At 61.1% G+C, this 114,596-nt stretch carries 105 protein-coding genes, 2 tRNA genes, 7 rRNA genes and 1 pseudogene (2 of these 115 cut by a window edge); 56 read left to right on the top strand and 59 right to left on the bottom strand.

Translation table 11 applies throughout. The features are described 5' to 3' along the window. On the bottom strand, positions 1-139 hold the start of the coding sequence (lapG, locus tag Q9451_RS00825) for a cysteine protease LapG (RefSeq protein ID WP_171577298.1). 623 nt of this gene lie to the left of the window's left edge; only the first 139 of its 762 coding nucleotides appear in the window; its start codon is at positions 137-139; the stop codon falls past the left edge of the window. A gap of 204 nt (positions 140-343) precedes the next feature. Between lapG and Q9451_RS00820 the strand changes: the two genes are divergently transcribed. The 4 genes from Q9451_RS00820 to Q9451_RS00805 all read left to right on the top strand — a co-directional run bounded on the left by Q9451_RS00820 (position 344) and on the right by Q9451_RS00805 (position 5,190). Next, positions 344-1,033, top strand: a complete 690-nt coding sequence (locus tag Q9451_RS00820) for a GntR family transcriptional regulator (RefSeq protein WP_012269967.1) — start codon at positions 344-346, stop codon at positions 1,031-1,033. A 111-nt stretch (positions 1,034-1,144) separates the two neighbouring features. Further along, complete coding sequence (locus Q9451_RS00815) at positions 1,145-1,648, top strand: sigma-70 family RNA polymerase sigma factor (RefSeq protein ID WP_012269966.1); 504 nt, start codon at positions 1,145-1,147, stop codon at positions 1,646-1,648. Between the two features lie 4 nt (positions 1,649-1,652). After that, on the top strand, positions 1,653-2,609 hold the full coding sequence (locus Q9451_RS00810) for a FecR family protein (RefSeq protein ID WP_012269965.1): 957 nt from the start codon (positions 1,653-1,655) through the stop codon (positions 2,607-2,609). Positions 2,610-2,814: 205 nt separating this feature from the next. After that, positions 2,815-5,190, top strand: a complete 2,376-nt coding sequence (locus Q9451_RS00805; RefSeq protein ID WP_049773283.1) for a TonB-dependent siderophore receptor — start codon at positions 2,815-2,817, stop codon at positions 5,188-5,190. A 66-nt stretch (positions 5,191-5,256) separates the two neighbouring features. Here Q9451_RS00805 and rrf (Q9451_RS00800) read toward each other — a convergent pair. From rrf (Q9451_RS00800) to Q9451_RS00750, 11 genes are all read right to left on the bottom strand, one after another. Then, a 5S ribosomal RNA gene (gene rrf / locus Q9451_RS00800) occupies positions 5,257-5,372 on the bottom strand. A 109-nt stretch (positions 5,373-5,481) separates the two neighbouring features. Further along, positions 5,482-5,597 (bottom strand): 5S ribosomal RNA (rrf, locus tag Q9451_RS00795). Between the two features lie 136 nt (positions 5,598-5,733). Next, a 23S ribosomal RNA gene (locus tag Q9451_RS00790) occupies positions 5,734-8,626 on the bottom strand. Positions 8,627-8,870: 244 nt separating this feature from the next. After that, a tRNA-Ala gene (locus Q9451_RS00785) sits at positions 8,871-8,946 on the bottom strand. Between the two features lie 24 nt (positions 8,947-8,970). Continuing rightward, positions 8,971-9,047: transfer RNA gene (locus tag Q9451_RS00780), tRNA-Ile, on the bottom strand. Positions 9,048-9,134: 87 nt separating this feature from the next. After that, positions 9,135-10,671: ribosomal RNA gene (locus tag Q9451_RS00775) — 16S ribosomal RNA — on the bottom strand. A 447-nt stretch (positions 10,672-11,118) separates the two neighbouring features. Next, positions 11,119-11,234, bottom strand: a 5S ribosomal RNA gene (rrf, locus tag Q9451_RS00770). A gap of 136 nt (positions 11,235-11,370) precedes the next feature. Next, positions 11,371-14,263, bottom strand: a 23S ribosomal RNA gene (locus tag Q9451_RS00765). Positions 14,264-14,541: 278 nt separating this feature from the next. After that, positions 14,542-16,078 (bottom strand): 16S ribosomal RNA (locus Q9451_RS00760). The 16S, 23S and 5S rRNA genes sit together here with 2 tRNA genes alongside, the layout of an rRNA operon. 568 nt (positions 16,079-16,646) lie before the next feature. Continuing rightward, on the bottom strand, positions 16,647-17,867 hold the full coding sequence (locus Q9451_RS00755) for a CaiB/BaiF CoA-transferase family protein (protein WP_012269963.1): 1,221 nt from the start codon (positions 17,865-17,867) through the stop codon (positions 16,647-16,649). Positions 17,868-17,880: 13 nt separating this feature from the next. Further along, positions 17,881-19,062 (bottom strand): acyl-CoA dehydrogenase, encoded by a 1,182-nt coding sequence (locus Q9451_RS00750; protein ID WP_012269962.1) that lies wholly within the window; start codon positions 19,060-19,062, stop codon positions 17,881-17,883. Between the two features lie 161 nt (positions 19,063-19,223). Between Q9451_RS00750 and Q9451_RS00745 the strand changes: the two genes are divergently transcribed. Continuing rightward, positions 19,224-20,141, top strand: coding sequence for a LysR family transcriptional regulator (locus Q9451_RS00745; RefSeq protein WP_012269961.1), 918 nt, complete (start codon positions 19,224-19,226; stop codon positions 20,139-20,141). Positions 20,142-20,153: 12 nt separating this feature from the next. Here Q9451_RS00745 and Q9451_RS00740 read toward each other — a convergent pair whose 3' ends face one another. After that, entirely contained in the window at positions 20,154-20,567 is a 414-nt protein-coding gene (locus Q9451_RS00740) for a hypothetical protein (protein ID WP_141729060.1), read from the bottom strand. Here Q9451_RS00740 and Q9451_RS00735 point away from each other — a divergent pair. The 9 genes from Q9451_RS00735 (at position 20,560) to Q9451_RS00695 (ending at position 29,060) form a co-directional block, all read left to right on the top strand. Beyond that, complete coding sequence (locus tag Q9451_RS00735; protein WP_012269960.1) at positions 20,560-21,681, top strand: Re/Si-specific NAD(P)(+) transhydrogenase subunit alpha; 1,122 nt, start codon at positions 20,560-20,562, stop codon at positions 21,679-21,681. The genes Q9451_RS00740 and Q9451_RS00735 overlap by 8 nt on opposite strands. A gap of 11 nt (positions 21,682-21,692) precedes the next feature. Next, positions 21,693-22,007 (top strand): NAD(P) transhydrogenase subunit alpha, encoded by a 315-nt coding sequence (locus tag Q9451_RS00730; protein WP_003256966.1) that lies wholly within the window; start codon positions 21,693-21,695, stop codon positions 22,005-22,007. Positions 22,008-22,009: 2 nt separating this feature from the next. After that, positions 22,010-23,446, top strand: a complete 1,437-nt coding sequence (locus Q9451_RS00725; RefSeq protein ID WP_003252919.1) for an NAD(P)(+) transhydrogenase (Re/Si-specific) subunit beta — start codon at positions 22,010-22,012, stop codon at positions 23,444-23,446. A gap of 186 nt (positions 23,447-23,632) precedes the next feature. Further along, positions 23,633-25,126, top strand: coding sequence for an acetyl-CoA hydrolase/transferase family protein (locus Q9451_RS00720; RefSeq protein ID WP_012269958.1), 1,494 nt, complete (start codon positions 23,633-23,635; stop codon positions 25,124-25,126). Between the two features lie 401 nt (positions 25,127-25,527). Beyond that, positions 25,528-25,743, top strand: coding sequence for a DUF1127 domain-containing protein (locus Q9451_RS00715; RefSeq protein ID WP_012269957.1), 216 nt, complete (start codon positions 25,528-25,530; stop codon positions 25,741-25,743). Positions 25,744-26,051: 308 nt separating this feature from the next. Further along, positions 26,052-26,369 (top strand): DUF2388 domain-containing protein, encoded by a 318-nt coding sequence (locus Q9451_RS00710; protein ID WP_012269956.1) that lies wholly within the window; start codon positions 26,052-26,054, stop codon positions 26,367-26,369. Positions 26,370-26,458: 89 nt separating this feature from the next. After that, entirely contained in the window at positions 26,459-26,752 is a 294-nt protein-coding gene (locus Q9451_RS00705) for a DUF2388 domain-containing protein (RefSeq protein ID WP_012269955.1), read from the top strand. Between the two features lie 35 nt (positions 26,753-26,787). Then, complete coding sequence (locus tag Q9451_RS00700) at positions 26,788-27,108, top strand: DUF2388 domain-containing protein (protein ID WP_012269954.1); 321 nt, start codon at positions 26,788-26,790, stop codon at positions 27,106-27,108. After that, entirely contained in the window at positions 27,105-29,060 is a 1,956-nt protein-coding gene (locus Q9451_RS00695; protein WP_041166347.1) for a DUF4105 domain-containing protein, read from the top strand. The genes Q9451_RS00700 and Q9451_RS00695 overlap by 4 nt, the downstream gene beginning before the upstream one ends. Before the next feature lie 124 nt (positions 29,061-29,184). On the opposite strand, the gene Q9451_RS00690 is transcribed toward Q9451_RS00695, so the two are convergent. After that, positions 29,185-29,586: a GFA family protein gene (locus Q9451_RS00690; RefSeq protein ID WP_012269952.1), complete on the bottom strand. Its 402-nt coding sequence runs from the start codon at positions 29,584-29,586 to the stop codon at positions 29,185-29,187. A gap of 266 nt (positions 29,587-29,852) precedes the next feature. Here Q9451_RS00690 and Q9451_RS00685 point away from each other — a divergent pair, with 266 nt between their 5' ends. The 9 genes from Q9451_RS00685 (at position 29,853) to Q9451_RS00645 (ending at position 40,020) form a co-directional block, all read left to right on the top strand. Further along, positions 29,853-31,160, top strand: a complete 1,308-nt coding sequence (locus Q9451_RS00685) for a CitMHS family transporter (protein ID WP_012269951.1) — start codon at positions 29,853-29,855, stop codon at positions 31,158-31,160. Positions 31,161-31,229: 69 nt separating this feature from the next. Beyond that, complete coding sequence (locus Q9451_RS00680; protein ID WP_012269950.1) at positions 31,230-32,000, top strand: TerC family protein; 771 nt, start codon at positions 31,230-31,232, stop codon at positions 31,998-32,000. Positions 32,001-32,197: 197 nt separating this feature from the next. Then, positions 32,198-33,856 (top strand): Na/Pi cotransporter family protein, encoded by a 1,659-nt coding sequence (locus Q9451_RS00675; RefSeq protein ID WP_012269949.1) that lies wholly within the window; start codon positions 32,198-32,200, stop codon positions 33,854-33,856. A gap of 30 nt (positions 33,857-33,886) precedes the next feature. Beyond that, complete coding sequence (locus Q9451_RS00670; RefSeq protein WP_012269948.1) at positions 33,887-35,293, top strand: pitrilysin family protein; 1,407 nt, start codon at positions 33,887-33,889, stop codon at positions 35,291-35,293. Between the two features lie 94 nt (positions 35,294-35,387). Further along, the gene (locus tag Q9451_RS00665; RefSeq protein WP_012269947.1) at positions 35,388-36,410 is read left to right on the top strand and encodes a DUF5924 family protein; all 1,023 of its coding nucleotides are present in this window, start codon (positions 35,388-35,390) and stop codon (positions 36,408-36,410) included. Positions 36,411-36,524: 114 nt separating this feature from the next. Next, positions 36,525-37,658 carry an MlaE family lipid ABC transporter permease subunit gene (locus Q9451_RS00660; RefSeq protein ID WP_012269946.1) on the top strand — a complete coding sequence of 378 codons (1,134 nt, stop codon included), beginning with the start codon at positions 36,525-36,527 and terminating at the stop codon, positions 37,656-37,658. Continuing rightward, entirely contained in the window at positions 37,655-38,446 is a 792-nt protein-coding gene (locus tag Q9451_RS00655) for an ABC transporter ATP-binding protein (protein ID WP_012269945.1), read from the top strand. Before Q9451_RS00660 ends, Q9451_RS00655 begins: the two co-directional genes overlap by 4 nt. Positions 38,447-38,449: 3 nt before the next feature. Continuing rightward, positions 38,450-39,388 (top strand): MlaD family protein, encoded by a 939-nt coding sequence (locus tag Q9451_RS00650; protein ID WP_012269944.1) that lies wholly within the window; start codon positions 38,450-38,452, stop codon positions 39,386-39,388. Then, on the top strand, positions 39,385-40,020 hold the full coding sequence (locus tag Q9451_RS00645; RefSeq protein WP_012269943.1) for an ABC-type transport auxiliary lipoprotein family protein: 636 nt from the start codon (positions 39,385-39,387) through the stop codon (positions 40,018-40,020). Before Q9451_RS00650 ends, Q9451_RS00645 begins: the two co-directional genes overlap by 4 nt. On the opposite strand, the gene Q9451_RS00640 is transcribed toward Q9451_RS00645, so the two are convergent. From Q9451_RS00640 to Q9451_RS00615, 6 genes are all read right to left on the bottom strand, one after another. Then, positions 40,002-41,231 carry a spore maturation protein gene (locus Q9451_RS00640; protein WP_012269942.1) on the bottom strand — a complete coding sequence of 410 codons (1,230 nt, stop codon included), beginning with the start codon at positions 41,229-41,231 and terminating at the stop codon, positions 40,002-40,004. The genes Q9451_RS00645 and Q9451_RS00640 overlap by 19 nt on opposite strands. Before the next feature lie 143 nt (positions 41,232-41,374). Then, positions 41,375-42,703, bottom strand: coding sequence for a glutamate/aspartate:proton symporter GltP (gene gltP, locus Q9451_RS00635; RefSeq protein WP_012269941.1), 1,329 nt, complete (start codon positions 42,701-42,703; stop codon positions 41,375-41,377). A 744-nt stretch (positions 42,704-43,447) separates the two neighbouring features. Continuing rightward, positions 43,448-43,918 (bottom strand): inhibitor of vertebrate lysozyme family protein, encoded by a 471-nt coding sequence (locus tag Q9451_RS00630; protein WP_012269940.1) that lies wholly within the window; start codon positions 43,916-43,918, stop codon positions 43,448-43,450. 2 nt (positions 43,919-43,920) lie between these two features. Further along, the gene (locus tag Q9451_RS00625; protein ID WP_003252966.1) at positions 43,921-44,082 is read right to left on the bottom strand and encodes a DUF1328 domain-containing protein; all 162 of its coding nucleotides are present in this window, start codon (positions 44,080-44,082) and stop codon (positions 43,921-43,923) included. Positions 44,083-44,125: 43 nt separating this feature from the next. Continuing rightward, the gene (locus Q9451_RS00620; protein WP_012269939.1) at positions 44,126-44,416 is read right to left on the bottom strand and encodes a hypothetical protein; all 291 of its coding nucleotides are present in this window, start codon (positions 44,414-44,416) and stop codon (positions 44,126-44,128) included. 174 nt (positions 44,417-44,590) lie between these two features. Beyond that, on the bottom strand, positions 44,591-45,412 hold the full coding sequence (locus tag Q9451_RS00615) for a BON domain-containing protein (RefSeq protein ID WP_012269938.1): 822 nt from the start codon (positions 45,410-45,412) through the stop codon (positions 44,591-44,593). A 209-nt stretch (positions 45,413-45,621) separates the two neighbouring features. Between Q9451_RS00615 and algB the strand changes: the two genes are divergently transcribed. Further along, positions 45,622-46,968, top strand: a complete 1,347-nt coding sequence (algB, locus tag Q9451_RS00610) for a sigma-54-dependent response regulator transcription factor AlgB (RefSeq protein ID WP_012269937.1) — start codon at positions 45,622-45,624, stop codon at positions 46,966-46,968. Positions 46,969-46,979: 11 nt separating this feature from the next. Then, the gene (locus Q9451_RS00605; RefSeq protein ID WP_012269936.1) at positions 46,980-48,746 is read left to right on the top strand and encodes a KinB sensor domain-containing domain; all 1,767 of its coding nucleotides are present in this window, start codon (positions 46,980-46,982) and stop codon (positions 48,744-48,746) included. A gap of 14 nt (positions 48,747-48,760) precedes the next feature. On the opposite strand, the gene Q9451_RS00600 is transcribed toward Q9451_RS00605, so the two are convergent. From Q9451_RS00600 to Q9451_RS00570, 7 genes are all read right to left on the bottom strand, one after another. Further along, positions 48,761-50,359, bottom strand: a complete 1,599-nt coding sequence (locus tag Q9451_RS00600) for an EAL domain-containing protein (RefSeq protein WP_012269935.1) — start codon at positions 50,357-50,359, stop codon at positions 48,761-48,763. Between the two features lie 87 nt (positions 50,360-50,446). Further along, on the bottom strand, positions 50,447-51,235 hold the full coding sequence (locus Q9451_RS00595) for an N-acetylmuramoyl-L-alanine amidase (protein ID WP_012269934.1): 789 nt from the start codon (positions 51,233-51,235) through the stop codon (positions 50,447-50,449). Positions 51,236-51,313: 78 nt separating this feature from the next. After that, entirely contained in the window at positions 51,314-53,242 is a 1,929-nt protein-coding gene (locus Q9451_RS00590; RefSeq protein ID WP_012269933.1) for a GGDEF domain-containing protein, read from the bottom strand. 27 nt (positions 53,243-53,269) lie between these two features. Then, on the bottom strand, positions 53,270-54,124 hold the full coding sequence (locus tag Q9451_RS00585; RefSeq protein ID WP_012269932.1) for an endonuclease/exonuclease/phosphatase family protein: 855 nt from the start codon (positions 54,122-54,124) through the stop codon (positions 53,270-53,272). A 12-nt stretch (positions 54,125-54,136) separates the two neighbouring features. Next, the gene (dsbA, locus tag Q9451_RS00580; RefSeq protein ID WP_012269931.1) at positions 54,137-54,769 is read right to left on the bottom strand and encodes a thiol:disulfide interchange protein DsbA; all 633 of its coding nucleotides are present in this window, start codon (positions 54,767-54,769) and stop codon (positions 54,137-54,139) included. A 150-nt stretch (positions 54,770-54,919) separates the two neighbouring features. Beyond that, on the bottom strand, positions 54,920-55,537 hold the full coding sequence (locus Q9451_RS00575) for a c-type cytochrome (protein WP_012269930.1): 618 nt from the start codon (positions 55,535-55,537) through the stop codon (positions 54,920-54,922). 31 nt (positions 55,538-55,568) lie between these two features. Continuing rightward, entirely contained in the window at positions 55,569-55,871 is a 303-nt protein-coding gene (locus Q9451_RS00570) for a c-type cytochrome (RefSeq protein WP_012269929.1), read from the bottom strand. 201 nt (positions 55,872-56,072) lie between these two features. On the opposite strand from Q9451_RS00570, the gene yihA reads away from it, so the two are divergent. Next, positions 56,073-56,705, top strand: a complete 633-nt coding sequence (yihA, locus tag Q9451_RS00565; RefSeq protein ID WP_012269928.1) for a ribosome biogenesis GTP-binding protein YihA/YsxC — start codon at positions 56,073-56,075, stop codon at positions 56,703-56,705. A 334-nt stretch (positions 56,706-57,039) separates the two neighbouring features. On the opposite strand, the gene polA is transcribed toward yihA, so the two are convergent. Further along, positions 57,040-59,787, bottom strand: coding sequence for a DNA polymerase I (gene polA / locus Q9451_RS00560; protein ID WP_345960879.1), 2,748 nt, complete (start codon positions 59,785-59,787; stop codon positions 57,040-57,042). A gap of 75 nt (positions 59,788-59,862) precedes the next feature. On the opposite strand from polA, the gene Q9451_RS00555 reads away from it, so the two are divergent. Further along, positions 59,863-60,150 carry a DUF2782 domain-containing protein gene (locus Q9451_RS00555; RefSeq protein ID WP_010951520.1) on the top strand — a complete coding sequence of 96 codons (288 nt, stop codon included), beginning with the start codon at positions 59,863-59,865 and terminating at the stop codon, positions 60,148-60,150. A 69-nt stretch (positions 60,151-60,219) separates the two neighbouring features. Then, positions 60,220-61,170 (top strand): homoserine kinase, encoded by a 951-nt coding sequence (locus Q9451_RS00550; RefSeq protein ID WP_012269926.1) that lies wholly within the window; start codon positions 60,220-60,222, stop codon positions 61,168-61,170. A 50-nt stretch (positions 61,171-61,220) separates the two neighbouring features. On the opposite strand, the gene Q9451_RS00545 is transcribed toward Q9451_RS00550, so the two are convergent. Then, complete coding sequence (locus Q9451_RS00545; RefSeq protein ID WP_012269925.1) at positions 61,221-62,177, bottom strand: zinc ABC transporter substrate-binding protein; 957 nt, start codon at positions 62,175-62,177, stop codon at positions 61,221-61,223. An 18-nt stretch (positions 62,178-62,195) separates the two neighbouring features. Between Q9451_RS00545 and zur the strand changes: the two genes are divergently transcribed. From zur to Q9451_RS00525, 4 genes are all read left to right on the top strand, one after another. Beyond that, complete coding sequence (gene zur / locus Q9451_RS00540) at positions 62,196-62,681, top strand: zinc uptake transcriptional repressor Zur (protein ID WP_012269924.1); 486 nt, start codon at positions 62,196-62,198, stop codon at positions 62,679-62,681. Continuing rightward, positions 62,678-63,451, top strand: a complete 774-nt coding sequence (znuC, locus tag Q9451_RS00535) for a zinc ABC transporter ATP-binding protein ZnuC (protein ID WP_012269923.1) — start codon at positions 62,678-62,680, stop codon at positions 63,449-63,451. The genes zur and znuC overlap by 4 nt, the downstream gene beginning before the upstream one ends. Further along, the gene (znuB, locus tag Q9451_RS00530; protein WP_012269922.1) at positions 63,444-64,226 is read left to right on the top strand and encodes a zinc ABC transporter permease subunit ZnuB; all 783 of its coding nucleotides are present in this window, start codon (positions 63,444-63,446) and stop codon (positions 64,224-64,226) included. The genes znuC and znuB overlap by 8 nt, the downstream gene beginning before the upstream one ends. 127 nt (positions 64,227-64,353) lie before the next feature. Beyond that, entirely contained in the window at positions 64,354-65,061 is a 708-nt protein-coding gene (locus tag Q9451_RS00525) for a PA5502 family lipoprotein (protein ID WP_012269921.1), read from the top strand. Positions 65,062-65,157: 96 nt separating this feature from the next. On the opposite strand, the gene katE is transcribed toward Q9451_RS00525, so the two are convergent. After that, positions 65,158-67,293 carry a catalase HPII gene (katE, locus tag Q9451_RS00520; protein WP_012269920.1) on the bottom strand — a complete coding sequence of 712 codons (2,136 nt, stop codon included), beginning with the start codon at positions 67,291-67,293 and terminating at the stop codon, positions 65,158-65,160. 227 nt (positions 67,294-67,520) lie between these two features. Between katE and Q9451_RS00515 the strand changes: the two genes are divergently transcribed. The 3 genes from Q9451_RS00515 to Q9451_RS00505 all read left to right on the top strand — a co-directional run bounded on the left by Q9451_RS00515 (position 67,521) and on the right by Q9451_RS00505 (position 70,034). Then, entirely contained in the window at positions 67,521-68,528 is a 1,008-nt protein-coding gene (locus Q9451_RS00515) for a methionine ABC transporter ATP-binding protein (RefSeq protein ID WP_012269919.1), read from the top strand. Beyond that, a complete protein-coding gene (locus Q9451_RS00510; RefSeq protein ID WP_012269918.1) occupies positions 68,528-69,199 on the top strand; it encodes a methionine ABC transporter permease in 672 nt (223 codons plus the stop codon). The genes Q9451_RS00515 and Q9451_RS00510 overlap by 1 nt, the downstream gene beginning before the upstream one ends. A 64-nt stretch (positions 69,200-69,263) precedes the next feature. Then, entirely contained in the window at positions 69,264-70,034 is a 771-nt protein-coding gene (locus tag Q9451_RS00505) for a MetQ/NlpA family ABC transporter substrate-binding protein (protein WP_012269917.1), read from the top strand. Positions 70,035-70,157: 123 nt separating this feature from the next. Here the strand turns inward: Q9451_RS00505 and Q9451_RS00500 are convergent, their stop codons facing one another. From Q9451_RS00500 to Q9451_RS00480, 5 genes are read right to left on the bottom strand one after another with little or no spacing between them, the layout of a single operon-like run. After that, positions 70,158-70,790, bottom strand: a complete 633-nt coding sequence (locus tag Q9451_RS00500; protein ID WP_012269916.1) for an SCO family protein — start codon at positions 70,788-70,790, stop codon at positions 70,158-70,160. Next, on the bottom strand, positions 70,787-71,680 hold the full coding sequence (gene cyoE / locus Q9451_RS00495) for a heme o synthase (RefSeq protein ID WP_012269915.1): 894 nt from the start codon (positions 71,678-71,680) through the stop codon (positions 70,787-70,789). The genes Q9451_RS00500 and cyoE overlap by 4 nt, the downstream gene beginning before the upstream one ends. Continuing rightward, the gene (locus tag Q9451_RS00490) at positions 71,665-72,744 is read right to left on the bottom strand and encodes a COX15/CtaA family protein (protein WP_012269914.1); all 1,080 of its coding nucleotides are present in this window, start codon (positions 72,742-72,744) and stop codon (positions 71,665-71,667) included. Before Q9451_RS00490 ends, cyoE begins: the two co-directional genes overlap by 16 nt. A 9-nt stretch (positions 72,745-72,753) precedes the next feature. Next, positions 72,754-73,335, bottom strand: coding sequence for a hypothetical protein (locus tag Q9451_RS00485; protein ID WP_012269913.1), 582 nt, complete (start codon positions 73,333-73,335; stop codon positions 72,754-72,756). Further along, positions 73,304-74,041, bottom strand: a complete 738-nt coding sequence (locus Q9451_RS00480; protein ID WP_012269912.1) for an SURF1 family protein — start codon at positions 74,039-74,041, stop codon at positions 73,304-73,306. The genes Q9451_RS00485 and Q9451_RS00480 overlap by 32 nt, the downstream gene beginning before the upstream one ends. 51 nt (positions 74,042-74,092) lie before the next feature. Here Q9451_RS00480 and Q9451_RS00475 point away from each other — a divergent pair, with 51 nt between their 5' ends. Further along, the gene (locus tag Q9451_RS00475; protein ID WP_003258925.1) at positions 74,093-74,296 is read left to right on the top strand and encodes a twin transmembrane helix small protein; all 204 of its coding nucleotides are present in this window, start codon (positions 74,093-74,095) and stop codon (positions 74,294-74,296) included. 61 nt (positions 74,297-74,357) lie between these two features. Here Q9451_RS00475 and Q9451_RS00470 read toward each other — a convergent pair whose 3' ends face one another. The 4 genes from Q9451_RS00470 to coxB are packed head-to-tail and all read right to left on the bottom strand — an operon-like array spanning position 74,358 to position 78,599. After that, a complete protein-coding gene (locus Q9451_RS00470) occupies positions 74,358-75,245 on the bottom strand; it encodes a cytochrome c oxidase subunit 3 (protein WP_012269911.1) in 888 nt (295 codons plus the stop codon). Positions 75,246-75,261: 16 nt separating this feature from the next. After that, on the bottom strand, positions 75,262-75,828 hold the full coding sequence (locus Q9451_RS00465; RefSeq protein WP_012269910.1) for a cytochrome c oxidase assembly protein: 567 nt from the start codon (positions 75,826-75,828) through the stop codon (positions 75,262-75,264). A 10-nt stretch (positions 75,829-75,838) separates the two neighbouring features. Beyond that, positions 75,839-77,428: a cytochrome c oxidase subunit I gene (ctaD, locus tag Q9451_RS00460; RefSeq protein WP_012269909.1), complete on the bottom strand. Its 1,590-nt coding sequence runs from the start codon at positions 77,426-77,428 to the stop codon at positions 75,839-75,841. Positions 77,429-77,471: 43 nt separating this feature from the next. Next, a complete protein-coding gene (gene coxB / locus Q9451_RS00455) occupies positions 77,472-78,599 on the bottom strand; it encodes a cytochrome c oxidase subunit II (RefSeq protein WP_012269908.1) in 1,128 nt (375 codons plus the stop codon). A 369-nt stretch (positions 78,600-78,968) separates the two neighbouring features. Here coxB and Q9451_RS00450 point away from each other — a divergent pair, with 369 nt between their 5' ends. Further along, positions 78,969-79,610: a hypothetical protein gene (locus tag Q9451_RS00450; protein WP_012269907.1), complete on the top strand. Its 642-nt coding sequence runs from the start codon at positions 78,969-78,971 to the stop codon at positions 79,608-79,610. A gap of 132 nt (positions 79,611-79,742) precedes the next feature. Here Q9451_RS00450 and Q9451_RS00445 read toward each other — a convergent pair whose 3' ends face one another. From Q9451_RS00445 to prlC, 5 genes are all read right to left on the bottom strand, one after another. Continuing rightward, positions 79,743-81,275, bottom strand: a complete 1,533-nt coding sequence (locus Q9451_RS00445; RefSeq protein WP_012269906.1) for a SulP family inorganic anion transporter — start codon at positions 81,273-81,275, stop codon at positions 79,743-79,745. A 192-nt stretch (positions 81,276-81,467) separates the two neighbouring features. Beyond that, a complete protein-coding gene (locus tag Q9451_RS00440) occupies positions 81,468-82,187 on the bottom strand; it encodes a carbonic anhydrase (RefSeq protein ID WP_012269905.1) in 720 nt (239 codons plus the stop codon). A 292-nt stretch (positions 82,188-82,479) separates the two neighbouring features. Next, positions 82,480-83,538, bottom strand: a complete 1,059-nt coding sequence (locus Q9451_RS00435; protein WP_012269904.1) for a PA0069 family radical SAM protein — start codon at positions 83,536-83,538, stop codon at positions 82,480-82,482. An 80-nt stretch (positions 83,539-83,618) separates the two neighbouring features. Next, positions 83,619-83,900 carry a YheV family putative zinc ribbon protein gene (locus Q9451_RS00430; RefSeq protein WP_012269903.1) on the bottom strand — a complete coding sequence of 94 codons (282 nt, stop codon included), beginning with the start codon at positions 83,898-83,900 and terminating at the stop codon, positions 83,619-83,621. Next, positions 83,897-85,984 (bottom strand): oligopeptidase A, encoded by a 2,088-nt coding sequence (gene prlC, locus Q9451_RS00425; protein ID WP_012269902.1) that lies wholly within the window; start codon positions 85,982-85,984, stop codon positions 83,897-83,899. The genes Q9451_RS00430 and prlC overlap by 4 nt, the downstream gene beginning before the upstream one ends. Before the next feature lie 66 nt (positions 85,985-86,050). Here prlC and Q9451_RS00420 point away from each other — a divergent pair, with 66 nt between their 5' ends. After that, positions 86,051-86,599, top strand: coding sequence for a gamma carbonic anhydrase family protein (locus Q9451_RS00420; RefSeq protein ID WP_012269901.1), 549 nt, complete (start codon positions 86,051-86,053; stop codon positions 86,597-86,599). A 20-nt stretch (positions 86,600-86,619) separates the two neighbouring features. Then, positions 86,620-87,270, top strand: a complete 651-nt coding sequence (locus tag Q9451_RS00415) for an HAD family hydrolase (RefSeq protein ID WP_041166626.1) — start codon at positions 86,620-86,622, stop codon at positions 87,268-87,270. 33 nt (positions 87,271-87,303) lie between these two features. Here the strand turns inward: Q9451_RS00415 and Q9451_RS00410 are convergent, their stop codons facing one another. Beyond that, the gene (locus Q9451_RS00410; protein WP_071890595.1) at positions 87,304-88,377 is read right to left on the bottom strand and encodes an aminopeptidase; all 1,074 of its coding nucleotides are present in this window, start codon (positions 88,375-88,377) and stop codon (positions 87,304-87,306) included. 85 nt (positions 88,378-88,462) lie between these two features. Between Q9451_RS00410 and Q9451_RS00405 the strand changes: the two genes are divergently transcribed. Together Q9451_RS00405 and Q9451_RS00400 are read left to right on the top strand one after the other, a co-directional pair. Beyond that, positions 88,463-88,876 carry a hypothetical protein gene (locus Q9451_RS00405; protein ID WP_012269898.1) on the top strand — a complete coding sequence of 138 codons (414 nt, stop codon included), beginning with the start codon at positions 88,463-88,465 and terminating at the stop codon, positions 88,874-88,876. Positions 88,877-88,931: 55 nt separating this feature from the next. Next, complete coding sequence (locus Q9451_RS00400) at positions 88,932-89,345, top strand: hypothetical protein (protein ID WP_012269897.1); 414 nt, start codon at positions 88,932-88,934, stop codon at positions 89,343-89,345. 35 nt (positions 89,346-89,380) lie between these two features. Here Q9451_RS00400 and Q9451_RS00395 read toward each other — a convergent pair whose 3' ends face one another. Together Q9451_RS00395 and Q9451_RS00390 are read right to left on the bottom strand one after the other, a co-directional pair. After that, positions 89,381-89,614, bottom strand: a complete 234-nt coding sequence (locus Q9451_RS00395; RefSeq protein ID WP_012269896.1) for a DUF1161 domain-containing protein — start codon at positions 89,612-89,614, stop codon at positions 89,381-89,383. A gap of 74 nt (positions 89,615-89,688) precedes the next feature. After that, entirely contained in the window at positions 89,689-90,114 is a 426-nt protein-coding gene (locus Q9451_RS00390; protein ID WP_012269895.1) for an OsmC family protein, read from the bottom strand. A gap of 152 nt (positions 90,115-90,266) precedes the next feature. Between Q9451_RS00390 and Q9451_RS00385 the strand changes: the two genes are divergently transcribed. After that, positions 90,267-91,271: an LLM class flavin-dependent oxidoreductase gene (locus Q9451_RS00385; protein ID WP_060494173.1), complete on the top strand. Its 1,005-nt coding sequence runs from the start codon at positions 90,267-90,269 to the stop codon at positions 91,269-91,271. 37 nt (positions 91,272-91,308) lie between these two features. Here Q9451_RS00385 and Q9451_RS00380 read toward each other — a convergent pair whose 3' ends face one another. Both Q9451_RS00380 and Q9451_RS00375 read right to left on the bottom strand, forming a co-directional pair. Further along, positions 91,309-91,530, bottom strand: a complete 222-nt coding sequence (locus tag Q9451_RS00380; protein ID WP_003253075.1) for a DUF1161 domain-containing protein — start codon at positions 91,528-91,530, stop codon at positions 91,309-91,311. Positions 91,531-91,631: 101 nt separating this feature from the next. Next, complete coding sequence (locus tag Q9451_RS00375; protein ID WP_012269893.1) at positions 91,632-91,847, bottom strand: dodecin; 216 nt, start codon at positions 91,845-91,847, stop codon at positions 91,632-91,634. A gap of 150 nt (positions 91,848-91,997) precedes the next feature. On the opposite strand from Q9451_RS00375, the gene Q9451_RS00370 reads away from it, so the two are divergent. Then, complete coding sequence (locus Q9451_RS00370) at positions 91,998-92,321, top strand: DUF883 family protein (RefSeq protein WP_012269892.1); 324 nt, start codon at positions 91,998-92,000, stop codon at positions 92,319-92,321. Here Q9451_RS00370 and Q9451_RS00365 read toward each other — a convergent pair. Further along, complete coding sequence (locus tag Q9451_RS00365) at positions 92,318-93,214, bottom strand: LysR family transcriptional regulator (RefSeq protein WP_012269891.1); 897 nt, start codon at positions 93,212-93,214, stop codon at positions 92,318-92,320. The two genes, Q9451_RS00370 and Q9451_RS00365, sit on opposite strands and share 4 nt — an antisense overlap. A gap of 110 nt (positions 93,215-93,324) precedes the next feature. Between Q9451_RS00365 and trpB the strand changes: the two genes are divergently transcribed. Beyond that, positions 93,325-94,542 (top strand): tryptophan synthase subunit beta, encoded by a 1,218-nt coding sequence (trpB, locus tag Q9451_RS00360; protein WP_012269890.1) that lies wholly within the window; start codon positions 93,325-93,327, stop codon positions 94,540-94,542. Then, on the top strand, positions 94,539-95,348 hold the full coding sequence (gene trpA, locus Q9451_RS00355; RefSeq protein WP_012269889.1) for a tryptophan synthase subunit alpha: 810 nt from the start codon (positions 94,539-94,541) through the stop codon (positions 95,346-95,348). The genes trpB and trpA overlap by 4 nt, the downstream gene beginning before the upstream one ends. A 119-nt stretch (positions 95,349-95,467) precedes the next feature. On the opposite strand, the gene Q9451_RS00350 is transcribed toward trpA, so the two are convergent. Further along, entirely contained in the window at positions 95,468-95,800 is a 333-nt protein-coding gene (locus tag Q9451_RS00350; protein ID WP_012269888.1) for a DOPA 4,5-dioxygenase family protein, read from the bottom strand. Positions 95,801-95,852: 52 nt separating this feature from the next. Here Q9451_RS00350 and Q9451_RS00345 point away from each other — a divergent pair, with 52 nt between their 5' ends. Beyond that, on the top strand, positions 95,853-96,407 hold the full coding sequence (locus tag Q9451_RS00345; RefSeq protein ID WP_012269887.1) for an NAD(P)H-binding protein: 555 nt from the start codon (positions 95,853-95,855) through the stop codon (positions 96,405-96,407). A gap of 115 nt (positions 96,408-96,522) precedes the next feature. On the opposite strand, the gene Q9451_RS00340 is transcribed toward Q9451_RS00345, so the two are convergent. Then, the gene (locus Q9451_RS00340) at positions 96,523-97,422 is read right to left on the bottom strand and encodes a LysR family transcriptional regulator (RefSeq protein WP_012269886.1); all 900 of its coding nucleotides are present in this window, start codon (positions 97,420-97,422) and stop codon (positions 96,523-96,525) included. Between the two features lie 108 nt (positions 97,423-97,530). Between Q9451_RS00340 and betC the strand changes: the two genes are divergently transcribed. The 3 genes from betC to Q9451_RS00325 all read left to right on the top strand — a co-directional run bounded on the left by betC (position 97,531) and on the right by Q9451_RS00325 (position 101,679). Further along, positions 97,531-99,048 carry a choline-sulfatase gene (betC, locus tag Q9451_RS00335; protein WP_012269885.1) on the top strand — a complete coding sequence of 506 codons (1,518 nt, stop codon included), beginning with the start codon at positions 97,531-97,533 and terminating at the stop codon, positions 99,046-99,048. A 14-nt stretch (positions 99,049-99,062) separates the two neighbouring features. Continuing rightward, complete coding sequence (gene choX / locus Q9451_RS00330) at positions 99,063-99,986, top strand: choline ABC transporter substrate-binding protein (protein WP_012269884.1); 924 nt, start codon at positions 99,063-99,065, stop codon at positions 99,984-99,986. Between the two features lie 127 nt (positions 99,987-100,113). Further along, positions 100,114-101,679, top strand: a complete 1,566-nt coding sequence (locus Q9451_RS00325) for a SulP family inorganic anion transporter (RefSeq protein WP_012269883.1) — start codon at positions 100,114-100,116, stop codon at positions 101,677-101,679. 143 nt (positions 101,680-101,822) lie between these two features. On the opposite strand, the gene aroE is transcribed toward Q9451_RS00325, so the two are convergent. Continuing rightward, the gene (gene aroE / locus Q9451_RS00320) at positions 101,823-102,647 is read right to left on the bottom strand and encodes a shikimate dehydrogenase (RefSeq protein WP_071890592.1); all 825 of its coding nucleotides are present in this window, start codon (positions 102,645-102,647) and stop codon (positions 101,823-101,825) included. Positions 102,648-102,672: 25 nt separating this feature from the next. Continuing rightward, a complete protein-coding gene (gene hemF / locus Q9451_RS00315) occupies positions 102,673-103,584 on the bottom strand; it encodes an oxygen-dependent coproporphyrinogen oxidase (protein ID WP_012269881.1) in 912 nt (303 codons plus the stop codon). 134 nt (positions 103,585-103,718) lie between these two features. Between hemF and Q9451_RS00310 the strand changes: the two genes are divergently transcribed. Next, complete coding sequence (locus Q9451_RS00310; protein WP_012269880.1) at positions 103,719-104,696, top strand: NADPH:quinone reductase; 978 nt, start codon at positions 103,719-103,721, stop codon at positions 104,694-104,696. 127 nt (positions 104,697-104,823) lie between these two features. On the opposite strand, the pseudogene Q9451_RS00305 reads toward Q9451_RS00310, so the two are convergent. The 3 genes and pseudogenes from Q9451_RS00305 to dprA form a co-directional block, all read right to left on the bottom strand. After that, positions 104,824-105,142: pseudogene (locus Q9451_RS00305) on the bottom strand (hypothetical protein). Between the two features lie 895 nt (positions 105,143-106,037). Beyond that, positions 106,038-106,595, bottom strand: a complete 558-nt coding sequence (locus tag Q9451_RS00300) for a Sua5/YciO/YrdC/YwlC family protein (protein ID WP_012269878.1) — start codon at positions 106,593-106,595, stop codon at positions 106,038-106,040. Between the two features lie 42 nt (positions 106,596-106,637). Then, positions 106,638-107,735, bottom strand: coding sequence for a DNA-processing protein DprA (gene dprA / locus Q9451_RS00295; RefSeq protein WP_012269877.1), 1,098 nt, complete (start codon positions 107,733-107,735; stop codon positions 106,638-106,640). 206 nt (positions 107,736-107,941) lie between these two features. Here dprA and def point away from each other — a divergent pair, with 206 nt between their 5' ends. From def to Q9451_RS00270, 5 genes are read left to right on the top strand one after another with little or no spacing between them, the layout of a single operon-like run. Then, positions 107,942-108,448 (top strand): peptide deformylase, encoded by a 507-nt coding sequence (gene def, locus Q9451_RS00290; protein WP_012269876.1) that lies wholly within the window; start codon positions 107,942-107,944, stop codon positions 108,446-108,448. 60 nt (positions 108,449-108,508) lie between these two features. Next, positions 108,509-109,441, top strand: coding sequence for a methionyl-tRNA formyltransferase (gene fmt, locus Q9451_RS00285; RefSeq protein ID WP_012269875.1), 933 nt, complete (start codon positions 108,509-108,511; stop codon positions 109,439-109,441). Beyond that, positions 109,438-110,748 (top strand): 16S rRNA (cytosine(967)-C(5))-methyltransferase RsmB, encoded by a 1,311-nt coding sequence (rsmB, locus tag Q9451_RS00280; protein WP_012269874.1) that lies wholly within the window; start codon positions 109,438-109,440, stop codon positions 110,746-110,748. The genes fmt and rsmB overlap by 4 nt, the downstream gene beginning before the upstream one ends. A 23-nt stretch (positions 110,749-110,771) precedes the next feature. Then, entirely contained in the window at positions 110,772-112,145 is a 1,374-nt protein-coding gene (trkA, locus tag Q9451_RS00275; protein WP_012269873.1) for a Trk system potassium transporter TrkA, read from the top strand. A gap of 11 nt (positions 112,146-112,156) precedes the next feature. Further along, positions 112,157-112,465, top strand: coding sequence for a tetratricopeptide repeat protein (locus tag Q9451_RS00270; protein WP_012269872.1), 309 nt, complete (start codon positions 112,157-112,159; stop codon positions 112,463-112,465). 117 nt (positions 112,466-112,582) lie between these two features. On the opposite strand, the gene Q9451_RS00265 is transcribed toward Q9451_RS00270, so the two are convergent. Both Q9451_RS00265 and Q9451_RS00260 read right to left on the bottom strand, forming a co-directional pair. Then, entirely contained in the window at positions 112,583-113,470 is an 888-nt protein-coding gene (locus tag Q9451_RS00265) for a lysophospholipid acyltransferase (RefSeq protein ID WP_012269871.1), read from the bottom strand. A gap of 41 nt (positions 113,471-113,511) precedes the next feature. Continuing rightward, a complete protein-coding gene (locus Q9451_RS00260) occupies positions 113,512-114,063 on the bottom strand; it encodes a DNA-3-methyladenine glycosylase I (RefSeq protein WP_012269870.1) in 552 nt (183 codons plus the stop codon). A gap of 83 nt (positions 114,064-114,146) precedes the next feature. Between Q9451_RS00260 and glyQ the strand changes: the two genes are divergently transcribed. Next, positions 114,147-114,596 carry the start of a glycine--tRNA ligase subunit alpha gene (gene glyQ / locus Q9451_RS00255; RefSeq protein ID WP_012269869.1) on the top strand. It continues 498 nt past the right edge of the window, so 450 of the gene's 948 nt are visible here — the first part of the coding sequence; the start codon lies at positions 114,147-114,149; its stop codon lies beyond the right edge, outside the window.

The following is a 114,596-nucleotide window of genomic DNA, read 5'->3' as shown; positions in this document are numbered from 1 at the left end:
GCAGACTGCCCAGCAGCGCGGCAAAGCCGACACGTCGCACAACGGTTTTCAGCAACCAGGATATCGCCACTGCGAAGCCCTGTTCAGACCAGTCGAAAGCAGCGATGGTGGGGCTTGCCACAACAAAAGACAATGGCACCCTGCAATCATGCACCCGCCTGTCAGGCCGCCTACACTTTCTAGTTATATCCTTCTGAAGGGCGCTTCCTTTGGCAGACGACTTCATCCACCATAGCCGCGCTTTTGAGGCGCCCGTACCCGTGCGGGTGCAGGTTTGACACCCTTACAAGCTGTTACTACTGTCATTGGATCCAACTTTAGTCATTGTTAAGGCAGACGTCGCGTGGCCGAGAAAATCAAACTGAGCAATGTGCTGGCAAGCGAACAGCTGCTGCCGCATCAGGCCCGTGGCGTGATCGAAGAGCGCCTGCGCAGTGCCATTCTCGATGGGCGCTTACCCCCAGGTACTGCCGTGCGCCAACAAGAACTCGCCACCTTGTTCGGTGTCAGCCGCATGCCCGTGCGCGAAGCCCTGCGCCAGCTCGAAGCGCAATCCCTGTTGAAAGTAGAGATGCACAAGGGCGCTGTGGTTGCGCCGCTGATCGGCGAGGATGCAGTGGACACCTATGCCCTGCGCGTATTGCTCGAGAGTGAGGCGCTGCGCCAGTCGATCCCGCTGCTCGATGCCAGCGACATCGCCAGCGCCCGCGGGTATATCCAGCAACTGGAGAATGAAACCCGTCACGCCGAAATCGGCCGCCTCAACCGCCTGTTCCACATGGCGCTATACAGCAGGGCACCAAACAAGAAGCTACTGCGCCTGATCGAGAACGAACTGAACGAGGAAGAGCGCTTCCTGCGCTTCCATCTTTCGTCCATGGGCTTGGGCAAGCTCACTCAGGACGATCACAACGCACTGGCGGATGCGGCCAGCGACAAACTGGTGGATGAGGCGGTAGCGGTGCTGGAACGGCATCTCAACAGCGGGGCGCGGGTAATTCGCAAGTACCTGGATACACAACTGGGGCACTAACCCACTGCCGCCTAGCGCAGCGTGCGACCAGATGGGTTGCAAATTGATGCGGCGCCACCAACAATGAGACTAATTATCATTCATGTCCATTGATGCCGGCGCCCCTCCCCCATGCCCAGCAACGACTGCGTGCAAACGCTCTACAGTGACCACCACGGCTGGCTGCATGCCTGGCTGCGCAGCAAGCTAGGCAATGCGGCCGATGCCGCCGACCTGGCCCAGGACACCTTCGTACGCTTGCTACAGCGCCGTGAACAATTGCAACTGAATGCACCCAGGGCCTTCCTGCGCACGGTAGCGCGCGGGTTGGTGATCGATCACTGGCGGCGCGAGGAACTGCACAGGGCTTACCTGGAGGCTTTGGCGCATGTGCCGGAAGCATTGGCCCCCTCTGCCGAAACCCGCGAGCTGCTACTGGAGTTGCTTGAGCGCATTGCACGCATGCTCGACGGCCTCAAACCCAAGGTACGTCGCGCATTCCTCCTGGCTCAATGCGAGGGGCTGAAGCACCAGGCCATCGCCGAACAGCTGGGGATCTCGGTGCGCACCGTAGAACGCTACATTGCCGATGCGCTCTATCACTGCTACGTGCTGCACTACCAGGACGAGTGCTGAGTCGATGACCGCCGCACGCCCCGATACGAAAGCGGTCAAGCAGGCCATCCAGTGGATGCTGCGGTTGCGCGAGAGTGGGCACGACCTGGCGTTTCAACAACAGTGTGCGCAATGGCGCAGTGCCCACCACGAACACGAACACGCCTGGCAGCGGGTGACGCACTTGCATCAAAACCTCGACCTACGCGCCATCCCCGGTGCCGGGCTGGCTTTGCAGACCCTGGAAACCAGCCAGCAGCGCCTGCGTCGAAGGCAGGCGTTGAAGCTGCTTGGGGGCGTTGTCATGGCGGGATCGGCGAGCTGGCTGGCTAAAGACCTCGATGCTGTCAGTGCCTGGGCATCGGACTATGCCACCGGCACGGGCGAACGGCGCGTCTTCACCCTGCCCGATGGCTCACTGATGCAACTCAACACCCGCAGTGCCGTGGACCTGGCCTTCATTGATCGGCAGCGTCTGGTCCGCCTGAAGCATGGCGAACTGATGATCACGTGTAATCCCCGGCATCCCGTGTTTGTACAAACCCGCGACGTGCTGCTGGAAGGCTTTGAAGGACGCTTTGTAGCCTATCAGGATAGCGACTGCACACGTGTCAGCGTCAGCCGCGGAAAAGTGGCGATACACCGGCCTGGCATTGCCCAACTGCAGTGGATCGAGAGTGGACAGAACTGGCGCCTGGATGCTCATGGCGCACAACGGATCGCACAGATGGACATGGACGCGATGGCATGGACCGAAGGGCTGATCGTCACTCAGAACATGCGCCTCGCGGATTTTCTCGCGCAGGTCAGCCGTTATCGCCATGGTTACCTGGGCTGCAGCAACGAGATTGCCGACCTGCGCCTGTCGGGCGTATTCCGCCTCGAAGACCCGGAACAATTGCTTCGGCTGCTACCGCAGACGCTGCCCGTACGGGTTCATCAACGTACACGCTGGTGGGTGCGTGTCGAAAGCACGACCTGATGAGGCCTTAACGTTTTTTTGTCGGGTTTTGAACCCCGGTCCGGCTAGGACAGTAAGCGACATCTTCTGCCCTCATCACTTCAACGGACCCTTCATGTTCATCAAGCCGGTGTTAAACCACACTTTCAGCCCGAATGATTTTCGACCAGTCCTGCAGTCCGCTTACTTACGCCATGCCATACGGGCTGCTCTGTTTGGTACCGCCATGGGCCTGGCAGCTGTTGCGCAACTGTCCGTTGCGGCTGAAACAGCCCAAGTGAGTCATCACTATGCAATACCGGCCGGCCAACTGGCCGATGTATTGAACCAGTTCGCTCGCCAGGCCGGCATCACCCTGTCCAGTACGCCTCAGTTGACCGATCGCCTGCAATCCAACGGCCTGCAGGGGCAATACGCCATTGATCACGCGCTGCGCCAGTTGCTTAATGGCAGCGGGCTGGAAGCTGTCAGCCAGGACGGACGCAACTATGTGCTGCAGGCACAGCATCAGGACGCAGCCCTGGCATTGCCAGACACCGATGTCCGTAGTTTCTCTCTGGGCAACGCCTTGGGCAGCATGGAGGGTTACAACGCCACGCATAGCCAAGTGGCGACCAAGACCAGCATGCCACTGGTGGAGACCTCCCAATCGGTCTCGGTAGTAACTCGCCAGCAGATGGACGATCAGGGCTCTCAGACCGTTGCCCAGGCCATGCGCTACACGCCTGGGGTACTGACCAACCCCTACGGTGCCACCCATCGCTACGACTATGTGGCCATGCGCGGCTTCAACGACGGCTCGGTGGATAACATCTACGTCGATGGGCTCAAGTCCATGGGCGACAATGGCACTTACAGCACCATGCAGGTGGACCCGTACTTCCTTGAGCGCATCGACATTCTCAAGGGGCCGTCTTCAGTACTCTATGGGCGAAGCTCGCCGGGCGGCCTGGTAGCCCTTACCACCAAGAAGCCACTGTTCACCCCTTACCACCAGGTTCAAGCCACGGTCGGCACCCAGGGCCAGCGGGGCATGGGCTTCGACTTCAGTGGCCCTGTAGATGATGACAAGCGTATTGCGTATCGCCTGACAGGTTTGGCGGATGCTTCGGACACACAGTTCGACCACAACAAGGAAGAACGCTATACCATCGCCCCGGCCATCAGCGTCGACTTCACCGAGGACACCTCGCTCACACTGCAGGCTTACCTGCAGCACGACCCTAACGGCGGGTACCACGGCGGCAACCCTGCTGACGGTATGCTGCATAAGCGCAACGGCTTGCGCTTGTCGGACCACTTTTTCGAGGGTGAGCCGGGTATCGATAATTACGAGCGCACCCAGCAGTCCTTCAGCTACCAGTTCGAGCATCGCTTCAACGATGTGTTCACCGCGCGGCAGAACTTCCGCTACCAGGATTCCGACGTGTCCATGGACCAGGTGTACTCGGCCGGCTGGGCGGATGCCGACAGCAACATTCTCAACCGCGCCTATACCGGCGGCGACGAGCGCCTGCATTCGTACATCATCGACAATATGCTGCAGGCGGAATTCTTCACCGGCGCGGCCAAACACACCCTGCTGCTGGGCGCCGACTACCAGCGACGCAAAGCCGATGTCGCATGGCGCTATGGCACGGTCGACCCGCTGGACGCCGGCAACCCGCAATACGGTAATGGCAACCTTCAGGTACTGGGCGAAAACCGCTACCAGCGGCGCTTGCAGCAAACAGGTGTGTATCTGCAGGACCTGGTGGAGGTCGACCAGTGGCGATTGTCCCTTGGGCTTCGCCAGGACTGGGTGAAGGTGTCCGAGGAGAATCGCGACAGCGACACCAAGGTCAGCGATCAGCGCTCCAGGTTTACTACCCGGGCCGGGGTGCTCTACCTGTTCGAGAATGGCATTGCGCCTTATGTCAGCTACTCGGAGTCGTTCAATCCCAATACCGTGTCCGACCAGCAAGGCCGCCCGCTGGCACCGACCGAGGGCACTCAGTGGGAAGCCGGCATCAAGTATCAGCCTCCGGGCAGCGACAACCTGTTTACCGCATCGGTGTTCCGTATCGAGCAGGAAAACCTGGCTTCGAAGCAGCCTGACGAAAACTTTTATCGCCCGGTAGGTGAAGTACGCTCGCAAGGGCTGGAGCTAGAGGCTCATGTGCAGCTGAGCGACAGCCTGAAACTGCTGGGTGGCTATACCTTCACCGATATCGAGTACGCCAAGTCGATGCCGAGCCTGGTGTCGGCCAGCCTGGACAATGAAGGCAACGCGCCAACCCAGGCACCGAAACAGATGTTCTCGCTGTGGGCTGACTATAACTTCCACCAAGGGGCTCTGGATGGACTGCGGCTGGGCGGTGGGGTGCGATATGTGGGCTATAGCTGGGTGGATGCGGAAAACAGCATGAAGGTGCCTTCCTACACCCTGTTCGACGCTTCGATCGGCTATGACCTGGGGAAGGTGGGTCTGACGGGTGTGGATGTGCGGCTGAACGCAAACAACCTTACCAATGAAAGCTACATTACCTCATGTGCCAGCCTGAACTACTGCTACATGGGTGAAGAGCGCAATGTGAGCGCTACGGTCAGCTATCAGTTTTGAGCGTTATTGAAACCCGGAAAAGACAAAGCCCCTGTCTGCATCGCAGACAGGGGCTTTGGGTTTGAATCTTGACGATGACCTACTCTCACATGGGGAAACCCCACACTACCATCGGCGATGCATCGTTTCACTGCTGAGTTCGGGATGGGATCAGGTGGTTCCAATGCTCTATGGTCGTCAAGAAATTCTGTGTGCTGGCCCGTCCTTCGGACGTGCCTGCGAATCTCTGTAGTTCCTACTTAAAGACAAAACCCCTACCTGCATGTGCAGATAGGGGTTTTGCGAAATGAATCTTGACGATGACCTACTCTCACATGGGGAAACCCCACACTACCATCGGCGATGCATCGTTTCACTGCTGAGTTCGGGATGGGATCAGGTGGTTCCAATGCTCTATGGTCGTCAAGAAATTCTGTAGCCAGAATGTCCAGATGGACAGCCCAGCGAATTCGGATATGTGATTGTGTGGTTCGTTGCGAACTTTCGGTTCGTATCATCTTCACCACCGCAATTTGGCTGACGCACAAATTGCTTGGGTGTTATATGGTCAAGCCTCACGGGCAATTAGTATTGGTTAGCTCAACGCCTCACAGCGCTTACACACCCAACCTATCAACGTCGTAGTCTTCGACGGCCCTTTAGGGGATTCAAGATCCCAGTGAGATCTCATCTTGAGGCAAGTTTCCCGCTTAGATGCTTTCAGCGGTTATCTCTTCCGAACATAGCTACCCGGCAATGCCACTGGCGTGACAACCGGAACACCAGAGGTTCGTCCACTCCGGTCCTCTCGTACTAGGAGCAGCCCCTCTCAAATCTCAAACGTCCACGGCAGATAGGGACCGAACTGTCTCACGACGTTCTAAACCCAGCTCGCGTACCACTTTAAATGGCGAACAGCCATACCCTTGGGACCGGCTTCAGCCCCAGGATGTGATGAGCCGACATCGAGGTGCCAAACACCGCCGTCGATATGAACTCTTGGGCGGTATCAGCCTGTTATCCCCGGAGTACCTTTTATCCGTTGAGCGATGGCCCTTCCATACAGAACCACCGGATCACTAAGACCTACTTTCGTACCTGCTCGACGTGTGTGTCTCGCAGTCAAGCGCGCTTTTGCCTTTATACTCTACGACCGATTTCCGACCGGTCTGAGCGCACCTTCGTACTCCTCCGTTACTCTTTGGGAGGAGACCGCCCCAGTCAAACTACCCACCATACACTGTCCTCGATCCGGATAACGGACCTGAGTTAGAACCTCAAAGTTGCCAGGGTGGTATTTCAAGGATGGCTCCATGAGAACTGGCGTCCCCACTTCAAAGCCTCCCACCTATCCTACACAAGCAAATTCAAAGTCCAGTGCAAAGCTATAGTAAAGGTTCACGGGGTCTTTCCGTCTAGCCGCGGATACACTGCATCTTCACAGCGATTTCAATTTCACTGAGTCTCGGGTGGAGACAGCGCCGCCATCGTTACGCCATTCGTGCAGGTCGGAACTTACCCGACAAGGAATTTCGCTACCTTAGGACCGTTATAGTTACGGCCGCCGTTTACCGGGGCTTCGATCAAGAGCTTCGCTTGCGCTAACCCCATCAATTAACCTTCCGGCACCGGGCAGGCGTCACACCCTATACGTCCACTTTCGTGTTTGCAGAGTGCTGTGTTTTTAATAAACAGTCGCAGCGGCCTGGTATCTTCGACCGGCATGGGCTTACGGAGCAAGTCCTTGACCCTCGCCGGCGCACCTTCTCCCGAAGTTACGGTGCCATTTTGCCTAGTTCCTTCACCCGAGTTCTCTCAAGCGCCTTGGTATTCTCTACCTAACCACCTGTGTCGGTTTGGGGTACGGTTCCCAGTTATCTGAAGCTTAGGAGCTTTTCTTGGAAGCATGGTATCAACCACTTCGTCGCCTAAAGGCAACTCGTCATCAGCTCTCGGCCTTAGAATCCCGGATTTGCCTAAGATTCCAGCCTACCACCTTAAACCTGGACAACCAACGCCAGGCTGGCCTAACCTTCTCCGTCCCTCCATCGCAATAACTGGAAGTACAGGAATATTAACCTGTTTTCCATCGACTACGCTTTTCAGCCTCGCCTTAGGGACCGACTAACCCTGCGTCGATTAACGTTGCGCAGGAAACCTTGGTCTTTCGGCGTGCGAGTTTTTCACTCGCATTGTCGTTACTCATGTCAGCATTCGCACTTCTGATACCTCCAGCAAGCTTCTCAACTCACCTTCACAGGCTTACAGAACGCTCCTCTACCGCATCACCAAAAGGTGATACCCGTAGCTTCGGTGCATGGTTTGAGCCCCGTTACATCTTCCGCGCAGGCCGACTCGACTAGTGAGCTATTACGCTTTCTTTAAAGGGTGGCTGCTTCTAAGCCAACCTCCTAGCTGTCTAAGCCTTCCCACATCGTTTCCCACTTAACCATGACTTTGGGACCTTAGCTGACGGTCTGGGTTGTTTCCCTTTTCACGACGGACGTTAGCACCCGCCGTGTGTCTCCCATGCTCGGCACTTGTAGGTATTCGGAGTTTGCATCGGTTTGGTAAGTCGGGATGACCCCCTAGCCGAAACAGTGCTCTACCCCCTACAGTGATACATGAGGCGCTACCTAAATAGCTTTCGAGGAGAACCAGCTATCTCCGAGCTTGATTAGCCTTTCACTCCGATCCACAGGTCATCCGCTAACTTTTCAACGGTAGTCGGTTCGGTCCTCCAGTCAGTGTTACCTAACCTTCAACCTGCCCATGGATAGATCGCCCGGTTTCGGGTCTATACCCAGCGACTAAACGCCCTATTAAGACTCGCTTTCGCTACGCCTCCCCTATTCGGTTAAGCTCGCCACTGAATATAAGTCGCTGACCCATTATACAAAAGGTACGCAGTCACCTAACAAAGTAGGCTCCCACTGCTTGTACGCATACGGTTTCAGGTTCTATTTCACTCCCCTCTCCGGGGTTCTTTTCGCCTTTCCCTCACGGTACTGGTTCACTATCGGTCAGTCAGTAGTATTTAGCCTTGGAGGATGGTCCCCCCATATTCAGACAAAGTTTCTCGTGCTCCGTCCTACTCGATTTCATTGATAAGAGATTTTCGTGTACGGGGCTATCACCCACTATGGCCGCACTTTCCAGAGCGTTCCACTAATCTCAAACCAACTTAAGGGCTGGTCCCCGTTCGCTCGCCACTACTAAGGGAATCTCGGTTGATTTCTTTTCCTCAGGGTACTTAGATGTTTCAGTTCCCCTGGTTCGCCTCTTGCACCTATGTATTCAGTACAAGATAACCAGCTTATGCTGGCTGGGTTCCCCCATTCAGAGATCTCTGGATCACAGTCTGTTTGCCGACTCCCCAAAGCTTATCGCAGGCTACCACGTCTTTCATCGCCTCTGACTGCCAAGGCATCCACCGTATGCGCTTCTTCACTTGACCATATAACCCCAAGCAATCTGGTTATACTGTGAAGACGACATTCGCCGAAAATTCGCACGTCGCTCTTTCGAGCAGAACTCACAAATTTTACCTTAGCCTGATTAACCAGCAGTGAAACTGGCCATCAGTCTATTTCTATCACATATCCGAATTTTTAAAGAACGATCTGACAAAAGTCAGAAATCAACATTCATCAACGAATGTTCATTTCTAAGTTCTGACAAGTGACTGCGTACTGCGAAAGTGGTGGAGCCAAGCGGGATCGAACCGCTGACCTCCTGCGTGCAAGGCAGGCGCTCTCCCAGCTGAGCTATGGCCCCGTATTTTACGCCTGAACCATGTGATGGTAGGTCTGGGCAGATTTGAACTGCCGACCTCACCCTTATCAGGGGTGCGCTCTAACCAACTGAGCTACAGACCTATAACAGGGTCGCGTTACAGCATCGTCTTTATACAAGTGAATCAAGCAATTCGTGTGGGAGCTCATCAGTAGGCTGATGTCGTCGATTAAGGAGGTGATCCAGCCGCAGGTTCCCCTACGGCTACCTTGTTACGACTTCACCCCAGTCATGAATCACACCGTGGTAACCGTCCTCCCGAAGGTTAGACTAGCTACTTCTGGTGCAACCCACTCCCATGGTGTGACGGGCGGTGTGTACAAGGCCCGGGAACGTATTCACCGCGACATTCTGATTCGCGATTACTAGCGATTCCGACTTCACGCAGTCGAGTTGCAGACTGCGATCCGGACTACGATCGGTTTTGTGAGATTAGCTCCACCTCGCGGCTTGGCAACCCTCTGTACCGACCATTGTAGCACGTGTGTAGCCCAGGCCGTAAGGGCCATGATGACTTGACGTCATCCCCACCTTCCTCCGGTTTGTCACCGGCAGTCTCCTTAGAGTGCCCACCATAACGTGCTGGTAACTAAGGACAAGGGTTGCGCTCGTTACGGGACTTAACCCAACATCTCACGACACGAGCTGACGACAGCCATGCAGCACCTGTGTCAGAGTTCCCGAAGGCACCAATCCATCTCTGGAAAGTTCTCTGCATGTCAAGGCCTGGTAAGGTTCTTCGCGTTGCTTCGAATTAAACCACATGCTCCACCGCTTGTGCGGGCCCCCGTCAATTCATTTGAGTTTTAACCTTGCGGCCGTACTCCCCAGGCGGTCAACTTAATGCGTTAGCTGCGCCACTAAAATCTCAAGGATTCCAACGGCTAGTTGACATCGTTTACGGCGTGGACTACCAGGGTATCTAATCCTGTTTGCTCCCCACGCTTTCGCACCTCAGTGTCAGTATCAGTCCAGGTGGTCGCCTTCGCCACTGGTGTTCCTTCCTATATCTACGCATTTCACCGCTACACAGGAAATTCCACCACCCTCTACCGTACTCTAGCTTGCCAGTTTTGGATGCAGTTCCCAGGTTGAGCCCGGGGCTTTCACATCCAACTTAACAAACCACCTACGCGCGCTTTACGCCCAGTAATTCCGATTAACGCTTGCACCCTCTGTATTACCGCGGCTGCTGGCACAGAGTTAGCCGGTGCTTATTCTGTCGGTAACGTCAAAACAGCAAGGTATTAGCTTACTGCCCTTCCTCCCAACTTAAAGTGCTTTACAATCCGAAGACCTTCTTCACACACGCGGCATGGCTGGATCAGGCTTTCGCCCATTGTCCAATATTCCCCACTGCTGCCTCCCGTAGGAGTCTGGACCGTGTCTCAGTTCCAGTGTGACTGATCATCCTCTCAGACCAGTTACGGATCGTCGCCTTGGTGAGCCATTACCCCACCAACTAGCTAATCCGACCTAGGCTCATCTGATAGCGCAAGGCCCGAAGGTCCCCTGCTTTCTCCCGTAGGACGTATGCGGTATTAGCGTTCCTTTCGAAACGTTGTCCCCCACTACCAGGCAGATTCCTAGGCATTACTCACCCGTCCGCCGCTGAATCAAGGAGCAAGCTCCCGTCATCCGCTCGACTTGCATGTGTTAGGCCTGCCGCCAGCGTTCAATCTGAGCCATGATCAAACTCTTCAGTTCAATACTGCTTGGGTTTTTAAGAAACCCTAAACTTGGCTCAGCAATCTCAAATGACTATGTGATTTCTCGCATGGCCACTTGTGATGCTGATAATCTTTTTGACTATCAGTCCGTACTCACAAGCACCCACACGAATTGCTTGATTCAATTTGTTAAAGAGCGTTTGGTTAAGAGCTTTTCGTCTCAACCGAGGCGCGCATTCTACGCCTTCCTCAGAGCCTGTCAAGCGTTTATTTTGAAGTTTTTTGCGAGAAACTCGTTTAACTTCAAACACTTAACTCGCTTCGATCTCTCGTCGCGGGAGGTGAATAATACAGCATTCAGAAACGCTGTCAACCACCTTTTTACCACCACTGGCTGGCTTTCAGCCTACCAGGAGAAGCGATAGCTTCTACTTAAAGACAAAACCCCTACCTGCATGCGCAGATAGGGGTTTTGCGAAATGAATCTTGACGATGACCTACTCTCACATGGGGAAACCCCACACTACCATCGGCGATGCATCGTTTCACTGCTGAGTTCGGGATGGGATCAGGTGGTTCCAATGCTCTATGGTCGTCAAGAAATTCTGTAGCCAGAATGTCCAGATGGACAGCCCAGCGAATTCGGATATGTGATTGTGTGGTTCGTTGCGAACTTTCGGTTCGTATCATCTTCACCACCGCAATTTGGCTGACGCGCAAATTGCTTGGGTGTTATATGGTCAAGCCTCACGGGCAATTAGTATTGGTTAGCTCAACGCCTCACAGCGCTTACACACCCAACCTATCAACGTCGTAGTCTTCGACGGCCCTTTAGGGGATTCAAGATCCCAGTGAGATCTCATCTTGAGGCAAGTTTCCCGCTTAGATGCTTTCAGCGGTTATCTCTTCCGAACATAGCTACCCGGCAATGCCACTGGCGTGACAACCGGAACACCAGAGGTTCGTCCACTCCGGTCCTCTCGTACTAGGAGCAGCCCCTCTCAAATCTCAAACGTCCACGGCAGATAGGGACCGAACTGTCTCACGACGTTCTAAACCCAGCTCGCGTACCACTTTAAATGGCGAACAGCCATACCCTTGGGACCGGCTTCAGCCCCAGGATGTGATGAGCCGACATCGAGGTGCCAAACACCGCCGTCGATATGAACTCTTGGGCGGTATCAGCCTGTTATCCCCGGAGTACCTTTTATCCGTTGAGCGATGGCCCTTCCATACAGAACCACCGGATCACTAAGACCTACTTTCGTACCTGCTCGACGTGTGTGTCTCGCAGTCAAGCGCGCTTTTGCCTTTATACTCTACGACCGATTTCCGACCGGTCTGAGCGCACCTTCGTACTCCTCCGTTACTCTTTGGGAGGAGACCGCCCCAGTCAAACTACCCACCATACACTGTCATCGATCCGGATAACGGACCTGAGTTAGAACCTCAAAGTTGCCAGGGTGGTATTTCAAGGATGGCTCCATGAGAACTGGCGTCCCCACTTCAAAGCCTCCCACCTATCCTACACAAGCAAATTCAAAGTCCAGTGCAAAGCTATAGTAAAGGTTCACGGGGTCTTTCCGTCTAGCCGCGGATACACTGCATCTTCACAGCGATTTCAATTTCACTGAGTCTCGGGTGGAGACAGCGCCGCCATCGTTACGCCATTCGTGCAGGTCGGAACTTACCCGACAAGGAATTTCGCTACCTTAGGACCGTTATAGTTACGGCCGCCGTTTACCGGGGCTTCGATCAAGAGCTTCGCTTGCGCTAACCCCATCAATTAACCTTCCGGCACCGGGCAGGCGTCACACCCTATACGTCCACTTTCGTGTTTGCAGAGTGCTGTGTTTTTAATAAACAGTCGCAGCGGCCTGGTATCTTCGACCGGCATGGGCTTACGGAGCAAGTCCTTCACCCTCGCCGGCGCACCTTCTCCCGAAGTTACGGTGCCATTTTGCCTAGTTCCTTCACCCGAGTTCTCTCAAGCGCCTTGGTATTCTCTACCTAACCACCTGTGTCGGTTTGGGGTACGGTTCCCAGTTATCTGAAGCTTAGGAGCTTTTCTTGGAAGCATGGTATCAACCACTTCGTCGCCTAAAGGCAACTCGTCATCAGCTCTCGGCCTTAGAATCCCGGATTTGCCTAAGATTCCAGCCTACCACCTTAAACCTGGACAACCAACGCCAGGCTGGCCTAACCTTCTCCGTCCCTCCATCGCAATAACTGGAAGTACAGGAATATTAACCTGTTTTCCATCGACTACGCTTTTCAGCCTCGCCTTAGGGACCGACTAACCCTGCGTCGATTAACGTTGCGCAGGAAACCTTGGTCTTTCGGCGTGCGAGTTTTTCACTCGCATTGTCGTTACTCATGTCAGCATTCGCACTTCTGATACCTCCAGCAAGCTTCTCAACTCACCTTCACAGGCTTACAGAACGCTCCTCTACCGCATCACCAAAAGGTGATACCCGTAGCTTCGGTGCATGGTTTGAGCCCCGTTACATCTTCCGCGCAGGCCGACTCGACTAGTGAGCTATTACGCTTTCTTTAAAGGGTGGCTGCTTCTAAGCCAACCTCCTAGCTGTCTAAGCCTTCCCACATCGTTTCCCACTTAACCATGACTTTGGGACCTTAGCTGACGGTCTGGGTTGTTTCCCTTTTCACGACGGACGTTAGCACCCGCCGTGTGTCTCCCATGCTCGGCACTTGTAGGTATTCGGAGTTTGCATCGGTTTGGTAAGTCGGGATGACCCCCTAGCCGAAACAGTGCTCTACCCCCTACAGTGATACATGAGGCGCTACCTAAATAGCTTTCGAGGAGAACCAGCTATCTCCGAGCTTGATTAGCCTTTCACTCCGATCCACAGGTCATCCGCTAACTTTTCAACGGTAGTCGGTTCGGTCCTCCAGTCAGTGTTACCTAACCTTCAACCTGCCCATGGATAGATCGCCCGGTTTCGGGTCTATACCCAGCGACTAAACGCCCTATTAAGACTCGCTTTCGCTACGCCTCCCCTATTCGGTTAAGCTCGCCACTGAATATAAGTCGCTGACCCATTATACAAAAGGTACGCAGTCACCTAACAAAGTAGGCTCCCACTGCTTGTACGCATACGGTTTCAGGTTCTATTTCACTCCCCTCTCCGGGGTTCTTTTCGCCTTTCCCTCACGGTACTGGTTCACTATCGGTCAGTCAGTAGTATTTAGCCTTGGAGGATGGTCCCCCCATATTCAGACAAAGTTTCTCGTGCTCCGTCCTACTCGATTTCATTGATAAGAGATTTTCGTGTACGGGGCTATCACCCACTATGGCCGCACTTTCCAGAGCGTTCCACTAATCTCAAACCAACTTAAGGGCTGGTCCCCGTTCGCTCGCCACTACTAAGGGAATCTCGGTTGATTTCTTTTCCTCAGGGTACTTAGATGTTTCAGTTCCCCTGGTTCGCCTCTTGCACCTATGTATTCAGTACAAGATAACCAGCTTATGCTGGCTGGGTTCCCCCATTCAGAGATCTCTGGATCACAGTCTGCTTGCCGACTCCCCAAAGCTTATCGCAGGCTACCACGTCTTTCATCGCCTCTGACTGCCAAGGCATCCACCGTATGCGCTTCTTCACTTGACCATATAACCCCAAGCAATCTGGTTATACTGTGAAGACGACATTCGCCGAAAATTCGCACGTCGCTCTTTCGAGCAGAACTCACAAATTTTACCTTAGCCTGATTAACCAGCAGTGAAACTGGCCATCAGTCTATTTCTATCACATATCCGAATTTTTAAAGAACGATTTGACAAAAGTCAGAAGTCAACATTCGCAGGGAATGCTCATTTCTGAGTTCTGATCAGCAAATGAATCAAGCAATTCGTGTGGGAGCTCATCAGCAGGCTGATGTCGTCGATTAAGGAGGTGATCCAGCCGCAGGTTCCCCTACGGCTACCTTGTTACGACTTCACCCCAGTCATGAATCACACCGTGGTAACCGTCCTCCCGAAGGTTAGACTAGCTACTTCTGGTGCAACCCACTCCCATGGTGTGACGGGCGGTGTGTACAAGGCCCGGGAACGTATTCACCGCGACATTCTGATTCGCGATTACTAGCGATTCCGACTTCACGCAGTCGAGTTGCAGACTGCGATCCGGACTACGATCGGTTTTGTGAGATTAGCTCCACCTCGCGGCTTGGCAACCCTCTGTACCGACCATTGTAGCACGTGTGTAGCCCAGGCCGTAAGGGCCATGATGACTTGACGTCATCCCCACCTTCCTCCGGTTTGTCACCGGCAGTCTCCTTAGAGTGCCCACCATAACGTGCTGGTAACTAAGGACAAGGGTTGCGCTCGTTACGGGACTTAACCCAACATCTCACGACACGAGCTGACGACAGCCATGCAGCACCTGTGTCAGAGTTCCCGAAGGCACCAATCCATCTCTGGAAAGTTCTCTGCATGTCAAGGCCTGGTAAGGTTCTTCGCGTTGCTTCGAATTAAACCACATGCTCCACCGCTTGTGCGGGCCCCCGTCAATTCATTTGAGTTTTAACCTTGCGGCCGTACTCCCCAGGCGGTCAACTTAATGCGTTAGCTGCGCCACTAAAATCTCAAGGATTCCAACGGCTAGTTGACATCGTTTACGGCGTGGACTACCAGGGTATCTAATCCTGTTTGCTCCCCACGCTTTCGCACCTCAGTGTCAGTATCAGTCCAGGTGGTCGCCTTCGCCACTGGTGTTCCTTCCTATATCTACGCATTTCACCGCTACACAGGAAATTCCACCACCCTCTACCGTACTCTAGCTTGCCAGTTTTGGATGCAGTTCCCAGGTTGAGCCCGGGGCTTTCACATCCAACTTAACAAACCACCTACGCGCGCTTTACGCCCAGTAATTCCGATTAACGCTTGCACCCTCTGTATTACCGCGGCTGCTGGCACAGAGTTAGCCGGTGCTTATTCTGTCGGTAACGTCAAAACAGCAAGGTATTAACTTACTGCCCTTCCTCCCAACTTAAAGTGCTTTACAATCCGAAGACCTTCTTCACACACGCGGCATGGCTGGATCAGGCTTTCGCCCATTGTCCAATATTCCCCACTGCTGCCTCCCGTAGGAGTCTGGACCGTGTCTCAGTTCCAGTGTGACTGATCATCCTCTCAGACCAGTTACGGATCGTCGCCTTGGTGAGCCATTACCCCACCAACTAGCTAATCCGACCTAGGCTCATCTGATAGCGCAAGGCCCGAAGGTCCCCTGCTTTCTCCCGTAGGACGTATGCGGTATTAGCGTTCCTTTCGAAACGTTGTCCCCCACTACCAGGCAGATTCCTAGGCATTACTCACCCGTCCGCCGCTGAATCAAGGAGCAAGCTCCCGTCATCCGCTCGACTTGCATGTGTTAGGCCTGCCGCCAGCGTTCAATCTGAGCCATGATCAAACTCTTCAGTTCAATACTGCTTGGGTTTTTAAGAAACCCTAAACTTGGCTCAGCAATCTCAAATGACTATGTGATTTCTCGCATGGCCACTTGTGATGCTGATAATCTTTTTGACTATCAGTCCGTACTCACAAGCACCCACACGAATTGCTTGATTCAATTTGTTAAAGAGCGTTTGGTTAAGAGCTTTTCGTCTCAACCGAGGCGCGCATTCTACGCTTTCCTCAGAGCCTGTCAAGCGTTTATTTTGAAGTTTTTTGCGAGAAACTCGTTTAGCTTCAAACACTTGGCTCGCTGCGATCTCTCGTAGCGGGAGGCGAATCATACAGCACCAAGAAGCGCTGTCAACCACCATTTCAACCGCTTGCGATCATTCGATCGTAGCCCTTCCAACACCACCTTAACTACTTAACTCATTGAATTTCAAGGAGTTTGTCGTTCCGATGTCGCTGGAAGTGGGGCGCATTATAAGGGGATTCGAAACCCCGTCAACCTTTAATTTTAAGAAACCTTCATATCGCTGAAAAGCAAAGCGGGGAGGCCTGACGGCCTCCCCGCTTTTCAGTGCAACCCGCGGTTTCTAAAGTACACCAGCGCCGCGTAGTCGCTGCAGCTCGCCGGCACCCAACCCCAACACTTCCCCCAGCACCACGTCGGTATGCTCGCCCAACAGTGGCGGCGCCCGGCGATACTCCACCGGCGTCTCCGACAAGCGTATCGGGCTCGCGACCTGCGGTACGCTACCCGCCAACGGATGCGCCATACTTACCGCCAGCCCTCGCGCCAGCACCTGGGGGTCCTGGAACATCTGCGCCAGGTCATTGATTGGCCCACACGGCACCCCTGCAGCTTCCAGCTGGCGCACCCATTCAGCCGTGGTCTTGAACACCGTGGCTTGGCGTATCAGTGGAATCAGCTCGGCCCTGTTCGCCACCCGCAGTTTATTGGTCACAAAGCGCGGGTCATCCGCCCATTGCGGCTGCCCGGCCACTTCGGCGAACTTGCGGAACTGGCTGTCATTACCCACGGTAAGAATGAAGTCGCCATCCGCCGTCGGGAAATCCTGATAAGGCACTATGTTGGGATGCGCATTACCCAGCCGGCGAGGCGAGGTGCCTGTGGTCAGATAGTTCATTGCCTGATTCGCCAGGCAGGCCACCTGCACATCGAGCAATGCCATATCGACATGCTGGCCGACCCCGGTCTGATCCCGGTGGGCGAGGGCAGCAAGCATGGCAACCGTGGAATACAGCCCGGTCAGAATGTCGGTAAGCGCTACACCCACCTTCACCGGCCCTGCACCTGCCTCACCTTCCGGGCGACCGGTCAGGCTCATCAGCCCACCCAGCCCCTGGATCATGAAGTCATAGCCAGCGCGCTTGGCATATGGGCCGGTCTGGCCGAAGCCCGTAATGGAGCAATAGATAAGCTGTGGGTTGACTGCCTTCAGGCTCTGGTAGTCCAGGCCATAGGCAGCCAGCCCACCCACCTTGAAGTTCTCGATGACGATATCGCACTTAGCCGCCAACTCACGCACCAGGCGCTGCCCCTCGGGCTGGGTAAAGTCGATGGTCACCGAACGCTTGTTGCGATTGGCCGACAGGTAGTAGGCCGCCTCGCCGGTGTTCTCACCCTCGACATCCTTGAGGAAGGGTGGCCCCCATGAGCGGGTATCGTCGCCACTGCCAGGGCGCTCGACCTTGATCACGTCAGCGCCAAGGTCAGCGAGAATCTGGCCAGACCACGGGCCGGCCAACACGCGCGAAAGGTCCAGCACCCGCAGATGTGATAGCGCGCCCATGGACTGCTCCTTATTAATAGAAGGCCTGGATACCGGTTTGCGCACGCCCCAGAATCAGCGCATGCACGTCATGAGTACCTTCGTAGGTGTTGACCACCTCCAGGTTGACCAGGTGGCGGGCCACACCAAACTCGTCGGAGATGCCGTTGCCACCGAGCATGTCGCGCGCCATACGGGCGATATCCAGCGCCTTGCCGCAGGAGTTGCGCTTCATGATCGAGGTAATCTCCACTGCAGCCGTTCCTTCGTCCTTCATGCGCCCCAGGCGCAGGCAGCCTTGCAGCGCCAGCGTGATTTCCGTCTGCATGTCGGCCAGCTTTTTCTGGATCAATTGGTTGGCGGCCAACGGGCGTCCGAACTGCTGGCGGTCCAGGGTGTATTGGCGGGCGGTGTGCCAGCAAGCTTCAGCGGCACCCAGCGCCCCCCAGGAAATACCGTAGCGAGCCGAGTTCAGGCAGGTGAACGGGCCTTTGAGGCCACGTACATCCGGGAAAATGTTCTCGTCCGGCACAAACACATTGTCCATGACGATTTCGCCAGTGATCGAGGCGCGCAGGCCGACCTTGCCATGGATCGCCGGAGCACTGAGGCCCTGCCAGCCTTTCTCCAGTACGAAGCCACGGATATCGCCCTCATCGTCCTTGGCCCAGACCACGAACACGTCGGCGATGGGGCTGTTGGTGATCCACATCTTGCTGCCGGTAAGACGGTAGCCACCGTCCACCTTCCTGGCCCGGGTAATCATCGAGCCCGGGTCGGAGCCATGGTTAGGTTCGGTCAGGCCGAAGCAACCGATCCACTCGCCACTCGCCAACTTGGGCAGGTACTTCTGTTTTTGTGCCTCGGTGCCAAATTCGTTGATCGGCACCATCACCAGCGACGACTGCACACTCATCATCGAGCGGTAACCTGAGTCGATGCGTTCCACTTCGCGGGCAATCAGGCCATAGCACACGTAATTCAAACCGCTGCCACCGTACTGCTCGGGAATGGTTGCACCCAGCAGGCCGATTTCACCCATCTCGCGGAAGATCGCCGGGTCGGTCTGCTCATGACGGAAAGCCTCGAGCACACGTGGGGCCAGCTTGTCCTGGGCGAACTGATAAGCGCTGTCACGCACCATGCGCTCTTCTTCAGTGAGCTGCTGATCCAGCAGCAGCGGGTCGATCCAGTTGAAGCTTGCTTTACCGGCCATGAGCGAAATCCTCGTAATAGGGGGCAGTTTCTTGTGCCTTTGAGCCTAGGCTTGATCAGCCGCCGGGACAAACGAGGATTGCGCACCAATTAGTGATAATTTGTCACTTCGTAAATCGGCAAAACGCCATATTGACAGCCTTACAAGTGAGGTTGACGTACATGCGCCGCAAGATCCCCAGTACCGCCGCTCTGGTTTGCTTCGAAGCGGCGGCACGTAACGAAAGCTTTACCAAGGCTGCCCAGGAACTCGCCCTGACCCAAAGCGCCGTCTGTCGGCAGATCGGTGGGCTAGAAGCCTTCCTTAATGTGGAACTGTTCCGCCGCTCGCGCAGGGGCGTGAAGCTTACCGAAGCCGGCCTGTCCTACAGTCGCCAGGTGGCCACCCAGCTGGACGCCGTGGAACGCGATACCTTGTCGGTGATGCGCCTGCAGGGCGCCAATGTGATCGAGCTGGCGGTGGTGCCGACGTTTGGCACTCAATGGCTGCTACCACGGCTCAAGGACTTCCAGCAGCGCCACCCAGAGGTCACGGTCAATCTCACCAACCGCACCCGGCCATTCCTGTTTGCGGACACAACCTTCGATGCCGCCATCTATTTTGGTGATGCCGATTGGTCTGGCACCCAGTCGCACAGGCTGATGGGGGAAAACCCAGTACCGGTGTGCAGCCCGGTACTGCTGGATGGGCAGGGCAAGCTCGAGGCACGCCACATCGCGCAGCTTCCCCTGCTGCAGCAAAGCACGCGCCCCTATGCCTGGCGGCAATGGTTCGGCAGCGTAGGTATGAATGTTGAACGCGACATGACAGGCCCGCGCTATGAACTATTCTCGATGCTCGCCCAGGCGGCCATGCACGAAATGGGCATTGCCCTGATACCGCCGTTCCTGATCCAGCGAGAGCTGGAGGAGGGTAGGCTGGTGGTCGCTAACAGGCATGCCCTGAGTAGCGACAAGGCTTACTATCTGATGATTCCCGAACGCAAGGTAGAGTCAGCATCGCTACGTGCGTTTCGCGACTGGCTGGTGAGCCAGGCCCAGGCATACACAGGCAAAACAAGAACAAGTGCGACAAATTGACTCTGTAGTCAATTATTTTAAACACCTACAGATATATGTATTTGTCGCTTTTTCGAAAACTGTAATGCAGGCATAAAAATACCCTTTAACCCTGCTTAACACGCGGCTTTGCGGGTTATTTTGCGACATCCACCAATCCGTAAGCGAATTCTTCGCATTTTTTTTGTTTTTTTCTCCTAATCTGCCAATAGCCCATGCTTGACGGGCTGCAGCCTTATCGCTGCGACAAGCGGTCACAGGGTGACTTGTAGTTTTAACTTCGTTTCGCTCCAGAACCGGTTGAAGGCCTCTGGGTTCGTCTGCAAAATGCTTCGCCCGCCCGGTATCCGGCGGGCCGGCGCTCCACAGCCGCCCCAGCTCACCATCCGAAGTGTGCTGGCTTTTACAAAGACAAAAGGTCACCGCAGGAGAAATAGTCGTGCACATTGGTGTTCCTCTCGAGACGCAGACCGGTGAGACAAGGGTCGCTGCGACCCCCGAAACCATCAAGAAACTGATTGGCCAGGGCCATCAGGTCACCGTCCAACGGGGTGCAGGGCTCAACGCCGCCATTCCGGACAGTGCCTATGAGGCCGTGGGTGCTTCCCTGGGGAGCGCAGCCGACGCCTACGGCGCCCAATTGGTACTCAAAGTGGTCGCCCCCAACGACCAGGAATTGGCCCTGATCAACAGTGGCAGCCTGCTGGTGGGCATGCTCAACCCGTTCAACAGCGAACTGATCGGCAAGATGGCCGAACGCGGCATCACCGCTTTCGCCCTGGAGGCCGCGCCGCGTACCTCTCGGGCGCAAAGCCTGGATGTGCTGTCGTCGCAAGCCAACATCGCCGGTTACAAGGCCGTGTTGCTGGCAGCCCATCACTACCCACGCTTCATGCCCATGCTGATGACCGCTGCCGGTACCGTTAAGGCCGCACGCGTGCTGATCCTCGGCGCGGGCGTTGCCGGCCTGCAGGCCATTGCCACGGCCAAGCGCCTGGGTGCGGTGATCGAAGCATCCGATGTACGCCCAGCCGTGAAGGAGCAGATCGAGTCGCTGGGCGCCAAATTCATCGACGTGCCCTATGAGACCGACGAAGAGCGCGAGTGCGCCGAAGGCGTCGGCGGCTACGCCCGACCCATGCCGGCCAGCTGGATGCAACGCCAGGCCCAGGCCGTGCACGAACGCGCCAAGCAGGCCGATATCGTCATTACCACCGCGCTGATCCCCGGGCGCAAGGCACCGACCTTGCTCAGTGCCGAAACCGTGGCGCAGATGAAGCCCGGCTCGGTGGTCATCGACCTGGCTGCGGCCCAGGGCGGCAACTGCCCACTGACCGTTGCCGACCAGGTGGTGCAGGAAAACGGCGTGACCATCGTCGGCCCGACCAACCTGCCGGCGCAGGTGGGTGCCGATGCCTCGGCGCTGTACGCGCGCAACCTGCTGGACTTCATGAAGCTGCTGTTCGACAAGGACGGCGCGCTGGTCATCAACCTCGAAGACGACATCGTCGCGGCCTGCCTGATGTGCCGTGATGGTCAGGTCGTCCGCAAGAACGGCTAAGGAGCACGACAATGGAAGACATGCTGATTTCCCACGGCATCTACAACCTGATCATCTTCGTGCTGGCCATCTATGTGGGCTACCACGTGGTGTGGAACGTCACCCCGGCGCTGCACACCCCACTGATGGCGGTTACCAACGCCATTTCGGCGATCGTCATCGTCGGTGCCATGCTGGCTGCCGCGCTGACCGTGACCCCGGCTGGCAAGCTGATGGGCACGCTTGCCGTGGCCCTGGCTGCAGTCAATGTGTTCGGTGGCTTCCTGGTCACCCGCCGCATGCTTGAAATGTTCAAGAAGAAAACCAAGAACGAGGCGCAGAAGTAAGCATGAGCATGAATCTGGTAACGCTCCTCTACCTCGTCGCCTCGGTGTGCTTCATCCAGGCGCTCAAGGGCCTGTCGCACCCGACTACCTCGCGGCGCGGCAACCTGTTTGGCATGATTGGCATGGGGCTCGCCATCCTTACCACGGTTGGCCTCATTTATAAGCTAGGTGCAGAACTGGCCACCGCCGGCATCGGCTATGTCATCGTCGGCCTGCTGGTCGGTGGCACCGCCGGCTCGATCATGGCCAAGCGCGTCGAGATGACCAAGATGCCGGAGCTGGTCGCTTTCATGCACAGCATGATCGGCCTGGCGGCGGTGTTCATCGCCATCGCCGCCGTACTCGAGCCGCAGTCGATGGGCATCGTTGCCGCCATCAGTGACCCGATCCCTACCGGCAACCGCCTGGAGCTGTTCCTCGGTGCTGCCATCGGTGCCATTACCTTCTCCGGTTCGGTGATCGCCTTCGGCAAGCTGTCGGGCAAGTACAAGTTCCGCCTGTTCCAAGGCGCTCCTGTACAGTTCGCGGGCCAGCACAAGCTGAACCTGATCCTCGGCCTGACCACCATCGCCCTGGGCCTGCTGTTCACTTTCACCGGTCATTACAGTGCCTTCACCCTGATGCTGGTCCTGGCCTTCATCATGGGCGTGCTGATCATTATTCCGATCGGCGGCGCCGACATGCCGGTGGTGGTGTCGATGCTTAACAGCTATTCGGGCTGGGCAGCGGCCGGTATCGGCTTCTCCCTGAACAACTCGATGCTGATCATCGCAGGCTCCTTGGTGGGCTCGTCCGGTGCCATCCTCTCGTACATCATGTGCAAGGCGATGAACCGTTCGTTCTTCAACGTCATCCTCGGCGGCTTCGGTGGCGATACCGACACTGGCGCGGCGCAAGGTTCGCAAGAACAGCGCCCGGTGAAATCTGGTTCGGCTGACGATGCCACCTTCCTGCTCAGCAATGCCGACAGCGTAATCATCGTCCCAGGCTACGGCCTGGCGGTGGCCCGTGCCCAGCACGCATTGAAGGAGCTTACCGAGAAGCTGACCCACAACGGCGTAACCGTGAAGTATGCGATTCACCCAGTGGCGGGCCGCATGCCCGGGCATATGAACGTCCTGCTGGCCGAAGCCGAAGTGCCATACGACCAGGTGTTCGAGATGGAGGACATCAACGCCGAGTTCGGACAGGCCGACGTGGTGCTGGTGCTGGGCGCCAACGATGTGGTCAACCCGGCGGCGAAGAACGACCCCAAATCGCCAATCGCCGGCATGCCGATCCTCGAAGCGTTCAAGGCCAAGACCATCATCGTCAACAAGCGCTCCATGGCCAGCGGCTATGCTGGCCTGGACAACGAACTGTTCTACTTGGACAAGACCATGATGGTGTTCGGTGACGCCAAGAAGGTCATCGAGGACATGGTCAAAGCAGTGGAGTGACAACGGCCGCTGCAAACCAGCTGATATAAAGGAAGCCCCGGTCAGAATCTGTCGGGGCTTTCCTTTTATTGATCCGGATCAACGGCTCTACTTCAAGGCTTCTCATACGACCATGGTCGTGGGACGGCAATGGGCGAAATCTCTAGACTGCGCTGCAGTAGTTTCAGTAGCCCGAGATAACAATCCATGTACCGTGATCGTATCCGCTTGTCCTCCCTGCACAGCAAGGTAATGAGTGCGGCTGATGCCGCTGGTCTGATCGAGGACGGCATGACCGTCGGCATGAGCGGTTTCACCCGCGCCGGCGAAGCCAAGGCCGTACCGCATGCACTGGCCGAACGTGCCAAGCAGTCGCCACTGAAAATCAGCCTGATGACCGGCGCCAGCCTGGGCAACGACCTGGACAAGCAACTGACCGAGGCCGGCGTGCTGGCTCGCCGCATGCCGTTCCAGGTCGACAGCACCCTGCGCAAGGCCATTAACGATGGCCAGGTGATGTTCATCGACCAGCACCTGTCGGAAACCGTCGAGCAATTGCGCAACCAGCAGCTGAAGCTGCCGGACATCGCAGTCATCGAAGCCGTGGCCATCACCGAGCAAGGCCACATCGTGCCGACCACCTCGGTGGGCAACTCGGCCAGCTTCGCGATCTTCGCCAAGCAGGTGATTGTCGAGATCAACCTCTCGCACAACACCAACCTCGAAGGCCTGCATGACATCTACATCCCGACCTACCGCCCGACCCGCACCCCCATCCCGCTGGTCAAGGTAGACGACCGTATCGGCAGCACCGCCATCCCGATCGACCCGGCCAAGATCGTCGGTATCGTCATCAGCGACCAGCCAGACTCGCCGTCCACTGTGCTGCCGCCAGATGATGAAACCCAAGGCATCGCCGACCACCTGATCAACTTCCTCAAAAAGGAAGTGGACGCTGGCCGCATGACCAACAAGCTCGGCCCGCTGCAAGCCGGTATCGGCAGCATCGCCAACGCGGTGATGTGCGGCCTGATCGAATCGCCGTTCGAAGACCTGACCATGTACTCCGAAGTACTGCAGGACTCCACCTTCGACCTGATCGACGCCGGCAAGCTGAGCTTCGCCTCGGGCAGCTCGATCACCTTGTCCAGCCGCCGCAACGCCGACGTGTTCGGCAACCTGGAGCGCTACAAGGACAAGCTGGTGCTGCGCCCGCAGGAAATCTCCAACCACCCGGAAGTGGTACGTCGCCTGGGCATTATTGGTATCAACACCGCACTGGAGTTCGATATCTACGGCAACGTCAACTCCACCCACGTCTGCGGTACCCGGATGATGAACGGCATTGGCGGTTCGGGCGATTTCGCTCGTAACGCCCACCTGGCCGTATTCGTCACCAAGTCGATTGCCAAAGGTGGCGCGATTTCCAGCGTGGTGCCAATGGTCAGCCATGTCGATCACACCGAGCACGACGTGGACATCCTGGTCACCGAGCAGGGCCTGGCCGACCTGCGTGGTCTGGCGCCGCGCGAACGGGCACGGGCGATCATCGACAACTGTGTGCACCCAGACTACCGCGCTGCGCTGAACGATTACTTCGATCGCGCCTGCCAGCGTGGCGGCCATACCCCGCACATCCTGCGTGAAGCGTTGAGCTGGCACGAGAACCTGGAAGAAACCGGGCGCATGCTGGCTAGCTGATGGAGAAGCGGCCTTGTGTCGCGATGGGGCTGCACAGCAGCCCCTTCTTTTTCAGCTGTAACGCCGCAATCCTGGGCCGGTCTGCGGCCTTGTCGCGACACAAGGCCGCACCATTACGACTGTGCTGCACAGTCCGGCCTTCCTTCTTTATAAAACTGTTCTACTGTACCGGTTTTCAACCAATCCTCGCCGCTTAAAACCATCTCCATCTCTTAAATCGCACCATATTCGTGCAGACCAGTACAGTTGCGCCATTTTCGAGTGCAACAGTAGGGTTACACAGTTAACTGAGCCATCGTCTTTCAACTGAACTGTATCTACTGTTATGGACAGCAGAGGAGGATCATTGGCATCAGTTAAATCACTACCTAATCCCGCCATAAGCGGAAGGATGAAGCATCATGGAACGTACCCTCAGTTCCGGTCTGGTTTTTGAAAGCAACGCCCAGCAATCCAACGCATCGATGCCGCTGCGCGCACTGTCCACCCTGCTGCTGTGGCAGCGCCGTATGGCCAGCCGCCGTCAACTGGCTCGCCTGGACAGCCGCCTGCTGGCCGACGCCGGTATCAGCGAGTCGCAGCGTTACGAAGAGCTGAGCAAGCCTTTCTGGCGCTAAGCACCGGCTTGCCGGCTGCGGCCGGCACCGCGAATTCCCAAACCCGTTGCAGGTCACTGCAACGGGTTTTTTATTGCCCGAAAGGCGCGTTGCAGAGCGCTCAAGGTCATTACCAGTACAGTTTTGTAAAAACCAATAATCACCATTACAGTTATCACGCACAACACGCGTTGACCTCCCAACGCAGCACCGCGTGATACGCTTGGCTTAACCGTCTGCTAGAACCAGTTGTTGAAACGTACCGTGACGAGCCCTGCAAACGTCCGATAGAGCAGAACCAACCTGACCCTACCCAGGAGTCCACGATCATGTCCCGTAAACACCTGCTTGGCGCCGCCCTGTTACTCGGCCTGGCTGGCACTGCCCACGCCACCAGCTTCGTTGTCACCACCGACACGGTAGTACGCGCCGTTGCCGCTTCCACTGACGCCACATCCGACCTTTCCTCGTCGTTCCGCGACGACAAGATCGTGCAGGCGGCCCGGGATGACGCCGCCACGTTCGTCGGCACTCAAGGCGATATCCGCGGTGCCCGCCTGGAAAGCGCCTTCGTGCACATCCGTTCGAACATGCCGGCCCTGCAAGCCAGCGATGCACAGCTGGCCCAGGCCATCCTGGCGCTCTGATACACCCTAGGCAAAACAGGTGCGTTGGCTAGAGCCCTCGCACCTGGGGTAGCCTTCGTCGTCCATTTTTCCAGCCTTCAAGAAAGCCCATGCGTTATCTGTTGCCGCTGCTGTTCTCCGTTGTCGGCATGGCCAGCGCCCATGCCATGGATACCACCACGCAAGGCCTGGTCATCTCGGGCTATGCCACCAGCCAGGTCACTACCGCGCCCTTCGATCGCAAACTGATCAGGCAGGCCCGTGATGATGCCGCCGCATTCGTTGCCAGCGATGGCGTGATCCGTGGTGCACGCCTGGAAGCCGCGCTGGAATCATTACGCCACAATTGTGCACGGCACACTGTCGGCGATCTGGAACTGGCGCAGGCAATTCTCGTCCAATAACTCACCTGACTCCCTGTATTTTTCGGAGATGCTCCATGCGTAAACCGCTGATTGCCGCTTCCCTCGGCATGCTGCTGCTGGCCGACCTGGCCCAGGCACAGACCCTGGTGGCTACCAGCAACATCATCGTGCGTGCCTTCGGCCGTTCGATCGACTTCACCTCGGATACCACCACGTCTATCCGTGACTCCAAAGTGGTGCGCGAAGCCCACGACGACGCTGCCAGCTTCGTCGCCAGCAACGGTGACATCCGCGGCGTCCAACTCGAGGCAGCCTTCAACACCCTGCGCGAGCGCGTACCGGAAGCGCGCGCCGCCAGCGACCAGGTACTGGCCGAAGCCATCCTCGCACTGTGATTCGCGTGCGCGCCTGGCTGCTCGGCTGCGCCCTGACGCTGCTCGGCACGCCCGCCTTGGCCGACCTGCAGCTAGAGCTGCAGGCGTCCGGCCTGGACCCGCAGCAAACCCAAGCCTCACAGGCCCTGCTTGACGAGGCCATGGGCAGGCTGCCGCCGCGCTTCAAGCAACAGTTGGACCGCCGCGTGCGGGTCAGCTGGAGCGACAACATGCCTGCCGACGCCTATGGGCAGGCATCACTGGTATCCACCCTCGAGCTCAACCGCCGCTTGCTGCCCAGCCTCACCGACGGCAGCGCCGCCACCGAGCGCACCAACCGCCCCCATGGCACGGTGCGTGAAGAGCTGCTGGCCACCGTGTTGCACGAGCTCACCCATATCTACGACCGTGCCCGCCTGTGGCCCGGTGCCGAGCGTTCGCTGATCGCCCGCTGCAAGCGCCAGCAGGGCACGCTGGGCAAGATCGGCCTGCCTGAAGAATGTCGAGGCCAGGCTGAACGTCGATTCACCCTCAGCGACGACCCGCGCCTGCTCGACCTGGCCGGCTGGCCGCAATACGTGGGCCGACGCGGCGAGCGCGAGCAACACAATGGCCAGTTCGTGCGTAGCCCCGACAGCTATGAACTAAGCAGCCCCAAGGAATACATCGCGGTCAACATGGAGTACTTCCTCCTCGACCCAAGCTACGGCTGCCGCCGTCCGGCGCTGAACCAGTACTTGCGCCAGCATTTCGGCTGGGCACCGCAACAGGACACCTGCGCCAAGGGCCTGCCGTTCATCAACGCTGGCAGTGACTTCGCTCGCCAGCCACTGGGTGAGATCGACCCCGAGCGGGTCTATGAAGTGGACTACCTGCTGGCCGAAGCCAACCAGAACCTGGTCAGCCGCTGGGGTCACAGCATGCTGCGCCTGGTGATCTGCAAACCGGGCCGCCCACGCGGTCCAGACTGCCGCCTGGACCTAGACCAAAGCCTGGTGCTGTCGTACCGCGCCTTCGTCAACGACGTGCAGCTGTCCAGCTGGGACGGCCTGGTCGGTAACTACCCGTCACGACTATTCGTATTGCCACTGGGCCAAGTGATCGACGAATACACCAAGACCGAACTGCGCAGCCTGGCCTCGGTGCCCTTGAAGCTCAACCGCGAAGAAATCGAGAACCTGGTGCGCCAGGCCGCCGAGATGCACTGGAGCTATGACGGCAACTACTGGTTCCTGTCCAACAACTGTGCAGTGGAGTCGTTGAAACTGCTGCGCAGCGGCACAGCCAACCCGCGCATAAATGACCTGGACAGCATCATGCCCAACGGTTTGCTGGCCGTGCTAAAGGGCAGGGGGCTGGCCGACACCAGCGTGCTTGATGACCCGCGCGAGGCGTTGCGCCTGGGCTACCGCTTCGATTCTTACCGCGACCGCTACCAGGCCATGTTCGAAGTGCTCAGGAAACAGCTGCCGATCAAGCAAGCCCTGGTTGAAGACTGGTTGGCCCTGGAGGCCGATCAACGTCGCAGCTGGTTCGCCAAGGCGGACCTGCGCACCAGCGCCGCGTTGCTGCTGCTCGAACAGGCCAGCCTTCGCCGGCAGCTTCTGCTGGCTCAAGACGAGGTCAAGCAGCGCTACCTGAATGCTGCGGCGCTGAAAGATGGCAGCGTCAACAAAGCTGACGCAACCCTCAAGCAGATGCTCGCCAACAGCGGTTTCCTCAGCCGTCCGGCAGAGTTGCTGGATGCCAAGGGCTACGGGCTGCCGCAACCCGAAGAGCGCAAGCACCTTGAGCAGGTGAGCAGCGAACGCCAGGCACAGCTGTTGCGCTTGAGCACCAGCCTGGACAAAGAGGTGAGGGCGCTGCTGGAGCCATCACGGGCCAAGGAAATTGCCGCGATCGAAGCCAATGTGAAGCAGATCGGCGAGCACTTGCGGGCGCTGCACAAGGCTGCGGGTGGCCTGCAATTGTGATGTTGCCTGTGCCGGCCTCTTCGCGGGTAAACCCGCTCCCACAGGGACTGCACAGGCCTTGAGGCTGCGGTGATCCTGTGGGAGCGGGTTTACCCGCGAAGAGGCCGGTACAGACAACACAGGCCTAAAGCTTCTCCTCAGCCTCGGAAGGCAACTGTTCATCCAGATGCAGCCAAGGCAGCCGGCTGCCCACCCAGATATGCCGGTTGGCCCTGACCAGTTCCGGGTGATCCAGCGTCGCCACCGTCACATCCACCGTTTCCGGGCTGTGCGTGGTCACCAATGCCACATGCGCCCCGCAATGCCCACAGAAGTACCGGCTGCAACTGGCCGGTGCCACATAGCAGTTGGGTTCGCCCGCCAGCCACTGAAACCCCGAACGAGGCAGGGTGAGCCAGGTCACCACCAGCCCGCCGCTTACCCGGCGGCATATCGAACAATGGCAATGGGCGATGTCCGTCAGGTCGCCCTCCAACCGGTAACGCAAGGCGCCGCAATGGCAGCCCCCTTCGGTCACATTCTGCATCACCTACCTCTCGTCGCCTTTGCTTCGGCGAAAGCTGGCTGAAAGCTTGCCCTCATAGGATAGCGCCCACTACCGGCACGAGACCGGTCAGCCAGGGCACCCGGTAAAACCGCGCCCGGCCCAATCAACAACAACAATGGTGATTCTGATGTATTCCTGTGCCCGCCTTTCCGCAGTCCCCCTCCGCATGCTCCCCGCGCAGCGCCCAACGCGCTGATCCGCCCGAATCGACGTTCCTTTCGTAGCGCCACGCCTGGAGTATTGCCATGCTGACCTTCCTCGGCTTTGCCATGGTCATCACCTTCATGTACCTGATCATGACCAAGCGCCTGTCGGCCTTGATCGCGCTGATCCTGGTACCGATCCTGTTCGCCCTGTTCGGTGGTTTTTCCGCCAAAATCGGCCCCATGATGCTCGAAGGCATCAGCAAGCTCGCGCCAACCGGCGTGATGCTGATGTTCGCCATTCTCTACTTCGCCCTGATGATCGACTCCGGCCTGTTCGACCCGGCCGTGCGCAAGATCCTCAAACTGGTCAAGGGCGACCCGCTGAAAGTCTCGGTCGGCACCGCTGTACTGGCCCTGGTGGTCTCGCTCGACGGTGACGGCGCCACCACCTACATGATCTGCTGTGCCGCTATGCTGCCGATGTACAGCCGTCTGGGCATGAGCCCGCGGATCATGGCCGGCCTGATCATCCTCGCCGGCGGGGTGATGAACATGACCCCGTGGGGTGGCCCGACCGCCCGCGCTGCCAGCGCCCTGCACGTAGACCCATCGGACATCTTCGTGCCGATGATCCCGGCCATGCTGTTCGGTGTGCTGGCGATCCTGGCCATCGCCTACATGTACGGCAAGCGTGAACGTGCTCGCCTAGGCGAACTGCACCTGCCGACCGACGACATCGACCACAGTGAAATCACTGTCTCGCAATACCCTGACGCACGCCGGCCCAAGCTGCTGTACTTCAACGGTGCACTGACCGCTGCCCTGATGGTCGCACTGATCGCCGGTGTACTGCCGCTGCCGGTGCTGTTCATGATCGCCTTCAGCATCGCGATGATCGTCAACTACCCATGCCTGCAGCAGCAGAAGGACCGCATCGCCGCCCACGCAGGCAGCGTACTGGCCGTGACCGGGCTGATCTTCGCCGCAGGCATCTTTACCGGCATCCTGTCCGGTACCGGCATGGTCGACGCCATGTCCAAGAGCCTGCTGGCGGTCATCCCCGAAGCGCTGGGCCCTTACCTGGCGGTGATCACCGCGATCGTGAGCATGCCGTTCACCTTCTTCATGTCCAACGACGCGTTCTACTACGGCGTGCTGCCAGTGCTGGCCGAAGCCGCCAGCCATTACGGCATCACCCCGGTAGAGATGGCCCGTGCGTCGATCGTCGGGCAGCCAGTACACCTGCTCAGCCCGCTGGTACCCTCCACCTACCTGCTGGTGGCCCTGGCCGGTATCGAATTTGGCGACCATCAGCGCTTTACACTCAAGTGGGCAGTGTTGGTGTGCCTGTGCATAATGCTCGCCGCACTGCTGATGGGCATTTTCCCGCTGTTCAGTAGTCTTTAATACACACGTATCACCTACGCGACGCGCCCTGACCGGGGCGCGTCGCCATTACCGCTCGAAGGAAAATACATGGAATGGCTGACCAGCCCGGAAATCTGGGTTGCCTTTTTCACCCTTACCGCGCTTGAGATCGTCCTCGGTATCGACAACATCATCATGATCTCGATCCTGGTCAGCCGCATGCCCAAGCACATGCAGCCGCGCACCCGGATCTTCGGCCTGGCCCTGGCCATGGTCACCCGCATCATGCTGTTGCTGTCGATCACTTGGGTCATGCGCCTTACCGCCGACCTGTTCGTGGTGTTCGGCCAAGGCATCTCCGGGCGCGACCTGATTCTGTTCTTCGGTGGTCTGTTCCTGTTGTGGAAAAGCTCGCAAGAGATCTACCACGGCCTGGAAGGCGAAGACGAAAACCCGGACGAGCCAAAAGGCGCGGGTGGCAAGTTCTTCTACACCATCATCCAGATCGCCATCATCGACATCGTGTTCTCGCTGGACTCGGTGATCACCGCAGTGGGTATGGTTTCCCACGTTCCGGTCATGATCGCGGCCATCGTGGTTGCCGTGCTGGTGATGATGCTGTGCGCCGGCGCCATCAGCGACTTCATCGACAAGCACCCGTCGCTGAAGATGCTCGCGCTGTCGTTCCTGATCGTGGTCGGTACGGTGCTGATCGCCGAAGCGTTCGACGTGCATGTGCCCAAAGGCTACGTCTACTTTGCCATGGCGTTCTCGCTGGCAGTGGAAGCGATCAACATTCGCATGCGCACCGCCGCCGCCCGCAAGGCAGGCAAAGAGCATGACCCGGTGAAACTGCGCAAGGACATTCCGGGTCAATAAGATCAGGAAGTGCAGCACAGAAAGGGCCCTTCGTGGCCCTTTTTTCATTTCTGGTCGGTTTCAAACCCGTGCCAGCCATGCGAAGCTGGCGACAGTTGCGCAAAACAACTAAAGCTTTGAGTGAGCACCGAAAATTATTCCAATGCTCATGTTTCTTTTCTTGGCCCACTAGGCCATCGCAACAGGGGGCCTTCGCCATGCTGACCCTGCTCAACCTGCTCTCGGCCGTGACGCTTCTGGTCTGGGGCACCCACATCGTGCGTACCGGCATCCTCCGGGTATTCGGCTCGAACCTGCGGCGCATCATCAGCCAGAACATGGACAAGCGGCCGCTGGCCTTCATCGCCGGCATTCTGGTCACCGCCATGGTGCAAAGTAGCAACGCCACGGCCATGCTGGTCACCTCCTTCGTCGGCCAAGGCCTGATGGCCATGACCCCGGCCTTGGCGATCATGCTCGGTGCCGACGTGGGTACCGCACTGATGGCCCGGGTACTGACCTTCGACCTGTCATGGCTGTCGCCACTGCTGATCTTCCTCGGGGTGATCTTCTTCCTTTCGCGCAAGCAGACGCGGGCCGGCCAATTGGGCCGTGTAGGCATCGGCCTTGGGCTGATCATCCTGGCACTTGAGCTTATCGTGCAGGCAGCTGCGCCGATCACTCATGCCCAGGGCGTGAAAGTGCTGTTTGCCTCGCTGACCGGCGACATCATGCTCGACGCCCTGGTCGGGGCGATGTTCGCCATGATTTCCTATTCAAGCCTGGCCGCCGTGCTGCTCACCGCCACACTGGCCGGCGCCGAAGTGATCAGCCTGCCGGTCGCCATCGGCCTGGTAGTTGGCGCCAACATCGGCAGTGGGCTGCTGGCGTTCATCGGCACCAGCATGCAGAACGCCGCCGGGCGCCGGGTGGCCCTGGGCAGCCTGCTGTACAAGTTGATCGGCCTGGTGCTGATCATTCCGGTGCTGCACCCGCTGGTGGAATGGATGGACTCGTTGAGCTTCAGCCCGCAAGAGCTGGTCATCGGCTTCCACCTGCTCTACAACACGCTGCGCTGCCTGCTCATGCTACCCACGGTCAAACCCATGGGCCGGCTGTGCAACGCCCTGTTGCCCGAACGGGAAACAGGCAACGGGCAAGTGCGCCCACGCCACCTCGACGCCTCGGCACTCGAAACGCCCAGCCTGGCCCTGGCCAACGCATGCCGAGAAACCCTGCGCCTGGGCGATATCGTCGACAGCCTGCTCGAAGCCATGCTCGGCGCGTTGCGCGGTACCCAGGCGGCCTTGCCACAGCAGGTCCGCGCCTTGGGCGAAGATGCCGAAGCCCTGTACAGCGCGATCAAGCTGTACCTGGCGCAGATGTCGCGCGAGGACCTCAGCGAACAGGACAATCGCCGTTGGGCCGAAATCATCGAGCTGGCCATCAACCTCAAGCTCGCCTGCGACCTGATCGAACGCATGCTGCGCAAGGTCCAACAGCAGAAAACCAGCCAGCGCCGGGAGTTTTCCCAGGTCGGCCTGGAGGAACTGACCGGCCTGCAGGAACAATTGCTGGCCAACCTGCGCCTGGGCCTGTCGGTGTTCCTCAGTGCCGACCCGGAAAGCGCCCGCTTGCTGCTGCGGGAGAAACGCAGGTTCCGTGCCCAGGAACGGCGCCTCGCCCACGCCCATGTCAGCCGCCTGCAGCGCAAGGTCGTGCAAAGCATCGAGACCAGTTCGCTACACTTGGAGCTGATCGCCGACATGAAGCGGTTGAACTCTTTGTTCTGTAGCAGTGCCTATGTGGTACTGGGCGGCTCGGACACCGGTGGGCTGATGCTCGACAGTGTGCCGGACGAAGCCCGCCAGCCGTGATTTCCTATAGCTAAGGACCCTCGCTCGCCCATGCGTTGCCTGATGTTCGTTTGCCTGCTGATCTGCAGCCTGCCCTCGATCGCCCTCGACCGCTCGCGGGTCGAAGGCTACCTGTTGCCCAATGGCCTGCAGGTCATCCTGAAAAACGGCTACGAACGTGATCATGTGGCAATTCGCCTGGTGGTCGGGGTGGGCCTGGATGACTTCGATTGCGAGCAGAAAGAACTGCCGCACCTGCTTGAGCACCTGTTGTTCAGCGGCATCGACGAAATGGGCGAGGGCGGCCTGGAAGAGCGCCTGCAGGCGCTTGGCGGCGAGTGGAACGCCTACACCAGCAGCGCCGACACGACTTTTGTCATCGAAGCCCCTGCGCGCAATCAGCGCAAGGTCCTCGACCTGCTGCTGGCGGTGATCCGCGATACCCGCATCGACGCCAAGGCCCTGGCCACCGCCAAGCGCATCATCGAACGCGAAGATGGCGGCCACTACGGCCACTTGCAGCGCTGGCTCGACCGCCAGGATATCGGCCACCCGGCCAGCGACCAGTTGGCCACCGAGCTGGGGCTGAAATGCCCGGAGCGCTCCAACCTCGACGACATGACCCTGGAGCAAGTACAGGCCTTGCGTGACCGCTGGTACGCGGCCAACAACATGACCCTGATCGTGGTCGGCGGCCTCGACCGTCTGCTGCCGGCGTATCTGGAGCGCACCTTTGGCGAACTGCCAGCAACTGAACCAGAAGAACGCCGCAACCTGGAAAGCATTACCCAGCAGGCCGAGCAGCGCCGCGACCTGACCCGTGGCTGGCTGGGCGACAGCGTCAAACTGCACTGGCTGTTCATCGAGCCCGTGCTGGACAACGACCACCAGGCCACCCTCGACCTGCTGTCGCGTTACCTGGACTGGGCGCTGTACGACCAGCTGCGCCTGCGCAATGGGCTGTCCTATGGCCCTTCGGTGCAACGAGAAAGCTTCGGCGACACCGGCCTGCTCAGCCTCAATGCCGACCTTGAGCGCGATGACATCGACAAGGCGGTGAAGGTGATGCAGGCGCTGTTCGACCACCTGCGCAAGGAAGGCCTCGACCCAGACACCTTTGCCCGCATCAAGGACGCCAGCGTCGCCAAGGAAAGCTGGAGTACCCAGGGTAACAGTGCCTTGGCCGACTACTACTGGGGTGCGCTGAACGACTATACCGACGGGCGCTTCGCCAACCCGGTGCGCAAGCTGCGCCAGGTCAGCCTGGCCCAGGCCAACGAGGCGCTGAAGGCACTGCTCAAGGAGGACGGCTACCTGCGCATCGAAAAGCCGTTGCTTGGCTATGACGAACTATACGGGCTGGTCGCGCTGATAGTGGGCCTGATACTGGCGGCCGGGCTGCTGCGCTGGCGGCGGCAAGGCCCGCAACGGCCGAGTGGTGCTACACGGCAGCGGTGAATCGGCGGTATCCTTTTGCCAGTACCGGCCCCTTCGCGGGCGTGCCCGCGAAGGGGCCGGTACCGCCAACTCATCCTTTCTGTCGTAGCCCCCAATGCCCCAAATCCCCCATATCGTCCAGCGCATCATCGAACTGCTCAAACGCTACCCCGGCATCATCGCGCTCGGCGGTTTCCTCTCCGGTATCGGCAGCTTCATCCTGGTCGATCGCCAAGCCGGCCTGGCCAGCTGGGTCGCCATACTCATGCTGGTCAGCTGGGTCTGGCTGATGCTGGAAAACACCCTCACCGGCTTGTTCGCACGCACCTTCAACCGCGAGATCCCGCAGCCGCTATTGCGCTACGCGACGCAGATGATCCACCAGGAAACACTGTTCTTCGTGCTGCCGTTCTTCTTCATCACCACCACCTGGAACAGCGGCCAACTGGTCTTCACTGGCTTGCTTGGCGCCGCCGGCCTGATTTCGATCACCGACCCCCTGTACTACAAGTGGCTGGCACCCCGGCGCTGGCTGTTCCTGGCACTGCACACCCTGACGCTGTTCGCCGCCCTGTTGACTGCGTTGCCGATCATCCTGCACCTGACCACCGCGCAAAGCTTCAAGCTGGCCCTGATCGCAGCCATGGCCCTGTCGTTCCCCAGCCTGGCCAGTAGCTTCCCGATCAACAACTGGCGCCGCGCCGTGGCGCTGGTGGTGGTTACCCTGTCGGTCGGTGCCGGCGGCTGGCTGTTGCGCTCCTGGGTGCCGCCAGCAACCCTGTGGATGACCGAGGTGGCGGTGAGCACCGAAGTACTCAACCGCCAGCCAGGCGAATCGCTGGACGAGATTGCCGCCAGTCGCATACGCAGCAGCGGCCTGTACGCCTATACCGCCATCAACGCGCCACGCGGCCTGAATGAGCGGATCTACCATGTGTGGCAAAAGGACGGCCAGGAGGTCGACCGCATAGCCCTGGACATCCACGGCGGGCGCAAGGAAGGCTACCGGGCCTGGACCCACAAGCAGAACTTCCCGCCCAACCCGGTAGGCAAGTGGCAGGTAAGGGTGCTGACCGAAGATGGGCAGGTGATCGGCGTGCTGCGCTTCAAGGTGGTCGACGACGCACCGGCGCAGTAAGTAAAAAGGGGCTGCGTTGCAGCCTCGTAGCCCCTAACACAGCACATAATCAACAAACAGCCCATGCCCGCTGCGCTATGATCAGCCCCTAAGCCTTAGCGCCGAGTCAATTGCATGGAGCCTATGACCACCCCCAGCGCCATTCTGGACACCAGCAGCCAGCCGCCCTGCCTGCGCATTACCGGTGATTGGACCCTGGCGCATTACGCCAACCTCAAGCGCGAAAGCGAGCAACTGCGCACGCAATACGCTGCCGACACCGTCGCCGACCTCAGCCAGCTAGGCCGCCTGGACACCGCCGGCGCGTCGCTGCTGGCCGAGCTGCTAGGTTCCGAGCGCCTGTCGCGTTGTACCCAAGACCTGCCCGAAGCCAGCCGCGCACTGCTCAAGAACGTCTACTGCTCGGTCCAGGACTACTGCATCCCGGTCAAGGAGCCCGAGCGGAACGTACTGCTGATGCTGCTGGAACGCATCGGCCGCGCCGTCGGCACACTGTGGCAAGACTCCATGCAGTTGCTCGGTTTCGTCGGCGTCATCCTCGAAACCTTGCTGCGTCGCGCCCTGCAACCGCATCGCTGGCGCTTCACACCGGTCGTGGCACATATCGAACAGACCGGGCTGGATGCCGCGCCCATCGTCGCCTTGCTGACCTTCCTGGTGGGTGCGGTAGTGGCCTTCCTCGGTGCCACGGTGCTGGCCGACTTCGGCGCGACCATTTTCACCGTCGACCTGGTGGCGTTCTCGTTCCTGCGCGAATTCGCCGTGCTGCTGACCGCCATCCTCATGGCCGGGCGCACGGCCAGCGCGTTCACCGCACAAATAGGCTCGATGAAGGCCAATGAAGAAATCGACGCCATCCGCACCCTGGGCCTGAACCCCATGGAGCTACTGGTGGTGCCACGGGTGCTGGCCTTGCTGATTTCGCTGCCGTTGCTCACCTTTGTCGCGATGATCTGCGGCATGATTGGTGGCGCGGTGGTCTGCGCCCTGACGCTGGATATCTCGCCGGCCATGTTCCTGTCGCTGCTGCAAAGCGACATCGGCGTGCAGCACTTTCTGGTAGGCCTGGCCAAGGCACCCTTCTTCGCCTTCCTGATCGCCGCCATCGGCTGCCTGGAAGGCTTCAAGGTCAGCGGCAGCGCCGAATCGGTAGGGGCACACACCACCTCGGCGGTGGTGCAGTCGATTTTCGTGGTCATCGTGCTGGATGCGGTAGCCGCGCTGTTCTTCATGGAGATGGGCTGGTGAGTGATCAGGATCGCGTCATCGAAGCCCGTGGCATCTGCAACCGCTTCGGCCGCCAGGTGGTGCATGAAAACCTCGACCTTGACCTGTACCGTGGCGAAATCCTCGCCGTGGTCGGTGGCTCAGGTAGCGGCAAATCGGTGCTGCTACGCAGCATCATCGGCTTGCGCCGGCCCAATGAAGGGCAGATCAAGGTGTTCGGCCAGGACTTGGCCGGCCTGCATGAAGAACAGCGCTCGCTGGTCGAGCGGCGCTTTGGCGTGTTGTTTCAGAAGGGCGCGCTGTTCTCTTCGCTGACGGTGACCGAGAACGTGGCCTTGCCCCTGATCGAGCACGCCGGGCTGTCCCGGGCCGATGCCGAGCACCTGGCCGGCGTGAAGCTGGCCCTGGCCGGGTTGCCGATCTCGGCCGCCGACAAGTACCCGGCCTCGTTGTCGGGGGGCATGATCAAGCGTGCGGCGCTGGCCCGCGCACTGGCCCTGGACCCGGACATCCTGTTCCTCGACGAACCCACCGCCGGCCTGGACCCGATCGGTGCCGCCGCGTTCGACCAGTTGATCCTCACCCTGCGCGATGCCCTGGGCCTGTCGGTGTTCCTCATCACCCACGACCTCGACACCCTGTACACCATCACCGACCGCATTGCGGTGCTGTCGCAGAAAAAAGTCCTGGTGGCCGGCCCGCTGGCCGAGGTCGAGCAGACCAACGACGCCTGGATCCAAGAATACTTTCACGGCCCACGCGGGCGCGCAGCCGAACAGGCTGCCACCCGTGCCGGGCAGGAGCGCTGAGCAATGGAAACCCGAGCCCATCACGTTCTTATCGGCCTGGTCACCGTCCTGGTGGTGGCCGGCGCCATGCTGTTCGGCCTGTGGCTGGCCAAGTCCAGTGTCGACGACGCCTTCAAGGATTACGAAGTGGTGTTCAACGAAGCCGTCTCGGGCCTGTCCCGTGGCAGCCCGGTGCAGTACAACGGCATCAAGGTGGGCGATGTGTCCACCCTGCGCCTGGACCCCAAAGACCCACGCCGGGTACTGGCACGGGTACGTCTGAGCGGTGACACACCGGTAAAGGAAGACACCCAGGCAAAGCTGACCCTGGCCGGGGTCACAGGCAACTCGTTCATCCAGCTCAGCGGCGGCACCCCGCAAAGCCCCGAACTGAAGGGCAAAGATGGCAAGCTACCGGTGATCATCGCCTCGCCATCGCCCATCTCGCGCCTGCTCAATGACAGCAGCGACCTGGTGACCAACATCAACCTGCTGCTGCACAACGCCAACCAGATGTTCTCCGAGGACAACATCGGCCACCTCAGCAACACCCTGGCCAACCTCGACAAGACCACCGGCGCCTTTGCCGGCCAGCATGGCAGCATCGCCGAGGCCATCGAACAGCTGGTGCAGGTGGGCAAGCAGGCCAGCGCCACCCTGGCCGAAACACAGACGCTGATGCGCAATGCCAACGGCCTGCTGGGCAGCGAAGGCAAACAGGCGATCGGCAGCGCCGAGCGGGCCATGCAGTCACTGGCTGAAAGCACGGCAACCATCAACAACCTGCTGAAGAACAACAGCGAGGCCATCGGCGACGGCGCCCAGGGCCTGAACCAGCTCACCCCGGCCATTCGTGAACTGCGCGAAACCCTTAACGCACTCAAAGGCATTTCCCGGCAACTGGAGGCCGACCCGAGCGGCTACCTGCTTGGCCGCGACAACAACAAGGAGTTCCAGCCATGAAACCGTCGCTGCGCCTGCTGGCCCTGGCGGCCGCGCTGAGCCTGGCCAGTGCCTGCTCGATCCTGCCCAAAAGCGAACCCGTGGACCTTTACCGCCTGCCAGTGAATCAACCCAGCCGCACGGCACCGGCACTGGACTGGTCATTGCGCCTGAACAAGCCACTGGCCAGCGAAGTGCTGGCCGGGCCACGGATTGCCGTGATTCCCCAAGGCGATATGGTCAGCAGCTACAAGGGCGCACGTTGGAGCGATGCGGCCCCGGTGCTGCTGCGCAACCGCTTGCTCGATGGCTTCCAGCGTGACGGCCAGGTGCAGCGCCTGAGCGCCGACGACAGCAACCTGCAGGCTGACTACGAGCTGGCTGGCGAGCTGCAGGCGTTTCAGAGTGAATACCGCCCAGGCGGGGCGGTAGAGGTGGTGATCCGCTACGACGCACGCCTGGTCCAGGGGCGCAACCAGCGCATCCTGGCCAGCAAGCGCTTTGAGATCCGCCAACCACTGACCGACAAACAGGTGTCAGCCGTGGTTATCGGCTTTGGCCAAGCCAGCGACCAACTGGTGGGGCAGGTGGTGAGCTGGACCATTGCCCAGGCAAACCAGGCTCAACCGAGGGTTCAGGCGAAGAACCAGTAGCAGATGAAGATCGCCGCGATCACCCCGGACAACTCGGCCAGCAGTGCGCAACCGACTGCATGGCGCACACGTTGGATGCCGACGGCGCCAAAGTACACGGCCAGTACGTAGAAGGTGGTTTCGGTACTGCCTTGAATCGTCGCCGCGACCAAGGCCGGGAAACTGTCCACGCCTTGGGTCTGCATGGTTTCGATCAGCATGGCCCGTGCTGCGCTACCGGAAAACGGCTTGACCAGCGCCGTCGGCAAACCCTCGACGAAGCGTGTGTCCAGGCCCATCCAGTTCACCGCATGGCGAATGCCGTCCAAGGCCAGCTCCAAGGCACCTGATGCGCGCAGCACACCCACCGCCACCAGCATCGCCACCAGGTAGGGCAGCAGGTTCTTGGCCACATCGAAACCTTCCTTGGCACCTTCGACGAAGGCTTCATACACCTTCACCCGCTTCAAGGCACCGATCACCAGGAACAGCATGATCACGCCAAACAACGTGAGGTTGCCCAAGATGGACGACAGGCTTGCCAGTGCAGCGGCCGACAGGGTGCCGAGGAACGCCATGAAACCTCCCAGCAGCAAAGCGCCGGGGATGAAGTAGGCAAGCACCACCGGGTCCCACAGTCGCAAGCGCTGCATCACTGCCACCGACAGCAGGCCGACCAAGGTCGAGACGCTGGTCGCCAGCAGGATCGGCAGGAACACCATGGTTGGGTCCGGCGCGCCCTGCTGGGCCCGGTACATGAAGATGGTGACCGGCAGCAGCGTCAGCGAAGAGGCGTTGAGTACCAGGAACAGGATTTGCGCGTTGCTCGCCGTGGTGCTGCTGGGGTTCAGCTCCTGCAGCGCGCGCATGGCCTTCAGGCCAATCGGCGTCGCGGCGTTGTCCAGGCCCAGGCCGTTGGCGGCAAAATTCATGGTGATAAGGCCCAGGGCCGGGTGACCAGGCGGCACTTCCGGCATCAGGCGGGCGAACAGCGGGCCCAGCACCTTGGCCAGCCATTCGACGATACCGGCCTTTTCGGCGATCTTGAGAAAGCCCAGCCACAGGGTCAGCGTGCCGAACAGCAGCACCATCACCTCCACCGACAGCTTGGCCATGGCGAAGATGCTTTCGACCATTGCGGCGAAGATGCCCGCGTTGCCGGCCACCAGCCATTGGGCCAGGGCGGACACCGCCGCCACCAGGAAAAAGCCGAGCCAAAGGCCGTTGAGCATCCGTGTGTACCCCCTGAAAAATGCCCGAATGATAGCGTATCGAAGCCTGGGGCTGGCGATCGCGCGCCTACAATGGTCCGCGAATGACCCGGAAAACAAAAAGCCCCGACAAGTCGGGGCTTTGGGTCAAACAGCCATCAGGCTCAGCGCTTGGCGGTTTCGCCAACCACCGCAGCTTCCTGCTTGTCGGCCATCAGCGAAGCGTAGTACTTCTCGCCCTTGGCGGCGTCGTACATGCCTTCCCAACGAGCGATGACCAGTGCAGCCAGGGCGTTGCCGACAACGTTCAGCGCGGTGCGGGCCATGTCCATGATGCGGTCGACACCGGCGATGAAGGCCAGGCCTTCCAGCGGGATGCCCACGCTGCCCAGGGTGGCCAGCAGCACGACGAACGACACACCCGGCACACCAGCGATACCTTTGGAGGTGACCATCAGTGTCAGCACCAGCAGCAGCTGCTGGCTCCACGACAGGTCGATGCCGTACAGCTGGGCAATGAAGATGGCCGCGATGCTCTGGTACAGGGTCGAACCGTCAAGGTTGAAGGAGTAGCCGGTCGGCACCACGAACGAGCAGATCGACTTCGGCGCGCCGTACTTCTCCATTTTCTCGATCACGCGCGGCAGCACGGTTTCCGAGCTGGAAGTGGAGTAAGCCAGAATCAGCTCATCTTTCATGATGCGCATGATCTTGATTACCGAGAAGCCGAACACGCGGGCAACCAGGCCCAGCACCATGAAGGCGAAGAAGGCGATGGCGAAGTACACCAGCAGCACCAGCTTGGCCAGCGGCAGCAACGAACTGAAGCCGAAGTTGGCCACGGTCACGGCGATCAGGGCGAACACGCCGATAGGGGCGTAGTTCATGATCATGTGGGTGACCTTGAACATGGTTTCCGAAACAGCCTGGAAGGTACGCACCAGTGGGTCGCGCAGTTCTGCCTGGAGGCTCGACAGGCCCAGGCCGAACATGACCGAGAAGAAGATGATCGGCAGCATTTCGCCACGCATCAGCGCTGCGAAGATGTTCGACGGGATCAGGTTCAGCAGGGTTTCGATGAACGCGTGCTCATGCTGCACCTCGGCCGCAGTGGCCTGGTACTTGGAGATGTCCACGGTACCCAGGGTGCTCATGTCGATGCCGGCGCCCGGGTGGAACAGGTTGGCCAGCACCAGGCCCACGACGATGGCAATGGTGGTCACTACTTCGAAGTAGATGATGGTCTTCAGGCCAATGCTGCCCAGTTTCTTCGCGTCGCCAACCCCGGCGATGCCCACGATCAGCGACGAGATCACGATCGGGACGACGATCATCTTGATCAGGCGAATGAAGATGTCACCAGCGGGCTGGAGGACGTTGCTGATCCACCAGGCCTTTTCTGCACTGAAGTGGTTCAGTAGCGCGCCGATTGCAACACCCAGGACCAGACCGATGACGATCTGCCAGGCGAGGCTCAGTTTTGCCTTCTTCATGTCTTTACCCTTTGTTCTAGTGGTCATGGCACCTGGCGGAAACACGTGTAACAGAGCCATTGGCAAAGTCACGAGCCGTGCAAGCTTCCGTCCGGCGACGTCATGTAAGGACACCGCAGGCGAGCGACAGGGCGCTCTGGCCAGCGAAAAAGGCGGCAACTATTGCGACGGGAAGGGGCGAAAGCTAATGCCGGAAACGCATACCCCATGCCGTTTTGGCATACGGTTTTCGACCCATTCGGCAGCTTCGCAAGTGATTGATTTATAACGTTCGGAATCCCGAACAAGACCAAACCGCCATATTTCGGCAGATTTGACGGTACACAAAGGGCAAGGAAGATGGCTTGTTCGACAATCCGAATGGCGGAAATGCCGCTTGTACCAGCAACAAGAAGGTCGAAAAAAATTTGATGTACGGTCGAGACAAAATGTGTCTCGGGAGAAAAAACGCGCAAGAGAAGCGACGCTTCATACAGGGCTCCTCGGAAGTCAGGCCTGACAAGGTATCCCTGTGATACCGCCGGCCTGATACTTCCGATTCCGCCTTTCCTGACCCGGCCCATTACTGGAGGCACTCCCTGTACCCCTAGGCCACTCCGATCCTGCAACAATCAGAACAGCCCGGCCCCTTGGTCATGTGCTGCCCCTCCTCGGGGCGGCGCATCATAGAAGGCTGAACTATAGAAAGGTTCAGCTTCTATTACGTGACAGTGGTGACCGTTCATCCGTACCGGCAATAAATGCTCAGTACCAGTTCGGGTCACGCTTGAGCTGCTCCTGCAGCATCGCCTTCATGCCATCGTCCGGTTCGCCTAACCAACGATACTGCGCATGACGGGTGGGCGACTTGTCGCTCGGCAAGCCTTCGGGCACCTCCACGAGCATCCCGTAGGCGTCATCCTTGTCCCAGCTGAACGCCACGATCAGGCGTTTGTAAGTGCAATTATCCTTGGCCTCGCACAGCGGCCCGACCAAGTACTTGTCGCCGTCTTCGGTAACGGCAGACATCTGCTGCTGAGCACTGCCGGTCAGATTGACCACCCAATCGGGCAGGCGTTCCTCGCCTTTGAGAGTGTCCTGCCAGGTTTCCCGGTACTCCGGGTCCGAGCCGAGCAACTGATCGACCCGGACCTGGCCGTCATTGGCCGCCATCGCCGCCGTACTGCCACCCAGCAACAGGGCGGCAGCCAGGGCTGAACAAAGCTTCCTGCTCATCTTCAACCTCGTCCACGTCCAAAGAAGAAGGAGGCTACGAACAACACCAGGAAGACGATGAACAGGATCTTGGCGATACCCGTCGCAGCGCCCGCGATACCACCGAAGCCCAGTACAGCGGCGACAATGGCAATGATGAGGAAAGTGATAGCCCAGCTCAGCATGGTGGTTCTCCTTTCTTTTTGCGGAATAGATCCGGCCGGCAGGTCAGAAGACCCAGCGGTCCTGAGGCACGACAGTTTCCAGGGTGGCCGGTGAGGCAGTGGCCTGGCCGGTAGGCAGCGGCTCAGCCGCCTTGACCAAGGTGTTGGCACGGGTTGCCTGGATCTGCGTCAACAGGGCAGTCTGCGCCGCCACTTGCTCGGCCAGACGCGCCGTTTGCCAGCTGTAATAGAAGAGGCCGGCGGCCAAGGTCAGCAGCAACGCCATGCCGAGTGTCAGCATCTGGCGCAAGGGCAGTGCGGCGATCTGCGAGCGGTTGACGGATTGGCGGTTCATGCCGGCTCCTCCTGCTGTAATTTTTGTTCAAACCTGAACAGGTAATTGCAGCCTGCATGCCAGCCTTCGAAATTAAATTAAATCCTTTTAAATCAACTTGTTAGATAACAACAAGGCAAGCAGTAAGGACGTATCCTGCACGATGCCGCCCGTGCAGTCGTGCGAATTGCACGATCAGCCTTCGACCTTGATCGCCACCTTGAGCAGGTCAGCATCCACCCCACGCACACCGATGATCTGCCGGGCGATCTCCACAGCGATGGTTTTTTGCTCGGCGCTGACCACCTCGCCCGACAGCCTTACCATGCCTGCCTCGCTAGCCACTTTCAGGTTCAGGCCGTCGAGGTTGCGACTGAAGCGATAGCTGTTCTGGATCTTGTCGATGATCCAGCTGTCACTCGGCTGCGGCCCAGTTGGCGCCCCCACCGGTGTTTCCCGGGCCTTGGCCATGGCGGTGGTATCCAGGCTGACCAGGTTGTTGACCAGGTGCACGCCGTCGGTGGTACGCGCCACCACGCCCGCCAACTCCTTGGCTTCGGCACTGTCGACCTTGCCGCGCAAGGTCACCACGCCTTCACTGCTTTGTACTTCTATAGGCGCCTTCTCAGTGGTGCGGCTCCACAGCAGACGGGCACGTATCACCGCAGCCAGGGTGGCGTCCTCCAGGCGCTGGGCGTAGGCACGCAATTCAAGCGGGCGCTCCACCAGTTGGGGATTGACTCGCAGCTGGTTCTCCACCTGTTCAATACCCCGAGTGGCCCGTGCCACATCCTCGGCCAGCTGCCGCTCGACCTCGTTCTCCACTTCACCGGAAAGACGCGCCTGCTTGCCGTCCACTTCAACCGTGATACGGAACGGGTCGAGCATGCGATTGAGTGACAGGGCGGTTTGCAGGGCGCCTTCCAGGCGCGCGTCCTGCACAGGGTCGGCGAATGCAGGGGTAAAGGCTGGCAGCAGGGTGGCTGCCAACACGGCTGTACGCAGGGAAAAGGGCATGGCAGTGCCTCCTTCTTGGCAAAAACTAAAAAACTTCGCAACCAATGTGCCAGCGCGTGCCTCTAAGCAAAGCATTGGAAAATCACGGGTTGCAGGCATCCTTTGGCCATTGGCTAGCATGCAAAGGACAGAATCCTTCAGAATTGACCATGCAACTTGCCCGATTTTTCCCACACTAAATAACGATCTATCCCAAAGGAGCGCAGGAAATGGAATCAGCCCAGGACAACCAAGGCCGCATTCTGCTGGTGGATGACGAGTCCGCGATCCTGCGCACCTTCCGCTACTGCCTGGAGGACGAGGGCTACAGCGTGGCCACGGCCAACAGCGCGGCCCAGGCCGAAAGCCTGCTGCAGCGCCAGGTGTTCGACCTGTGCTTCCTCGATTTGCGCCTGGGTGAAGACAATGGCCTGGACGTGCTGGCGCAGATGCGTATCCAGGCCCCGTGGATGCGAGTGGTGATCGTTACCGCACACTCGGCGATCGATACAGCGGTAGACGCCATCCAGGCCGGCGCGGCCGACTACCTGGTCAAGCCGTGCAGCCCCGACCAGTTGCGCCTGGCCACCGCCAAGCAACTGGAAGTGCGCCAGCTTTCTGCCCGCCTGGAGGCGTTGGAAGGTGAAATTCGCAAACCCAAGGACGGCCTCGACTCTCACAGCCCGGCCATGATGGCGGTGCTGGAAACCGCCCGCCAGGTCGCCACCACCGACGCCAACATCCTCATCCTTGGCGAGTCCGGTACCGGCAAGGGCGAGCTGGCACGGGCCATCCATGGCTGGAGCAAGCGCGCGCGCAAAGCCTGCGTGACCATCAACTGCCCGTCGCTCAACGCCGAGCTGATGGAAAGCGAGCTGTTCGGCCATACCCGTGGCGCCTTCACCGGAGCCAGCGAAAGCACCCTTGGGCGGGTCAGCCAAGCGGACGGCGGCACGCTGTTCCTCGACGAAATCGGCGATTTCCCGTTGACCTTGCAGCCCAAACTGCTGCGCTTCATCCAGGACAAGGAATACGAACGCGTCGGCGACCCGGTTACCCGACGTGCCGATGTGCGCATTCTGGCCGCCACCAACCTCAACCTCGAAGAGATGGTGCGCGAAAGCCGCTTCCGCGAAGACCTGCTGTATCGCCTGAACGTCATCACCCTGCACCTGCCGCCGCTGCGCGAACGCAGTGAAGACATCCTCACCCTGGCCGACCGCTTTCTCGCCCGCTTCGTCAAGGAATACTCTCGCCCCGCCCGCGGTTTCAGTGACGAGGCGCGCGCTGCGCTGCTCAACTATCGCTGGCCCGGCAACATTCGCGAACTGCGCAACGTCGTGGAACGGGCCAGCATCATCTGCCCACAGGAGCGTGTGGAAATCAGCCACCTGGGCATGGGTGAGCAACCCACCGGCAATGCGCCACGCGTGGGTGCCGCGCTTAGCCTGGATGAGCTGGAGCGCGCGCATATCGGTGCCGTGCTGGCCGCCAGCGATACCCTCGACCAAGCGGCCAAGACCTTGGGCATCGATGCCTCCACCCTGTACCGCAAGCGCAAGCAGTACAACCTGTGAAGTGGCCGCCCATGAAGCTGCGCACGCGGCTTTTCCTCAGCATCTCGGCGCTGGTGACCGTGGCGTTGCTGGGCCTGCTGCTGGGCCTGGTCAGCGTGCTGCAGATGGCCGCCGTGCAACAGCAGTTGGTGCGCGAAACCACCCATGCCCTGGAAGTGGGGCTGAAATTGCGCCAGAACCTGGGCGAACAGCTGACCCTCATTCTTGATGAAGAAACCGCCCCGGATAACCTGCGGCTGCTGCAGGACAACTTCCAAGCCCTGCTCAACCAAGGGCTGGAACAAGGCGGTGAGCGCACCGGTTTCAGCAAGGCCAGCAGCAATTACCAAGCTTTTCTCCAGGCCTATCGCGATAGCGCCGCACCCGCCCGCAGCATGGGAGTCGATCAACCGCTGGGCGCTGCGTTCAACCAGGTGCGAACCGACCTGATCGATGCCCACAAGCAGGCCTTGGACCTGATCACCCGCAGCGAGGAGCACACCCGTGACCGCGCCCTGCTGGTCAGTGGTGTACTCGGCCTGATGGGCCTGGTGGTACTGGTGCTCGGCTTCATCACCGCACACAACATCGCCCGGCGTTTTGGCCAGCCTATCGAAGCCTTGGCCAAAGCGGCCGACCAACTGGGCAAAGGCAATTTCGACGTCACCTTGCCGGTCACCCAGGCGACCGAGCTGAACCAGCTGACTCGCCGCTTTGGCCTGATGGCCGATGCCTTGCGCAAACACCAGGCCACCAACGTTGACGAGCTGCTGGCCGGTCAGCAGCGCTTGCAGGCTGTGCTCGACAGCATCGACGATGGCCTGCTGATCATCGACCGCCAGGGTCGCCTTGAGCACCTCAACCCCGTGGCGCAACGCCAGCTCGGCTGGAGCGACAGCCGCGTGGGCAGCGGCCTGGCCAACGCCCTGCAGCGACCAGAGCTTGAGCAACAGCTGCGCCAGGTACTGCGCGGAGGTAGCCTAGACCGCCAACCGGACGACCTGAACATCGAAGTCGATGAAGAAACACGCCTGCTCACCTACAGCTTGACCCCCGTCAGTCACCCGCAGGGGCCCATCCTCGGCGCGGTGATGGTGCTGCACGATGTGACCGAGCAACGAGCCTTCGAGCGCGTGCGCAGCGAGTTCGTGCTGCGCGCCTCCCACGAACTGCGTACCCCAGTGACCGGCATGCACATGGCCTTCGGCCTGCTGCGCGAGCGGGTCAAGTTCCCGCCCGATGCACGCGAGAACGACCTGCTGGAAACCATCGGCGAAGAAATGCAGCGCCTGACCCAGTTGATCAACGACCTGCTCAACTTCTCCCGATACCAGAGCGGGCTGCAAAAGCTCGAGCTGGCCCCCTGCGCCCTCGACGAACTGCTGGAGCGTGCGCAGCTGCGCTTTGCCGAGCAGGCGCAGCAAAAGCAGATCGAGTTGCTCAAGGAGCTGGAAGCGCCACTACCGCGCATTCAGGCCGACGTCGCCCAGCTGGACCGGGTGCTGGACAACCTGCTGCACAATGCCATCCGCCATACCGCCAACGGCGGGCGCATCCGCCTGCATGCCAGGCGACATGCGGAGCGGGTGATCATCAGCATCGAGGACAACGGTGAGGGCATTGCCTATGGGCAGCAAGGGCGCATCTTCGAGCCTTTCGTGCAGGTAGGCCGCAAGAAAGGTGGCGCAGGGCTGGGGCTGGCGTTGTGCAAAGAGATCGTGCAACTGCACGGCGGGCGCATGGGCGTATTTTCACGGCCAGGGCAAGGGACCCAGTTCTACATGGCATTGCCGGTATGAATGCTGTAATGCGCCTACACCCGACGTGGCAGGTGCCCGCGGGTCACCAGCTCGGCAAATTGACGGGCGTTCAGTGGCCGGGCAAACAGCCAGCCTTGGCCGTAATTGACTCCCTCACTGTTCAGTAGCACCGCCTGGTCCTCGAACTCGATACCTTCGGCAATCACCCGTAGGTGCAGGTCATGGGCCATGCGGATGATATGCGGAGCCACGCCGCTACTGGCGGCATCATGGCCCAGGGCATCAATAAACGCCTTGTCGATTTTCAGGCAGTCCACTGGCAGGGTCTGCAAGTAGGCAAGGCTGCAATAGCCGGTACCAAAATCGTCGATCAGCACTTGATGCCCCACGGCGCGCAGCGCCTGCAGGTTGTCGCGGGCCACCACCACGTCGATCAGGCCGCGCTCGGTTACCTCGAAGGCGATCTGGCTGGGTGCCACGCGATGCAACGCCAGCAAGCGCGCCGCCACCCGGCCGATACGAGGCACCATCACATCGCAGGCCGCCAGGTTTACCGATATGTACAGCTTGGGGTGCGAGCGCAGCAACTGCCCTAATTGTTCAAGTACACGTTGCAGGACAAAGTCTGTGATCTGGCGAATCTGCCCGGTATTCTCCGCCAACGGAATGAATAGGTCCGGGCTGGTCAGCGTGCCGTCCGGACGGCGCCAGCGCACCAAGGCTTCGGCCCCAACGCAACGCCGGCTGTCGAGCTCGATGATTGGCTGGTACAGCACCTGCAACTCTCCACGGCGCAAGGCATTCTGCAACTCCGAACTCATCGACCGCCGTTGCAGGATCAACTGCAATACCAGCCAACCGATGCAGCAGGCCGCCAGCACGCTACCGGGGAACAGCAACCAGAGCATGCCGTTCATCCTCAGCGGCAGGCTGGCCCGCGGCGCGATCAGTACAAGCTGGTAATCCGGTGACTTGGTTGGCATTCGGTAGATCAGCCGATCACTGAGTTCCAGCAGCGACTTGTGGCTGGTTGACCAGGCCGAGGGTGGTGGCCATACCTGTGGCGGGCCGAGCACGGGGATGGCCCGCGCGCCATTGTCCAGCACCACCACCAGGCTGCCGCCTGGGGGCAGGTCGACTACATCGGTCAAGTGACCACGCGAGGTGGAAACCAGAAACTTGCCACGGCCCAGCATCAGTGCTGCCAGGTTCTCGTTCGGCTCGGTGGTGGTGTTAAGCCAGTAGCTGTACGTCGGGCCTTGGATATCCGGCGCTCGCAAGGGAACGAACGCGCGCTCGTCACCGCGGTTGGAGCAGGCAACGTCGCCATCCACATAGGCCGCTTCATAGATGAACCGCGAGCTCAGGCCAACCTGCTGCAAGGCTGCCAGCATCGCCGGGCTGCAGCCGCGCAATGGCTGGGCCTGCAGCAGGTCGACCCCTTCGCGCAACTGGCCGAACACCTGTTCGAGGCGATCCAGAAAACGCTCGCCCTGGGCGTTCATCTGTTCGCTTTCGCTTTGCTTCATTTGTTGCAGGGCAATGCCGATGCTGGCAGAGAGCAATAACGCAGCGCTGGCCAACGCTGCCAAGGTGGCCAGCATCCAGGGGCGGTAAAAAATTTGGCGCAGCAAGGCGATGAGTGCTGACATCAAAGGCATCCAGTTGATAACTAAGGTATAGCAACTGAATCGAGAATCACCCGCACCGTTTGGCGCTTCGCTGCGGGCTACACAGGCTTAGCGCATCCGGTTGAGCACCTGCAGCATCGCGGCTGTCTGCGCATCCGGCATGCCGTCGAAGCGCTGCGGGCGGAAGCGCATCTGGAAGGCAGCGATCACATGGCGTGTAGCGACATCCAGCACGCCGGTCTGTTCGACTTGATAGCCAAAACGTGCCAGTTCCTGCTGGTACCAGCCAACGCTTGGCGGGTTGACACTGAAGTACGCCTGCTGCCGTGCAACCGCGTTGGCATCCGGCCAGATACCCAGCCCGGCGTCGGCCAGGCGCTTCCACGGGAACAATGGCCCTGGGTCCAGCTTGCGCAGCGGGGCGATGTCGCTGTGGCCGATGATATGGCGGGGTTCGATGTTATTGCGTTTGACGATGTCCTTGAGCAGCGCGATCAACGACTGGACCTGCGCCTCGCTGTAAGGGTGCCAGACACGGCCGTTCGGGGTGTCGGTGAAGCCCGGGTTGACGATCTCGATACCGATGGACGAGGAATTCAGCCAGGTGCGCCCCTGCCACTGGCTATCACCGGCATGCCAGGCACGACGGTTTTCATCCACCAGTTGATACACCGTCGCCGGGCCATCGCCGATCAAGTAATGGCTGCTGACCTCACCGTGGGTAAGCAACGCCAGAGAACGCTCCAGCGAAGCATTGGTGTAGTGCAGGACAACGAACTGGATGCGGTTGTCCTGATTGGCTGAAGGGTGGCTGCGGTCGATGCGCAGGCCCGTCGAGCAACCGGCGACAGACAACAACAAAAAGGAAATCAGGGTTTTTTTAAGCGTGGAAAGCACGTCAGTGGCCTCAGCGTATGAGCGCTACAGTATAACGTGCTCCCCACAGCTGCGCCTGCCGTGGATCGACGTGACTGGCTAACCTTGTTCGACGCGATTGCGCCCATGCTCCTTGGCCCGGTACAACGCGGCATCGGCGCGCTTGAGCACTTGGTCGCTGCGCTCGCCAGGACGGAATGCGCCCAGACCGATGGAGGTAGTGATCACCACCCGTTCACCCTTGAAGTGAAATGGGCAGGCCTCGACGGTGGCACGCAGCAGCTCGGCCACCTGTGCGGCGGCCGCCGGCGGGGTCTGCGGTAGCAGCAAGACGAACTCTTCGCCGCCAAAACGGGCGATGAAATCACGACCACGCAGGCGCTTGCGCAACTGGTCGGCAACGATCTTGAGGACCTTGTCTCCAGCCAGGTGCCCATAGCTGTCATTGATGCGTTTGAAATGGTCAAGGTCGAGAATTGCCATCGCCAGATGGCCACCGTTTTCTTGCCAGTCGAGCATTTCGCGTTCGACTCGCTCGCTCCAGGCGGCACGGTTGGGCAGGCCAGTGAGCGGGTCGAGCAGGGCTTTCTGGCGCTGCTCCTCCAGATGCTCGCGATAGCCAAGCGCCTCGTGCTCCATGTTCGCCACCCGCTCCGACAGGCCTTGCAGACGGCCAGCCAGCTCTTGCTCACGGCGATCACGCTCATGCTTGTGCTCGTCCATGGTCACCAGCAAGCCTTCCAGGCGGTTTTCCAGGATGTGCTTGAGGCTGTCTACGTCGGCGGCGCCTTGCACGCTGCTCTGCAGGCCATCGACGTGCTCGCGCAGTTGGCTATCCAGCTCGCGGGCCGCACTGCTGTTGTCTGCATGGCCGGCGCTGGCTTCATGCAAGTGGCTCTGGAAACCTTCCAGGCGTTCGTTGAGCTGCTGCAGGTAGGTTTCAAATTCGTGCTGGCCGCTGTCGGTAATCGCCAGCATGAGTACCGCCAGATCATCCAGCACCGGGATCAGCTCATACCAGTTCAAGCCGCGGGCAACCCGCTCGCGCATTTCCAACGCCTGGGCCTTGTGCCGCTCGGGCAGGCTGAGGTCATCGAGCAGGCCGATCAAGGTTTGCTCGATGTGCGCGGCAACCTGGCTGTAAGGCGGCTCCACCGCGTAGGGCAGGGCATAGGGGCCGTCTTCGCCGAAGGTTTCTTCCAGTGTCGGTAGCGGCTCTGCCTCAGCCAACGGCTCGCTGGCGGCAGCTTCTGCCACTGGTGCTTCATCCTGTGGCATCTGTGGCAACGAGGCGGGCTGCGTTTCGACCGACTCGATCAGCGCCGGGCCAGAAACTTCCAGCTCAGCCTCGGGTGCGTCAGTCACTTCGGCGCAGGAGGCAGCAGGGCCCGGCAACGGTTGTAGCGCATCGACGTCATCGGGCGGCAAGAGTGCGATGCTGCCCGCTGCCTGGGGCTGGGCTTCGGCCACCGGCGCATGCTCTGCCTCCGCCAGTGTTTCTTCTTCGCGGCTGCCGAACAAACGCTGCAGAAAACCTGGCCGGGCGTCTTCGCCGGGTTTGCCCAAGGCCGACAGCGCGCGCCCCTGCAGGCCGCTCAACTCGCCCAGCAGCGGCGGCAGCTCGCGTGACTGGGCAACCCCGCCGTCGAGCTTCTTCGCCAGTTTTTTCAATGGCCGCGAGATATCGCTGGGCAGCGGTAAGCCTTGCAGTTGGCCAACCAGTGCGGTCAGCGCATCGCTGACTTGGTTCATGCGGGTTTCGCGACGCTGTTCGGAGTCCAACACCGCTTTTTCAAGGCGCGGAATCAACCCGGCAAGGCCGGCGTCCATATTGTCGCTGCGGATGACATCGCGCATTTCCTTCATGCACTCATCGACGATCTTGTCACTGCCTTCGGCAGCCAGGGTGCTACGCACCAGGCCGCGACGCAGCAAGTCAAGACGGGCATCCCAACGGCGTTCGAGCCTTTCTTGCTGCTCGATGCTTTTCAGGTATTTTTCTTTCCAGCGCTCTGCGTCTTCAGTCATGCCCAGGTCCGCAAACGGTGATGGCAATTAGCTCAAAACCGGCAGCGTATCCACAGTCAATGCATCAGGCAATCGAATCTCGACAGCAACGGGAAGGTGGTCGGAAATTGGCTGCGCCAGCACCTCGACCCGCTCCAAAGTGAGGCTTGGGCTGAGCAGGATATGGTCCAGGCAACGTTGCGGTCGCCAGCTGGGGAAAGTGGCTTCGACTTGCGGGGCAACCAGGCCAAGGTCGCGCAACGGCGAATGCTCCAGCAGGTCGGTGGCATGGGTGTTCATGTCGCCCATCAGTACCTGGTGACGGTAACCGCCAATCAGCTCGCGAATGTAGCCCAGCTGCAGGGCGCGGGTCTTGGCCCCCAATGCCAGGTGCATCATCACCACGATCAGCGCATCTTTGCCCTCGCCAAAACGCACCAGGATCGCACCACGCCCGGCCGGCCCTGGCAACGGGTGGTCTTCGAGCAGTTGCGGTTTCAGGCGGCTGAGCACGCCGTTGCTGTGCTGGGCAAAACGCCCGAGGTTACGGTTGAGCTGCTGGTACCAATAGGGGAAGGCACCCAGATGGGCCAAGTGTTCCACCTGGTTGACGTAGCCCGAGCGCAGGCTACCGCCATCGGCTTCCTGCAGGGCCACCAGGTCGAAGTCACCCAGCAGCTTGCCGATCTTCTGCAGGTTGCCGGCCCGCCCGTTGTGCGGCAGCAAGTGCTGCCAGCTACGGGTCAGGTAATGCCGGTAGCGCTCGGTGCTGATGCCCACCTGGATGTTGAAACTGAGCAGCCGCAGCCGACCATCCTCGGGCAGGCCTGGGGCCTGCAGGTGGTGCTCGTTGACCTGCGGCTGGTGCAGGCCAATGCCACGCGTAGCTCTGAGGCGGGGCATGGGTTACGCCGCTTACTTAGCGGCGCGCTCCTTCTCGATCAGCTGGTCGGCGACGTTCAGTACACCTTCCGGCCCGCCAGCGGTACCCAGGTCGAAGCGATACTTGCCGTTGACCACCATGCTCGGTACGCCGGTAATTTCATACTTCTTCGCCAGTTCCTTGGCCTGGTTGACCTGGCCCTTGATGGCGAACGAATTGAAGGTGGCGAGGAACTTGTCCTTGTCCACGCCCTGAGTGGCGAGGAAGTCGGCCATCTCTTCTGGTTTGGTCAAATGCTTGCGCTGGTTCTGGATGGCATCGAACACCGCCGCGTGCACCTTGTGCTCGACGCCCATGGCTTCGAGGGTGAGGAACATCTGGCCGTGTGCATCCCACGGGCCACCGAACATGGCCGGTACGCGTTTGAAGTTGACGTCCTTGGGCAGCTTGTCGACCCACGGGTTGATGACCGGCTCGAAGTGGTAGCAGTGAGGGCAGCCGTACCAGAACAGCTCGACCACTTCGATCTTGCCAGGCACGGAAACCTGAACAGGGTTGCTCAGCTCGATGTATTCCTTGCCGGCAACAGGCTCCGCGGCCTGGACGGCAGTCATACCGAATACGCTGGCGGCGACCAGCGCAGCGCTGAGAATCAGTTTACGCATGCTTTACTCCTGAGCAGTCATGGGTCGCCACGACGCGACCTGCACTGAGACAGGCCGGGAAGGGCCGAGTTCTGTAGTGTAACGGCTGCGGACTGAAAAAAGGGCGGCCCGGCCGCCCTTTCATCATTGGCCTACAACATTAACTGAAAGTTAATGCAGGCCCTGGATATAGCTGGCCAACGCCTCGATGTCGTGGTTGCTCAGCTTGCCGGCAATGGTGCGCATGGTCATGGCATCGCCATCGTTGGTGCGGTTGCCTTCGCGGAAGTCCGTGAGCTGCTTGGTCACGTACTGAGAGTGCTGGCCACCCAGGTGCGGGAAGCCGGCCAAAGCGATGCCTGCGCCGTTGGGCGAGTGGCAGCCGGTGCAGGCAGGCATGCCTTTCTCCAGGTCGCCGCCATTGAACAGCGAACGGCCGCGCTCGACCAGCTTGGGATCGGCAGCGCCCACGCTACCTTTCTGGCTGGAGAAGTAGGCGGCGATGTCGGCCAGGTCCTGGTCGCTGAAGGCGGTCAGCATGCCGGTCATCTCCAACACGGTACGCTTGCCCGACTTGATATCGTGCAGTTGTTTTTCGAGGTAGCGCTGGCCTTGGCCGGCCAGTTTCGGGAAGTTCGGTGCCAGGCTGTTGCCGTCGGGGTTGTGGCAGGCGCCACAGACGGCAGTCTTGGCCTGGCCAGCGGCGGCATCGCCTTTGATAGGTTGCGCAGCAGTGGCCGCACCTGCGACACCCAGGGTCAACAGCAGACTCACGACTAGTTTGTTCATCAGCTAATCCAACACGGCTAAGGGTGAAATGTTATGTATCGGGACTGCCGCTCATCCAAAGGATGACCAAACGGTAGTCCTCGGCACTGCAGTCCATGCACAATCCACGCGGCGGCATAGCCTTGAAACCCTGGGTCACGTGCTTCACCAGTACCTCCATGCCTTGCGCCAGCCTTGGCTCCCAAGCCGCCCGGTCACCCTGTCTGGGTGCCTGTGGCAACTGCCCGGTGTGACAGGCCGCACACGTGCGGTTGTACAACACCTCGGGATCCTGTGTAGCCTGTGCGCTGAAAACCGGCAGGAACATACCGACAGCAAGCAGCCATTTCGCCATGCGGAACGACCTTCAGGGTTGGGGGCCGCGCTGCGTTCTGTTGCGCGAGCTATTGTTCGACACCCCATGCCCGTTCTCCTTCGCTGGGAGAATGAGCACACAAAAACTGGGGCATTATATACTTCCGCCATCCAAACGGAAACGACACCGCTTGCCAGGCTCGGGCCTACAGAGTCAGGCAACACCCACATCGGATATCCCATGCAAGTCAAGAACCCCATCCTCGGCCTCTGCCAGAAAGCCACATTCGCCCTTAGCGCAGCCAAGGTCGAACAATGCCCGGACGACCAGGGTTACGAGGTGGCTTTTGCCGGCCGTTCAAACGCCGGCAAATCCAGCGCCCTCAACACCCTGACTCATGCCAGCCTGGCGCGTACCTCGAAAACTCCAGGGCGCACCCAGCTGTTGAATTTCTTCAGTCTGGACGATGAACGGCGTTTGGTCGACCTGCCGGGCTACGGTTATGCAAAAGTCCCGATTCCGCTCAAGCAGCACTGGCAGAAACACCTGGAAGCCTACCTGGGCAGCCGGGAGTGCCTGCGTGGCGTGATCCTGATGATGGACGTGCGCCACCCGATGACCGACTTCGACAAGATGATGCTCGACTGGGCCAAGGCCAGCGGCATGCCGATGCACATCCTGCTGACCAAGGCCGACAAGCTGACCCACGGCGCGGGCAAGAACACCTTGCTCAAGGTGCAGTCGGAAATCCGCAAGGGCTGGGGCGATGGCGTGACCATCCAGCTGTTCTCGGCACCCAAGCGCCTGGGCGTGGAAGACGCCTACCGGGTGCTGGCGGGCTGGATGGAGCTGGAAGACAAGCCAGTCGCCTGAAGCTGCACTGCCCCGCTCTTGTGGGAGCGGGGCACCTTGGTGGCAAATTCCGGGCAAAAAAAACCCCGGACTTCGTATGGGGAGGGGGAAGTTCGGGGTCCAAGTCCGGACCGCTAGGGCGGGGTCCAGATATCTGCCAACACTTAACACAACATAGGAGCATCGAAGGGCTTCACCAGCCATTCAGTTACTCTGAGTTCCGCTTCACCGGTTTAGTTCCGAAGCCCTGAAAACTATTTGCGATAGTTTCATGAAACTTCAGCACCAATGGCACTGAGCGGTGCCAGGATCCGCGTCGCTACGTCGCAGATCCTACACAGCTTTCCCTGCTCAATCAGTGAGCTTCGTCCCAATTCGCACCAATTCCTGCCTCCACCAGCAGCGGTACATCCAGCTGCGCTGCCTGGCTCATGTGCTGGCGAATTTCATCTTTCACCTGCTGAACCAGGTCCTCGCGTACCTCGAGTACCAGTTCGTCGTGTACCTGCAGGATCACTCGGGCATCCAGCCCGCTCTCGCTCAGCCAGTTATCCACATTGACCATGGCCCGCTTGATGATGTCGGCCGCGGTGCCCTGCATCGGCGCGTTGATCGCCGTACGCTCGGCGCCTTTGCGCAGGGCGGGGTTCTTGGCGTTGATGTCCGGCAGGTACAGACGACGGCCGAACAGGGTTTCGACAAAACCTTGCTCGGCCGCCTGAGCGCGGGTGCGTTCCATGTAGGCCAGCACGCCTGGGTAGCGGGCGAAGTAGCGGTCGATGTAATCCTGCGACTGCTTGCGGTCGACGCCGATCTGCTTGGCCAAACCAAAGGCGCTCATGCCGTAGATCAGGCCGAAGTTGATGGCCTTGGCCTTGCGACGTTGGTCGGTGGTGACGTCTTGCAAGGCCACACCGAACACTTCCGCCGCCGTGGCGCGGTGCACGTCGAGGTCGTTGCGGAAAGCGTGCAGCAAGCCTTCGTCCTTGGCCAGGTGGGCCATGATGCGCAACTCGATCTGCGAGTAGTCCGCCGCCAGCAGTTTGTATCCTGGGCTGGCGATGAACGCCTGGCGGATGCGCCGGCCTTCGGCGGTACGGATCGGGATGTTCTGCAGGTTAGGGTCGCTCGACGACAGCCGGCCAGTGGCCGCCACAGCCTGCTGGTAGGAGGTGTGGATACGCCCGGTGCGGGGGTTGATCTGGCCCGGCAGCTTGTCTGTGTAGGTGCTTTTGAGCTTGCTCAGGCTGCGGTACTGCATCAGTACCTCAGGCAGTGGGTAACCGAGCAAGGCCAGCTCATCGAGCACCGCTTCGGCGGTGGAGGGCTGGCCCTTGGCGGTCTTGCTCAGCACCGGCATGCCAAGCTTGTCGTAAAGGATCGCGCCCAACTGCTTGGGCGAGCCGAGGTTGAATTCCTCGCCGGCCAGCTCGTAGGCACGTTGCTCCAGTTCGCCCATCTTCACGCCCAGTTCGCCGCTTTGGACGTGCAACAGCGCGGCATCGACCAGCGCGCCCTGGCGCTCGATCTTGGCCAGCACTGGCACCAGCGGCATCTCGATGTCCATCAGCACCGGCTGCACGCTTGGCGTCTGTGCCAGGCGTGCCTGCAGCGCCTGGTGCAGGCGCAGGGTGATGTCGGCGTCTTCGGCCGCGTAGGGGCCGGCCTTGTCCAGGTTGATCTGGTTGAAAGTGAGCTGCTTGGCGCCCTTGCCGGCGATATCCTCGAAGGCGATGGTGGTGTGGTCGAGGTACTTCTGCGCCAGGCTGTCCATGTCATGACGGGTGGCGGTGGAGTTCAGCACATACGACTCGAGCATGGTGTCGTAGGCCACGCCACGCATCTCGATGGCGGGCGAGCCATTGGCGAGGATGTTGATGTCATACTTCGCGTTCTGCCCGATCTTGGCCTTGGCCGGGTCTTCCAGCAGTGGTTTCAGCGCCAGCAGCACGGCGTCGCGGTCCAGTTGGGCTGGCGCGCCTTCGTAATCGTGGGCCAGCGGCACATAAGCCGCCTCATGGGGCGCAACAGCGAAAGACAGGCCAACCAGCTGCGCCTTCTGGGCATCCAGGCCGGTTGTTTCGGTATCGAAGGCGAACAGCGGCGCCTGACGCAGCTTGTCCAGCCAGGCCTCGAAACGGGCCTGGTCAAGAATGGTTTCGTACGTCGGCTCAACCTTGGCCGCCGGCTCTTCGACCGGCGCAACCTCATTACCCGCCCTTGCGGCCTCACGCTGCACTTCGGCAACCCAGCTCTTGAACTCCATCTCGGTGTACAGCGCCTGCAACGCTTCGCGATCAGGCTCACCGCACACCAGCGCATCCACTTCGACATCCAGCGGCACATCGACCTTGATGGTGGCCAGCTCGTAGGACAGGAACGCTGCGTCCCGGTGCTCTTCAAGCTTGGCCGGCAAGGTCTTGGCGCCACGAATGGCCAGTGCCGGTACCTTGTCCAGGTTCGCGTACAAATCGCTGAGGCCGCCGCCGATACCGGTCAGCAGGCCCACGGCGGTTTTTTCGCCCACGCCCGGTACGCCGGGAATGTTGTCGACCTTGTCACCCATCAGGGCCAGGAAGTCGATGATATGTTCCGGGCCGACGCCAAATTTCTCGTGCACGCCAGCCACGTCCAGCACGCTTCCGGTCATGGTGTTGACCAAGGTAATGTGCCCGTCCACCAGCTGAGCCATGTCCTTGTCACCGGTCGAAATGATCACCGGGCGACCCTTCGCGGCAGCACTGCGCGCCAGGGTGCCGATGACGTCGTCGGCCTCTACACCCTCGACGCACAGTAACGGATAGCCCAGCGCCTTCACGCTGGCATGCAGCGGCTCGACCTGCACCCGCAGGTCGTCCGGCATGCTGGGGCGGTTGGCCTTGTATTCGGCGAACATGGCATCGCGGAAAGTGCCGCCCTTGGCGTCGAACACCACGGCGAACAGGCTGTCGGGGTATTGCTTGCGCAGGCTCTTGAGCATGTTCAGCACACCCTTCACCGCACCGGTCGGCATGCCCTTGGACGTGGTCAGCGGCGGCAGCGCGTGAAAGGCGCGGTACAGGTAGGAGGAACCGTCCACCAGGACGAGGGGCGCTTGGCTCATGAGCAGAATCAACCTTTTCGACGGGTCCGGCGCTAGAATAGCCAGAATCATTGACGACAAAGGGACTAGGTTATCATGCGTACACTCAATCGCCTGTTACTGCTCGGCCTGTTGGCAACCATGCCTGTCGTTACCCTGGCGGCGGACGACGCCCCCTCGGCCGATCCCGAGGTGACCATTCGCACGGAAGGCGACAAAACCATCCAGGAGTACCGGCAAAACGGCTTCCTGTATGCGATCAAGATCACGCCGAAAAACGGCAAGCCTTATTTTCTGGTACGCGCCGATGGCACTGATGCCAATTTCATTCGATCCGACCAGCCGGACATGCTGATTCCGTCCTGGAAGATCTTCGAGTGGTAATCTGACGCGCACCGTTCACATCAACCCGGCACTTCCCGGCGGAAGTGCCCGTATGGGCATTTTTTCATCATGTCAGTCTTCACCCCCGTGACCCGGCCTGAGCTGGAAACCTTTCTGGCGCCGTACCAGCTGGGCCGTCTGCTCGACTTCCAGGGCATTGCCGCCGGCACCGAAAACAGCAATTTCTTCGTCAGCCTCGAACAGGGGGAGTTCGTCCTGACGCTGATCGAGCGCGGGCCAAGCGAGGACATGCCGTTCTTTATCGAGCTGCTCGATACCCTGCACGCCGCCGACATGCCGGTGCCCTATGCCATTCGTGACCGCGACGGCAACGGCCTGCGCGAGCTGTGCGGCAAGCCTGCGCTGCTGCAGCCAAGGCTGTCGGGCAAGCACATCAAGGCACCGAACAACCAGCACTGCGCCCAGGTCGGCGAGTTGCTGGCGCACATTCACCTGGCCACCCGCGCGCACATCATCGAACGCAAGACCGACCGTGGCCTAGACTGGATGCTGGCCTCGGGTGCCGAACTGTTGCCACGCCTGACCGCCGAGCAAGCCAAGCTGCTGCAACCGGCACTGGACGAAATCACCGCGCACAAAGCGCAGATCCTGGCCTTGCCACGGGCCAACCTGCATGCCGACCTGTTCCGCGACAACGTGATGTTCGAAGGCACCCACCTGACCGGGGTGATCGACTTCTACAACGCCTGTTCCGGGCCGATGCTGTATGACATCGCCATTACCGTGAACGACTGGTGCCTGGACGAGCAGGGTGCGGTGGATGTGCCGCGTGCACAGGCGCTGCTGGCTGCCTATGCGGCGCTGCGGCCATTCACGGCTGCCGAGGCCGAGCTGTGGCCGGAAATGCTGCGGGTAGGCTGCGTGCGCTTCTGGTTGTCGCGCCTGATTGCAGCGGAGTCGTTTGCCGGGATGGATGTGATGATCCATGACCCGAGCGAGTTCGAAGTGCGTCTGGCGCAGCGCCAGCAGGTGGCTTTGCACCTGCCATTCGCCCTCTAGTTTCTATTCGGCCTCTTCGCGGGCATGCCCGCGACGAGGCCGGCACAGGCTTAGAGCTGTTCCAGGCACCCAGCCAGGTCGCCGCCCAGCTTTTCCAGCAAGCGCTCATAGCCCTTGCCATCCACCGGGTCTGTTCCGCCCAGCGCATCCAGCTCGGCCAGGCGCACCGGCAGCCCGGCGGTCAAGGTCTCGGCCAAGCGCGGTCGCAGTGGCGGCTCGCTGAACACACAGGTCTTGCCCACTTCCTGCAGGCGCTTGCGCATGGCCGCCACATGTTGCGCCCCAGGCTGCACCTCGGACGCCACGCTGAATACGCCGGTGTGCTTCAAACCATATTCAGCCTCGAAGTAATCGAACGCTTCGTGGAACACGAAATAAGGTTTGCCGGCAATACCGTCCACCCGCGCCTTGATACGCGCATCCAGTGCATCCAGACGCTCGTCGAAGGCCTTCAGGTTGCTCTGGTAGCGAGCCGCATTGGCCGGGTCGACCTGGGCCAGATCAGCCGCCATTTTTGCCGCGATTACCCGCGCATTGACCGACGATAGCCACAAGTGCGCATCCAGGCTGCCCGGCCGGTGATCATGGTCATGGTCGTCGTGGCTTTCTTCCTCATGGGAGTGGCTGTCCTCGCCAAAGTGACGCAGCTTCATGCCCGTCAGCGACTGCACGGCCACGGTGGCCTTGCTGCGGCTAGCCAAGACACGCGGCAGGAAGTTCTCCATGTCCGGGCCGATCCAGTACAGCAGGTCGGCATCACCCACCCGCCGTACATCGGACGGGCGCAGCGCGTAGTGGTGCGGCGAAGCGCCTGGTGGCAGCAAGACGTCAGGGCTGCCAATGCCATCCTGCACGGCAGCGGCAATCTGCTGCAGGGGCTTGATACTGGTGAGCACGCGCACATCGGCCTGGGCGGAAAATGCAATGAAAGCGACAAACAGAGCTAGGAATCGGGACACGGTGGATACTCGAGTCGTCAGAAACAGGTAACATAATAACGTCTCCATCCAGAACCGTCGCTGCCCATGTCCATCACGCCGCTGGCCAACCGTCCTCACGATCACTCCCATTGCGTACACAGCGCACTGGCTGAAGCCGACGCCTTGTGCACCCGCCTGGGCCTGCGCCTGACCGCGCTGCGCCGCCGAGTGCTGGAGCTGGTGTGGCAAAGCCACAAGCCACTGGGCGCCTACGACATCCTTGCCGTGCTCAGCGAGCAGGACGGCCGCCGCGCCGCCCCGCCCACGGTGTACCGCGCGCTGGACTTCCTGCTGGAAAACGGCCTGGTGCACCGCATCGCCTCGCTCAACGCCTTCATCGGCTGCAGCCACCCCGAGCATGTGCATCAAGGCCAGTTCCTGATTTGCCGCGCCTGCCATGTGGCCATCGAGCTGGAGCAGAGCAGCATCAGCGATGCCATCATCGACAGCGCCAAAGGCGTGGGCTTCACGGTCGAGACCCAGACCGTGGAAGTGGTCGGGCTGTGCGGCAGCTGCCGGAGCGCGGCATGAGCGATGCCTTGATCCGCCTGGAACAGGTCGGCGTCACTTTTGGCGGCGAGGCAGTACTCGACAGCATCGACCTGTCGGTCGCCCCCGGTCAGATCGTCACCCTGATCGGCCCCAACGGTGCCGGCAAGACCACCCTGGTGCGCGCCGTACTCGGTCTGCTCAAGCCACACCGCGGCAAGGTATGGCGCAAGCCCAAGCTGCGCATTGGCTACATGCCACAAAAGATCCAGGTCGATGCCACGCTGCCGCTGTCGGTGCTGCGCTTCTTGCGCCTGGTGCCCGGCGTAGACCGCGCGGCAGCCTTGTCCGCGCTGCAGGAAGTGGGCGCCGAGCAGGTCATCGACAGCCCTATCCAGACCATTTCCGGCGGCGAGATGCAACGCGTACTGCTGGCCCGCGCCCTGTTGCGCGAGCCCCAGTTGCTGGTGCTCGACGAACCGGTACAAGGTGTGGACGTGGTCGGCCAGACCGAGCTGTACAACCTCATCACCCGCCTGCGCGACCGCCACGGCTGCGGCGTGCTGATGGTGTCCCACGACCTGCACCTGGTGATGAGCGCCACCGACCAGGTGGTGTGCCTGAACCGCCACGTATGCTGCTCGGGCCACCCCGAGCAAGTCAGCGGCGACCCAGCGTTCGTCGAGCTGTTTGGCCAGACCGCACCTAGCCTGGCCATCTACCACCACCATCACGACCACAGCCACGACCTGCACGGCTCGGTGGTCGCCCCTGGCACCCATGTTCACGGAGAGCACTGCAAGCATGGCTGATTTTCTTCTCTACGCCCTGCTTGCCGGTTTGTCCCTGGCGCTGGTCGCCGGCCCGCTGGGCTCCTTCGTGGTGTGGCGGCGCATGGCCTACTTTGGCGACACCTTGTCCCATGCCGCCTTGCTCGGTGTTGCCTTGGGCTTCGCCCTGGACGTCAGCCCAGCGCTGGCGGTAACCGTGGGCTGCCTGTTGCTGGCAATCCTGCTGGTGACCTTGCAGCAACGCCAGCCGCTGGCCTCCGACACCCTGCTCGGCATCCTCGCCCCCAGCACCCTGTCGCTGGGCCTGGTGGTACTGAGCTTCATGCACGATGTGCGCATCGACCTGATGGCGTACCTGTTCGGCGACCTGCTGGCCATCAGCACCACCGACCTGGCCTGGATCCTCGGCGGCAGTGCGCTGGTGCTGCTGTTGCTCGCCGTGCTGTGGCGGCCGCTGCTGGCGGTTACCGTGCACGAAGAGCTGGCCATGGTCGAAGGCCTGCCTGTGGCCGGCCTGCGCCTGGCGCTCATGCTGTTGATTGCGGTGGTAATTGCCGTGGCCATGAAGATCGTCGGTGTGCTGCTGATCACCTCGCTGCTGATCATCCCTGCGGCTGCGGCACAGCGTCACGCCCGCTCGCCAGAGCAGATGGCCCTTGGCGCCAGCCTGCTGGGCGTTACCGCTGTGTGCGGTGGCCTGGCCATGTCCTGGTTCAAGGACACCCCCGCCGGCCCGTCGATCGTGGTCTGCGCGGCGGTGCTATTCTTGCTGAGCCTGGCCCTGCCAAAACGCTGAGAAGCAGGGCGTGTGCAGGCACGCCTTGCAACCTTTTGCCGGGTAAAGGGTCTGTAAGACCTGTTTTCGAGCGTGCGCACCTGGGTGTAGACTTGCTCGCTTTTTGCGCAAATAGAGAGTCGCAGGAATGAAGCCGTTCGCCTCCCGTTATCTGCTTGTTGCCGCGTTTTCCCTGTTCCTGGCTGCCTGTTCCAGCGCGCCGGTCGAGCAGGCCACCGCACCTGCCCAAGCCGATGCCTGGCAGCAGTTGCAACAAAATATCGCCAGCAACGAGCTGGCCACCGCCGAAGACCAGCTTGCAGCCCTGCAGGCCCAGTCGCCGGATGACCCACGCTCGGAGCAATACCAGCGCCAGCTGGCCGAAGCCTACCTGCAGCGCAGCCAGATCGTCCTGCAGAAGGGCGATGTGAACGCGGCCGCTACCGCGTTGGCCCGTGCTCGCGCACTGATGCCGCAAGCCCCGGCAGTGACCGGTGGCGATCCCCTGAGCCAGGCACGCAAGGCCGAGCTGGAGAAGGCAGAGGCCGCCTTGAAAGCCGCTGAAGCCAAACCCAAGGCACGTATCATCGACCCGACAGCGCCAAGCACTGTGGTGGCCTTGAAGACCACTGACAGCCGCGCCATGCGCCGTCAGCTCGATGATATTGCCGCCGATGTGGTGAGCTATGACTGCGAGGTGGTGCTCCAGGTGCCGCGCACTGACGACGCACCTTGGCTTAAGACTTTGCTGGAAAAGCGGGTGCGCAAGATCGACAGTGGTTTCGATCTGAAGCAGACCCATGAGATCCAGCGCTCGCTGCCGGCGCAGGTGGTTCTGGTACCGCATCAGCAGTAAAAAGCTTCGCGGGTAAACCCGCTCCCACAGGGATAGCACAGGTTTCGAGGTCGGTGCTGTACCTGTGGGAGCGGGTTTACCCGCGAATAGGACCTATCAGGCCGGCACAGCCTCCGCAGCTGCTTCCCGCTCCCAAACCCGGTGCCCTTCAACCGCTTTGACAAAGGCATCCACGGTCTTCTGGTCATCCCCCAGCAGCAATCCCTTGTCCTCCTTCAGCCCAAGGCCGGACGCCAGCTCCTTGGTCAACACCATCGCCTTCAGGTGCTTGTAGCCCTCCAGCAAGAAGTGCTTGGCCAGCCCGCTGGCCACCAAGGCGTCCGCCGAAGCCTTGCCTCCTGGCACGACAATCCCGTCGAACATGATCGAAGGCATCCCTTCCATCGACGCATCCACCGGCAGCTGCTTACCGTCCGCAGTCTTTACCGGCGCCGATGTCGGCCCTAACAGCATCGGCCGTGTACTGTGTGCTTCCAGCGCCTTCACCAGCTTGTCGACGCTAGCACCGTCCACGCCATCCGCCACCAGCAGCGCAATTTTGCGCCCCTTGATGCCCACGTCACCGGGGTGGCTCATCTGGCTCAACGCCTTGGACTGCGCGAGCTTGCTGCCTTTCACCTTGACCGTTCCCTGCTTGGGCGCAGGCAGCCCCAGGTTGGCCGCCACCGCCGCCGCCAGCTTCAGGTCGATATTGGCCAAAATCTCGTTAACCTCCCGGGCACGGATGGCTTCACGCTCCACCTTGCCCAGCTCGAAACTGTAAGCCTTGATGATGTGCTGCTGCTCGGTCGGGCTCATGCTCTGGAAGAACAGCCGCGCCTGAGAGAAGTGATCGCCGAACGATTCGCTACGCTGGCGGATCTTGTGTGCATCGATCCGCTCCTGATAACTCTCGAAGCCACCGTCCTGTGCAGCAGGGGGTGTTTCCTTCGGCCAGCCGCCGTCGATGGAGTTGGGTTCGTACGAAGCCCGGCCCTTGTCGATGGTCATGCGGTGCATGGCATCGCGCTGGCTGCTGTGGTTCGGCGCCACCGGGCGGTTGATCGGGATTTCATGGAAGTTCGGCCCGCCCAGCCGGCTGATCTGCGTATCGGTGTACGAGAACAATCGCCCCTGCAGCAGGGGGTCGTTGGTAAAGTCGATGCCCGGCACGATATGCCCTGGGCAGAACGCCACCTGCTCGGTTTCTGCGAAGAAGTTGTCCGGGTTGCGGTTGAGCACCATCTTGCCCAGCAGCTTCACCGGCACCAGCTCTTCAGGAATGAGCTTGGTCGGGTCGAGCAGGTCGAAGTCGTACTTGTGCTCGTCGGCCTCGGGTACCACCTGCACGCCCAGCTCCCATTCCGGGTAGTCCCCGGTCTCGATGGCTTCCCACAGGTCACGGCGGTGGTAGTCGGTGTCCTTGCCTGCCAGCTTCTGCGCTTCGTCCCACAACACCGAGTGCACGCCCTGACGGGGCTTCCAGTGGAACTTGACGAAACTGGCCACACCCTCGGCGTTGATCAGGCGGAAGGTGTGCACGCCAAAGCCTTCCATCATTCGCAAGCTGCGCGGGATGGCGCGGTCGGACATGGCCCAGATCACCATATGCGCCGACTCCGGCACCAGCGAAACGAAGTCCCAGAACGTGTCGTGGGCAGAGCCGCCGGTGGGCATTTCATTCTGTGGCTCTGGCTTCACCGCATGCACGAAGTCCGGGAACTTGATGGCATCTTGAATGAAAAATACCGGCATGTTGTTGCCAACCAGATCGAAGTTGCCTTCATCGGTGTAGAACTTGACGGCAAAACCGCGCACATCACGCACCGTGTCACCCGAGCCGCGCGGCCCTTGTACGGTGGAAAAGCGCACGAATACCGGGGTGATCTTTTCTGGGTCCTGCAGGAAACCGGCCTTGGTCAGCTCGGCATGGCAGCCATAGCTCTGAAAGTAGCCGTGCGCCCCGGTACCCCGGGCATGGACGATGCGCTCAGGGATGCGCTCATGGTCAAAGTGGGTGATCTTCTCGCGCATGATGAAATCTTCAAGCAACGACGGCCCTCGAACACCCGCCTTGAGGCTGTTCTGGTTATCGGCGATCTTCACCCCTTGGTTGGTGCGCAAGGCCTGGCCCGTGGCATCGCTGCGGAAGGCCTCCAGGCTCTGCAGCTTGGCGTTGGTGTTGGCCCGATCAGGGGTCTGGGTGCCGGCGGCCTCGCTGTGCTTGGGCGCGTCCGTTTTCTTGCTGGGCATGGTCGGCTCTCCTCGTCAGTCTTCAGGCGTGCCCGTTTCGGGCTTGTTCAAGTAGTGACTGGGAGGCATTGCCGAGCGTTCAATCAGGATTACCGGTTGTCGCGATATGCCCGATGGATTGGTGCATTACGAAATAAATGCTAAGAACAGCTATGGGAAAAGGCTAAAATGCGCGACCCCAGCTAACCGCTGATTCAAATTTCAATGCGCCCCACAAGGTTCGCTACGTGATCGAGTTCCAACAGGTACATAAAACCTACCGCGTTGCCGGTAGGGAAATCCCCGCACTGAATCCGACCAGCCTGACCATCGAAGATGGCCAGGTGTTCGGCCTGATCGGCCATTCCGGCGCCGGCAAAAGCACCATGCTGCGCCTGATCAACCGTCTGGAAGAACCTTCCGGTGGCAAGATAATCGTCGACGGCGAAGACGTCACCGCGTTCAACGCCAGCCAGCTGCGCGGCTTCCGCCAGCAGGTCGGGATGATTTTCCAGCACTTCAACCTGCTGGCCTCCAAGACCGTCGCCGACAACGTCGCCCTGCCATTGACCCTGGCCGGCGAGCTGTCGCGCAGTGAGATCGACACGCGCGTCACCGAGTTGCTGGCCCGCGTGGGCCTGTCAGACCACGCCAAGAAGTACCCGGCGCAGCTGTCCGGCGGCCAGAAGCAGCGCGTCGGTATCGCCCGCGCCCTGTCCACCAACCCAAAGATCCTGCTGTGCGACGAGGCCACCAGTGCCCTCGACCCGCAAACCACGGCCTCGGTCCTGCAACTGCTGGCCGAAATCAACCGTGAGCTGAAGCTGACCATCGTGCTGATCACCCACGAGATGGACGTGATCCGCCGGGTCTGCGACCGCGTGGCGGTGATGGACGCCGGCCAGATTGTCGAGCAAGGCTCGGTGGCCGAGGTGTTCCTGCACCCGCAGCACCCCACCACCAAGCGCTTCGTCCAAGAAGACGAGCAGGTCGACGAAGGCGAGCAGCGCGACGACTTTGCCCACGTACCGGGCCGCATCGTGCGCCTGACCTTCCAAGGCGACGCTACCTACGCGCCGTTGCTGGGCACCGTGGCCCGCGAAACCGGTGTGGACTACAGCATCCTCGCCGGGCGTATCGACCGCATCAAGGATGTCCCCTATGGCCAGCTCACCCTCGCCCTGATCGGCGGAGACATGGAAGCGGCGTTTGCCCGCTTCAAGGCAGCTGACGTACATATGGAGGTACTGCGTTGATGGACGCCCTGAATTTCTTCGCCAACGTCGACTGGGCCGAAATCTGGCTGGCCACCATCGACACCATGATCATGCTGTTCGGCTCGCTGTTCTTCACCGTGCTGCTGGGCCTGCCGCTGGGTGTGCTGCTGTTCCTCTGCGGGCCGAAGCAGATGTTCGAACAGAAGGGCGTGTACGCGCTGCTGTCGCTGGTGGTCAACATCCTGCGCTCGCTGCCGTTCATCATCCTGCTGATCGTGATGATCCCATTCACCGTGCTGATCACCGGCACCTCGCTGGGCGTTGCCGGCGCCATCCCACCACTGGTAGTGGGTGCCACGCCGTTCTTTGCCCGCCTGGTTGAAACCGCTCTGCGTGAAGTGGACCGCGGCATCATCGAAGCCACCCAGTCGATGGGCGCCACCACCCGCCAGATCATCACCAGCGCACTGCTGCCGGAGGCCCGCCCGGGTATCTTCGCAGCCATTACCGTCACCGCCATCACCCTGGTTTCGTACACCGCCATGGCCGGTGTGGTGGGTGCGGGCGGCCTGGGCGATCTGGCTATCCGCTTCGGTTACCAGCGTTTCCAGACCGATGTGATGGTAGTGACCGTGGTTCTGCTGCTGGTACTGGTTCAAGTCCTGCAAAGCGTGGGCGACAAACTGGTCGTACATTTTTCCCGTAAGTAACCCCAATAGGGTCGGCCCGGCCGACCCGTTCGGGGGCCGTCGCGGCCCTCACAAGGAGTGATCAATGAAGAAGCTGCTTGCTGTCGCTGCCGCTGTCGCGGCCTTCTCGGCCCACGCCGATACCCTGACCGTTGCCGCCACCCCGGTGCCGCACGCCGAGATCCTCAACTTCGTCAAACCGCAGTTGGCCAAAGAAGGCGTGGAGCTGAAGGTCAAGGAATTCACCGATTACATTCAGCCGAACGTGCAGGTGGCCGAAAAGCGCCTGGACGCCAACTTCTTCCAGCACCAGCCATACCTGGATGAGTTCAACAAGGCCAAGGGCACCAACCTGGTGAGCGTGGCGGGCGTGCACATCGAGCCGCTGGGCGTGTATTCGACCAAGATCAAGAAGCTGGACGAGCTGTCCTCCGGCGCTACCGTGGTCATCCCCAACGACGCCACCAACGGCGGCCGCGCCTTGCTGCTGCTGGACAAGGCCGGTGTGATCAAGCTCAAGGACAACAAGAACATCCTGTCCACCGTGAAGGATGTTGCCGAGAACCCGAAAAGCATCAAGTTCCGTGAGCTGGAAGCGGCCACCATCCCGCGTGTGCTGACCCAGGTCGATGCCGCCCTGATCAACACCAACTACGCGCTGGAAGCCAAGCTGAACCCGGAAAAAGACGCGCTGGCCATCGAAGGCAGCGACTCGCCTTACGTGAACATCCTGGTTGCCCGCCCGGACAACAAGGACTCGGAAGACATGAAGAAACTGGCAGCTGCACTGCACTCGCCAGAGGTGAAGCAATTCATCATCGAGAAGTACAAGGGCGCTGTGGTTCCAGCGTTCTGATCCGACACCCCTGGGGCCGCTTTGCGGCCCTTTCGCGACACAAGGCCGCTCCTACAAGAGACCGCGTACCCCTGTAGGAGCGGCCTTGTGTCGCGATAGGCCTGCGCAGCAGGCCCATCAATCTCAATCCCGCTTCACAAGCCCAGGCAACTGCGCCACCAGCTTCTGGTTGTTGAACGGCGCACGAATAAACCCGCGCTGACGCCCATCCGGCCCCACAACCGCCAGGTTGCCGCTGTGGTCCACGGTGTACCCCGGCTTGCTGGTATCCGCCGGTATGAACGGAATGCTCAAGGCATTGGCCAGCTTCTGGGTGTCTTCGATCGACCCCGCGACACCGACAAAGTCCTTGTCGAAATAGCCCAGGTACTGCTTCAGCTGGTTCGGCGTGTCGCGGTTCGGGTCCACACTCACCAGCACCACCTGCAGCCGGTCGACGGCTTCCTTGGGCAACTCGCTCTTCACCTGGCGCAACTGGGCCAGGGTGGTCGGGCAGATGTCCGGGCAGTAGGTGTAACCAAAGAACAGCAGCGACCATTTGCCCTTCAGGTCATCCAGCCGCACGGGCTGGCCGTCCTGGTTGGTCATTGTCACGTCGGCCACAGTGCGGCTCTGCGGCAGCAGGATGATGCCGGCGTCGATCAGCTCGGTGGGGTTGGGCTGGTCGCGACCATTGAGCACCTTGTTGACGGTCAGGCCCAGGATCAACGCGACCAGGGCAACGAGGATGAAGACGGTTTTCTGGGTTCGGGTCATAGGTTCAGCAACAGGTAGTGGTCAAGGAGCAACGCGATGAACAGCGCGAACAAGTAGGCGATAGAGTACTTGAAGGTGCCGATTGCCGCGTGCGGCCGGCTGCCACGGTACAACACCCAGGCCCATTGCAGGAAGCGCAGGCCCAAGACCAGGGCACAGGCCAGGTACAGCGGGCCGCTCATGTGGATGGCATACGGCAGCAGGCTTACCGCCAGCAGAATCAGCGTGTACAGCAAGATATGCAGCTTGGTGTAGCGCTCACCATGGGTCACCGGCAACATCGGGATATCGGCCTTGGCGTACTCCTCCTTGCGGTGGATGGCCAGCGCCCAGAAGTGCGGCGGGGTCCAGGCGAAGATGATCAGCACCAGCAGCAAGGGCTCAGCGCTGACATGGCCGCTTACCGCCACCCAACCAAGCAACGGCGGGGCGGCGCCGGCCAGGCCGCCGATGACGATGTTCTGTGGCGTGGCGCGCTTGAGAAAGCCGGTGTAGAGCACCGCATAGCCCAGTAGCGAGGCCAGGGTAAGCCAGGCCGTGAGGGCGTTGGTGAACGCCAGCAGCAGAGCCATGCCCAGCAGCGCCAGTGCCAGGGCGAACAGCAATGCCGGCAGCGGCTCGACCCGACCCTGGGCCAGCGGCCGCTTGTGGGTACGTGCCATCAGTGCATCGATGCGTCGGTCCACCACATGGTTGACCACCGCAGCGCCACCCGCGCACAAGCCGATCCCCAGGTTGCCGAACAGCAACACGCTCCAGCTCACACCCGCGCGGGTGGCCAGGAACATGCCTGCCAGCGAGGTGATCAGCATCAGCACCACCACCTTGGGCTTGGTCAGCTCCAGGTAATCGCGCCAGCTGGCCCGCCTTGCGCTCAGAAGCGTCGCCACGAATCGTTCCTCATGTGATGGGATATGCCCACGCCAGCCACAGGCCGCAGGCGCCAGCCATTGCCGACCCCCACGCGAACCCTGTCGACCACGCGAATGCGGTAATTCACCAGCACCATGCTCAGCAGCAGCATCGCGCCGCCGGCATTGTGCGCAACAGCCACCGCCAGTGGCAGGTGGAACACCACGTTGCTAATACCCAGGCCCACTTGCAGGGTCAGCGCCAGCAGCACCACCCGTGCCAGGCCGGGCAAGCCGCAGCGGTGCAACTTCCAGCTAAGCATCAGCAGCACGCAGGTCACCAGCAACGCGCCCAGCCGGTGGCTGATGTGGATGGCGGTGCGGGCATCACTGTCCAGTTGCCCGCCAAGGTAGTTTGGACCGACGTGCTGGGTCAGGTGGAAGCCATTGCTGAAGTCCGCCGCCGGCCACCATTGGCCATGGCAGGTCGGCAGGTCGATGCAGGCGACGGCTGCGTAGTTGGCACTCACCCAGCCACCCAGAGCAATCTGGCCGATCACCACCAGCAGGGCCAACGCAGCGAGCCGTCGCAAGCTCAGGGGCAGTTTTGGCAAGGGTGCAAAGGCCCGTGATAGACGCAGTGACAACAGGAACAGCAAGCTCAGCGTGGTAAAGCCCCCCAACAAATGCGCCGTGACCACTTGCGGCCACAACTTCAGGGTGACCGTCCACATGCCGAAGGCGGCCTGGGCCAACACCACACCCAGCAACAGCACGGGCAGGCGATAGGGCTGGCCATCGCGGGCATGCCGGCGCAGCGCCTGGAAAGCGAGCAGGGCGATTACCACGGCTAGAGTCCCGGCAAAGTAGCGGTGAACCATCTCGGCCCAACCCTTGGCAGCTTCCACCGGGTGCTCAGGAAAGTGCAGCTCGGCATGGGCCAGTTGCGCTTCGCTCTTGGGCACGCTGATGAAGCCATAGCAACCCGGCCAGTCGGGGCAGCCGAGGCCGGCATGGGTCAGCCGGGTATAGGCACCGAGCAGGACGACCAGCAGTGCCAGCAGGGTGGCGAACACAGCAAGGCGAAATCCGGGTCTGGCCATGGCAGGCTCCTAGCCGATATTGGACAGCTTGAGCAGGTGGCGCAGGTCATCCAGCACATGCTTGCCGTTGACCTTGCCGTCGTAGCGCAGCACCAGGTTGCCGTGCGGGTCGACAATCCACAGCTGCGGGCCGGGCTCGGCAACCTTCTGCTGGTAACGTTGCGCATCCAGCGGGTAGCGCTGCAGCTGCGGGTACTCGCGGCCGAGCAGCGCCTGGTAGTCGGCGCTCAGCGGCTGGGCAGCGGCCAGTGCATGGCTGGCGCGGCTGGCATCGCGGCCCAGGCCGACCTGAATCTGCCGGGCCAGGTACACCAGCCGCTGGCAGTCTTCGGCACAGGCCTGAGGCGCGCTGACCAGCAACTGCCAGCGCTCGTCCTCGCCGGCCACGCCAAGATCGGCACGGCTTTCCCCGTTGCCGATCATCGCGCCGTGGTAGCTGCGGCCTTCCGGTACCCAGAAGTTGAGTTTGTACATGCTGGTGGCCAGGATCATCGGCCCGAGCACTACCAGCAGAATCAGCAACAGCTGCAAACGCCCGCGGGCTCGGGGCTTGCTACGTTCAGGCAGGTCCAGTGGAGTGGCGGTGGCCATGGCGTTTCTCCTTGTTTTGGTGCCAGCCGAAATAGAGGTAGAGCAGAACCAGAGCGGTCGCCAGGGCGAACCACTGCACGGCGTAGCCCAGGTGTTTTTCCGGGCCCATGGCCACGACCGGCCAGTCCAGGCGATAGGTCGCCGGGCCGGGCTCCAGGCGCAGTTCGTGGGCGAAGCCTTCGCGGTCGAGCTGCGGCCATAGCTGCACGGCATCAATGGCGGTAAGCAAATGCGGCCATTGGCCGCCTTCAGGGTCGGGATGCAACTGGAAGGTGCTGCCGGGCGAGACATACACGGACGCGTCCAGCGCCAAGGCCTGGGACGGGGTTTCGAAATGCACCGGCACCCGGCGGTCCGGCCATGGCAGCCAACCGCGGTTGACCAGCAACCACAGGCCACTGGCCTGGTCATGGAAGGGTTGCAGCAGTTCGACACCGGCCTGGCCGTCACGCATGCGGTTGTCCAGCAGCAGGCTGTGCTCGGCATCGAAGCGGCCATACAAATGCACGCGGCGGAACGCGTTGTCGTCACTGGACGTCAGCTGGGCTGCGGCCAGCGGCGCCTCGACCCGTCGCTCGGCATAGCTGGCCAACAGCCCACGCTTTTCTTCGGCTCGGCCGAGTTGCCAGCAGCCAAGGGCAATCAGCCCCGGCAGCAGCGCAAGCACCACCAGGGTCGGTACCCAGCCTGGGCGAAACGGCCTCACGGGCGCCTCGCTATACTTATCCACATCACCGCATCCCCCCGGAGTAGCGCCATGCTCAAGGCCGCGATTGTCCTGATGCTGTTGGCCACGATTGCCAGCTTGTTCAGTGGCCTGGTGTTTCTGGTCAAGGACGATGAAAACTCAACTCGTCTGCTCAAGGCACTGACAGTGCGGGTGACCCTGGCGGCGCTGACCATTGGCCTGGTGGCCTGGGGCTTCATCAGCGGTCAGCTCGTGTCCCACGCCCCCTTCTGAAGTTTTCATCTGCCCCCTGTAGGCGCGGGCTTGCCCGCGCCTACAGGGTCTCTGTTTCCCTTCAAAGCACGTATACGAATATGAACAACCCCACCCACACCACATCGACGAAGTGCCAATACCAGCTGGCCGCTTCGAAGCCGAAGTGTTTCTCCGGGTTGAAGTGCCCACGCAAAATACGCACGAACATCACGATCAGGATGATCGTGCCCAAGGTCACGTGGGCGCCGTGAAACCCGGTGAGCATGAAGAACGTCGCGCCATAAATCCCCGAGCCCAGCGTCAGCCCCAGCTTGGTATAGGCCTCGTGGTATTCAAAGGCCTGCAAGGCGATGAAGCTGATACCCAGCACGATGGTCAGCGCCATCCAGAATTTCAGCGGCCCACGGTGGTCACGGCGCAAGGCGTGGTGGGCAAGGGTGATGGTCACACTGGAACTGACCAGCAAGATGGTGTTGATCAGTGGCAAGTGCCACGGGTCGATCACCTCCTTGGGCGGCGGGAACAGTTTCGGGTCGGGTGTGTGCAGCAGCGGCCAGGTGAATTCGAAGGTCGGCCACAGCATGTGCGCGACACCTTTGGCCCCTTCGCCGCCCAGCCATGGCCCTGCCAACACCCGCACGTAGAACAGCGCACCGAAGAAGGCCAGGAAGAACATCACCTCGGAGAAGATGAACCAGCTCATGCCCCAGCGAAACGAGCGGTCCAGCTGCGGGCTGTACAACCCGGCGCGGCTCTCTTTGACCACGGCCCCAAACCAACCGAACAACATGTAGGCCAGGAACAACGCGCCGATGAAGAAGATCAGCGGCCCATGCGAGTCCGGGTGGCCGGCCTTCATGTCGTTGAACCAGGTTCCCAGACCGAACACCGTGATGAACATGCCGATGGTGGCGATGATCGGCCACTTGCTCTGCGCCGGGACGTAGTAGTGCTCATGACTTGCCATTGCTGTTCTCCTTCCCTTAACGGGCGCCCTGGACGTCCTGGGCCGCAACATGCGCGACCGGCGGGTGGCGAGCGGTGATGTCGAACAAGGTGTAGGCCAGTGTCAGGTGCTTCACGCTGGCCGGCAGATCGCGGTCGACGATGAAGCGCACCGGCATCTCTATGCGTTCGCCGGGCTGCAGCACCTGCTGGGTAAAGCAGAAGCACTCGGTCTTGTGGAAGTACGCCGCGGCCTCGGCCGGGGTGATGCTGGGTATGGCCTGCGCGCTCATCGGCCGATCGGTCGGGTTATGCGCGACGAAGATCATCTGGTTCACCGCCCCTGGGTTCACCTCCAGCTGATCGGCCGTGGAATAGAAGTCCCAGACCATGTCGCTGGCGTTGGTCGACATGAACTGCACCCGCACCGAACGCGTCGGGTCGCTGACCTGGCTACCTTCGTACTGGCCACCCGTTTTGCCGTTGATGCCAAAGGCCTTGCACATCACGTCGTAGATCGGCACCAGGGCGAAACCGAAGGCGAACATCACCACCGTCAGCATCAGCAGGCGCGTTACCAGGCGTTTCAGCGACAGGCCGTTCATGGCTGATTTCCTATTTCACTTCCGGGGGTGTCTGGAAGGTGTGGTAGGGCGCAGGCGAAGGAATCGACCATTCCAGGCCCTCAGCGCCATCCCAAGGCTTGGCAGGCGCCGGCGCGCCCCCACGTATGCACTTGATGACAATGAACAGGAAGAAGATCTGCGTGGCGCCAAACATGAAGGCGCCGATCGACGACACCATGTTGAAGTCGGCGAACTGCAGGTTGTAGTCCGGGATGCGTCGCGGCATGCCGGCCAGCCCCACGAAGTGCATGGGGAAGAAGGCCATGTTCATGCCGATGAACGACAGCCAGAAGTGCAGCTTGCCGAGGGTTTCGTCGTACATGTGGCCGGTCCATTTCGGCAGCCAGTAGTAGGCCGATGCAAAGATGCCGAAAATTGCCCCTGGCACCAACACGTAGTGGAAATGCGCCACCACGAAGTAGGTGTCGTGGTACTGGAAGTCCGCCGGGGCAATCGCCAGCATCAGGCCGGAGAAACCGCCGATGGTGAACAGGATGACGAAGGCAATGGCGAACAGCATTGGCGTTTCGAAGGTGAGCGAGCCTTCCCACATGGTGCTGACCCAGTTGAACACCTTCACCCCGGTGGGCACGGCAATCAGCATGGTGGCGTACATGAAGAACAGCTCGCCGACCACCGGGATGCCGACCACGAACATATGGTGGGCCCAAACGATGAACGACAGAAAGGCGATGGCGCCGGTGGCATATACCATCGAGGTGTAGCCGAACAGCGGCTTGCGCGAAAACGCCGGGATGATCGAGCTGACCGCGCCGAAGGCCGGCAGGATCATGATGTACACCTCAGGGTGGCCGAAGAACCAGAACACATGCTGGAACAGCACCGGGTCACCGCCACCGGCGGCACTGAAGAAGCTGGTGCCGAAGTGGATGTCCATCAGCATCATGGTCACCACGCCGGCCAGTACCGGCATCACTGCAATCAGCAGGAACGCGGTAATCAGCCACGTCCAGACGAACAGCGGCATTTTCATCAGGGTCATGCCTGGGGCACGCAGGTTGAGGATGGTGGCGATCACGTTGATCGCCCCCATGATCGAGCTGATACCCATCAGGTGGATGGCGAAGATGAAGAAGGTGACGCTGGCTGGCGCATAGGTGGTAGACAGCGGGGCGTAGAACGTCCAGCCGAAGTTAGGCCCGCCACCCGGGCTGAACAGGGTCGAGACCAGCAGCAGGAAGGCCGCCGGCAGCAGCCAGAAGCTGAAGTTGTTCATCCGCGGCAAGGCCATGTCTGGCGCGCCGATCATCAATGGGATCATCCAGTTGGCCAGCCCGACGAAGGCCGGCATCACTGCACCGAACACCATGATCAGGCCATGCATGGTGGTCATCTGGTTGAAGAACGCCGGCTCAACGATCTGCAAGCCCGGCTGGAACAGCTCGGCGCGGATCACCATGGCGAACGAGCCACCAAGCAGGAACATCATGAAGGCGAACCACAGGTACATGGTGCCGATGTCCTTGTGGTTGGTGGTCAGCACCCAGCGCATCAGGCCCTTGGCCGGGCCGTGTGCATGCTCATGGCCGTGGGCGTGGTCGTCGATCACTGCACTCATGTCCTGTCTCCTGCAACCCATTGATTGCCGCGAGTAACCCGGTTCACTTGGCTTCTGCCTGCTTCAGCGCCAGCACGTCCTTCGGCGTGACCATGTCGCCTTTGTTGTTGCCCCAGGCATTGCGCTCGTAGGTGACCACAGCGGCGATGTCGACTTCCGACAGCTGCTTGCCGAAGGCCGCCATGGCCGTGCCGGGCTTGCCGTGGAAGACAATGCTCAAGTGGCCTTCCTTCGGCCCGGTGGCGATCTTCGAGCCCTTGAGTGCCGGGAACATCGGCGGCAGGCCTTGGCCTTCAGCCTGGTGACACGCCACGCAGGTGGTGTGGTAGATCTTGTCGCCACGTTCCACCAGCTCTTCCAGGGTCCATTCCTTGCTGGTCAGCTCCTTGAGCTTGGCGGCTTCGGCCTTGCGCTCGCCTAGCCAGGTGTCGTAATCGGCCTTGGACTTGACCTCGACCACCACCGGCATGAAGCCGTGGTCCTTGCCGCACAGCTCGGTGCATTGGCCACGGTAGATGCCGGGCTTCTCGATACGGGTCCAGGCTTCGTTGACGAAGCCGGGGATGGCGTCGCGCTTGACCGCGAAGGCCGGCACCCACCAGGAGTGGATGACGTCGGCAGCGGTCACCAGGAAACGCACCTTGGCACCCACCGGCAGCACCAGCGGCTGATCGACTTCAAGCAGGTAATGCTCGTCCTTGGGGGCTTTGTTGTGAATCTGATCGGCGGGCGTGGCCAGGTTGCTGAAGAACTCCACGTCCTGGCCCAGGTATTTGTAGTGCCACTTCCACTGGTAGCCGGTGACCTGAATGTCGATGTCCGACTCGCTGGCGTCGTAGATGTCGATCAGGGTCTTGGTGGCCGGGATGGCCATGACCACCAGGATCAGGAAGGGCACCACGGTCCAGAGGATTTCCACCCAGGTATGCTCGTGGAAATGCGCGGCCTGCTGGCCGGTGGAGCGGCGGTGGATGACCATCGACCAGAACATCGCGCCAAACACCACGATGCCGATGATCACGCAGATCCAGAAGATGGTCATGTGCAGGTCGAAGACGGCGTTGGAGACCTCCGTCGCCCCTGGGTGCATGTTCACGGTCCAGGCGGCGTTGGCCTGACCAAAAACCGACCACAACAGGAGGCCCATCCAGACATGTGGATGTCGCATCATTGCGGGTTCCCCTTCTAATTCTTGTTGTCCCGGAGGCGTGGCCTGCGGCAAGAGGGAACGGCGGTCAAGACTGCCTGGCTTCGACGACCGAGCCCCTGCTAAAAGCAGTCGGGCCTCATCAACGAATCACGTTCAACGGGAGTATAGACAGCGACCAATGGCACGCAATGAAGCCTGTGAAATGAACCTCACGAAATAGGCAAATGGCCTGAAAACCGCGAGGTTGATAGGGTGTGGCGAAATAATGGCATTTCGATATGCCTGAGAGCGCACACGTTTGCGGGATTTATAACAAATACGTCTTAGGTATTCTGTATACCGAGCTAATTTAGTGTCTTCCGTTTGAAACGTAATGTCCCTGGAGTTGTCATGAACATCGCTGCTGTACGCGAGCAGGTAAGCCAAGCCCATCAACATGAAGGCCAGACCGGCCAATTGAAACAGCGTCTCGAGCTGCAACTGCCCCACCTGCACCCCTCGATCCAACTGCCTGAGCAGGACGCCCAGGGTACTTTGGCGCGCTTCGTCAGCGCCTACATCGACCAGGTTCCGGAATTGCTGGAGGCCGCGCATGAGGTCGCCCGCGAAGCCGGGATCGAATCGCAGATCAAACCGGTACTGAAAATTGCCGAAGCCTACTTCCTGCAACCGCCCAGTGTGATGCAAGGGCATGTAGGCCTGGACTGCCTGCTGGATGAGGCTTACCTGGCACACCGTCTGGTGGAGGAAGTGAATGACCTGTACATCCGCCACTTCCAGCAGCCGCTGATCCCGGTCGACACCACCGTCGCCAACCTGATTGCCCACCAGTTGATTGGCGAGAGCTTTGCCAACCAGCTGGATGAGGTGGTGCATCACTCGGTTGACGAAATGCTCGATGACGAGAGCTTTGCGGTGGAATCGGTGGAGGCTTATCGCGAGAAGCTGAGCAGCCCTGCAACTGGCGAGGCGTGGAAGCGCTGGCCGTGCCTGTCGCGACAGCTGGGTGTGGAGCTGGGCCAACCGGCCTGATCCTCCTGTACCGGCCTCTTCGCGGGCACGCCCGATCCCACAGGGACCGCACAGGCTTTGAATGCTGTGCAGTACCCTGTGGGAGCGGGTTTACCCGCGAAGAGGCCAGTTCAGACAACAGAGATTTCAGCTTCAGGCCCCAATCCCCGCCGTAGTCCGCAACCTCCCCTCGATCCGCCGCTTCAACCGCCGCTGCTCGATCAGCAGCCGCGACCCATTCGCCCCATTACTGCGGTTCCAGTCTTCCAGCAACTCAAGGCACGAGTGGTCGATGTAGCTCAGGTTACCCAACGGCACGTGCAACGTAGTGCCCGCCGGTACGGTATCCAGCACCTGGGTCAGCGCCGGCACCTTCAGGAACGTCGCCGCACCACTGAGCCGCAGCTCCATATCCCCAGCTTTCTCCAGGCTGACCAGGTTGATCTTCAGCCGCGCCGCCTTGAACGCCAGCTTCAGCAGGGTCAGGGCAAAACCCAGCATCACGCCGGTCAGCAGGTCGGTGAAAATGATCGCCAGCGCCGTCACCGCATAGGTGAACATCGGCATGCGGCCATAACGGCCCAGCCCACGAAACGCCTTGAAATCGACCAGCTTGACCCCGGTGTACACCAGCACACCCGCCAGGCTCGCCACCGGAATCTGCTGCAGCACGCTGCTCAGCGCCACCACGAAAGCCAACAGCCAAAGGCCATGGAATATCGCGGAGGCCCGCGTCTGCGCCCCCGCCTGCACGTTGGCCGAGCTGCGCACGATTACCCCGGTCATCGGCAAAGCACCCAGCGCCCCGCAAAGCATGTTGCCGATGCCCTGGGCTGACAGCTCGCGGTCGAAGTCCGAACGCTGGCCACTGTGCATGCGGTCAACCGCTGCGGCCGACAGCAAGGTTTCGGCGCTGGCGATGAACGCCAGGGCAAAGGCAGCGACCAGCAGGGTAGGGTCGGCGAGTTGCATCAGGTCATCTGGGCGAATCCAGTCAATGGCCTCGGACAGGTCTGCCGGCACTTGTACGCGGTTCACCGGCAAGGCCAGCCACAGGCTGATGGCGGTCATGCTCGCCACACCGAGCAAGGCACCCGGCACGAAGCGCAGCCGCTGCGGCCGAAGGCGCTCCCAGCCCCACATGATGGCGATGGTGCCGAGGCCCAGCGCACCGGCCATCCAGCCAGCGCCTGCGCGTTCCTGTGGCAGGGCTGCGGCAACGGTGGACGGGAATGTCAGCAGGTTCTGCAACCCGGAAGGCTGCGGCGCCGTATCGAACATCACATGCACCTGCGACAGCACGATCAGCACCCCAATCCCCGCCAACATGCCATACACCACCGCCGGCGCGGTGACGCGGAACCAGCAGCCCAGGCGCAAACGCCCAGCCAGCAACTGCAGCAGGCCGGCCAGCAGCAGGATCGGCCCAAGCATGGGCATGCCATGTTGGCGCACCAGCTCGAACACCAGTACTGCCAGGCCTGCGGCCGGTCCACTGACCTGCAGCGGTGATCCAGCCAGAAAACCGACGACAATGCCGCCGATAATGCCGGTAATCAGGCCTTTGGCCGGCGGCATACCCGAGGCGATCGCAATGCCCATGCACAATGGCAGCGCCACCAGGAAGACCACCACCGACGCCAGCAACTCACGCGGCAGGGCCGCTTTCAACTGTGTAATGTTCACCGTGTTTCTCCTTTCTCTAGTCGCACGGCCATTCCTCTGGCCGTGGGCACGTTTGCCCCTGACGAGCGCGCAGGCGCGGGCCGCCAGCGGGTTTGCCGGCAGGGCAGTCAGGGATTTCAAGGCAGCCGAAGGCCGCGCCACACCCCTACAGGATGCAGCCGGCTATCAAGGTTCTAGCGGTGGATGGGTCGCTTAGTAGCGGCCTCTCGGAGTGGCGCAGGGGACCGGCTCGCCGGCGGCCAGGGGCAGGAAGCTGTCGCTGGCGGCGTCATAGGCTTCGATCCTGCTGGTCTCAATGTCGTAGACCCAGCCATGAATGTACAGCTGGCCAGCGGCCAGACGCGAGGCCACCGAAGGGTGGGTACGCAGGTGGTGCAGCTGGGCGATGACGTTTTCCTTGGTCAGCACCTGCATCGTTTCGTGTTCACTGCCGCACGAGCAGTTGTTCTCGACCACGGTGCGAGCCACTTCGGCATGGCGCAACCAGGCCCCGACTGTCGGCATCTTGTCCAGCGAGTGCGGGTTGAGTACAGCACGCATGGCGCCACAGTCGGAGTGACCGCAAATGATGATGTGGTGCACTTTCAGCGCAAGTACGGCGTACTCGATCGCGCTGGAAACACCGCCATTCATCTGGCCATAAGGCGGTACCACGTTGCCCACGTTACGGGTCACGAACAGGTCGCCTGGCGAGCTCTGGGTGATCAGCTCGGGGACAATGCGCGAGTCTGCACAGGTAATGAACATGGCGCGCGGTGTTTGCGCGGTGGCAAGCTTCTTGAACAGCTCTTGCTGATCAGGGAAGACATCATGGTGAAAGCGCAGGAAGCCGTCGACGATGTGCTTCAGGGCAGCATCGGCGCTTTCCGCGGGGACCTGCGGTACGACCTTGGATGGGTCCTTGACGGGCATGATTCATCCTCTTGACGGTGTGTAGGTAAATCCATTTTACCGGTGAAAGATTCTGGCTATGCAGGGATTTAGATGACACGCACAGGCCATAGATCACAGTCGGTGTGGACTGATTTCCTACGCTAGCGGGGAAAACTTAACTGAAACTTAATTCGAAGGCTCTAGAACGGGTGTTCCAGATAGAAAAGGCGGGACTTGGATAATAGCAAAAAAACATCAATTGCCAAGATGCATTAGCGCATTTATTAACTGGGATTAGTTAAATTCTGGGCTGGCATTGTGCCCTTGGGTTTCAGAACAGGGCCATCTGCCCACCCGGCGGACAGAAGGCCGAGCAATCCAGCCCCTGCGCTTCCCGGCCTTCGAATTCCAGCCGCTTCATGGCCTTGGCAAAACGCTGCCCCAGCAGCTCGGCAAACACACCCTCGCCACGCATGCGCGTGCCAAACCGGCTGTCATACAGCTCGCCCCCCCGGCTCTGGCGGATCAGGCTCAATACATGCGCCGCCCGCTGCGGGTAATGGTCCTGCAGCCATTGCTCGAACAACGGCGCCACTTCCAGCGGCAGGCGCAACATCATGTAGGCCGCACTCTGTGCGCCAGCGTCCTTGGCAGCCTCCAGCAAGCGCTCCAGCTCACTGTCGTTGATCATCGGAATCATCGGCGAACACAACACACCTACCGGCACACCCGCCTCGCGCAACACGCGGATGGCCCTCAACCGGGCATTGGGTGACGCCGCCCGTGGCTCCAGCACCCGCTTGAGATCGTCGTCCAGTGTGGTCAGGCTGATCATTACCCGTGCCAGGCGCTGGCGGGCCATCTCTGCCAGCAGATCGAGGTCACGCAACACCAGCGAGCCCTTGGTCACGATGGTCACCGGGTGACGAAAACGCAGCAACACTTCCAGCAGACGCCGGGTCAGCATCTGTTCCCGCTCGATCGGCTGGTACGGGTCGGTATTGGAACCCAGATTGATTGGCGCGCACACGTAACCCGGTTTGCTCAGCTGTTGCGCGAGCACTTCGGCGGCGTTGGTCTTGGCGATCAGCTTGGTTTCGAAGTCCAAGCCGGGGGAGAGGTCCCAATAGGCATGGGAGGGGCGGGCATAGCAGTAGATGCAGCCATGCTCGCAGCCGCGGTAAGGGTTGATGGAGCGGTCGAAGGGCAGGTCGGGGGAGGTGTTGCGGGTGATGACCGATTTCGCCGTTTCGCTACGCACCTCGGTGCCTTGGGTCTGCGGCACTTCCTGATACCAGCCGTCGTCCTCTACCAGCGAATGGCTGGGGGCAAAACGGTTGTGCGGATTGTGTGCCGTGCCACGGCCCTTTAGTGGTGCTGGAGGATTCATGGCCAACCCCTATACTGTATTTACATACAGTATCGTACCTGTCTTGAATCCACCAGCGCCTCTGATCCGACAGCCAGTACTTACTCTGTCGGTTTCTTCAGCTTCGGATTAGGGAAGAACTGCACCGTCTGCACCTTGGCCGGCGCGGCTTTGGGTGCCAGGTTGTTGACCCGCGTGCCGAGTTCCTTGGGCACCGACAGGCCCTGTTCGTTGAGGGTGTCGGTAAAGCCGCAAGCCACACACTCACGGTGCGGCACGCCGTCTTCATTCCACATCATCAGCTTGTCGGGCTCGCTGCATGCCGGGCATACCGCCCCGGCAATAAAGCGTTTCTTGGTCTTGTTCACAGCAACCTCACTCATGCCGCAGCGTCCTCGGTGAGGCCACTGTGGCGCAGCAATGCATCGATGGAAGGCTCACGGCCACGGAAGTCGACGAACAGCTCCATCGGCTCGCGCGACCCACCACGGGCCAGGATCGCCTCGCGGAAGGCGCGGCCAGTCTCGGCATTGAGAACACCTTCTTCTTCGAAACGCGAGAAAGCGTCGGCCGACAGCACTTCAGCCCACTTGTAGCTGTAGTAGCCCGCTGCGTAACCGCCCGCAAAAATATGCGCAAAGCTGTTGGGGAAGCGGTTATACGCCGGTGGGCGCATGACCGATACCTCGTCGCGCACGCCTTCGAGCACCTGCAGCACGCTGCGACCGTCGCCATGGCTGGCGTGCAGTTCGAAGTCGAACAGCGAAAACTCCAGCTGGCGCACCATCATCATGCCCGACTGGAAGTTTTTAGCCGCCAGCATCTTGTCCAGCAGGTCCTGGGGCAGGGCAGCACCCGTTTCGTAGTGCCCGGAGATCAGTGCCAGGCCTTCCGGCTCCCAGCACCAGTTTTCCATGAACTGGCTCGGCAGTTCGACCGCATCCCAGGCCACGCCATTGATGCCGGAAACCCCGGCGTGTTCGATGCGGGTCAACATGTGGTGCAGGCCGTGGCCGAACTCGTGGAACAGGGTGGTTACTTCATCGTGGGTCAGCAGCGCCGGCTTGCCGGGTGCAGCCGGGGTGAAGTTGCACACCAGGTTGGCCACCGGGCTCTGCAGCTGGCCGCCGGCCGTGCGGCGACGGTCACGGGCGCCATCCATCCAGGCGCCACCACGCTTGTTGGCGCGGGCGTACAGGTCGAAGAAGAAGCGGCCGACGTGCTGGCCGTTTTCCTTGATCTCGAACAAGCGTACGTCTGGGTGCCAGCTGTCGAAGCCCTTGAGTTCGGCGATTTCGATGCCGTACAGGCGCTGCACGATGCTGAACAGACCGCCCAGCACCTTGTCGATCGGGAAATAGGCACGCAGGGCTTCCTGCGACACGCTGTAGCGCTGCTCGCGCAGCTTCTCGCCAAAGTAGCCAGTGTCCCAGCTGGCCAGTTCAGGGCAGCCTTGTTCGGCGGCGTAGGCCTTGAGCTGTTGCAGGTCCTGGGCGGCGAACGGCTTGGAGCGCTTGGCCAGGTCTCGCAGGAAGCTCAGCACCTGGTCGCTGGACTCGGCCATCTTGGTGGCCAGGCTCAGCTCGGCGTAGTTCTTGTAGCCAAGCAGCTCGGCCAGTTCCTGACGCAGATCGAGGATTTCGCCCATCACCGGACCGTTGTCGAACTGGCCGGCATTCGGGCCCTGGTCCGAGGCGCGGGTGCAGTAAGCGGCGTATAGCTCTTCGCGCAGGGCGCGGTCGCTGGCGTAGGTCATCACCGCGTAGTAGCTGGGGAACTCCAACGTGATCAGCCATCCGTCGAGGCCCTTGGCTTGGGCAGCGGCGGCCATCTGCGCCTTGGCCGAGTCGGTCAGGCCGGCCAGTGCGGCTTCATCGGTAACGTGCTTGGTCCAGGCCTGGGTGGCATCGAGCAGCTGGTTGGAGAAGCGGCTGCCCAGCTCGCTGAGTTTGCTCTGCACTTCGGCGTAGCGCTGCTGCTTGTCCGCCGGCAGGTCGATACCCGACAGGCGGAAGTCACGCAGGGCATGCTCGAGGATAGTCTTTTGCGCCACGTCGAAGCCGGCGGCCTCCGGGCTGTCGATCAGTGCCTGGTAGGCTTCGAACAGCGCACGGTTCTGGCCCAGTTCGGTAGAGTAGGCGCTCAACGCCGGCAGGCATGACTCGTAGGCCTCGCGCAGCTCCGCGCTGTTGCACACCGCGTTAAGGTGGCTGACCGGGCTCCAGGCGGCGCCCAGGCGGTCGTTCAGTTCGTCCATGGCCAGCACCAGGCCGGCCCAGGTGGGGTTCTTGCCCTGCTTTTCGAGGATCTCGGCAATGGCTTTACGGTTGTCGGCCAGGATCGCTTCGATCGCCGGCAACACGTGTTCGGCACGAATTTGCGAGAAGGGCGGCAGATCGTGGGATTGCAGAAGCGGGTTGTTCGCAGTCACGGTTTGGATACCTTGGCAGAAGAAACACTGCCCCATCTTAATTACAATCGACGCCGACCGCAGCAGGCAGCCTGCCTATCGGCACAGATGAGAGACGCTATCATGGCCATTCGCAACTTCCAGCAACACACTCCGAAAGTGGGGCCCAGGGCCTTCGTCGACCGTTCGGCGGTGGTGCTGGGCGACGTGGAGATCGGTGAAGACAGCTCGGTCTGGCCGTTGACCGTGGTACGCGGCGACATGCACCGCATCCGCATCGGCGCGCGCACCAGCGTGCAGGATGGCAGTGTGCTGCATATCACCCACGCCGGCCCGTTCAACCCGGACGGCTTCCCGCTGATCATCGGCGACGAAGTGACCATCGGCCACAAGGTGATGTTGCATGGCTGTACCCTGGGCAACCGCATCCTGGTCGGCATGGGCAGCACCATCATGGACGGCGCCATCGTCGAGGACGAAGTGATCATCGGCGCCGGCAGCCTGGTCCCGCCAGGCAAGCGCCTGGTCAGCGGCTATCTGTACATGGGCAGCCCGGTGAAACAGGCCCGGCTGCTGAACGACAAGGAGCGCGCATTCTTCTCCTACAGCGCCGGCAACTACGTGAAGCTCAAGGACCAGCACCTGGCCGAAGGCTACGACCAACCGGAATGAACCCGACTACCGAGACGAACATGCATCAGCAAAATATCCTCTTCGACCTCGACGGCACCCTGACCGACCCGCGCCTGGGCATCACCCGCTCGATCCAGTACGCCCTGGCCAAGCTGGGTATCGACGAACCGGACCTGGCCCGCCTCGAGCACTTCATCGGCCCGCCCCTGCTTCAGGCTTTCATGCAGTTCTACAGCTTCGACGAAGCCAAGGCCTGGGATGCGGTGAATTTCTACCGGGAGCGCTTTCGCGTAACCGGGTTGTACGAAAACCTGGTGTTCGAAGGCGTGCCGGCGTTGCTTGAAACCCTGAACGGGCAGGGCCGTACGCTGTACATCGCCACCTCCAAACCTTGGGAATTTGCCCGGGAAATCGCCCGGCACTTCGCCTTCGACCACCACTTCAAGGTGATCTACGGCAGCGAGCTGGACGGCACGCGCACCAACAAGGTCGAGCTGATTCGCCACCTGCTCGATGAAGAAGGGCTGGACCCGGCGCAGACGCTGATGATCGGTGACCGCAAGCATGACCTGATTGGCGCGCGCAGCAATGGCTTGCAGGCAGTGGCGGTGGGGTATGGGTTTGGTAGCCAGGAAGAGTTGATGGCGGAGGAGCCCGCTTTCCATTTCGCTACGGTAGCCGAGCTGCATCAGGCTTTCAGCAAGGGTTAAGGGCCACTGGGGCCGCAAAGCGGCCCCAAAATCTCACTGGCTAACCATCAACCCCTGCAATGCGGCCTTCCGTTCATCAATCGGCAACCGCCCCAGTTGCTCGACCCGCTGGTAAAACCTGGCCCAATCTCCGCCAACCTCACGAAACACCGCCGTAAACGCCGGCACCCACTGGTCATAAAGCCCGAACGGTAACAACTTGGCATTGTTCATCGGCCCATACACCCAGACGTCATAGCGCTTGTCCCCGCCCCATTGGCCATCTCGCAACCGCCGATACTCCTGCCTCAGCCGATCGAACTCCGCCCGTTTGGCCAGCCGCTTGTGCGCATCGTCCAAAGGCCCGGCATAAATCGCCTGCAACCGCTCACGACTGGCCAGCACCAGCCGAATGAACTGGTCACGCTGCTGCCCCTGCGCCTCGCCACCGGCAGCCAACCCACGCGCCGCACGCCATTGCCGCGTGCCTTCCTGCTCGACGAACGAGGCAAACGACTCGTTGAATTCGGTGTCGTCCTGCACATAAAAGCGCTGGTGGGCCAGCTCATGGAAAATCAACGTCGCCAAGCGCTCATCGCCCCAGCCCACCATCGAGGACAGGATCGGGTCATCGAACCAGCCCAGGGTCGAATAAGCTTCCACACCCCCCACGTACACATCCAGGCCGTCCTGGCGCATCAGCGCCGCCGCGCCGCGCGCCGCGCCTTGCTGGTAGTAGCCGCGGTACGCCACACACCCTGCAATCGGAAAACAGTGCGTCACCGGTTGCAACGACAACTCGGGCGTGGCGAACACATTCCACACCACGTAAGGGCGGCCAAGGTCGGCGTAAACCCGATAGCTGCGGTTATCCGGCAGTTTCAATTGCTGGCTGGCAAACACCCGCGCCCGTTCGGCCTGTTGCAAGTGCGCGCGCAATGGCGCGGGGGTAGCAGGGTCAGCCACCACCTGCTCCACTGGCTGGCGCGCACGCAGCAGTTGCCACTGCCCCTCTGCCAACTGCCCGTAGTAGGCCGCGCTGGTGCAACCGTTCAGCAGAAGCGCCGCCAGCAGCGGAACCAAACGGGTGAAAACGCGGTCGAGTGCCCCAGGGCCTGAGCGCTGCATAAGAAAAAGTCGAAGCATCCGGGACTGTCTGACTCGCTCAAGGCTGATTCGCTCCAAGACTATCTCGCCAAGGGGGAGTTTCGCCATGCGTGCATTGTTGGTCGCCGGCTCACTGTTAATGATTTCCGCCTGTTCGACGTTGCCAGACCCAGACCCGAACCAGGCCTGGATCGACCTCACGCCCTACGACAACACCTCGCTGGACGCCCTGCAGGTAGATGAGCGTGACTGGGCCGACAGCCGCTATTTCGAAGTACAACCCGGCAGCCACGAGCTGACCGTGCGCTACCAGTTTCCGGTTACCCCCAGCAATATCGGCCCGGTCAGCGAACCGCTGTGGCGCGATTGCCAGGTCAAGCTGACCTTCAAGGACTTCGGCGCCGGCCAGCGCTATCAGCTGCACGCGGGCAGTATCGGCTTCCGCCCCTGGATCAAGCTTTACGACGACCAGCAAAAAATGGTCGGCCAAGGCTTGCCCGCAGGTTGCCAACGCACCTGAAGCGTACAATCGGCGCTATGCTTGTAACGTGTAAATCGCAAGTGGGAGTTTTGCCATGCGCCAGCCCATGATGCTGATCGCCCTCAGTGCACTGGGGGCTTGCGCCAGCCCCTTGCCACCCGTCGACCCCAAGCAGGCCTGGGTCGACCTCTACACCATGACCCCCGGCCGAGTGATCATGGCCGACCGCCTCGACGGCAAGCGCCTGGATGATGGCCGCTATTTCCAGGTAACGCCGGGCAAGCACGAGTTGGTGGTGCGCTTCGATTATGAAATCTACTCGGGCGGCATCATGTCCGAACCCAGGGACCGTACCTGCTACCTGACCGTGCGCTTTGATGACTTCAAGGCTGGCGAGCGCTATCGCCTGGAGGCGCGTGCGCCGGTGATGGAGCCGCAAGTGCTGCTGTATGACGCCAGCCGCAAGGTGGTGGTGAACGAGCCTAGCAACGTGTTCTGCATTCCATGATGCTGGGGCTGCTTTGCAGCCCCAAAATCGTGAACCTACCGATCATTCTTCTGGTAAATGATCTTCTTGGTCCCGCCATCACAGCTACCAACGACCATGTTCTGGTCCTTGGCCTCGCTGTTGGGCACGATCTCCAAGGTGTAGGAAGTCACCCCCTGGGCCTGGATCTTGGCCTCGATCTCGGCTTTAAGCTCCTCGCACGGCTTCACCGCCGCCAACGCAGACGTGGCGACCAGGGAAGCCAACACGGCGATTGCTACGCGAATCATGGAACGGCTCCTGAAAAGGCAGTGGTGCTGCCGACGCTGTTTAGACTACAGCAAAGCGCCACCGTTGCGCCGCTTCAGCCCACCAACGCTGCATCCAGGCTGATCTTGGCGTTCAACACCTTGGACACCGGGCACCCTTCCTTGGCCTTGTTGGCGATCTCCAGGAACTGCGCCTCGCTGGCCCCAGGCACCTTGGCCCTGAGCACCAGGTGCACAGCCGTAATGGCAAAACCATCCGCTTGCTTGTCGAGCGTCACCTCGGCCGCAGTGTCGATCCGGTCCGCGGTCAGCCCCGCTTCACCCAGCATCATCGACAGCGCCATCGAGAAACAGCCGGCATGCGCCGCCCCGATCAGCTCCTCCGGGTTGGTCCCGGGCGTGCCTTCAAAACGGGTGTTGAAGCCGTAAGGGTTCTGCTTGAGTGCGCCACTTTCGGTAGAAAGCAGGCCTTTGCCATCCTTCAGGCCACCTTGCCAGATTGCCGATGCTGTCTTTTTCATGATGCCTCCTGGTCACTGGGTTACTTACCTACCGTTCAGAGGCCTGCCGCCTGCCGCAAGTTCAGCGCAATATGAGTGCAGGCATTGAATCCAACGAATGCGCCCATACAGAGTCAAAGAGGCCGCTGGCCAACCACTTTTGCGGAGGCACCATGACGCAGCTGCGTGACCTGAAGATTTCCACCCTCGACCTGGTGCCCGTGCGCGCAGGCGCAGGCCCGGCGCAGTCGCTGCGCAACTCTCTGGACTTGGCGCAGCACGTCGAGCGCTTTGGCTACAACCGCTTCTGGGTGGCCGAGCACCACAACATGGACGGCATCGCCAGCTCAGCCACATCGGTGCTGATCGGTTACCTGGCCGGGGGGACTTCGACCATTCGCGTGGGCTCTGGCGGGGTCATGCTGCCCAACCATGCGCCGCTGGTGATCGCTGAGCAGTTCGGCACCCTGGCCAGCCTGTATCCAGGGCGTATCGACCTGGGCCTAGGCCGTGCGCCGGGTTCGGACCAGATGACGGCCTATGCCCTGCGACGTGACCGCGCAGGCGGCCCGGACGACTTCCCGGACGATGTCGAGGAGCTGTCGCGCTACCTCGGGCCACGCACCGATGATCAAAAAGTGATCGCCGTACCGGGGCACGATACCGACGTGCCCATGTGGTTGCTGGGCTCCAGCCTGTTCAGCGCCCAGCTGGCCGGCATACGCGGCATGCCCTACGCCTTCGCCTCGCATTTCGCGCCGCGCTACATGCACGAGGCCATTCGCGTGTACCGCAATCATTTCAAGCCATCGACCACGCTGGACAAGCCCTATGTGATGTTGGGCATTCCCATGGTGGTGGCGGAAACCGACGAGAAGGCCGAATTCCTCGCTACCTCGGTGTATCAGCGCATTCTCGCGCTGATTCGTGGGCAAAGCCTGATGCAGAAACCGCCGGTGGAAAGCATGGATGGGCTGTGGTTGCCCCATGAACGCGACGCGGTGGGCAGTTTCCTGGGCCTGGCGATGATCGGCAGCCCGCAGAAGGTGCGGGCCAAGGTGGAGGTGCTGCTGGAGCAGACCGGGGCGGACGAACTGATCTTTACCTGTGACCTGTATGAGCATGAGGACCGGATTCGGTCTTATGAACTGATGGCACAGGCCCTCAAAGCCGAATGAGCCCCTTCGCGGGCTTGCCCGCGAAGAAGCCAACACATCAGCCGCGCCGGTACACAATCTCCTTGGTACCGGCCTCGCAGCTACCAATCACCTTGCCCGCCGGGTCGCCTTTCTTGACGATCTCCAGCTTGTAGCCAGTGACACCCTTGGCATCCAGCTTGGCCGCAATTTCCGCCTTCAGCTCCTCGCACGGCTTGCCCGCTGCCAGCGCACCACCGGCCAGGGTCATCAGGCCCAGCGCCAGAATCAGTTTGTTCATCACTCGCTTTCCTTGTGCAGATGAAATCAGAAAGGGCGCCCGCCAAGGCGCCCCTCTCTTAAATACTCCATCACGCCGAGATCATCCAGCCCGGCGCTGTTTCAGCTGTTGGCGATACGAAAGCCCACCTTCAGCGTGACCTGGAAGTGCGCTGCCTTGTTATCGCGGATATGGCCACGGGTATCGACCACTTCGAACCATTCCAGGTGCTTGATGCTTTTGCCGGCTTCGGCCAGGGCATTGTTGATCGCATCTTCGATACTGGTGGGCGAAGACCCTACCAGTTCGATCTTCTTGTAGGTGTGATGATCGGTCATGAGCGCTCTCCATGGGTGACTGTGAGATTGAGCCTAGCAGCGCAGGCCTGGTTTACCTGCGAGCCATCACCGTCAGCGAAAGTTCGATCGCACTTTCACGCAGGCCGAGGGTCGCATTTCTTACAGTCCATTCTGCAAAGGAGAGTCAACATGCACCGCAACTCGCTGCGTAAAACGTCCCTGGAAAGCATGGAAGCGGAGATCGAGAGCCTTCTGAAAAGCCTGGAGAACCTCAAGCACGATGCGTCGGAAGAATCCCAGAAGTCGGTGAAGGCAATCCGCAGCAACGCCGAAAGCGCGCTGAAACACTCGCGCAGCCTGCTCAGCGATGCTTATGAGGAAGTGAAGACCCGCACCCGCCAGACCGGCATCGCCACCCGTGATTACGCCCAGGAACACCCGATTACAACGGCAGGCGTAGCCATTGGTGCCCTCGGTCTGCTGGCGGCCTATCTGTTGTCGCGTCGCAACTAACCCGCCTGGCGTTGCAACTCACGGCGCAGCCACTGCGCCAGTTGCTCGGCGCGCCCATCCGCGGCGCGCCGTGGCACCCACAACGCCAGCGCTGCCCGCGTTGGGGAAAACCCCCACGGCGCGCTGAGCCGTCCAGCCCTCAAGTCATCCGCCACCAGCGGCTGCGGCGCAATGGCCACGCCAAGGCCCGCGACTGCAGCCTCCAGCAAGTAATACAAATGCTCGAACGCCTGGCCATAGTGCAACCCGGCCGGGTCCAACCCCTGCTGCCGAACCCAGGTTGGCCATGCTTGTGGCCGTGAGGTGGTATGCAAAAGGGCCTCCTCCAGCAAGGCGCTGACAGGCGCGCCGCGCAAGCGTTCGAAGCCGGCAAAGTGGGGGCTGAGCACCGGGCCGATACGCTCTTCGGCCAGCACATGCACCTGCATGTCCGCAGGCCACGGAGGCTCTGCGTACACCAGCAATGCATCGAGCCCTGGACGACGCGGGTCGAGGTCGCCTTCACCTGCCGACAAGTGCAGACGCAATTCAGGTAATTCCGCCTTGAGTCGCCCCAGCCTGGGAATAAACCAGCGCGCCAGCAGGCTGCCCGAGCAGCCCAGCACGAACGGTGCCTCGCTGACATCACGGCTGAGTTCGGCACACACGCTGCGCAGCCGGTCGAAAGCCTCGCCACTGGCATCACGCAGGCGCACGCCGGCATCTGTGAGTTTGATGCCACGCCCGTCCTTGACGAACAGGGCTACGCCAAGGTGCTCCTCCAGCACCTTGATCTGCCGGCTGACTGCACCATGGGTGACATGCAGCGCTTCAGCCGCCTGGCTAACGCTGTTGAGCCTGGCGGTTGCCTCGAAGGCGCGCAGGGCGTTCAGGGGAGGGAGGTCGTGGGCCATGTTACCTGTGAGTTTTTCTGACAAGTTTGCGCAATCTTATCGGTTTTCAGCGGGGCCTGCCGTGGTTAGAGTAAAGCCCATCACTCATTCATTACGCCCTGGAGCGCCCCATGACCCAGTCCCAATACCGCCCCGGCCCCGACGCCAATGGCCTGTTCGGCTCGTTCGGCGGCCGCTACGTGGCCGAAACCCTGATGCCACTGGTGCTGGACCTGGCCCGCGAATACGAAGCGGCCAAGGCAGACCCCAAGTTCCTTGAAGAGCTGGCCTATTTCCAGCGCGACTACATCGGCCGCCCCAACCCGCTGTACTTCGCCGAACGCCTGACCGAGCACTGCGGCGGCGCGAAAATCTTCTTCAAGCGTGAAGAGCTCAACCACACCGGCGCGCACAAGGTGAACAACTGCATCGGCCAGGTGCTGCTGGCCAAACGCATGGGCAAGAAGCGCCTGATCGCCGAAACCGGCGCCGGCATGCACGGTGTGGCTACCGCCACCGTCGCCGCCCGCTTCGGCCTGCCTTGCGTGATCTACATGGGCGCCACCGACATCGAGCGCCAGCAGGCCAACGTGTTCCGCATGAAACTGCTGGGCGCCGAGATCGTCCCGGTCACTGCCGGCACCGGCACCCTCAAAGACGCCATGAACGAAGCTCTGCGCGACTGGGTGACCAACGTCGAAGACACCTTCTACCTGATCGGCACCGTGGCGGGTCCACACCCGTACCCGGCCATGGTTCGCGACTTCCAGTCGATCATAGGCAAAGAAACCCGCGCCCAGTTGCAAGAGAAGGAAGGCCGCCTGCCAGACAGCCTGGTTGCCTGCGTTGGCGGTGGCTCCAATGCCATGGGCCTGTTCCATGAGTTTCTCGAAGAGCCGAGCGTGCAGATCATCGGCGTCGAAGCCGGTGGCCACGGCGTGCACACCGACAAGCACGCCGCCAGCCTGAACGGCGGCGTACCGGGCGTACTGCACGGCAACCGTACCTACCTGCTGCAAGATGCAGACGGCCAGATCACCGACGCCCACTCGATTTCCGCAGGCCTCGACTACCCAGGCATCGGCCCGGAACACGCCTACCTGCACGAAGTGAAGCGCGTCGAATACGTCAGCATCACCGATGACGAAGCGCTGGATGCGTTCCACGCCACCTGCCGCCTGGAAGGCATCATCCCGGCCCTGGAAAGCTCTCACGCCCTGGCCGAAGCGATCAAGCGCGCACCGAAGCTGCCCAAGGACCACCTGATGGTCGTGTGCCTGTCAGGCCGCGGCGACAAAGACATGCAAACCGTCATGAACCACATGGCCGCCCAGGAGAAACAGGCATGAGCCGTCTTGAACAACGCTTCGCCGAACTGAAGGCCGAAGGCCGTTCGGCACTGGTCACCTTCGTCACCGCAGGCGACCCGGGCTACGACGCCTCGCTGCAGATCCTCAAGGGGCTGCCGGCCGCTGGCGCCGACGTGATCGAACTGGGCATGCCGTTCACCGACCCGATGGCCGATGGCGTGGCCATCCAGCTGGCCACCCTGCGCGCCCTGGAAGCTGGCCAGACCTTGGCCAAGACCCTGCAGATGGTCCGCGAATTCCGTGTGGATAACCAGACCACGCCAATCGTGCTGATGGGCTACTACAACCCGATCCACCGCTTTGGCGTGGAACCGTTCGTGGCTGAAGCCAAAGCAGCGGGCGTCGATGGCCTGATCATCGTCGACCTGCCGCCAGAGCACGACGCCGAACTGGCCACCCCGGCCCAGGCCGCAGGCATCGACTTCATCCGCCTGACCACGCCGACCACCGACGATGCGCGCCTGCCGCGGGTGCTGGAGCGCAGCTCCGGGTTTGTCTACTACGTGTCGGTGGCCGGGGTGACCGGTGCCGGCTCGGCGACCACCGAGCACGTGACCGAAGCCATTGCCCGCCTGCGCCGGCATACCGACCTGCCGATCAGCGTTGGTTTCGGCATCCGTACCCCGGAGCAGGCTGCGAACATCGCCCGCCTGGCGGATGGTGTAGTGGTGGGCTCGGCGCTGGTCGACAAGATTGCCCAGGCCAAGAGTGCCGACCAGGCAGTGAATGATGTACTCAGCCTGTGCTCGGCACTGGCTGAAGGGGTGCGCGGCGCCCGTCGCTAAACCGCGTCGCCTGCTTCGCGGGTAAACCCGCTCCCACAAGGAACGCGCCGCTCTCAAGGTCTGTGCAGTACCTGTGGGAGCGGGTTCACCCGCGAAGACGCCGGCACAGGCATACCAATCTACCCACCAAAAATCGACAGGTCCAAGGGCCGCAAAGCCCCCATCCAGATCGCATGATCCCGGTGGTCCGCCAGCTCATCCCCGGTCAGCGGGTGCATGAACACCACCAAACCCTTCCGATACAGCGCCAGCCATGGCAGCACCACGCCCACGAACTCCGGCTCGAACGCCAGCTGGCAACTCCAGTCCGGGTGCGGCCCCACCGGCTTCTGGTGCATGCGCCCCATCGTCACGGGGAACAGCCGCGCCGCCTCCTCGCACAGTTCCCGGGCCTGCTCCATGGTCGCTGCGTCGTAATAAACGTGGGCGTGGTAACCCTTGATCCTCTGCACGATAACTCCTGATTGCGGTCCAACCATCACCACCTGCAAAGGGAGTGATGCAGTGAAAAACGCCGAAACCCCAGTGTACAAACTGGTCTTGTTCGGGCCTGAAAGCAGCCTGGGCAATGCCCTGATGGCCGAGCTGCTGTCGCGCCAGCACGAAGTCACCGCCGTGGTTGATGACCTCAACCGCCACACAGCGCGCCCGGGCCTGCACTTCAAGATAGGCGGGCTGCACGATGCCGACCAGGCTGAACAGGGCGCGGCAGGCGGCTCGGCAGTAATCGCCCTGCTATCGGCGCTGGCGCCAGGTGACTTGCCGGGGCAAGCACGCCTGAGCGAGGCACTGGTGGCGGGGCTTGAGCGTACGACTATACGCCGGCTGTTGCTGGTGGGCGATTTCGCTGTGCTGGATGAGCCGGGCAAGTACAGCGAGGCAGAGCGGGAATGCGTGGACCATGTGGTTGATGGGTTGCAGCGCAGTGCGTTGCGCTGGACCCTGATCAATACGCCGCAGGCGTTGCCCGATGAGGGGTGGGCACGTGTGGCGGCGGGGATGGCGGATATGCTGGAACTGGACCTGCACCGGGGCGAGCATCTGAACTTCGTGGTCTAGATCTGAACCCGCTCCCACAGAGCCCCCTCCGGCCTGACAGCCGACGATATTCCTGTAGGAGCGGCCTCGCCGGGGCGCCGTACCGGTCGGATGGGCCGCAAAGCGGCCCAAAATCTCAAAGGCTGCGCTCATGCTCCAGCCAACCGACAAACCGCTCGATCAGCGCCCCACGCCGCTTGCGCGGTGGCAGAACCGCATAATACCCACGCTCCGAGCGCAAACTCCCCTCCAAAGGCCGGCAAAGCAACCCTTGCTCCACCAACTTATCCACCAAGTGCCCCCACCCAATCGCCACGCCCTGGCCAGCAATCGCTGCCTGAATCAGCAACGTGTAGTTGTCGAAACGCAACTGCCCCGCCGCCGGCGGGCTGGCCACACCAAACCCGCGAAACACCCCCGCCCAGTCAAACCAGCGGCTGGCTTGCTCGCCCTTCAAATGCAGCAAGGGCAATCGTTGCAAAGCCACGGCTGACAAGGGTTTGCCATCCGTCAGCCGGGGGCTGCACACCGGGAAAACTTCCTCATCGAACAGCCAGCGGCTTTCGCCCTGGTGAAAGCGCCCATCACCGAAAAGCACCGCCACATCGATGTCCGGGCGCAGCATCCCCTGGCTGCGTTCACCGGTGACCAGGCTCACATCCACCTGTGGATAAGCCTCATGAAAGCGCTGCAGCCTTGGCATCAGCCAGAACGCCGCAAAAGCAAAGTCGGTGGCCACCTGCAGCACCTCGCGCTGGCCGCGACCGGTGGCTTGGGCAATGCCGTCATCCATCGCCTGCAGGCCCTGGTGCACCTGCTGGAACAACACCTGGCCGGCCTCGGTCAACTCGATGCCCCGGTAAATGCGATCGAACAGGCGCGTGCCCAGCTGTGCTTCCAGGCGCTTAACCTGCTGGCTCACGGCCGGCTGCGTGGTACCCAGCGCCAGCGCCGCAGCGGTAAAGCCCCGCAGGCGTGCTGCGGCTTCGAATACACGCAAGGTATCCAGCGACAACTCGGCGAGGTGGTCAAACATAAGCTCAGCTAATCCCAGTCATTGCCCACCATGGGCTTTACCCATGTTATCCACAGTCTCATCTTGGTAGGCAAGCAGATCGCATAACTCCAAACGATGGAAGCCACCATGACGCGCCCGAATATCCTGTTCATCATGGCCGACCAGATGGCCGCACCCTTGCTGCCGATCTACGCCCCTTCGCCCATCCAGATGCCGCACCTGAGCCGCCTGGCCGAGCAGGCGGTGGTGTTCGAGTCGGCCTACTGCAACAGCCCGCTGTGCGCACCGTCCCGCTTTACCCTGGTCAGCGGCCAACTGCCTAGCCGCATCGGAGCCTACGACAATGCCGCCGATTTCCCTGCCGATGTGCCGACCTATGCCCACTACCTGCGCCGCCTGGGTTACCGCACCGCACTGTCAGGCAAGATGCACTTCTGCGGCCCGGACCAACTGCATGGCTACGAAGAGCGCCTGACCAGCGATATTTACCCAGCCGACTATGGCTGGGCAGTGAACTGGGATGAGCCGGATGTTCGCCCGAGCTGGTACCACAACATGTCCTCGGTGCTGCAGGCCGGTCCGTGCGTGCGCACCAACCAGCTGGATTTCGACGAAGAAGTGGTGTTCAAGGCACGCCAGTACCTGTACGACCACGTGCGTGATAACGATGGCCGACCGTTCTGCCTGACCGTGTCCATGACCCACCCGCACGACCCCTACACCATCCCCAAGCGTTACTGGGACCGCTACGAGGGTGTGGATATCCCCATGCCCCGTGCCGAGTTCGGTCAGGCAGAACTCGACCCGCATTCGCAGCGCCTGCTGAAGGTCTATGACCTGTGGAACAAGCCGCTGCCTATGGAAAAGATCCGCGACGCCCGCCGCGCCTACTTCGGCGCTTGCAGCTACATCGACGACAACATCGGCCAGCTGCTGCAAACCCTGGAGGAGTGCAACCTCGCCGACGACACCCTGATCGTGTTCTCCGGCGACCACGGCGACATGCTTGGCGAGCGAGGCCTCTGGTACAAGATGCACTGGTTCGAGATGTCGGCGCGGGTTCCGCTGCTTGTCCATGCGCCCAAGCGCTTTGCAGCAGGCCGGGTCAGCGCCTCGGTATCGACCTGCGACCTGCTGCCAACCCTGGTCGAACTGGCCGGCGGGGCTGTGGATAAAAGCCTGCACCTGGACGGCCGCTCGCTTGTCGGCCATCTGCAAGGGCAGGGCGGTCACGATGAAGTGATCGGCGAATACATGGCCGAAGGCACCGTCGGCCCGCTGATGATGATCCGCCGCGGGCCGTACAAGTTCGTGTACAGCGAGGATGACCCCAGCCTACTCTATGACCTGAGCCGCGACCCGCACGAGCGGGAGAACCTCACCGGCAGCCCGGAGCATCAGGCGCTGCTGCAGGCATTTGTCGATGAAGCACAACAGCGCTGGGATATCCCCAGCCTGCGCCAGCAGGTACTGGCCAGCCAGCGGCGCCGCCGCCTGGTGGCCGAGGCGCTGGCCATCGGCACGCTGAAAAGCTGGGACCATCAACCGCTGGTGGACGCCAGCCAACAGTACATGCGCAACCACATCGATCTCGACGACCTCGAGCGCAAGGCACGTTATCCACAGCCCGCCCCCCTGGATTGAGAAGAGAGGCCGCCATGCACAAGTTCTCCGCCGCCGTGTTCGCCCTGGCCATAAGCACCGCCACGGCCCACGCCGCCGACAGCGACGCGCAATGCAGTACCGTGAAAATGGCCGACCCCGGCTGGAGCGATATTGCCTCGACCAACGCCGTCGCCCGCCTGTTACTGGAAAGCCTGGGCTACCAGGTGAAAATCGACAGCCTGGCCGTGCCAATCATCTATGGCGGCCTGAAGGACGGCCGCGTCGATGCCTTCCTCGGCAACTGGATGCCGGCGCAGCAAGGCTTCCATGACAAGTTCATCGCCAACGGCGATGTGCAGCAGCTGTCGCGTAACCTGGAGGGAACCGAATTCACTCTGGCAGTGCCCGACTATGTGTGGAATGCCGGGGTGAAGGACTTTGCCGACCTGCAGAAGCACGCCGACCAGTTCGACAAGAAATTGTACGGCATCGGCTCCGGCGCCCCGGCCAACCTGTCGTTGAAGGAAATCATCGACAAGAATGAGTTCAACCTTGGCCAGTGGAAGCTGGTGGAGTCCAGCGAGCAGGCGATGCTGGCCCAGGTCGACCGGGCGGTGAAGAAGCAGCAGTTCATCACCTTCCTTGGCTGGACCCCGCACCCGATGAACGTGAAGTTGAAAATGCACTACCTGACCGGCGGGGAAAAGTGGTTCGGCAGCAAGGGCGAGGTGTACACGCTGACCCGAAAGGGTTATCCACAAGCCTGCCCGAATGCAGCGAAGCTGTTGGGTAACCTTAAGTTCACACTGGACATGGAAAACTCCATCATGGCCGAGGTTGTGGATAAGAAGATCAGCTTCGATGACGCGGCCAAGGCTTGGGTGAAGACGTATCCCGAGGTACTGGACGGGTGGTTGGCTGGAGTGACTACCAAGGCCGATGGCAATGCCCTGGAGGCCGTCAAAGCCAAACTGTAGTCTTAGATACGACGCGCCCCTGTGGGAGCGGGTTCACCCGCGAATGCTGCAGTGAATGTACCGACGCATTCGCGGGTAAACCCGCTCCCACAGAGGGACAGTGGACCTTTGGAAATGTGAATATCTCATGCATCGCATCATCCACCTGCTGCCCTTCCTCTCCTGGCTACCCCGCCAATCGGGCCACAGCCTGCGCCAGGACCTGCTGGTTGGCCTGAGCGGTGCCATCCTCGCCCTGCCACAATCCATCGCCTATGCCCTGATCGCCGGCCTGCCCGCCGAATACGGCTTGTACGCTGCCATCGTGCCGGTGCTGGTCGCCTGCCTGTGGGGCTCGTCCTGGCACCTGATCTGCGGCCCGACCGCCGCCATTTCCATCGTGCTCTACGCCAGTATCAGCCCGTTGGCCGTGGCCGGCAGCGCCGATTACATCACCCTGGTGCTGCTGCTGACCTTCCTCGGCGGCATCTTCCAGCTGCTGCTCGGGCTTTTGCGCTTTGGCGCGCTGGTCAATTTCGTTTCCCATTCCGTGGTACTCGGTTTCACCCTGGGCGCCGCTATCGTCATTGCCCTGGGCCAACTGCCCAACCTGCTGGGCATGGACCTGCCCAGCCAGGCCACGGCCCTGAAGACCATGCAGGACCTGGCCAGCCATGCCGGCGAGGTCGACCTGCCTTCCCTGGTTCTGGGTTTGGCCACCGTCATGATCGGCGTGGCCTTCAAGCTCTGGCGCCCGCGCTGGCCGAGCCTGTTGATTAGCCTGATGCTGGTGAGCCTGCTGGCCTGGTTGCTGCCTGGCTACTTTGGCCATGTGCCAAGGGTGACGGCGTTCACCGGGCAACTCCCACCCTTCAGCCCGCTGCCTTTGCTGGATGTGGAACTGATGCTGCGTCTGCTGCCCAGCGCCGTAGCGGTGGGCATGCTGGGGCTGGTCACCAGCCTGTCGATTGCCCGCTCGTTGTCGGCACGTTCGGAACAACTGATCGACCCTGATCAGGAAATACGCGCACAGGGCCTGTCGAACATCGCCGGTGCATTCTTCTCCGGCTACCTGTCCGCCGGTTCCTTCACCCGCTCCGGCCTGAGCTACGAGGCGGGTGCCCGCTCGCCCATGGCCGGGGTGTTCTCGGCGCTGTGGGTGGCGCTGTTTGCCGTTACCGGCGCCGGCCTGATCGCGCACCTGCCGATACCGGCCATGGCCGGCAGCATTCTGCTGATCTGTTGGGGGTTGGTGGACCATCGAGGGATTCGCGCGCTGTTCAGGGTCAGCCGCTCGGAGTTTCTGGTGATGGCGCTGACGGCGGCGGCGACGTTGTTGCTGGAGCTGCAGACAGCGATCTATGCCGGGGTGCTGGCGTCGCTGTTCTTCTATTTGAAGCGCACTTCACGGCCACGGGTGCAGCAAAGCCGTGAAGGGGACGCGGATGTGTTGCGGGTGGGCGGGTCGATTTTCTTTGGTGCCGCGCATTACCTGCAGGTGCGCTTGCAGCGCTGCCAAGGGCCGCATGTGGTGATCGATGCGCGGCAGGTGAATTTCATCGATTACTCGGGTGTGGATATGTTGCACCGCGAGGCGCGGCGCTTGCGGCGGTTGGGCGGGAGTTTGACCCTGCACCGGGCCAGGCCGCAGGTGATCGAGGAATTGCAGAAGCTCGAAGGGGTGGCGTTGTGCCCGATCCGGTTTGAAGAGTGAGGTTGGGTCGAGATCCTGGGGCTGCCTTGCAGCCCATCGCGACACAAGGCCGCTCCTACAGGGATCTCGATTTGCCGCCAGACCGCGATCCCCTGTAGGAGCGGCCTTGTGTCGCGATGGGCCGCAAAGCGGCCCCGACAATCTCAGCCCCGAGCGAGCTGCCGTCGCAGCTCCGCCAACACCGGCGCGGTATCAGGCCGAACCCCACGCCAGATAAAGAAGGCTTCAGCCGCCTGCTCAGCCAGCATCCCTAACCCATCCAGCACCTTTGCAGCGCCCAAGTCAGCGGCCCATTGGCAAAACGGCGTAGGCTCCTTGCCATACATCATGTCGTAGCAAACCGTACGCCCCGCCTCGACCAGGCTGTCGGCAATCGGCGGCATTTCCCCGGCCAGGCTCGCCGAGGTGGCGTTGATGATCACATCCACCGGCTCCTGCAACCAGGCGAACCCGCTCGCCACCACCGGGCCCAGCTCATCGAACTCACGCGCCAGCTGCTCGGCCTTTTCCACCGTCCGGTTTGCAATTACCAACGATTGCGGCTTGTGCGCCAATATGGGCTCCAGCACGCCACGCACGGCGCCACCGGCCCCCAGGATGAGAATGCGCTTACCGGCAAGCACGACCCCGGCATTCACCGTCAAGTCGCGCACCAGGCCAGCGCCATCGGTGTTGTCGCCCTGCAGGGTGCCATCAGCCAGCTTGCTCAGCGTGTTCACTGCGCCAGCGCGCTGGGCACGCGGGGTCAGGCTGTCGCACAAGCGGTAGGCTTCTTCCTTGAACGGCACGGTGACGTTACCGCCGCTGCCTTGCTTGAAGAAGCCGCGCGCGCAATCACTGAACTCGTCCAGCGGCGCCAGCAGGGTGGCGTATTCCAGGTCCTGGCCGGTCTGCTCGGCAAACAGGCGGTGGATCAGCGGCGACTTGCTGTGGCCGATGGGGTTACCAAAAACGACGTACTGGTCCATGACGGCTCCTTGTTTATCCACAGGCTTACTGGCCGAGCCAGTCGCGGTCCTGCAGGAAGTACTCGGTCAGGCGCGCTTCTTCGCTGCCGGGCGCAGCCTTCCAGTCGTAGCCCCAACGCACCTGAGGCGGCAGCGACATGAGGATGGACTCGGTGCGGCCACCGGACTGCAGGCCGAACAGGGTGCCACGGTCGTACACCAGGTTGAACTCCACGTAACGGCCGCGACGGTATTCCTGGAACTCGCGCTGCTGCGGGGTGTAAGGCGTGTCCTTGCGGCGCTGGACGATCGGCAGGTAGGCGTTGACGTAGGCATCGCCAATGGCGCGGATGAAGGCGAAGCAGGTGTCGAAGTCCCACTCGTTCAGGTCATCGAAGAACAGGCCGCCGATACCGCGTGGCTCGCCACGGTGCTTGAGGTGGAAGTAGCGGTCGCACCAGGCTTTGTAGCGTGGGTACACGTCGGCGCCGAAGGGCGCGCAGGCCTGCTCGGCCACACGGTGCCAGTGGATGCAATCTTCTTCATTGCCGTAGTACGGCGTCAGGTCGAAGCCGCCGCCAAACCACCACACGGCTTCTTCACCTTCCTTCTCGGCGATGAAGAACCGCACATTGGCATGAGAAGTGGGCACATGCGGGTTGTGCGGGTGAATCACCAGCGACACACCCAGGGCCTCGAAGCCACGGCCAGCCAGTTCAGGGCGGTGGGCACTGGCCGAGGGCGGCAGGCCGGCACCAAACACATGGGAGAAGTTGACCCCGCCTTTCTCGATCACCTTGCCGTCGCCGATCACCCGCGTGCGGCCCCCGCCACCGGCTTCGCGCACCCAGGCATCCTCGACGAAGCGGGCGCCGCCGTCTTCTGTTTCGAGGGCAGAGCAGATGCGGTCTTGCAGGTCGAGCAGGTAGGCTTTCACGGCCTCGGTGCGGCTAGTCATCGGGTCACCAGAAACGGGCAGGGAAGAATTCGCCGCGTAGCATACCACCGCCAGCCCGCGCGCCGCAGTTGACGGCGATCAAGCAAAGGCGTCCGATAGAAGGCCTTTCCCGATCCCGACGACAGGAGTGCGAGATGGCCAAGCGTATCCAGTTCAGCCAGCATGGCGGCCCGGAAGTGCTGCAGTTTGTGGAATTCGAACCCGCCCCGCCCGCGCCGCAGCAGGTGCGTGTGCGCAACCATGCCATCGGCCTGAACTTCATCGACACGTATTTTCGCAGCGGGCTGTATGCGCCGCCGTCCCTGCCTTCTGGCCTGGGCACAGAAGCGGCCGGTGTGGTCGAGGCCGTAGGCGAGGGCGTGACCCGGCTGAAAGTGGGTGACCGCGTGGCCCATGCCGGCGGGCCGCTGGGTGCGTACAGCGAGGTGCATACGCTGCCGGAGGCCAACCTGGTCAAGCTGCCCGACAACATCAGCTTCGAGCAGGCGGCAGCGGTGATGCTCAAGGGTTTGACCGTGCAATACCTGCTGAAGCAGACCTATGAAGTCAAACCGGGCGACGTGATCCTGTTCCACGCGGCAGCGGGTGGCGTGGGTTCGTTGGCGTGCCAGTGGGCCAAGGCCCTGGGCGCCAAGCTGATCGGTACCGTGAGTTCTGCCGAGAAGGCCGAACGGGCCAAGGCGCTGGGGGCATGGGAAACCATCGACTACAGCCATGAAGATGTGGCCAAGCGAGTACTGGAGCTGACCGACGGCAAGAAATGCCCGGTGGTGTATGACGGCGTGGGCGCCGATACCTGGCTGACCTCGCTGGACTGCCTGCAACCACGTGGGCTGATGGTGAGCTTCGGCAATGCCTCGGGCGCGGTGAGCGGGGTGAACCTGGGGATTCTGGCGCAGAAGGGCTCGCTGTATGTGACCCGGCCGACCTTGGCCACCTATGCCAACAATGCCGAGAACACCCAGGCCATGGCCGATGACCTGTTTGCAATGATTGGCAGTGGCAAGCTGGTTGTGGATATCCAGCAGCGGTATCCGCTGAGCGAGGCGGCCAAGGCACAGGCAGAGCTGTCGGCGCGCAGGACTGTGGGGTCGACTGTACTGATCCCCTGAACCCGACACATTCCCTGTGGGAGCGGGCATGCCCGCGAAGATGCCACCGCAGTGCATGGCACCGGCTTTGCCGGTGTTCGCGGGCATGCCCGCTCCCACAGGTACTGTGTCGGCTTCGATAGCTGCGCTATGCCTTTAAGGGTCGGTTTGCCGGTGGTGGGGTCGACTCGATGCCATCGAGTATCGCCTCAATCACACCCTCCGCCATTTCAATCGCATGCAGGTTCGACCAGAACATGCCACGGCCTTCTTCACGCATGTAGTCCAGGGCTTTGTACCCGGTTTCGTAGGCGCTGCGCAGGTATAGGGCTACGTGGACCAGAGCGTCCTCGGCGGAAATGTTCGGGTTGACGGTGAAGAGCGGGTCATGGCCGGCGTCGCAGCGGCCGAAGGAGCGGGTGGAGGTGCAGGGTAGGGGGTGGATCTGGAACAATTTTCTTCATCATTAGATCTCGCTTCATGGCCCCACCCAGTCGGTACCACACGAATGGGTGGCAGCTGTACGCAGGGTGGTAAACCGGGTGAGAGATCTAAAACCCAGCAGGCACGAAGCCTCCTGCGAACAGCCGCCATGGACTGCCAAGATCTCTCTGAACCCGGGTTACCACACCCGATCGCCAAGTTATTCGGCGACGGTTTAAGCCTAAGGGCAGAGGTTCCCGCTGAGAAGGTGACGGCAGAGGACGCGGGTCGTAGGATATTTCCGAAGCGGCCGGCTGGACAGCCATTTTGGTAATAATCAGAAAAGTCTGATCATTTAGAAGGCAACAGGAGGCGCATGCACAGCACGCGAGAAAAAGGGGGCTGCCTTGACCGTGCTGGTTTGGAAGCGTAGCGTTCCCTGTTCAGGTTGTACTGGTGCGCCGGCTGAGCTCAAGTTATCCGGGCGAGTACATCCTTACCATTGAGGCCGCTTATGCGGCCTTTGTTTTTTCGGGTAGGTATGCCTACGCCCCCCAATCGATTTGGCGCACTACGCAGACCGCGTAATGGCAACCAAGCGCTTGCCTTGGTTTCTGTGGCGCTGCGTAAATCGAGCGCCGCCCGCGCGGCGCATCGCGAGCTACGCTCGCTCCTACGTTTGTTTCGGGCCAATTATTCCTGTGCCATTTGCGCGCGGCCCCCATTGGCGCATGGCGCGATATCGTGTCGTACAAACAAGGCGGTCGCGCGCGCCTGTAACAGGCATGACTGGCCCAAAACAAACGTAGGAGCGAGCGCAGCTCGCGATGCGGCGCGCGGGCGGCGCTCGATCTCACAGGCAAAGAAAGCATCAAGGCTAACACCTGGGACATTGGCCCCCTGTGGGAGCGGGTCATCCGCCAGGCCTGTGGATAGGTATCAGCCAGGCCGAACGACTTCGCCAGTAGCCAGGTTACGAATCACACTAGGGTTCTTCCGCCCACCCAGCGCCCCACCCAACACCAGGTCCAGCTGGCCATGGAAGTACTGCTCAACCCGCAACCGGGTCTTGGCCGCCGGGCGCCCGCCAGGGTTGCACGAGGTGGAAATCAGCGGCCCCACCAGCGCGCACAGTTCACGCACCTGCGGATGGTCAGTGACCCGCAGCGCCACGGTGTCATGCTTCCCGGTCACCCATTCGGGCAACAGGTCCTGGTGCGGCACCAGCCAGGTATTGGGCCCCGGCCAGGTGCTACCCATGCGCTCGATCCAGTCTTCCGGGAAGTCCTCGAACAGGAAGTCGAACTGGCGGATGTTGTCGGCGATCAGGATCAGCCCTTTATCCACAGGCCGCGATTTCAGCGCCAGCAGGCGATACACCGCGTCCTCGTTCCATGGGTCGCAGCCAAGGCCCCAGACCGCTTCCGTCGGGTAGGCGATTACTGCGCCCGCCCGGATCTCACGTGCGGCTTGTTGCACACGAAAACTGCTCACCATTGCTGTTTCTCCGCCTCTATACCTTGCATGTGAGCAGTGTACTTAGCCCGCGCGGGCAAACCAACGCCCGGCTTCATTGCTGACCCGGCCGTCCAGCTCCAGCTCGGTCAGCTGCGCCAGTACCTCGGCCAACGGCAGCTCGCTGCAGTGCGCCAGGCTTTCGCTGGTTTGCGGTGCTGCATGCAGCAGGGCAAGCAGGGGATGCTCGAACCTGTCCACAACTGCAGGCGGCAGGTTCTGCCAACCCTTCAGGCTTTCCAGGATCTGCTCCACACTTTCCACCAGCAGCGCCCCATCACGGATCAGCTGGTGACAGCCCTTGGCCCCCGGGTGGTGAATGGAACCCGGAATGGCATACACCTCGCGGCCTTGCTCGGCCGCCAGGCGCGCCGTGATGAGCGAGCCGCTGGCCAGGCTGGCCTCTACCACCAGCACGCCCAGCGACAAGCCGCTGATGATGCGATTGCGCCGTGGGAAATTGCCGGGCAGTGGCCCGGCATCCAGCGGATACTCGGAAACCAGCGCACTGCCATTGTCGATCATCGCCTGCGCAAGCTCATGATGGCGCTGTGGATAAAGTTTTTGCAGCCCCGTACCGAGCACGGCAATCGTGCACCCACCGGCCTGCAACGCGGCCCGATGAGCGGCACCGTCGACACCTACCGCCAGCCCGCTGGTAATGGTGAAACCGGCTTGTGCGAGATAGCGGGAAAATGCCCGGGCAGTGTCGAGCGCCGGGGGTGTAGCACGTCTGCTGCCCACGATGGCCAGCTGAGGGCGGTCGAGCAAGGCCGGTTCACCCGCAACGAAAAGCAGCGGTGGGGCATCGTCGGTTTCTGCCAGCAAGGCAGGGTAGCCAGGGTCGTCCCACATCAGCAAATGCTGGCCCGGGCGCTCTAACCAGGCCATTGCGGCCAGCGCCCCATCTCGTACCTCGGCACTGCGCCGGGCATCGATGGTGGCTTGCGGGATGCCCAACGCTCGCCAGGCCGCACCGGGCGCACTGAGCGCGCAAGAGGCACTGCCGAAGGCATCGAGCAAGGTGCGAAAACGTCGCAGTCCTGTCTCGGGCAGGCGATGCAGACGTAATCGCGCCTCAAGTTCGGCAGGCGGGCAGAGCGACGAATGGTAACGGGGCATGAGGATCGTCCTTGATCGAAACAGGGCCATTTACGTGGCACAACCTGTGGATAACTCTGTGAGTAACACTTTGAAAAGCTGTCCATTGATTGGGGGCTATCAAGCCCATAGACACCCTAGACGAGCTTGCCAGGTGCCGAAATGCCCGTTTCCCTTTATTATGTGTGCTCAGTTTTCAACCGAACGCACAGTGACTGCCTGACCTTATGGCCATCTTGAACATTCTCGAATTCCCGGACCCGCGCCTGCGCACTATCGCCAAACCGGTGACGGAGTTCGACGACGCCCTGCGTCAGCTGATCGACGACATGTTTGAAACCATGTACGAAGCCCCTGGTATCGGCCTGGCCGCCACCCAGGTCAACGTGCACCTGCAGGTCGTGGTCATGGACCTCAGCGAAGACCGCAGCGAGCCGCGCGTCTTCATCAACCCCACGGTCGAAGAACTCACCCACGACATGGGCCAGTACCAGGAAGGTTGCCTGTCGGTGCCCGGCTTCTACGAGAACGTCGACCGCCCGCTGCGTGTGCGGGTCAAGGCCCAGGACCGCGACGGCAAGCCGTTCGAGCTGGAATGCGAAGGCCTGTTGGCGGTGTGCGTGCAGCACGAATTCGATCACCTCAACGGCAAGCTGTTCGTTGACTACCTGTCGCAGCTCAAACGCGACCGGATCAAGAAGAAACTGGAAAAGCAGCACCGCCAGCAAGCCTGATCCCCACCTTCCAGAAGGCTTGCTCCGGCAAGCCTTTTTCTTTTTTGAAGCGAGAACTCCATGCGCATCGTCTTTGCAGGCACTCCAGAGTTTGCCGCCGAACACCTCAAGGCCCTGCTCGACAGCCCCTACGAGATCGTGGCCGTCTACACCCAGCCCGACCGCCCAGCCGGCCGTGGCCAGAAGCTCATGCCAAGTGCGGTCAAGGCACTGGCCGTGGCCCATGACATCCCGGTGTTCCAGCCGCAGACCCTGCGCAACGCCGATGCCCAGGCCGAACTGGCCGCGTTGAAGCCAGACCTGATGGTGGTGGTCGCCTACGGCCTGATCCTGCCGCAGGCGGTGCTGGATATCCCGCGCCTGGGCTGCATCAACAGCCACGCCTCTCTGCTGCCACGCTGGCGCGGTGCGGCACCGATCCAGCGCGCCGTGGAAGCCGGCGACGCCGAGAGCGGCGTAACCGTGATGCGTATGGAAGCTGGCCTGGACACCGGCCCGATGCTGCTCAAGGTCGTCACCCCGATCAGTGCCGACGACACCGGCGGCACCTTGCACGACCGCCTGGCCGAGATGGGCCCGCCTGCCGTCGTACAGGCCATCGCCGGCCTGGCCGACGGCTCGCTGCAAGGTGAAGTACAGGATGATGCCCTGGCGACCTACGCACACAAACTGAACAAGGACGAGGCGCGCATCGACTGGAGCCGCCCGGCCGTCGAGCTGGAGCGCCTGATCCGCGCCTTCAACCCGTGGCCCGTGTGCCACAGCACCCTCGATGGCGAAAGCGTGAAGGTGCTGGCCGCCAACTTGTCCACAGGCAAGGGCGCCCCGGGCGAAATCCTTTCCGCCAGCAAGGACGGTCTCGTCGTTGCTTGCGGTGACCAGGCGCTGAGCCTGACCCGCCTGCAATTGCCTGGCGGCAAGGCGCTGAGCTTCAGCGACCTGTTCAACAGCCGCCGCGAGAAGTTCGCCGCCGGCAAGGTGCTGGGCCAATGAACCCACGCCTCGCTGCCGCCCGTGCCCTTGCCGCTGTGCTTAGCGGCAAGGCCTCGCTGAATAGCTCGCTGCCGGCCCAACTGGACAAGGTCGACGAACGCGACCGTGGCCTGACCCAGGACCTGGCGTTCGGCACCGCGCGCTGGCAACCACGCCTCGACCTGCTGGCCGCCCAACTGCTGCAAAAGCCCTTCAAGGCCGCCGACGCCGATGTTCAGGCGCTGCTGCTGGTTGGCCTGTACCAGCTGTTCTACACCCGCATTCCGGCCCACGCCGCCATCGGCGAAACCGTGGGCTGTGCCGACAAGCTGAAGAAGCCATGGGCCAAGGGCCTGCTCAATGCCGTGCTGCGCCGTGCCCAGCGCGAAGGCGAGGAACTGCTCGCCAGCATGGAGCGCGACCCAGTGGTGCGTACCGCCCACCCGCGCTGGCTGCAGAAGGCGCTGAAAGCGTTCTGGCCCGCGCAATGGGAAGCCATCTGCGCCGCCAACAACGCCCACCCGCCGATGATTCTGCGGGTCAACCGCCGTCACCACAGCCGCGATGCCTACCTGGCATTGCTGGCCGAAGCGGGCATTGGCGCCAGCGCCTGCCAGTACAGCCGTGACGGCATCGTGCTGGCCGAGGCCTGTGACGTGCGCGGCTTGCCAGGCTTCGCCGAGGGCTGGGTGAGTGTGCAGGACGAAGCCGCGCAGCTGTCCGCCGACCTGCTCGAACTGGCCCCCGGCCAGCGCGTGCTGGACGCCTGCTGCGCACCGGGCGGCAAAACCTGCCACTTGCTGGAGGCCGAAGCCGGCCTGGCCCACGTCGTGGCCATCGACCTCGAAGCCAAACGCCTGATCCGCGTGCGCGAAAACCTCGACCGCCTCAAGCTCGACGCCGAGCTGATCGCCTGCGATGCCCGCGACACCGCCAGCTGGTGGGATGGCAAACCGTTCCAGCGCATCCTGCTCGACGCGCCATGCTCGGCCACCGGCGTGATCCGCCGTCACCCAGACATCAAGCTGACCCGCCAGGCCGACGACATCCCGGCCCTGGCAGCGCTGCAAGGCGAGCTGCTCGACGCCCTGTGGCCAACCCTGGAAGTAGGCGGCATGCTGTTGTACGCCACCTGCTCCAGCCTGCCGACCGAGAACACCGAAGTAATCGACGCTTTCCTCGCCCGCACCCCAGGTGCCCGTGAGCTGGACCTGGCCACCGAGGCCGGCCTGCGCCAGCCCCACGGCCGCCAGTTGCTGGCCCAGGAAGGCGGCCACGACGGCTTCTACTATGCCAAGCTGATCAAGATCGCCGCCTCACGCGGATAAGCACACAGGGTAGGGAGTAGCGGATGAAGATCATCATCCTTGGCGCAGGGCAGGTAGGCGGTACGCTGGCAGAGCACCTGGCCAGCGAAGCGAACGACATTACCGTGGTCGATACAGACGGCGACCGCCTGCGCGACCTCGGCGACCGCCTGGACATCCGTACCGTGCAGGGCCGCGGCTCGCTGCCGACGGTGCTGCGCCAGGCCGGTGCCGACGACGCCGACATGCTGGTGGCGGTCACCAACAGCGACGAAACCAACATGGTCGCCTGCCAGGTGGCCTATTCGTTGTTCCACACCCCGACCAAGATCGCCCGGGTGCGTGAATCGTCCTACCTGACCCGCGAAGAGCTGTTCGACAACGACCACATCCCGGTGGACGTGCTGATCAGCCCCGAGCAGGTGGTGACCAACTACATCAAGCGCCTGATCGAACACCCAGGCTCGCTGCAAGTAATCGACTTCGCCGAAGGAAAGGCCCAGTTGGTGGCGGTAAAGGCCTACTACGGCGGCCCGCTGGTCGGCCAGCAACTGCGCCAGATACGTGCGCACATGCCCAACGTCGACACCCGCGTGGCGGCCATCTTCCGCCGCGACCGGCCGATCACTCCGCGTGGCGACACAGTGATCGAGGCTGACGACGAAGTGTTCTTCATCGCCGCCAAAAAGGACATTCGCGCCGTGATGGGCGAACTGCGGCGCATCGACGAAACCAACAAGCGCATTGTCATCGCCGGCGGCGGGCAGATCGGCGAGCGTCTGGCCGAAGCCATCGAAAGCCGCTACCAGGTGAAGATCATCGAGATGAGCCCGGCCCGTTGCCGGCACCTGTCCGATACCCTGGAAAGCACTGTGGTGCTCCAGGGCAGTGCCTCGGACAAGGACCTGATGCTCGAAGAGAACATCGCCGATGCCGATATTTTCCTGGCCCTGACCAACGACGACGAAGCCAACATCATGTCGTCGCTGCTGGCCAAGCGCCTGGGTGCGGGCAAGGTGATGACCATCATCAACAACCCGGCCTATGTCGACCTGGTGCAGGGCGGCGATATCGACATTGCCATCAGCCCGCAGCTGGCAACCATCGGCACCCTGCTGGCGCACGTGCGCCGGGGCGACATCGTCAGCGTGCATTCGCTGCGCCGCGGCGCGGCCGAGGCCATCGAGGCCGTGGCGCACGGGGATTCGAAGTCGAGCAAGGTGGTCGGCAAGGCCATCGAAGACATCGCCCTGCCACCGGGTACCACGATCGGTGCGATCATCCGTGACGAAGAAGTGATGATCGCCCACGACGACACCATGATCGAATCGGGGGACCATGTGATCCTGTTCGTTGTGGATAAAAAGCATATTCGCGATGTGGAAAAGCTGTTCCACGTCGGCTTGAGTTTCTTCTAGGAGAAGAGGGCATGCGCGAATCGCTGGAGAAGATGCTGGCCAAGGGTGTGGATAACCCGCTGCTCAGGTTTGGGCTGGGCAAGGCTTGGCTGGATGAAGGCAACGGCGTTGAAGCGGCGGTGCACCTGGCGCGCTGTGTTGAGCAGGACCCGAAATATTCCGCAGCGTGGAAGCTGCTGGGCAAGGCGTATCAGTTGCAGGGTGACCTGACGGCAGCACGCAAGGCTTGGGAAGACGGAATCGTGGCGGCGCAGGCCCATGGGGACAAGCAGGCCGAGAAAGAGATGACCGTGTTCCTCAAGAAGCTCAACAAGGTCTGAGATTGTCTGGGCTGCTTTGCAGCCCATCGCGACACAAGGCCGCTCCTACAGGTGACCGCGATCCTTTGTAGGAGCGGCCTTGTGTCGCGAAAGGGGCGCAAAGCGCCCCCAAAAATCTCAATACCAGCGCGGCTCGCCAGCCGGTCGCTTCTTGAAGCGCTTCATGCTCCACATGTACTGGCTCGGGTACTCGCGCACATAGCGTTCGACTACCTTGCTCATCGCCGCCGCCGACACGTTGACGTCGGTGCTGTACATCTCCTCGGGCGCCGCCTCCAGAAACACCTTGAAGCCCGAACCATCCGGCAGCCGCAGCGCATGCAGAAACACCCCCACCGCCTTGCCACCCGCCAGCATGTTCGGCACGAACTTGCTGGTCAGCGCCTGGGTGCCCAGGAACGGCACGAAAACCCCTGCCGATTCCGCAGGCTCCGGGTCGGCAGGAATGCCCACCTGGCCACCGCGGCGCACTTCCTTGATCACGCTGAGGATGCCTTCCTTGGTCGAAGGCGCCACGCGGTTGCCCATCTGCACGCGCTGCTCACGCAGCAGGTCATCCACCGCCTTCAGCTTTGGCGGGCGGTAGAAGATGATTGGTTTGCACTGGTTACAGTAGAAGTGGTTCAGCACTTCCCAGTTGCCCAGGTGGCTGGTAATACCCACCACGCCCTTGCCCGAGGCCAGGGCCTGCTCCAGCACTTCCAGGCCGTGCACTTCCTTGACCAGCTCCAGCGAACGCTGCGGCGGCCAGATCCAGGCACAGGCACTTTCGACAAAGGATTTGCCGATATCCCGCAGCGCCTGGCCAACCAGCTGCTCACGGGCAACCGGGTCCATCTCGGGGAAACACTTGGCCAGGTTGATCCGCACCACGTTGCGCGAACCGTTGGGGACTTTCCACATCAGCCAGCCAATACCCGCGCCGACGCGCTGTACAGCGCCCCAGGGCAGCTTGGCAAACAGGCGCAGCACCCCGACCATCAGGGCGCCCTTGAACTTTTCCACAGGCGAATTCCTTATTTCAGCAAGGCGCGCATTGTAACCCCTCAGCGCAACAAGGCGGCGTAGCGATCGCAATCGGTGGTGTGGTCCATGACCATGCCGGTGGCCTGCATGAAGGCGTAGCAGATGGTCGGGCCGACAAAGGTGAAGCCGGCTTTCTGCAGGGCCTTGCTCATGGCCGTGGCTTCGTCGGTGACAGCCGGCACTTCGCCGCGCCCCTTGAAGTGGTTGATCTTCGGCTCGCCGCCGACGAACGACCACAGCCATTGCGCAGGGTTATCCACAGCCAGCCAGGCTTGCGCGTTGCGCCGCGCAGCCTTGAGCTTGAGGCGATTGCGAATGATGCCGGCATCTTGCATCAGTTCTTCGATGCGTTCGTCGCTCATGGCGGCCAGTTTCACCGGGTCGAAGCCGTACATCACCTGGCGATATCGTTCGCGTTTGCGCAAAACGGTGATCCACGAAAGCCCGGCCTGGAACCCTTCGAGCAAAAGCATCTCGAAGAGCAACGCCGGGTCACGCTGGGGCGTTCCCCATTCCTGGTCATGGTAGGCCTGGTACAACGGATCGTCGGTACACCAAAAGCAGCGTGGCATAAGGCTCCAATGAGTAGAGGGCGAGGCGAATCAGGTTATACTCCCGCTCTTTACATCCGCATCCCCAGATACAGGTGAATTTCGTGAGCCAGCCTACGCCAGCCGTGCGTACCTTCCAAGACCTGATCCTCGCCCTGCAGAACTACTGGGCAGCTCAAGGTTGTGTGGTGCTTCAGCCCTACGATATGGAAGTAGGCGCCGGCACTTTCCATACCGCCACGTTCCTGCGCGCCGTCGGCCCAGAGACCTGGAACGCCGCCTACGTGCAGCCTAGCCGTCGCCCTGCCGACGGGCGGTATGGCGAAAACCCAAACCGCCTGCAGCACTACTATCAGTTCCAGGTAGTGCTCAAGCCCAACCCGGCCAACTTCCAGGAGCTGTACCTCGGCTCGCTGAAAGCCATCGGCCTGGACCCGCTGGTGCACGACATCCGCTTCGTCGAAGACAACTGGGAATCGCCGACCCTCGGCGCCTGGGGTCTGGGCTGGGAAATCTGGCTGAACGGCATGGAAGTCACCCAGTTCACCTACTTC

The organism is Pseudomonas sp. NY8896 (assembly GCF_039634505.1).
This window is presented reverse-complemented; position numbering and strand designations above follow the sequence as displayed.

Coding starts and splice junctions, on each gene's coding strand:
- Q9451_RS00815 (WP_012269966.1), top strand. CDS start 1,145: ATGCCCAGCAACGACTGCGTGCAAACGCTCTACAGTGACCACCACGGC.
- Q9451_RS00810 (WP_012269965.1), top strand. CDS start 1,653: ATGACCGCCGCACGCCCCGATACGAAAGCGGTCAAGCAGGCCATCCAG.
- Q9451_RS00805 (WP_049773283.1), top strand. CDS start 2,815: ATGGGCCTGGCAGCTGTTGCGCAACTGTCCGTTGCGGCTGAAACAGCC.
- Q9451_RS00755 (WP_012269963.1), bottom strand. CDS start 17,867: ATGGGCGCGCTATCACATCTGCGGGTGCTGGACCTTTCGCGCGTGTTG.
- Q9451_RS00750 (WP_012269962.1), bottom strand. CDS start 19,062: ATGGCCGGTAAAGCAAGCTTCAACTGGATCGACCCGCTGCTGCTGGAT.
- Q9451_RS00745 (WP_012269961.1), top strand. CDS start 19,224: ATGCGCCGCAAGATCCCCAGTACCGCCGCTCTGGTTTGCTTCGAAGCG.
- Q9451_RS00740 (WP_141729060.1), bottom strand. CDS start 20,567: ATGTGCACGACTATTTCTCCTGCGGTGACCTTTTGTCTTTGTAAAAGC.
- Q9451_RS00730 (WP_003256966.1), top strand. CDS start 21,693: ATGGAAGACATGCTGATTTCCCACGGCATCTACAACCTGATCATCTTC.
- Q9451_RS00725 (WP_003252919.1), top strand. CDS start 22,010: ATGAGCATGAATCTGGTAACGCTCCTCTACCTCGTCGCCTCGGTGTGC.
- Q9451_RS00720 (WP_012269958.1), top strand. CDS start 23,633: ATGTACCGTGATCGTATCCGCTTGTCCTCCCTGCACAGCAAGGTAATG.
- Q9451_RS00715 (WP_012269957.1), top strand. CDS start 25,528: ATGGAACGTACCCTCAGTTCCGGTCTGGTTTTTGAAAGCAACGCCCAG.
- Q9451_RS00710 (WP_012269956.1), top strand. CDS start 26,052: ATGTCCCGTAAACACCTGCTTGGCGCCGCCCTGTTACTCGGCCTGGCT.
- Q9451_RS00705 (WP_012269955.1), top strand. CDS start 26,459: ATGCGTTATCTGTTGCCGCTGCTGTTCTCCGTTGTCGGCATGGCCAGC.
- Q9451_RS00700 (WP_012269954.1), top strand. CDS start 26,788: ATGCGTAAACCGCTGATTGCCGCTTCCCTCGGCATGCTGCTGCTGGCC.
- Q9451_RS00690 (WP_012269952.1), bottom strand. CDS start 29,586: ATGCAGAATGTGACCGAAGGGGGCTGCCATTGCGGCGCCTTGCGTTAC.
- Q9451_RS00685 (WP_012269951.1), top strand. CDS start 29,853: ATGCTGACCTTCCTCGGCTTTGCCATGGTCATCACCTTCATGTACCTG.
- Q9451_RS00680 (WP_012269950.1), top strand. CDS start 31,230: ATGGAATGGCTGACCAGCCCGGAAATCTGGGTTGCCTTTTTCACCCTT.
- Q9451_RS00675 (WP_012269949.1), top strand. CDS start 32,198: ATGCTGACCCTGCTCAACCTGCTCTCGGCCGTGACGCTTCTGGTCTGG.
- Q9451_RS00670 (WP_012269948.1), top strand. CDS start 33,887: ATGCGTTGCCTGATGTTCGTTTGCCTGCTGATCTGCAGCCTGCCCTCG.
- Q9451_RS00665 (WP_012269947.1), top strand. CDS start 35,388: ATGCCCCAAATCCCCCATATCGTCCAGCGCATCATCGAACTGCTCAAA.
- Q9451_RS00660 (WP_012269946.1), top strand. CDS start 36,525: ATGGAGCCTATGACCACCCCCAGCGCCATTCTGGACACCAGCAGCCAG.
- Q9451_RS00650 (WP_012269944.1), top strand. CDS start 38,450: ATGGAAACCCGAGCCCATCACGTTCTTATCGGCCTGGTCACCGTCCTG.
- Q9451_RS00645 (WP_012269943.1), top strand. CDS start 39,385: ATGAAACCGTCGCTGCGCCTGCTGGCCCTGGCGGCCGCGCTGAGCCTG.
- Q9451_RS00640 (WP_012269942.1), bottom strand. CDS start 41,231: ATGCTCAACGGCCTTTGGCTCGGCTTTTTCCTGGTGGCGGCGGTGTCC.
- gltP (WP_012269941.1), bottom strand. CDS start 42,703: ATGAAGAAGGCAAAACTGAGCCTCGCCTGGCAGATCGTCATCGGTCTG.
- Q9451_RS00630 (WP_012269940.1), bottom strand. CDS start 43,918: ATGAGCAGGAAGCTTTGTTCAGCCCTGGCTGCCGCCCTGTTGCTGGGT.
- Q9451_RS00625 (WP_003252966.1), bottom strand. CDS start 44,082: ATGCTGAGCTGGGCTATCACTTTCCTCATCATTGCCATTGTCGCCGCT.
- Q9451_RS00620 (WP_012269939.1), bottom strand. CDS start 44,416: ATGAACCGCCAATCCGTCAACCGCTCGCAGATCGCCGCACTGCCCTTG.
- Q9451_RS00615 (WP_012269938.1), bottom strand. CDS start 45,412: ATGCCCTTTTCCCTGCGTACAGCCGTGTTGGCAGCCACCCTGCTGCCA.
- algB (WP_012269937.1), top strand. CDS start 45,622: ATGGAATCAGCCCAGGACAACCAAGGCCGCATTCTGCTGGTGGATGAC.
- Q9451_RS00605 (WP_012269936.1), top strand. CDS start 46,980: ATGAAGCTGCGCACGCGGCTTTTCCTCAGCATCTCGGCGCTGGTGACC.
- Q9451_RS00600 (WP_012269935.1), bottom strand. CDS start 50,359: ATGTCAGCACTCATCGCCTTGCTGCGCCAAATTTTTTACCGCCCCTGG.
- Q9451_RS00590 (WP_012269933.1), bottom strand. CDS start 53,242: ATGACTGAAGACGCAGAGCGCTGGAAAGAAAAATACCTGAAAAGCATC.
- Q9451_RS00585 (WP_012269932.1), bottom strand. CDS start 54,124: ATGCCCCGCCTCAGAGCTACGCGTGGCATTGGCCTGCACCAGCCGCAG.
- dsbA (WP_012269931.1), bottom strand. CDS start 54,769: ATGCGTAAACTGATTCTCAGCGCTGCGCTGGTCGCCGCCAGCGTATTC.
- Q9451_RS00575 (WP_012269930.1), bottom strand. CDS start 55,537: ATGAACAAACTAGTCGTGAGTCTGCTGTTGACCCTGGGTGTCGCAGGT.
- Q9451_RS00570 (WP_012269929.1), bottom strand. CDS start 55,871: ATGGCGAAATGGCTGCTTGCTGTCGGTATGTTCCTGCCGGTTTTCAGC.
- yihA (WP_012269928.1), top strand. CDS start 56,073: ATGCAAGTCAAGAACCCCATCCTCGGCCTCTGCCAGAAAGCCACATTC.
- polA (WP_345960879.1), bottom strand. CDS start 59,787: ATGAGCCAAGCGCCCCTCGTCCTGGTGGACGGTTCCTCCTACCTGTAC.
- Q9451_RS00555 (WP_010951520.1), top strand. CDS start 59,863: ATGCGTACACTCAATCGCCTGTTACTGCTCGGCCTGTTGGCAACCATG.
- Q9451_RS00550 (WP_012269926.1), top strand. CDS start 60,220: ATGTCAGTCTTCACCCCCGTGACCCGGCCTGAGCTGGAAACCTTTCTG.
- Q9451_RS00545 (WP_012269925.1), bottom strand. CDS start 62,177: ATGGAGACGTTATTATGTTACCTGTTTCTGACGACTCGAGTATCCACC.
- zur (WP_012269924.1), top strand. CDS start 62,196: ATGTCCATCACGCCGCTGGCCAACCGTCCTCACGATCACTCCCATTGC.
- znuC (WP_012269923.1), top strand. CDS start 62,678: ATGAGCGATGCCTTGATCCGCCTGGAACAGGTCGGCGTCACTTTTGGC.
- znuB (WP_012269922.1), top strand. CDS start 63,444: ATGGCTGATTTTCTTCTCTACGCCCTGCTTGCCGGTTTGTCCCTGGCG.
- Q9451_RS00525 (WP_012269921.1), top strand. CDS start 64,354: ATGAAGCCGTTCGCCTCCCGTTATCTGCTTGTTGCCGCGTTTTCCCTG.
- katE (WP_012269920.1), bottom strand. CDS start 67,293: ATGCCCAGCAAGAAAACGGACGCGCCCAAGCACAGCGAGGCCGCCGGC.
- Q9451_RS00510 (WP_012269918.1), top strand. CDS start 68,528: ATGGACGCCCTGAATTTCTTCGCCAACGTCGACTGGGCCGAAATCTGG.
- Q9451_RS00505 (WP_012269917.1), top strand. CDS start 69,264: ATGAAGAAGCTGCTTGCTGTCGCTGCCGCTGTCGCGGCCTTCTCGGCC.
- Q9451_RS00500 (WP_012269916.1), bottom strand. CDS start 70,790: ATGACCCGAACCCAGAAAACCGTCTTCATCCTCGTTGCCCTGGTCGCG.
- Q9451_RS00490 (WP_012269914.1), bottom strand. CDS start 72,744: ATGGCCAGACCCGGATTTCGCCTTGCTGTGTTCGCCACCCTGCTGGCA.
- Q9451_RS00485 (WP_012269913.1), bottom strand. CDS start 73,335: ATGGCCACCGCCACTCCACTGGACCTGCCTGAACGTAGCAAGCCCCGA.
- Q9451_RS00475 (WP_003258925.1), top strand. CDS start 74,093: ATGCTCAAGGCCGCGATTGTCCTGATGCTGTTGGCCACGATTGCCAGC.
- Q9451_RS00470 (WP_012269911.1), bottom strand. CDS start 75,245: ATGGCAAGTCATGAGCACTACTACGTCCCGGCGCAGAGCAAGTGGCCG.
- Q9451_RS00465 (WP_012269910.1), bottom strand. CDS start 75,828: ATGAACGGCCTGTCGCTGAAACGCCTGGTAACGCGCCTGCTGATGCTG.
- ctaD (WP_012269909.1), bottom strand. CDS start 77,428: ATGAGTGCAGTGATCGACGACCACGCCCACGGCCATGAGCATGCACAC.
- coxB (WP_012269908.1), bottom strand. CDS start 78,599: ATGATGCGACATCCACATGTCTGGATGGGCCTCCTGTTGTGGTCGGTT.
- Q9451_RS00450 (WP_012269907.1), top strand. CDS start 78,969: ATGAACATCGCTGCTGTACGCGAGCAGGTAAGCCAAGCCCATCAACAT.
- Q9451_RS00440 (WP_012269905.1), bottom strand. CDS start 82,187: ATGCCCGTCAAGGACCCATCCAAGGTCGTACCGCAGGTCCCCGCGGAA.
- Q9451_RS00435 (WP_012269904.1), bottom strand. CDS start 83,538: ATGAATCCTCCAGCACCACTAAAGGGCCGTGGCACGGCACACAATCCG.
- Q9451_RS00430 (WP_012269903.1), bottom strand. CDS start 83,900: ATGAGTGAGGTTGCTGTGAACAAGACCAAGAAACGCTTTATTGCCGGG.
- prlC (WP_012269902.1), bottom strand. CDS start 85,984: ATGGGGCAGTGTTTCTTCTGCCAAGGTATCCAAACCGTGACTGCGAAC.
- Q9451_RS00420 (WP_012269901.1), top strand. CDS start 86,051: ATGGCCATTCGCAACTTCCAGCAACACACTCCGAAAGTGGGGCCCAGG.
- Q9451_RS00415 (WP_041166626.1), top strand. CDS start 86,620: ATGCATCAGCAAAATATCCTCTTCGACCTCGACGGCACCCTGACCGAC.
- Q9451_RS00410 (WP_071890595.1), bottom strand. CDS start 88,377: ATGCAGCGCTCAGGCCCTGGGGCACTCGACCGCGTTTTCACCCGTTTG.
- Q9451_RS00405 (WP_012269898.1), top strand. CDS start 88,463: ATGCGTGCATTGTTGGTCGCCGGCTCACTGTTAATGATTTCCGCCTGT.
- Q9451_RS00400 (WP_012269897.1), top strand. CDS start 88,932: ATGCGCCAGCCCATGATGCTGATCGCCCTCAGTGCACTGGGGGCTTGC.
- Q9451_RS00395 (WP_012269896.1), bottom strand. CDS start 89,614: ATGATTCGCGTAGCAATCGCCGTGTTGGCTTCCCTGGTCGCCACGTCT.
- Q9451_RS00390 (WP_012269895.1), bottom strand. CDS start 90,114: ATGAAAAAGACAGCATCGGCAATCTGGCAAGGTGGCCTGAAGGATGGC.
- Q9451_RS00385 (WP_060494173.1), top strand. CDS start 90,267: ATGACGCAGCTGCGTGACCTGAAGATTTCCACCCTCGACCTGGTGCCC.
- Q9451_RS00380 (WP_003253075.1), bottom strand. CDS start 91,530: ATGAACAAACTGATTCTGGCGCTGGGCCTGATGACCCTGGCCGGTGGT.
- Q9451_RS00375 (WP_012269893.1), bottom strand. CDS start 91,847: ATGACCGATCATCACACCTACAAGAAGATCGAACTGGTAGGGTCTTCG.
- Q9451_RS00370 (WP_012269892.1), top strand. CDS start 91,998: ATGCACCGCAACTCGCTGCGTAAAACGTCCCTGGAAAGCATGGAAGCG.
- Q9451_RS00365 (WP_012269891.1), bottom strand. CDS start 93,214: ATGGCCCACGACCTCCCTCCCCTGAACGCCCTGCGCGCCTTCGAGGCA.
- trpB (WP_012269890.1), top strand. CDS start 93,325: ATGACCCAGTCCCAATACCGCCCCGGCCCCGACGCCAATGGCCTGTTC.
- trpA (WP_012269889.1), top strand. CDS start 94,539: ATGAGCCGTCTTGAACAACGCTTCGCCGAACTGAAGGCCGAAGGCCGT.
- Q9451_RS00340 (WP_012269886.1), bottom strand. CDS start 97,422: ATGTTTGACCACCTCGCCGAGTTGTCGCTGGATACCTTGCGTGTATTC.
- betC (WP_012269885.1), top strand. CDS start 97,531: ATGACGCGCCCGAATATCCTGTTCATCATGGCCGACCAGATGGCCGCA.
- choX (WP_012269884.1), top strand. CDS start 99,063: ATGCACAAGTTCTCCGCCGCCGTGTTCGCCCTGGCCATAAGCACCGCC.
- Q9451_RS00325 (WP_012269883.1), top strand. CDS start 100,114: ATGCATCGCATCATCCACCTGCTGCCCTTCCTCTCCTGGCTACCCCGC.
- aroE (WP_071890592.1), bottom strand. CDS start 102,647: ATGGACCAGTACGTCGTTTTTGGTAACCCCATCGGCCACAGCAAGTCG.
- hemF (WP_012269881.1), bottom strand. CDS start 103,584: ATGACTAGCCGCACCGAGGCCGTGAAAGCCTACCTGCTCGACCTGCAA.
- Q9451_RS00310 (WP_012269880.1), top strand. CDS start 103,719: ATGGCCAAGCGTATCCAGTTCAGCCAGCATGGCGGCCCGGAAGTGCTG.
- Q9451_RS00300 (WP_012269878.1), bottom strand. CDS start 106,595: ATGGTGAGCAGTTTTCGTGTGCAACAAGCCGCACGTGAGATCCGGGCG.
- dprA (WP_012269877.1), bottom strand. CDS start 107,735: ATGCCCCGTTACCATTCGTCGCTCTGCCCGCCTGCCGAACTTGAGGCG.
- def (WP_012269876.1), top strand. CDS start 107,942: ATGGCCATCTTGAACATTCTCGAATTCCCGGACCCGCGCCTGCGCACT.
- fmt (WP_012269875.1), top strand. CDS start 108,509: ATGCGCATCGTCTTTGCAGGCACTCCAGAGTTTGCCGCCGAACACCTC.
- rsmB (WP_012269874.1), top strand. CDS start 109,438: ATGAACCCACGCCTCGCTGCCGCCCGTGCCCTTGCCGCTGTGCTTAGC.
- trkA (WP_012269873.1), top strand. CDS start 110,772: ATGAAGATCATCATCCTTGGCGCAGGGCAGGTAGGCGGTACGCTGGCA.
- Q9451_RS00270 (WP_012269872.1), top strand. CDS start 112,157: ATGCGCGAATCGCTGGAGAAGATGCTGGCCAAGGGTGTGGATAACCCG.
- Q9451_RS00260 (WP_012269870.1), bottom strand. CDS start 114,063: ATGCCACGCTGCTTTTGGTGTACCGACGATCCGTTGTACCAGGCCTAC.